96 protein-coding genes (1 of these 96 running past the window's edge) are annotated in these 115343 nt (G+C 48.8%); 66 read left to right on the plus strand and 30 right to left on the minus strand.

Going from position 1 to position 115343, the window contains the following annotated elements; translation table 11 throughout:
- Positions 1-168 precede the first annotated feature (168 nt).
- Positions 169-861 carry an alpha/beta hydrolase gene (locus NST04_RS25955; RefSeq protein ID WP_341186845.1) on the minus strand — a complete coding sequence of 231 codons (693 nt, stop codon included), beginning with the start codon at positions 859-861 and terminating at the stop codon, positions 169-171.
- Between the two features lie 540 nt (positions 862-1401).
- Between NST04_RS25955 and NST04_RS25960 the strand changes: the two genes are divergently transcribed.
- From NST04_RS25960 to NST04_RS26030, 15 genes are all read left to right on the plus strand, one after another.
- Positions 1402-1641 carry an acyl carrier protein gene (locus NST04_RS25960; protein ID WP_341186846.1) on the plus strand — a complete coding sequence of 80 codons (240 nt, stop codon included), beginning with the start codon at positions 1402-1404 and terminating at the stop codon, positions 1639-1641.
- Entirely contained in the window at positions 1638-3128 is a 1491-nt protein-coding gene (locus NST04_RS25965) for a class I adenylate-forming enzyme family protein (RefSeq protein WP_341186847.1), read from the plus strand. The genes NST04_RS25960 and NST04_RS25965 overlap by 4 nt, the downstream gene beginning before the upstream one ends.
- Positions 3129-3142: 14 nt before the next feature.
- Entirely contained in the window at positions 3143-4198 is a 1056-nt protein-coding gene (locus tag NST04_RS25970; RefSeq protein WP_341186848.1) for a hypothetical protein, read from the plus strand.
- Positions 4199-4314: 116 nt separating this feature from the next.
- A complete protein-coding gene (locus NST04_RS25975) occupies positions 4315-5271 on the plus strand; it encodes an NAD-dependent epimerase/dehydratase family protein (protein ID WP_341186849.1) in 957 nt (318 codons plus the stop codon).
- Positions 5272-5284: 13 nt separating this feature from the next.
- Positions 5285-5536: an acyl carrier protein gene (locus NST04_RS25980; RefSeq protein ID WP_341186850.1), complete on the plus strand. Its 252-nt coding sequence runs from the start codon at positions 5285-5287 to the stop codon at positions 5534-5536.
- Between the two features lie 51 nt (positions 5537-5587).
- Complete coding sequence (locus tag NST04_RS25985; RefSeq protein WP_341186851.1) at positions 5588-6703, plus strand: UDP-glucuronosyltransferase; 1116 nt, start codon at positions 5588-5590, stop codon at positions 6701-6703.
- Between the two features lie 27 nt (positions 6704-6730).
- A complete protein-coding gene (locus NST04_RS25990) occupies positions 6731-7819 on the plus strand; it encodes a radical SAM protein (protein ID WP_341186852.1) in 1089 nt (362 codons plus the stop codon).
- Positions 7820-7861: 42 nt separating this feature from the next.
- Positions 7862-9040, plus strand: coding sequence for a radical SAM/SPASM domain-containing protein (locus tag NST04_RS25995; protein WP_341186853.1), 1179 nt, complete (start codon positions 7862-7864; stop codon positions 9038-9040).
- A 32-nt stretch (positions 9041-9072) separates the two neighbouring features.
- Positions 9073-10077, plus strand: coding sequence for an ABC transporter ATP-binding protein (locus tag NST04_RS26000; protein WP_341186854.1), 1005 nt, complete (start codon positions 9073-9075; stop codon positions 10075-10077).
- Positions 10055-10864, plus strand: a complete 810-nt coding sequence (locus NST04_RS26005) for an ABC transporter permease (RefSeq protein WP_341186855.1) — start codon at positions 10055-10057, stop codon at positions 10862-10864. Before NST04_RS26000 ends, NST04_RS26005 begins: the two co-directional genes overlap by 23 nt.
- Positions 10865-10946: 82 nt before the next feature.
- On the plus strand, positions 10947-11681 hold the full coding sequence (locus NST04_RS26010; protein WP_341186856.1) for an ABC transporter permease: 735 nt from the start codon (positions 10947-10949) through the stop codon (positions 11679-11681).
- A 39-nt stretch (positions 11682-11720) separates the two neighbouring features.
- Positions 11721-12569: an FkbM family methyltransferase gene (locus NST04_RS26015; RefSeq protein ID WP_341186857.1), complete on the plus strand. Its 849-nt coding sequence runs from the start codon at positions 11721-11723 to the stop codon at positions 12567-12569.
- A gap of 2 nt (positions 12570-12571) precedes the next feature.
- Positions 12572-13528, plus strand: a complete 957-nt coding sequence (locus tag NST04_RS26020; RefSeq protein WP_341186858.1) for a class I SAM-dependent methyltransferase — start codon at positions 12572-12574, stop codon at positions 13526-13528.
- A gap of 44 nt (positions 13529-13572) precedes the next feature.
- Complete coding sequence (locus NST04_RS26025) at positions 13573-14616, plus strand: hypothetical protein (protein ID WP_341186859.1); 1044 nt, start codon at positions 13573-13575, stop codon at positions 14614-14616.
- Between the two features lie 362 nt (positions 14617-14978).
- Complete coding sequence (locus NST04_RS26030) at positions 14979-19019, plus strand: S-layer homology domain-containing protein (RefSeq protein ID WP_341186860.1); 4041 nt, start codon at positions 14979-14981, stop codon at positions 19017-19019.
- Positions 19020-19121: 102 nt separating this feature from the next.
- Here NST04_RS26030 and NST04_RS26035 read toward each other — a convergent pair whose 3' ends face one another.
- Positions 19122-19877 carry an SDR family NAD(P)-dependent oxidoreductase gene (locus tag NST04_RS26035; protein WP_341186861.1) on the minus strand — a complete coding sequence of 252 codons (756 nt, stop codon included), beginning with the start codon at positions 19875-19877 and terminating at the stop codon, positions 19122-19124.
- Positions 19878-20022: 145 nt separating this feature from the next.
- Here NST04_RS26035 and NST04_RS26040 point away from each other — a divergent pair, with 145 nt between their 5' ends.
- On the plus strand, positions 20023-20886 hold the full coding sequence (locus NST04_RS26040; protein WP_341186862.1) for an AraC family transcriptional regulator: 864 nt from the start codon (positions 20023-20025) through the stop codon (positions 20884-20886).
- Between the two features lie 35 nt (positions 20887-20921).
- Here the strand turns inward: NST04_RS26040 and NST04_RS26045 are convergent, their stop codons facing one another.
- Positions 20922-21503: a TetR/AcrR family transcriptional regulator gene (locus NST04_RS26045; protein WP_341186863.1), complete on the minus strand. Its 582-nt coding sequence runs from the start codon at positions 21501-21503 to the stop codon at positions 20922-20924.
- A gap of 110 nt (positions 21504-21613) precedes the next feature.
- Between NST04_RS26045 and NST04_RS26050 the strand changes: the two genes are divergently transcribed.
- A complete protein-coding gene (locus NST04_RS26050; protein WP_341186864.1) occupies positions 21614-23236 on the plus strand; it encodes an amidohydrolase family protein in 1623 nt (540 codons plus the stop codon).
- Between the two features lie 195 nt (positions 23237-23431).
- Here the strand turns inward: NST04_RS26050 and NST04_RS34070 are convergent, their stop codons facing one another.
- The 5 genes from NST04_RS34070 to NST04_RS26070 all read right to left on the minus strand — a co-directional run bounded on the left by NST04_RS34070 (position 23432) and on the right by NST04_RS26070 (position 29663).
- Positions 23432-23512, minus strand: a complete 81-nt coding sequence (locus NST04_RS34070; RefSeq protein ID WP_445667968.1) for a putative holin-like toxin — start codon at positions 23510-23512, stop codon at positions 23432-23434.
- 212 nt (positions 23513-23724) lie between these two features.
- Positions 23725-24783 carry a hypothetical protein gene (locus NST04_RS26055; RefSeq protein ID WP_341186865.1) on the minus strand — a complete coding sequence of 353 codons (1059 nt, stop codon included), beginning with the start codon at positions 24781-24783 and terminating at the stop codon, positions 23725-23727.
- On the minus strand, positions 24784-26622 hold the full coding sequence (locus NST04_RS26060) for an HSP90 family protein (protein WP_341186866.1): 1839 nt from the start codon (positions 26620-26622) through the stop codon (positions 24784-24786).
- A 214-nt stretch (positions 26623-26836) separates the two neighbouring features.
- The gene (locus tag NST04_RS26065) at positions 26837-27613 is read right to left on the minus strand and encodes a methyltransferase (RefSeq protein ID WP_341186867.1); all 777 of its coding nucleotides are present in this window, start codon (positions 27611-27613) and stop codon (positions 26837-26839) included.
- Positions 27614-27785: 172 nt separating this feature from the next.
- On the minus strand, positions 27786-29663 hold the full coding sequence (locus NST04_RS26070; RefSeq protein WP_341186868.1) for a leucine-rich repeat domain-containing protein: 1878 nt from the start codon (positions 29661-29663) through the stop codon (positions 27786-27788).
- A 257-nt stretch (positions 29664-29920) separates the two neighbouring features.
- Between NST04_RS26070 and NST04_RS26075 the strand changes: the two genes are divergently transcribed.
- A complete protein-coding gene (locus NST04_RS26075) occupies positions 29921-30493 on the plus strand; it encodes a TetR/AcrR family transcriptional regulator (protein WP_341186869.1) in 573 nt (190 codons plus the stop codon).
- Between the two features lie 19 nt (positions 30494-30512).
- Positions 30513-31331 carry a CPBP family intramembrane glutamic endopeptidase gene (locus NST04_RS26080; protein WP_341186870.1) on the plus strand — a complete coding sequence of 273 codons (819 nt, stop codon included), beginning with the start codon at positions 30513-30515 and terminating at the stop codon, positions 31329-31331.
- A gap of 29 nt (positions 31332-31360) precedes the next feature.
- Here NST04_RS26080 and NST04_RS26085 read toward each other — a convergent pair whose 3' ends face one another.
- Positions 31361-31948, minus strand: a complete 588-nt coding sequence (locus tag NST04_RS26085; RefSeq protein WP_341186871.1) for an RBBP9/YdeN family alpha/beta hydrolase — start codon at positions 31946-31948, stop codon at positions 31361-31363.
- A 132-nt stretch (positions 31949-32080) separates the two neighbouring features.
- Positions 32081-33301 carry an MFS transporter gene (locus tag NST04_RS26090; protein WP_341186872.1) on the minus strand — a complete coding sequence of 407 codons (1221 nt, stop codon included), beginning with the start codon at positions 33299-33301 and terminating at the stop codon, positions 32081-32083.
- 376 nt (positions 33302-33677) lie between these two features.
- Between NST04_RS26090 and NST04_RS26095 the strand changes: the two genes are divergently transcribed.
- The 9 genes from NST04_RS26095 (at position 33678) to NST04_RS26135 (ending at position 42312) form a co-directional block, all read left to right on the plus strand.
- Positions 33678-34001, plus strand: a complete 324-nt coding sequence (locus tag NST04_RS26095; protein WP_341186873.1) for a hypothetical protein — start codon at positions 33678-33680, stop codon at positions 33999-34001.
- 80 nt (positions 34002-34081) lie between these two features.
- A complete protein-coding gene (locus NST04_RS26100; protein WP_341186874.1) occupies positions 34082-35098 on the plus strand; it encodes a type II TA system antitoxin MqsA family protein in 1017 nt (338 codons plus the stop codon).
- Between the two features lie 211 nt (positions 35099-35309).
- Complete coding sequence (locus NST04_RS26105; protein WP_341186875.1) at positions 35310-37274, plus strand: ABC1 kinase family protein; 1965 nt, start codon at positions 35310-35312, stop codon at positions 37272-37274.
- Between the two features lie 18 nt (positions 37275-37292).
- The gene (locus NST04_RS26110) at positions 37293-37814 is read left to right on the plus strand and encodes a hypothetical protein (RefSeq protein WP_341186876.1); all 522 of its coding nucleotides are present in this window, start codon (positions 37293-37295) and stop codon (positions 37812-37814) included.
- A 166-nt stretch (positions 37815-37980) separates the two neighbouring features.
- Complete coding sequence (locus NST04_RS26115; RefSeq protein ID WP_341186877.1) at positions 37981-38985, plus strand: tRNA dihydrouridine synthase; 1005 nt, start codon at positions 37981-37983, stop codon at positions 38983-38985.
- Positions 38982-39701 (plus strand): SDR family NAD(P)-dependent oxidoreductase, encoded by a 720-nt coding sequence (locus NST04_RS26120; RefSeq protein ID WP_341186878.1) that lies wholly within the window; start codon positions 38982-38984, stop codon positions 39699-39701. Before NST04_RS26115 ends, NST04_RS26120 begins: the two co-directional genes overlap by 4 nt.
- A gap of 30 nt (positions 39702-39731) precedes the next feature.
- The gene (locus NST04_RS26125) at positions 39732-40178 is read left to right on the plus strand and encodes a copper amine oxidase N-terminal domain-containing protein (RefSeq protein WP_341186879.1); all 447 of its coding nucleotides are present in this window, start codon (positions 39732-39734) and stop codon (positions 40176-40178) included.
- A 222-nt stretch (positions 40179-40400) separates the two neighbouring features.
- Entirely contained in the window at positions 40401-41627 is a 1227-nt protein-coding gene (locus NST04_RS26130; RefSeq protein ID WP_341186880.1) for an RtcB family protein, read from the plus strand.
- A gap of 115 nt (positions 41628-41742) precedes the next feature.
- The gene (locus NST04_RS26135) at positions 41743-42312 is read left to right on the plus strand and encodes an SF0329 family protein (protein ID WP_341186881.1); all 570 of its coding nucleotides are present in this window, start codon (positions 41743-41745) and stop codon (positions 42310-42312) included.
- A gap of 69 nt (positions 42313-42381) precedes the next feature.
- Here NST04_RS26135 and NST04_RS26140 read toward each other — a convergent pair whose 3' ends face one another.
- The 3 genes from NST04_RS26140 to NST04_RS26150 all read right to left on the minus strand — a co-directional run bounded on the left by NST04_RS26140 (position 42382) and on the right by NST04_RS26150 (position 46085).
- Positions 42382-43071, minus strand: a complete 690-nt coding sequence (locus NST04_RS26140) for a response regulator transcription factor (RefSeq protein WP_341186882.1) — start codon at positions 43069-43071, stop codon at positions 42382-42384.
- Between the two features lie 22 nt (positions 43072-43093).
- The gene (locus NST04_RS26145) at positions 43094-45238 is read right to left on the minus strand and encodes an ATP-binding protein (RefSeq protein ID WP_341186883.1); all 2145 of its coding nucleotides are present in this window, start codon (positions 45236-45238) and stop codon (positions 43094-43096) included.
- 304 nt (positions 45239-45542) lie between these two features.
- On the minus strand, positions 45543-46085 hold the full coding sequence (locus NST04_RS26150) for a hypothetical protein (protein WP_341186884.1): 543 nt from the start codon (positions 46083-46085) through the stop codon (positions 45543-45545).
- Between the two features lie 271 nt (positions 46086-46356).
- Here NST04_RS26150 and NST04_RS26155 point away from each other — a divergent pair, with 271 nt between their 5' ends.
- Positions 46357-47370 (plus strand): carbohydrate-binding protein, encoded by a 1014-nt coding sequence (locus NST04_RS26155; RefSeq protein WP_341186885.1) that lies wholly within the window; start codon positions 46357-46359, stop codon positions 47368-47370.
- 98 nt (positions 47371-47468) lie between these two features.
- Here the strand turns inward: NST04_RS26155 and NST04_RS26160 are convergent, their stop codons facing one another.
- A complete protein-coding gene (locus NST04_RS26160; protein ID WP_341186886.1) occupies positions 47469-48446 on the minus strand; it encodes a phosphotransferase enzyme family protein in 978 nt (325 codons plus the stop codon).
- A 201-nt stretch (positions 48447-48647) separates the two neighbouring features.
- Between NST04_RS26160 and NST04_RS26165 the strand changes: the two genes are divergently transcribed.
- A complete protein-coding gene (locus NST04_RS26165; protein WP_341186887.1) occupies positions 48648-49136 on the plus strand; it encodes a hypothetical protein in 489 nt (162 codons plus the stop codon).
- A gap of 3 nt (positions 49137-49139) precedes the next feature.
- On the opposite strand, the gene NST04_RS26170 is transcribed toward NST04_RS26165, so the two are convergent.
- Positions 49140-49880: a class I SAM-dependent methyltransferase gene (locus NST04_RS26170; protein ID WP_341186888.1), complete on the minus strand. Its 741-nt coding sequence runs from the start codon at positions 49878-49880 to the stop codon at positions 49140-49142.
- 141 nt (positions 49881-50021) lie between these two features.
- Here NST04_RS26170 and NST04_RS26175 point away from each other — a divergent pair, with 141 nt between their 5' ends.
- From NST04_RS26175 to NST04_RS26190, 4 genes are all read left to right on the plus strand, one after another.
- Complete coding sequence (locus tag NST04_RS26175; protein ID WP_341186889.1) at positions 50022-50321, plus strand: hypothetical protein; 300 nt, start codon at positions 50022-50024, stop codon at positions 50319-50321.
- Positions 50322-50630: 309 nt separating this feature from the next.
- On the plus strand, positions 50631-51740 hold the full coding sequence (locus NST04_RS26180) for a trypsin-like serine protease (RefSeq protein ID WP_341186890.1): 1110 nt from the start codon (positions 50631-50633) through the stop codon (positions 51738-51740).
- 30 nt (positions 51741-51770) lie between these two features.
- The gene (locus tag NST04_RS26185; RefSeq protein ID WP_341186891.1) at positions 51771-52547 is read left to right on the plus strand and encodes a hypothetical protein; all 777 of its coding nucleotides are present in this window, start codon (positions 51771-51773) and stop codon (positions 52545-52547) included.
- A 202-nt stretch (positions 52548-52749) separates the two neighbouring features.
- Positions 52750-53274, plus strand: coding sequence for an RNA polymerase sigma factor (locus NST04_RS26190; protein ID WP_341188057.1), 525 nt, complete (start codon positions 52750-52752; stop codon positions 53272-53274).
- A 115-nt stretch (positions 53275-53389) separates the two neighbouring features.
- Here NST04_RS26190 and NST04_RS26195 read toward each other — a convergent pair whose 3' ends face one another.
- From NST04_RS26195 to NST04_RS26205, 3 genes are all read right to left on the minus strand, one after another.
- Positions 53390-54268, minus strand: coding sequence for a carbohydrate ABC transporter permease (locus NST04_RS26195; RefSeq protein WP_341186892.1), 879 nt, complete (start codon positions 54266-54268; stop codon positions 53390-53392).
- A gap of 54 nt (positions 54269-54322) precedes the next feature.
- Positions 54323-55207 (minus strand): carbohydrate ABC transporter permease, encoded by an 885-nt coding sequence (locus NST04_RS26200; protein ID WP_341186893.1) that lies wholly within the window; start codon positions 55205-55207, stop codon positions 54323-54325.
- Between the two features lie 83 nt (positions 55208-55290).
- Positions 55291-56589 carry an ABC transporter substrate-binding protein gene (locus tag NST04_RS26205; RefSeq protein ID WP_341186894.1) on the minus strand — a complete coding sequence of 433 codons (1299 nt, stop codon included), beginning with the start codon at positions 56587-56589 and terminating at the stop codon, positions 55291-55293.
- Positions 56590-57133: 544 nt separating this feature from the next.
- Between NST04_RS26205 and NST04_RS26210 the strand changes: the two genes are divergently transcribed.
- Together NST04_RS26210 and NST04_RS26215 are read left to right on the plus strand one after the other, a co-directional pair.
- The gene (locus NST04_RS26210) at positions 57134-59098 is read left to right on the plus strand and encodes an S-layer homology domain-containing protein (protein WP_341186895.1); all 1965 of its coding nucleotides are present in this window, start codon (positions 57134-57136) and stop codon (positions 59096-59098) included.
- A gap of 17 nt (positions 59099-59115) precedes the next feature.
- Positions 59116-61665 carry a hypothetical protein gene (locus NST04_RS26215; RefSeq protein WP_341186896.1) on the plus strand — a complete coding sequence of 850 codons (2550 nt, stop codon included), beginning with the start codon at positions 59116-59118 and terminating at the stop codon, positions 61663-61665.
- A 27-nt stretch (positions 61666-61692) separates the two neighbouring features.
- Here the strand turns inward: NST04_RS26215 and NST04_RS26220 are convergent, their stop codons facing one another.
- Complete coding sequence (locus NST04_RS26220) at positions 61693-62409, minus strand: GntR family transcriptional regulator (protein WP_341186897.1); 717 nt, start codon at positions 62407-62409, stop codon at positions 61693-61695.
- Positions 62410-62608: 199 nt separating this feature from the next.
- Between NST04_RS26220 and NST04_RS26225 the strand changes: the two genes are divergently transcribed.
- Complete coding sequence (locus NST04_RS26225) at positions 62609-63589, plus strand: BadF/BadG/BcrA/BcrD ATPase family protein (protein ID WP_341186898.1); 981 nt, start codon at positions 62609-62611, stop codon at positions 63587-63589.
- Complete coding sequence (locus tag NST04_RS26230; protein WP_341186899.1) at positions 63586-64914, plus strand: 6-phospho-beta-glucosidase; 1329 nt, start codon at positions 63586-63588, stop codon at positions 64912-64914. Before NST04_RS26225 ends, NST04_RS26230 begins: the two co-directional genes overlap by 4 nt.
- A 637-nt stretch (positions 64915-65551) precedes the next feature.
- Here NST04_RS26230 and NST04_RS26235 read toward each other — a convergent pair.
- Entirely contained in the window at positions 65552-66046 is a 495-nt protein-coding gene (locus NST04_RS26235) for a hypothetical protein (RefSeq protein ID WP_341186900.1), read from the minus strand.
- A 142-nt stretch (positions 66047-66188) separates the two neighbouring features.
- Between NST04_RS26235 and NST04_RS26240 the strand changes: the two genes are divergently transcribed.
- The 12 genes from NST04_RS26240 (at position 66189) to NST04_RS26295 (ending at position 86178) form a co-directional block, all read left to right on the plus strand.
- Positions 66189-66596, plus strand: a complete 408-nt coding sequence (locus tag NST04_RS26240; RefSeq protein WP_341186901.1) for a hypothetical protein — start codon at positions 66189-66191, stop codon at positions 66594-66596.
- A 151-nt stretch (positions 66597-66747) separates the two neighbouring features.
- Positions 66748-67077 (plus strand): nucleotide pyrophosphohydrolase, encoded by a 330-nt coding sequence (locus NST04_RS26245; protein WP_341186902.1) that lies wholly within the window; start codon positions 66748-66750, stop codon positions 67075-67077.
- 19 nt (positions 67078-67096) lie between these two features.
- Positions 67097-68239: a DNA/RNA helicase domain-containing protein gene (locus NST04_RS26250; protein ID WP_341186903.1), complete on the plus strand. Its 1143-nt coding sequence runs from the start codon at positions 67097-67099 to the stop codon at positions 68237-68239.
- Between the two features lie 1159 nt (positions 68240-69398).
- On the plus strand, positions 69399-71021 hold the full coding sequence (locus tag NST04_RS26255; protein WP_341186904.1) for a restriction endonuclease subunit S: 1623 nt from the start codon (positions 69399-69401) through the stop codon (positions 71019-71021).
- 121 nt (positions 71022-71142) lie between these two features.
- Entirely contained in the window at positions 71143-73563 is a 2421-nt protein-coding gene (locus NST04_RS26260; protein ID WP_341186905.1) for an N-6 DNA methylase, read from the plus strand.
- The gene (locus tag NST04_RS26265; protein WP_341186906.1) at positions 73556-75052 is read left to right on the plus strand and encodes a type I restriction-modification system subunit M; all 1497 of its coding nucleotides are present in this window, start codon (positions 73556-73558) and stop codon (positions 75050-75052) included. The genes NST04_RS26260 and NST04_RS26265 overlap by 8 nt, the downstream gene beginning before the upstream one ends.
- The gene (locus tag NST04_RS26270) at positions 75045-76193 is read left to right on the plus strand and encodes a restriction endonuclease subunit S (RefSeq protein WP_341186907.1); all 1149 of its coding nucleotides are present in this window, start codon (positions 75045-75047) and stop codon (positions 76191-76193) included. The genes NST04_RS26265 and NST04_RS26270 overlap by 8 nt, the downstream gene beginning before the upstream one ends.
- Before the next feature lie 492 nt (positions 76194-76685).
- Positions 76686-79595, plus strand: a complete 2910-nt coding sequence (locus NST04_RS26275; protein WP_341186908.1) for a type I restriction endonuclease subunit R — start codon at positions 76686-76688, stop codon at positions 79593-79595.
- Between the two features lie 42 nt (positions 79596-79637).
- A complete protein-coding gene (locus NST04_RS26280) occupies positions 79638-81551 on the plus strand; it encodes an ImmA/IrrE family metallo-endopeptidase (protein WP_341186909.1) in 1914 nt (637 codons plus the stop codon).
- Positions 81552-82217: 666 nt separating this feature from the next.
- Positions 82218-82487 carry an AAA family ATPase gene (locus NST04_RS26285; protein ID WP_341186910.1) on the plus strand — a complete coding sequence of 90 codons (270 nt, stop codon included), beginning with the start codon at positions 82218-82220 and terminating at the stop codon, positions 82485-82487.
- Positions 82488-83031: 544 nt separating this feature from the next.
- On the plus strand, positions 83032-83781 hold the full coding sequence (locus NST04_RS26290) for an ATP-dependent nuclease (RefSeq protein ID WP_341186911.1): 750 nt from the start codon (positions 83032-83034) through the stop codon (positions 83779-83781).
- Positions 83782-83964: 183 nt separating this feature from the next.
- Positions 83965-86178, plus strand: a complete 2214-nt coding sequence (locus NST04_RS26295; protein WP_341186912.1) for an NACHT domain-containing protein — start codon at positions 83965-83967, stop codon at positions 86176-86178.
- A gap of 402 nt (positions 86179-86580) precedes the next feature.
- Here the strand turns inward: NST04_RS26295 and NST04_RS26300 are convergent, their stop codons facing one another.
- Complete coding sequence (locus tag NST04_RS26300) at positions 86581-86829, minus strand: helix-turn-helix domain-containing protein (RefSeq protein WP_341186913.1); 249 nt, start codon at positions 86827-86829, stop codon at positions 86581-86583.
- Between the two features lie 151 nt (positions 86830-86980).
- Here NST04_RS26300 and NST04_RS26305 point away from each other — a divergent pair, with 151 nt between their 5' ends.
- The 6 genes from NST04_RS26305 (at position 86981) to ltrA (ending at position 96523) form a co-directional block, all read left to right on the plus strand.
- On the plus strand, positions 86981-87478 hold the full coding sequence (locus NST04_RS26305; protein WP_341186914.1) for a hypothetical protein: 498 nt from the start codon (positions 86981-86983) through the stop codon (positions 87476-87478).
- A 473-nt stretch (positions 87479-87951) separates the two neighbouring features.
- Positions 87952-89814 (plus strand): McrB family protein, encoded by a 1863-nt coding sequence (locus tag NST04_RS26310; RefSeq protein WP_341186915.1) that lies wholly within the window; start codon positions 87952-87954, stop codon positions 89812-89814.
- The gene (locus NST04_RS26315; RefSeq protein WP_341186916.1) at positions 89786-92200 is read left to right on the plus strand and encodes a restriction endonuclease-like protein; all 2415 of its coding nucleotides are present in this window, start codon (positions 89786-89788) and stop codon (positions 92198-92200) included. The genes NST04_RS26310 and NST04_RS26315 overlap by 29 nt, the downstream gene beginning before the upstream one ends.
- Before the next feature lie 57 nt (positions 92201-92257).
- Positions 92258-93094 (plus strand): copper amine oxidase N-terminal domain-containing protein, encoded by an 837-nt coding sequence (locus tag NST04_RS26320; RefSeq protein WP_341186917.1) that lies wholly within the window; start codon positions 92258-92260, stop codon positions 93092-93094.
- A 24-nt stretch (positions 93095-93118) separates the two neighbouring features.
- Positions 93119-93823, plus strand: a complete 705-nt coding sequence (locus tag NST04_RS26325; RefSeq protein ID WP_341186918.1) for an NADAR family protein — start codon at positions 93119-93121, stop codon at positions 93821-93823.
- An 894-nt stretch (positions 93824-94717) separates the two neighbouring features.
- Positions 94718-96523, plus strand: coding sequence for a group II intron reverse transcriptase/maturase (gene ltrA, locus NST04_RS26330; RefSeq protein WP_341184092.1), 1806 nt, complete (start codon positions 94718-94720; stop codon positions 96521-96523).
- Between the two features lie 78 nt (positions 96524-96601).
- On the opposite strand, the gene NST04_RS26335 is transcribed toward ltrA, so the two are convergent.
- Entirely contained in the window at positions 96602-96688 is an 87-nt protein-coding gene (locus NST04_RS26335; RefSeq protein WP_282705064.1) for a putative holin-like toxin, read from the minus strand.
- A 193-nt stretch (positions 96689-96881) separates the two neighbouring features.
- Here NST04_RS26335 and NST04_RS26340 point away from each other — a divergent pair, with 193 nt between their 5' ends.
- Both NST04_RS26340 and NST04_RS26345 read left to right on the plus strand, forming a co-directional pair.
- Positions 96882-97136, plus strand: coding sequence for a hypothetical protein (locus NST04_RS26340; protein ID WP_341186919.1), 255 nt, complete (start codon positions 96882-96884; stop codon positions 97134-97136).
- Positions 97137-97673: 537 nt separating this feature from the next.
- Positions 97674-98777, plus strand: coding sequence for a slipin family protein (locus tag NST04_RS26345; protein WP_341186920.1), 1104 nt, complete (start codon positions 97674-97676; stop codon positions 98775-98777).
- Between the two features lie 94 nt (positions 98778-98871).
- Here the strand turns inward: NST04_RS26345 and msrAB are convergent, their stop codons facing one another.
- The 5 genes from msrAB to NST04_RS26370 form a co-directional block, all read right to left on the minus strand.
- Positions 98872-100425, minus strand: coding sequence for a bifunctional peptide-methionine (S)-S-oxide reductase MsrA/peptide-methionine (R)-S-oxide reductase MsrB (msrAB, locus tag NST04_RS26350; RefSeq protein WP_341186921.1), 1554 nt, complete (start codon positions 100423-100425; stop codon positions 98872-98874).
- Positions 100426-100443: 18 nt separating this feature from the next.
- On the minus strand, positions 100444-101169 hold the full coding sequence (locus NST04_RS26355) for a cytochrome c biogenesis CcdA family protein (protein ID WP_445667969.1): 726 nt from the start codon (positions 101167-101169) through the stop codon (positions 100444-100446).
- Positions 101170-101203: 34 nt separating this feature from the next.
- A complete protein-coding gene (locus NST04_RS26360) occupies positions 101204-102244 on the minus strand; it encodes a sensor histidine kinase (RefSeq protein WP_341186923.1) in 1041 nt (346 codons plus the stop codon).
- Positions 102244-102948, minus strand: coding sequence for a response regulator transcription factor (locus tag NST04_RS26365; RefSeq protein WP_341186924.1), 705 nt, complete (start codon positions 102946-102948; stop codon positions 102244-102246). The genes NST04_RS26360 and NST04_RS26365 overlap by 1 nt, the downstream gene beginning before the upstream one ends.
- A gap of 75 nt (positions 102949-103023) precedes the next feature.
- Positions 103024-103584: a stalk domain-containing protein gene (locus NST04_RS26370; RefSeq protein WP_341186925.1), complete on the minus strand. Its 561-nt coding sequence runs from the start codon at positions 103582-103584 to the stop codon at positions 103024-103026.
- 243 nt (positions 103585-103827) lie between these two features.
- On the opposite strand from NST04_RS26370, the gene NST04_RS26375 reads away from it, so the two are divergent.
- On the plus strand, positions 103828-104985 hold the full coding sequence (locus tag NST04_RS26375) for a 5-methyltetrahydropteroyltriglutamate--homocysteine methyltransferase (protein ID WP_341186926.1): 1158 nt from the start codon (positions 103828-103830) through the stop codon (positions 104983-104985).
- Between the two features lie 23 nt (positions 104986-105008).
- Here NST04_RS26375 and NST04_RS26380 read toward each other — a convergent pair whose 3' ends face one another.
- Positions 105009-105224: a hypothetical protein gene (locus tag NST04_RS26380; RefSeq protein ID WP_341186927.1), complete on the minus strand. Its 216-nt coding sequence runs from the start codon at positions 105222-105224 to the stop codon at positions 105009-105011.
- Positions 105225-105497: 273 nt separating this feature from the next.
- On the opposite strand from NST04_RS26380, the gene NST04_RS26385 reads away from it, so the two are divergent.
- From NST04_RS26385 to NST04_RS26395, 3 genes are read left to right on the plus strand one after another with little or no spacing between them, the layout of a single operon-like run.
- Entirely contained in the window at positions 105498-106565 is a 1068-nt protein-coding gene (locus NST04_RS26385; RefSeq protein WP_341186928.1) for an ABC transporter substrate-binding protein, read from the plus strand.
- Positions 106552-107349: a (2Fe-2S)-binding protein gene (locus tag NST04_RS26390; protein WP_341186929.1), complete on the plus strand. Its 798-nt coding sequence runs from the start codon at positions 106552-106554 to the stop codon at positions 107347-107349. Before NST04_RS26385 ends, NST04_RS26390 begins: the two co-directional genes overlap by 14 nt.
- Before the next feature lie 51 nt (positions 107350-107400).
- A complete protein-coding gene (locus NST04_RS26395) occupies positions 107401-109125 on the plus strand; it encodes a helix-turn-helix domain-containing protein (RefSeq protein ID WP_341186930.1) in 1725 nt (574 codons plus the stop codon).
- Positions 109126-109179: 54 nt separating this feature from the next.
- Here the strand turns inward: NST04_RS26395 and NST04_RS26400 are convergent, their stop codons facing one another.
- Together NST04_RS26400 and NST04_RS26405 are read right to left on the minus strand one after the other, a co-directional pair.
- A complete protein-coding gene (locus NST04_RS26400; RefSeq protein WP_341186931.1) occupies positions 109180-109611 on the minus strand; it encodes a hypothetical protein in 432 nt (143 codons plus the stop codon).
- A complete protein-coding gene (locus tag NST04_RS26405; RefSeq protein ID WP_036693024.1) occupies positions 109608-109814 on the minus strand; it encodes a helix-turn-helix transcriptional regulator in 207 nt (68 codons plus the stop codon). Before NST04_RS26405 ends, NST04_RS26400 begins: the two co-directional genes overlap by 4 nt.
- Before the next feature lie 167 nt (positions 109815-109981).
- On the opposite strand from NST04_RS26405, the gene NST04_RS26410 reads away from it, so the two are divergent.
- From NST04_RS26410 to NST04_RS26425, 4 genes are all read left to right on the plus strand, one after another.
- The gene (locus NST04_RS26410; protein ID WP_341186932.1) at positions 109982-111715 is read left to right on the plus strand and encodes an ABC transporter ATP-binding protein; all 1734 of its coding nucleotides are present in this window, start codon (positions 109982-109984) and stop codon (positions 111713-111715) included.
- Positions 111712-113466: an ABC transporter ATP-binding protein gene (locus tag NST04_RS26415; RefSeq protein ID WP_341186933.1), complete on the plus strand. Its 1755-nt coding sequence runs from the start codon at positions 111712-111714 to the stop codon at positions 113464-113466. The genes NST04_RS26410 and NST04_RS26415 overlap by 4 nt, the downstream gene beginning before the upstream one ends.
- A 73-nt stretch (positions 113467-113539) precedes the next feature.
- Complete coding sequence (locus NST04_RS26420; protein ID WP_341186934.1) at positions 113540-115087, plus strand: GGDEF domain-containing protein; 1548 nt, start codon at positions 113540-113542, stop codon at positions 115085-115087.
- Positions 115077-115343, plus strand: partial view of a phosphotransferase gene (locus tag NST04_RS26425; protein ID WP_341186935.1) — the beginning only. 672 nt of this gene lie beyond the right edge of the window; 267 of the gene's 939 nt are visible here — the first part of the coding sequence; its start codon is at positions 115077-115079; its stop codon lies off the right edge, out of view. Before NST04_RS26420 ends, NST04_RS26425 begins: the two co-directional genes overlap by 11 nt.

The following is a 115343-nucleotide window of genomic DNA, read 5'->3' on the forward strand; positions in this document are numbered from 1 at the left end:
TGCGTGGCTCGGATGGACTTTATTGGAAAAGGATGAAAACCGTTTATTGGGGCGCCGTTTGTACCCTTTGTAGATATAATCAAGCAAAGCATTTTTCAAAGCGCAAAGCACAGTCTACCCCTGTGCTCTGCGCTTTTTTGTGTAGAAGAATGAAAATAGCGCATAGTCTCATATGTTTGCTTCAAGCCATGTGTGAACTATCTTTACATCCTCTTTTTGCATAAAAGGATGATCACTATTTTGAGAGATTTCCAACTTGCAATCATGTGATTTCACAAAGTCCTTAATAACTTCCAGAGATTGCATACTGTCTTTTCTGCCGTAAAGGATTGAAGTTGGAATATTCCATTGTTTAACCGGATGTTTCTTTACAAACTGATAATAATCCCAACGCAGCAAATCAACAGAGGTAACAATCTCTTTTTGTATGCGCAGTTGTTCTTCTGTCACATCAAACCAATTAAACATCTGTTTAATTAGGTATTCCATATTCAATATAGGTGATTGGAAAAGACACTTGACATAATTACTATTTGTGTAAGCATTCAAACTGAAATACGCTCCCAAACTGCACCCAAACAAAGAAACATGATCCCAATTTGAAAAGGCATAGTTTCCAACTAGAGTAAGGTCATTAATGCCATTCCAAATATCACAACGATAACTACTGTCCTTTCGTTCCCCGTGTTCAGGCAAATCGAAACTAAGCGTTTGATACCCTTTTTTTACAGCGATTTCAGCAAAATCTCTAGCATGTTCTTTGCATGACATTTTGCCATGAACATGGACATATACCTTGTCTGATCTATCACCCCAAATAATGGATGGGATGTTGCCGATTTTTATATTTTGAATTCTCATACATACCTCCAATTGTTGAGGTTTTGCCCTCCAGACAACCTTTACTGGTGTCCTGCACCGCGTCTGGACTACCAACGGAACTGTGTTTTTATCTTCGCGTCTTCATTGTACTGTGTTGGCGGAAGGAGTCAACTCTTTCGTGACACAACTGCTAAGTCTAAACTGCCAAACGGGAGGCCAATTTTTTTATTCCTATCCACCTTACCGCCATCGCAACCTCTGGTCACGCCAGATATAGAAGGCATAAACAGACTTATTTAAAATTGTTGACAATTGTTATATTTGTAATTTATACTAAACATGTCCATTTGAGAATTACATTTTTTTGCAGTTATTTAGAGCATTTTCAGCAGTGCTTCATTGCTTGGGAAAATGCTTTTTTTCTTTAGTTATTTTGTCATATTCCGCCTCCATCGTTAAGAACTCATTCTCCTTCACAATCACTCTCACTTCACTTTCACTTGCTCATCACTGAATATCACCATGTAGGTTATCCTCTTTAATCAGCCTTTCTAAAGATTATCTAATGGAGGAAACAGGATGTCTAAATCAATAGAATCTATCTTGAAAGATGAAATTTTTGCTGAGGCGGGCATCGAGTATCCGGAAGACCCCGATACCCGTTTGCTGGACCTGGGGATCGATTCGGCAGGCTTCATCAAGCTTATTGTTTCAATGGAATCGAAGTTTAACATCTCGGTCCCTGATGAGGATCTGTTGTTTGAGAAGTTCTCCACGGCTGGATTAATCCTTAATTATTTGACCGGAAAAATGCTATGATGACTATCATTCAGCGTCTATTTCTGGAGGCCTGTGACCGCCAAGATCATATTATCCTTGAAGATCTGCAGCAGCAATGGACTTATGCAGAGGTAATGACAGAGGCCTACTTAATTGCTCTATATGTCCAAAAGAATTTTGACCTTGAGGCCGGAAGTCATCTTGCAGTATACACCAATAATGAGCCCTTGTTCCTTACTGCGGCGCTTGGCCTTCTGCTCTGCGGTCATGTACTGGTACCGGTTCCTTACTCGGCTTCCATCATGGAGATTGAACATATCCTACATGCCAGTGATACCAAACTGGTTATCAGCAAATATGCACAGCCTGCGCAGTTAAATGGTGATATTCATTGGGTCACCGCGCAGGATTTCTCGCAAGAACCGATGCCTTCGTTCGAATCGATCTCGTTCACGAATCCGCCCGATCCCAATCATTGTGCGATTCTCCTTCCTACCTCGGGCACAACCGGACCCTCTAAAATCGTTATGTTATCCCATCGGAATGTATTAACAAATGCGCTGGCCCATGGTGAAAAGGTCGGGTATACGGCTCAGGATTCGTTTCTTGTCACGATGCCCGTGCATTTCAGTTCTACGATTGTCACGCAATTGATCTCCTGTATGCTTTATGGCACCAGAATGAAGCTGATCAGCTTGCCCTTGCTGCCGCGCACAGCGTTTAGACTGTTTCAGAATAAGGCGGTCACGGCATTCTCTGCGGTGCCTACGCAATTGATGCACTTTATTTCTGATTATCATCAGACCACAAACTGGAGCGCCTTTGATTCGATTGAGTTTATTGTGATTGGCGGTGCAGCGGTTCCCCAGAAGTTAGTAGACCAGCTTCAGACTGTATTTCCACAAGCGGACATTATTCAAGCCTATGGTTTAACAGAAGCTTCTCCGCGGGTGAGCATGATGGAACGGGGAGACCGCAGTCTCTCCTGCGGAACACCCGTCAGCGGCGTGTCTGTCCGGCTTGTTGACGAAGAAGGGAATGAGGTTAAAGGACCTGCTGCTTCAGGAGAAATTTGGGTCAACGGCCCGAATGTGATGCTCGGTTATTACAAGAACCCGGAGTTAACGAACGCTACCATTGTTGAGGGTTGGCTAAAGACAGGAGATTTGGGATATTGGAATGAAGCAGGGTGCCTCATACTTACAGGCCGTAAGAAGAATATCATTATATCCGGCGGTATCAATATCTATCCGGAAGAAATAGAGGAGTTTTTGTATGGCTTGAAAGAAGTGGAGGAGGTCATGGTTGTTGGTGTGCAAGATGATCTATTGGGCGAAGTACCCATCGCATTTCTGAAAGTTGTGGATGAATGTCTGGTTGATATAGATGCGCTGACCCAACATTGCAACCTGCATTTGTCATCTTATAAAGTTCCGAGACAATGGAGGATTATAGATGACATTCCAAAAACAAAAACAGGAAAACTGGACAGGGCAAGTACGAAGCGCTTATTGCTAAAGGAATAGGGGGGAACGAAAAGTTGAAGGATACAACTCAAACTTTGCGCAGCGAAAGATTGCCGGTCCGTTATCCGATGATTACAACCTATACGCAGCATGCCCATCTCTTGTCCATACTTACCCACTACGAGTGCGCGCACCCATGGATATTCAGCAACTATATTCAATTATTTATTAACAAAGATTATAAACATCATTGGGGGGATTTTTATTTTCCTCTGACGTATGAGCTGCGGCCTTCGGATGGTTGCAAATGGATTTCGACTCAGAAGATACATAGAGATACTGTAACAACGAAATGGGACTCGGTTATTCATTTTATTATAGAAAATATTAATGCCAATAACTATATCCACACCATGATCAATTATTTCTACGTGCCCCTAAGCGACCGGTATCAGAAACTCCAATTGCATCATGACATATTTGTGTACGGCTATGATTTAGATCGGGAGATATTGTATGTTTCCGATTTTTTCAAGAACGGCGTGTATAGTCAGGCTGAGATATCATTTGCCGATTTCGATCTTGCGTTCAACACTAATCATCTGACAACCAATCATGATTATCTTAGAGAAATGGTGTATCTGTATACATTCAATGGGCAACATCAGGATAACTTCAGTGCTGATACCCTAGTAAATTCTATAAGAAACTATTTTACTAAGAAAACGCCCGAGTATTGGGAGATGTTCAACTATGGGGGCGACAGGGATAAGCTTGACTTCGGCATGCAAATATACACCACTCTAATTAATTATGTGAGAGAGACAGCGGAACATAAGGATATGCTTGATATAAGACCCTTTCATTTACTTTATGATCATAAGAAGATAATGACGCTAAGATTCAAGTATTTGTACGATCATCGGCATCTAAATCAATTAAATCAAGAGCATATAGATGAATTCACAGCCATTGAGCTTAAGGCAAAGATCATTGTGAATGTAGCGATGAAATATAATTTGACAAGGGATACGAGGATTTCCGAAAGCCTACAAACGCTGATTACGAATATAGAAAATGAAGAATCCATATTCCTTGAACGATGGCTGAATGAGGTAGGCATTCAGTAACATCGAGGGCGCAGTGGATGTCAGCCAGGTATATCTGTGGAGGGAGTGATGCCGGGATTATAGTCGTTGCTCTACAGCGTATTGAGTAAGCTCCGCACAGTTCCTGCTTGTTAACCTTGAGCAATGGGGGGATCTTTATATTCATTGTATTAACAGGAGTCGCAGGCTTCATCGGTTCCAACCTTGCCGAGAGGCTACTGCGGGAAGGCCATACCGTTGTCGGTGTCGATAATTTTCTGACCGGGTCCACTGTCAACCTGGACAATCTTTTACGGTCGCCAAATTTCAAGTTTATCGAGCATGACGTCATTTATCCGCTCGCAGTTGAAGGCCCTGTTGATTGGGTGATGCATTTCGCAAGCCCTGCCAGCCCGCCCAAATATTTGTCCTATCCCATCGAAACGATGAGAGTCAACAGCGAAGGAACGATGCATCTGCTGCAACTGGCCAAAGAAAAGCACGCTGCATTCTTCTTGGCTTCAACAAGCGAGATCTACGGGAACCCGACCGTTCACCCTCAGCCGGAGAGCTATTATGGCAACGTGAATTCGATTGGAGCAAGAAGCTGCTACAACGAAGCTAAGCGGTATGCAGAGGCGATTACCTACTGGATGCACAGGAAATACGCCATGCCGGTAAGGGTCATCCGTATCTTCAATACATTCGGCCCGAAGATGGATTTATATGACGGACGTGTCATTACCAACTTCATTCATCAAATCATGTCCAAGCAAAACCTTACGATATATGGCGACGGGAGTCAGACGAGAAGCTTTCAGTATATCGACGATTTGCTGGAAGGGATTATGAGACTGCTGGGCACCACATATGAACAGCCAGTCAATTTGGGGAATCCGCAGGAAGTCACCATCCTTGAAGTCGCCCAAATACTGAAGGAGCTCATGAATTCCAACGCGCAGATCGAGTTTCTCCCGCTGCCGGAAGACGATCCCAGGAGAAGGAATCCGGATATAACCATTTCAAGGACGATCATGGACTGGGAACCGGCGATCAGTTTGCAGGATGCACTCGCTAGAACGATCCATTATTACCAGGGTCAATATATCCATTAAACGGGAGGTACCTATGCACGAACAGATCATAGCGATGATAAGCGAAGTCAAGGACGACGCCCAGCTGGCAATCAGCCTGACCAGGCATTCCAGCATCATGGAAGACGGGGGGATGGACTCTTTACAGCTAATTACGTTCTTATTGAAGGTGGAAGAGCGTTTCGGTGTTGAAATCGATTTCGATCAATTCGACTTCGATTGTTTGGAATCGGTTACAGCCTTCTGCAATTATATCTCGGAGCTGCAGAAGACGGCATCTGCATGAACGATAGCTCATTAGCGGGACCTTGAAACCATGGATGGAGGAAGAGAGCTTATGGGGAAGAGGAAAGTAACGATTCTATGCTCGGGTTTCGGTCTGGGGTTCTATATTCCCGGCCTGTTAGCTGCAAGCGATTTCAATAAAAGGGATATCGCCACGGAAGTGCTCGTGTTCGAAAGCTATTTGGAGCATGACAAGAGGGAGCATATTGCAGACAGCAGGACGGCGTACCACAATAATTTCGCACTTGCTAATTTCTCGGCCCGGATGCCGATGGATATCCGGGGCAGCATAGATTACGCCCAGGTCGGGCTATTGCTGGAGGCGTGGGCAGCGGAAGAACGCTGCGAATTCATATCGTTATCCGGACACTGGGTCTATATTCTGGATTTGTATAGGGAGAAGATGCTGCCGAAGCCAATTCATGTAGACCTGCTCTACGTCGATTCAGATCTGGCCCCGTCCTGGAAGAGCCTGAAGAAGTTTCATCCCCGGTATGACGAGCATTATTACAATGCTTGTCTCTATGACACCGGTAGGATGGCGATTCGATGTGAAATCCCGGTTCTTTCGGGTACGCCAATGCCCTTCGAATCAAGGAAGCGGCGGCTTGTTGTCCATGGCGGCGGCTGGGGGATGGGCACTTATCAAAGTGCAATTCCAGAACTTGCCGGCCATAACTATGGGCTTGATATCGTAGCGTATGACTGGAAGGAAGCGAAGCCCGATCCCGATCACCGGTATTGGATGAACGATCCGGAGTGGTGTGCATGGGTGAAAAGAGCAAACGGCCTGCATGAGTTCCCGCCATATATTGAAATCGCGGGAGAAGATACGAATTCATACGCTGCTGAGGCGGATCATCATTGGTTATTTGACGTCGCTTCGGAGGCGGTGGCTATCGTGGCCAAGCCGGGAGCGGGCACATTGATCGACTCGCTTGCCTCCGAAACCCCTCTTATTCTGCTGGAGCCGTTCGGCAGTCATGAGCTTAGCAATTTGGAATTGTGGGAGTCGCTCGGGTTCGGAATACGCTACGAGAAGTGGCGGGAGATGGATTTTTCTATAGATGTCCTTAAGGAGATGCATCAGGCGATTAAGAACAGACCTGGTGAACGGACGAATTATGTGGATCACTATTGTTCGAGGGTTGCGTTATTGAAGAGGTGAAAATTTAACGGCAGAAGGGGTTATGCTATGAGCTTACAACAATTGAGTGTTGCCCATGATACGATAAGCTATCCGAGATGGATCGTCTTGCAGCTGCTCGAGGAGTGCAATCTGCGATGCAAGATGTGCTATGAATGGGGACTCGAAGGACCCTATAAAAGCAAAAAAACATTAGAGAAGCTGGACCCGGAGCTGATCAAAAAGATCATTGTGGAGTGCAGCCCCGGCAAGCCGTATTACGACTTCTTCGGCGGTGAGCCGCTGATGTACCCTTGGCTGAGCGACATTCTTGCCATGATCAATCATTATGGAAGCATAGCGGACTTCCCCACGAACGGCACACTGCTTGAGAAGCATGCCGAGATGCTTGTTGAGACTGCGCCCAATAAGATCTGGGTGTCGCTCGACGGCCCCGAGGAAATCAACGACAGACAGAGGGGCAAAGGCGTTTTCAAGAAAGTAATCAAGGGCATCGAGAAGCTCTATGAGCTCCGCCAAAGCAAAGGCAAGCAATTTCCGAAGATGGGTGTATCCTTTATCATTACGCCTTTGAACTATATGTATATCGAGGAATTTTTCTTTAAGCATATCGACTTGTCGATGCTCGACCATATCAGCATGGAAGTACAGCTCTATGCTACGGAAGAGCAGTATGACCAATATGTGGAGGTTCTCAGTGAGGAATTCGGCGTGCATGGAGCTCCGTATGCCAAGGGGATGGTCTGGCAGGACATCAGTTCGTTCAGCCAGATCGATATTCCTGAATTGACGAGACAGCTCAATCTTGTCAAAGCATATTGCTTGAAAAACGGTATCCATGTGATCACCTATCCGAAGACGACAGATGAACAGAATTTGGCCAACTACTTCTCGGGGCAATTCCATCAGATGGCGGATAAACGCAAACAGTGCTCTCTTCCATGGGTGTATGCGGAGATTACGGCAAGGGGCGACGTTTCACCCTGCCATGCCTTCTATGATTTGACCTTCGGCAACGTGAACGAACAGAATTTGCTGGATATCTGGCGCAGTGACAAATACAAAGAGTATCGCGCGTATATGAAAAAAAATATGCTTCCGATTTGTACGGCTTGTTCAAGGTATTATATCTACTGATTCATGTGAATAACCTATTACGTTTAAGAAGGGTGTGTTGATATGAATCCGAAATCTGAGATTAAGCATTCCGCAAAGGATCTGCAAATCTTGAAACGCACCATCAGGAATACGCTGGAAACCAAACGGAATATGGAGAAAATTGCGGGTTACGCGACACCGTTGCCAGAGTCGGTCGGGATTAAACTGACGAACCAATGCAACCTGCGCTGCAAGCATTGCTATCAATGGAACGACACCGGCTACCATCACTTCATGACACTGGAGCAGCAGCGGGAACAGCTCGACTACGAGCTGCTGGAGAAGCTGATCCTTGAGACGGAACCCGCCAAGTCGAGACTCTATATCTGGGGAGGCGAGCCGCTTGTATACAGCGATTTCGACCGTTTGGCCGATTTGCTTGAAGCCCATCCCCGTGAGACGACGATCTGCACGAATGCGGTGCTGATCGGGCGCAAGCTGGACGCCCTGCAGAGAATCTCCGATAACCTGGAGCTGCTCATCGCGCTTGATGGATTCGAAGAAGAGAACGATGCGCTTCGCGGCAAAGGGGTATTCAGCAAGGCGATAGATGCGATCCGGATGCTGGTCGAGCTGCGCAAGGAGAACAAGTTCAGAGGCAAAATTTCGATCCATACCGTCGTTAACGATGGTATGACCGACAAGCTGTACGATCTGCTGGACTTTCTGGAGGGCGTCGGCGTAGATCTGGTCATCGTCTGCTTCCCGTGGTACATCTCGGACGAATGCTCTCAGGGGATGGATGATTACTTCGACCAGAAGTTCGGCTTCCTTCCGGCGAGCGGGCACAGAGGCGAACGAAGCTGGCACGCCTTTAACTACAAGCTCGATCCGGAACGTATCCCTGCTCTCATGAATGAGTTGGACCGGGTGAATCAACGGGTCTGGAAAATGCGCTTGCGCTACCAGCCGAATCTGGATCATGACCAGATCGAGGATTTCGTGCTCGGCAAAGAGGTGCAGGGCAAAGGCACGATGAACAAGAAGTGCCTGGCGCTCTCGAACCGGATGGACATTACGCCCGATGGAACCATTATCGCATGCAAATTCTTCAAGGAGTTCGAGATCGGCAGATTACATGAATCGTCTGTACAGGAGTTATGGCATAGCATGAACTACAGAAGGATAAGGGAAATGATGGACGAACGGCTGACACCGGCATGTTCCAAGTGCAGCGTCTTGCATTTGCACGGTGTGTAATTATCCTAAATTCACATAAATGAGGTGCGCAAGTGAGTATCATCCAGATGAAAGGTTTATCCAAAAGCTTCAAGTATTACGAAAAAGAGCTGGGGCTCAAAAAGTCGCTCAAAAATTTAGTGAAGCGCAAATCTCTGATCAAGGAAGCGGTTAGCGATATATCGCTTGTGATCGAGCAAGGCGAGATGGTCGGATTCTTGGGCCCGAACGGCTCCGGCAAAACGACTACGCTTAAGATGCTGTCCGGGATCTTGTATCCGACAAGCGGACAGGCGACGGTATTAGGCCATGTCCCTTGGGAGCGCAAAAAAGAATTCAAGATGCAGTTCTCGATCGTGATGGGGCAGAAATCGCAGTTGTGGTGGGATTTACCGGCGAACGAATCGTTGTACCTGAACAAATGCATCTATGAGGTCGAGGATGAGCCCTACAACCTTGTCCTGGATGAGCTTACGGAGATGCTGGACGTTAAAGACCTGCTCAACATTCAGGTGCGGAGGCTTTCGCTGGGGGAACGGATGAAGATGGAGCTTATTGCGTCGCTCATCCACCGGCCCAAGGTGATTTTCCTGGATGAGCCTACCATCGGACTCGATCTGATTTCGCAGAAGCGCATTCGGGAGTTCTTGAAGTATTATAACCAGCAGACGAAGGCAACGGTCATTCTGACAAGCCACTACATGGCGGATATTGAGGATCTGTGCAAACGGACGATCATCATCAATCAAGGGAAGATCGTATACGACGGCGATCTCCGGCGTGTGAACGAGCTGTTCCATGCCAAGAAGATTATCAAGCTGCAATTTACGGACGAAGTGCCAAGGCAAGCGTTAAGTGACTACGGCGTTATTACGCAACACGACGGCTTGAATGCTGTTATGGAGATCGATAAGCTTGAACTTCAGCGGCTCTCCAAGATGCTGCTGGACCGGTTCCCGATCCTTGATTTCACAGTTGAAGATATACCTGTCGAGCGGGGCATCGAAAGCTTATATCAGAAAGATGGGGTCAGACATGAAAGCCTTGCAAAAGTATAACAGAACGTACATCCTTGCACTTCAGAATGCGATGGAGTACCGGACCGATTTCCTGATGAGTATTATCAGCGGCGGCTTTATCATACTCGTCCAATGCTTCCTCTGGACAGCTGTGTTCCGCAGTTCGCCGCAAGAGATTATTAACGGTTATACGTATTCGCAGATCATCATTTATTCCGTGTTGTCCGGCGTCGTCTCCAAGCTGGTTTCTGCCGGCTTCGAAGGGGAGATTGCGAATGATATCAAGACGGGCGGACTAAGCAAATTTATCGCTCAGCCTATTCATTATTTCAGCTATCGGATATGCAATTTCTTCGGTGGGAAAACGGTTCAGACCGGGGTCGTCCTTGTCTTATTCGTCATCCTGATGACCGTGTTTACTCAAATTTGGGAGTTTCAGCTTAGAGCGGGGCAGATCGTGATGTTCCTGGTCAGTATTCTGTTCGGGCTGCTCATCAACTTCCTGCTCTTTTATTCGATTAGTGCACTTGCGTTCATCATTACTGAGGTTTGGGGCGTTTTTATCGCGTTCAACCAAGGCGTATATCTGCTCAGCGGCGCCATCTTTCCGCTTAATATTTTCGGAGATACGTTTGCCAGAATCTCCAGCTATTTACCGTTTCAGTATGTCGTATTCTTCCCGGTGAAGATCATCAACGGGAGCTTGGCGGTTCATGAGATCGTTAGCGGGCTCCTCATACAGGCGGTTTGGGTCATTGTGCTTTTGATCATTTCCAAGTTGTCTTGGGATTCCGGGATGAAGAAATATGTAGCTGTTGGAGGTTAGACCTGTGAGTATCCGCTTGAGTGAGATTCGGAAGCACATACGTATGTTTTTTATTTTCGCAAAGAACAGTTTGGTTGGTTACATGGAATACAAAGCGAATTTCTACTCCGGCTTGATTATGGAGACCGTATTTCTGTTCACCAAGCTGATCTATATCATCTTCGTTTACCAGCTGGGGATCGAAATAAATGGAATTTCTCCTGACCAGATGATGATCTTCACCGGGACCTATACGATTATGATCGCAATCTATACAGGATTGTTTATGGATAACTTTTATAGATTCGCAGGCCATATCCGCAACGGGACGCTGGACTTGTATATGACGAAGCCGTTATCGCTGCAGTTCATGATTTCATTCCGGAATGTTAACTTCGCGTTTCCGATTCCCAACCTGGTCGCCGGGATCACAATGATCGTAATAGCCTGGCAGCGGCTTGGCATCGAACCAAGCTTTATCCACTTGGCCGGATATATCGGCGTGATCTTGAGCAGCACGATCGTGACCTACTCGGTGCTTCTGCTTCCGCAAATTCTCGCTTTCTGGACGGTGAAGTCCGGTGCAATCTTCGACATACTGGATAAATGCTGGGATTTGAATAATATGCCGATGTACATATACCCCAAATGGCTGCGGAGATTAGGGCTGTATGTCGTGCCTATCTTGTTTATCACTAACATGCCATCGGTTTATTTGATCGACCGCTTGGACTTCTTCCTAGGAATATGGATTTTTGCAGCTCCTGTGATATCGCTTCTAGTGGTCAGGCTGTTCTGGAAGCTGGCCGTCAGACACTATGAGAGCGCCAGCAGTTAGAGAAAAGCCAAAAAACAAATTGTTAAGAAGGTGAATCGGATGAGCAGGATGGAGCGTAAGAGCTTTTCGCCGCAGACAGACACTACTAAGAAGCAGCTGCACAACGGGCTCGAAATCTATCAGAACAACGAAGGCGAGACCGAGTTCCTCTATAACGAGATTTTCCAGAAGGAGATGTATTTCAAGCACGGGATTACGCTCCCGGATCATGGAACGGTCATGGACGTCGGGGCTAATATCGGCATGTTCACCCTATATGTCAACAGCAAGAGCAACTGCAGGGTATATGCCTTTGAGCCGCTGCCTCCGACGTTTAAGCTCTTGAAGATGAATACGGACTCGCTGCCACGCGTAACAACGGTTAACGTCGGGCTTTCTAATGAGATCAAGGAAGCGGAGTTTGCCTATTTTCCTACGATGTCCACGGATTCTGTCCAGATCAAATACCGGGAGAACCACGACCAGGATCTCCGGTACGGGTTAATCAACCATTACCGGGATCATTTCGCTGACCCGCGCATGTTGAACCGGTTCGTGGATCAACTGATGTCGCCGAAGCTTCTGAATGAACAGATCCATCGATGCAAGCTGACCACGATCTCTGAAATGATCCGCTATTATGATCTGAACCCCATTGATCTGCTCAAAATCGATGTGGAAAAAAGTGAATTTGAGGTCCTGGAAGGCATCCATCCGGAGGATTGGGGCAAAATCAGGCAAATTGTAATGGAGGTACACGGACTGGACGGAGAGCAGATAAGCAGGCTCGAGAACATTTTCCGGACCAACGGCTTCAATGTCTCGATCGACTACTATGAAGACTTAAATATCCCCAATTACTTCAATGTGTACGCATTGAATCAAATGCATACATCGGCTGGGGGGTAGTCATGCTACAGCATCTGCATCCAAGGTTGGTATGCTCCAGCTGCAAGGGCGCGCTGGTCCAGTCGGAGGCATTGCTGCAATGCTGCAGCTGCAATGCGGTATATACGATCGATGACACTTATGTATCGATGCTCGACCGGCGTGAGCAGGTGGACCGCCCTTCCGGCTGGAACCGGAAAGAGGCTGAAATTCGGGATTACAGCGAGATTTCGCAATCCCTTGCGCTGTCCGGTATAGGCCGATTCGCCACCTTCTTAAACTATGGTTACGTCCCGCACGGGAGTGAGCAGCATGCGGTGATCGAGCCCGGCGATGCATGGAACAGAAATTCAATCAAGCTGCTGCTTGAGACAGTGGGCAGGACGGTGATCCGGGACCGGCAGGTGATTGACATCGGATGCGGCAGGGGAGGGAATATAGCAGCTCTGTCTAAATATTTCAAGCCGCTGTCTATTGTCGGTCTCGACATCTGCCCGGCGAACATTGCCTATTGCAATGCCAAATCCCGAGGGGGTGAATTTTGGTATCTCGTCGGCGATGCGGAGAATATACCGTTTGCAGACGAAAGCTTTGATGTGGTGTTAAATATAGAATCCGCGCATGCCTATCCGGACCGTTCCCGCTTCTATGAAGAGGTGCATCGGATAATGAGAGTTGGCGGCGTATTTCTGTATACGGAGCTGATGCCGGGTGATCAGGTAGCGCAGAATGTGAGGCTGTTAGAGGAAGCAGGTCTGTCTGTAATCCGCGATCAGGATGTGACTTCGAATGTTCTTTTATCGTGTGATGAGAATGCGAAGCAGCGTACGGGCACACAAGGGATTGCAAGCAACGTAGGCGCGGGTACGAATATTGGAGATATTAATGATTTCATCGCATTGCCCGGCTCGAAGAAATATGAAGAGATGAAGGCGGGAACGCGGCAATACCGTATGATGAACCTTGTTAAGAGGTCATAAATCTATAATATCGACAATAATTTTTAGAATAGGAGAATTATTGTATGGAAGAAATGATATCCCTGGACACCTTTCAACCCTTTGATGGCATGACCAAAATGTTTCCTCATCATAATTTTCCATACTTTAGTTGCGACTACAATTTGTATTTAACGCTTGCCAGATATTTTAAAAAAGATGAGCTGCCGATTTTGAATAATGTGATTAGTATTTATAGATTTAATGAACAAAAAATACAAGCAAGAGGATATTTCAAGTTAGAGGTATTGGAGCTTCAGGAGGGAGATCAGATCCTTGAGGAAATGGGGATCTCTGTTCGCAAAAAGTCTCCTGCACTAGATACGTTACAAGATGAGATCATAAGCTCTATTTCCAGGGGGCATCCGATTTCCATTTTTATTGATTTATTCTATCAACGCGGGAGAGACTTTTACTATAACAAAAAGCATGGACTGCACCCTGTTTTTGTCTATGGCTTCAATCGGACTAACGGGGAAATATATACGGTTGATGATATTACAGAATACAGGCAATATTCTCTGCCATTCTCAGAATTTAAATTGTCATGCATGACTTCGGAGCACGTAAAGATGCCGGACTACTTTTGGGAATATGCGCTAGTGCCCCCAAGTAATCATGAGATGTTGAACAATCAGAAGTCAGCACACACAACCATCCATACCTTTGTAGAGAATATGTGCAGGTACGAGCATGAAATAATGGAAGGTCTGAATAATATCTTGTTGTTGGCCGAAAATTTCGGGCGTATTATCACAAATGAGACCATTACAGAAACCCTGAGCAGTACTATTTATAGAAAATGCTCTGAGAAGTACAGGTTAAATACTCTCTATAAGTACAACCTTGATCTTATCGATGCCAAAGATACGCTTGACCCGTTATTGGACCAAATTATTAATGACTGGAAGATGGTAAGGTTCTATTCGAATAAAGCCATCATGCACCATAAGTTCACCGGGGAAATCATGGACAAGTGCGTTGAATATTTTACAAAAATATATACGAATGAAGTGCATTTTCATAATCAATATTATTTAATGTTAAAGGCTGCGAGATTGTTAAGCTGAACCCACGAGCCATCCGCCGTAATAAAAGACCGCAAGCCTGTGCAGGGAGGGCGGTCTATTTTGCGTTTCACTGGCGATATTCCATTGATAAACCAGGAATCCTTATTCCTGGAAGTGAGAGATGAGAAGTGTGTCCATTTTCGTAATATATTAAAATCATTCGTGCATTACCCGTATTTAGACTTTGCCCTCCTATTGTTAATATGAAAGCTGTTACAGCCTAATCATCCGTTTTTGTGAATGCGTTTACAAACATTGTCTGCCATTAGGTTCAGAGGGAGGTGCGGGATTGACTGTCAAGCCAGACTTGGCGTAACCAAGGGTAAGATAAGAATCTCCATAAGAAAAGGAGTCAAACTTAGATGAACAGTAGAAAATATGTAATCAGCATCTCCCGTCTTCTCGTCATCATCATGTTGTTCTCCATCTTCACGTATACTCCTGCCCCGGCTGCTGCGGCTACAGACGAAGCGCCAGTGGAACTGAGCGATCTGATCGCGCAAGCCGAAGCGCTAAAAACCGGAAATACGGAATTCCCGCTTCAGGTCAGCCATTCTGTGTATGGATCGGTCTATGGTTCTGATGTGCAGCAGGCCTGGCCGTGGGTGCATGTTGACGAGCTCCAAGCTCTGAATGATGCGATTGAGCTCGCACGTAACGCAAATACACCAGCCGACGAAGCAATCGCTGCTCTTAAAGAAGCAATCACCACTTTTACTGCAAATATCAAATCCGACGGCTCCGATCCTTATTTCCGGCTTGATCCGGGTCCGGGTAAGGTTCCTGTAAAAGTTACCGCGCCCACGAATGCCTGGAAAGCTAGAACTCCGCTGGATAACCGTGTCCCTGCCGACTTTGCCGGCGGCACATTCAAGACGATCGCGTATCCTTTTGCAGATGCCCAAGGTAAAGCGGAAGTACTTCAGATTAATTACGCCCACAATGGGAAAAGCACCTTCGGCGGCATCAGTCTGGAATCCCCGTTGTCCCCGTCCGTTAATGTCACAGCGGGTTCAACGATTGAATTCGATGTCTACTATCCGAAGAGTGCGCAAGGCAAATTCATGCGATGGAGAGTCAGAAATACCAATGAAAACCTTGACAGCTACCTCAGGGATTACCAGTATAGCAACCTGAATCCTGACTGGGTGGGCAGCTACAACGGTGAATCCTGGCTGAAGGCGCATCACAGCATTACCGCCTCATCGGGTAATTCCTCGAACTTCATTCTTGAGCTGCATGGCGAGAATGCCCGTCCAGAAGAGACTGGTATGCTGCTGGTTGCTAACATCGAAATAACCGCACCTGATCCTGATGGCGTTCCGCTTCCGGGTGTAGTCAATAAGGAACATCAGAGTGCCGTAGATCCTTTAAAGAGTAAGTACAATAAGGAGAATGGTTTGTTCATGGTCGGCGCCATCGGAACAGGGCCCGTAACCGGAACCAGAGCCAATCACTATGAGATCTTCGTCGACGGCAACAATCTGAAGGCCGATGGCACGCATCCCCGTGGGCCGGAATGGCTGAAGAACGTGAACGGCGAGGCCATGAATGGCGCAACCACTGCCCCTGGCTTAGCGGAATACAGCTTCCCGACTAACTCTTATCAGGCGATCCGGGATTCGGGAGCTCCTGGACAGTATAAGTCTCACGGTCATGTTCTGGCATGGTATAACCAGGCTCCTGGTTGGATGGCGCAGATGGTCCCTGCAAGCCTGCCCTCCGGGTATAACGGCAGTGCCGAGTTCTACGGGCTTGGCAACGGCGTTACGACTACGGTTAAGGTAGACAAAGATATGGCGAGAAGAGTGCAGTTTAACCACACCATGTATGTGATGCGGCACTTCCTGACTACAGATACGAAGTACGGCTCAAGCGAAGCCCGTGGCGTCATTCCTTTCAATTCATGGGATGTACTCAACGAGGAGGTACACGAAAGCCGCCACAGCGAACTCATCCCGGAGGATGCAAACAGCTGGAGAACGAGTCTGAAGCACACCAACTGGCTTGCTGCCATGTCGGATGATCAGATTGGCGGCGACATCACCGATCACTACATTTACCTGCTGTTCAAAAACGCGCACATCGCGGCGCCCAACGCCAAGATGGCGGAAGCTTACAAAGTCAATTATGCTAACCTTCCAGAGTACATGAAGCTGGATGGACACGACACTAAAGGCAGCATTGACAGCTACATCGTTGACAATCCTCCGAAGCTGACCTACAACGATTACGGGCTTGCGACCCGCAGCAAAGCGAGAACGGTATACAATATGGTTCTTGAGTTAAATACTGCATGGCGCTCTGATCCGCTGTACGACGGAAGACCCCTGATCGAAGACATCGGTATCCAGGGACATGACGCAGTAGGTAAAACCCTGGCAAGTGATAACCAATATGCGATGGCCCTCTATGCCTCGCTGGTGGACCGGGGCCTGCTGTCGGGTATTACCTATTCAGAGCTGGATCTTAAGGTGCCGACCGATGCTCCCGGAGGAGGCGCAACTGCTCCGGCAGTGCTTAATGTCAAACAGTCGGACGCTCTTGGTTATCAGTACGCACTGCTCTACAAAATGTTTAACAAGTTCGCTCCGTATATTGATCACATCATTAGCTGGGGCGTAACCGGTTCCGGATGGCAGGGAAGCTATGTCCTGTTTGACGGCCAAAGTAATGCGAATGCCGGGTACTATGGCGCTATGAAGCCGGACCGGTTCATTCTGGGACATTCGTATCTGGATGGTTATTTTGCTGGCGAATATCAGGCCATCGGGAATAATGCCATCGACCTTGGCGATCTTGGAGTCTATACACCTAATAGCGTGAACGCTGACCTCAGTAGCTTGTCCCTGAGTGCAGGAACACTAGAGCCAGCGTTCAATGCGGCCACCACAGAGTATGATGTTTCCTTAAAGGATGCCGGCAGCATTACCGTGACAGCGGCGGCGGCAGACAGCAGGTCAACCCTGAAAGTCAACGATACGGTGGTTGCCAGTGGTGCAGCTTCCGAAGCTATAACGCTGACACCAGGCACCAAAACAAATATAAAGGTTGAGGTGACAGGGGTAGACGGAAGGGTAAAGACCTATACCCTGAAAGTAACCAACAGTAAGACGGAGACTCCATCCACTCCGGAACCAGGAACACCAACGCCATCTCCAACACCAACGACTGAGCCTGGAACACCTTCAACGCCTGCACCTGGAGGCTATTACACGTCTGCGCCAACAGCCTCTGCAACCCCTGTACCAGCAGCGCCTGTTGTAGAAGGCCAGAAAGTAACCCTGCAGGCCACAGTGAACAATGCGACTGCATCCGTTAAGGTATCGGATCTGGCACAAGCCAAGGAATTCATCGGGAAAAATGTGACGCTGGACATTCCTGCCGTGCAAGGAGCGACGACCTACTCGGTTAGCTTGCCTGCTGCTGCACTGACTGGCGGGACGAAGGAAGATAAGCTCACCATCTCCACCGAATTCGGTCAGGTTGTCATTTCTGGTAATCTATTGACAGGCACACCTGAAAGCAGCGGCAAGGAAGTAGCGCTGGAGATTGGAAAAGGCGACAAGTCGGGGCTCCCGGCGGAAGTAAAGGCGGGTCTAGGCGATAGACCGGTCATTCAGCTTAGCCTTAAGGTAGACGGCAAAGAAACAGCCTGGAGCAATCCTGGTTCACCAGTAACCGTATCCGTGCCTTATCAGCCGTCTGCCGATGAATTGAAGAATCCTGAAATGATAGTTATCCGTTACATCGACGAAAGCGGAAAGGTGATGACCGTACCAAATGGACGGTATGCTTCCAAGACCGGTATGGTAACCTTCACAACTACTCATCTCGGCGATTTCGCAGTATCTTATGTATCTAAGACCTTCACAGATCTTGGGAAAGCAGTATGGGCCAAGAACGCGGTCGAAGTCCTTGCATCGAAGGATATTCTCAAGACAGAGGGACAGGTTTTCAATCCGTCAACAGATATCACCAGAGCAGACTTCCTGTATTCCCTTGTAAGAGCACTTGGTTTGACTGCGAAGGTAGAGGACAATTTCAGCGATGTACAGAAGAATGCCTACTACTATAATGAACTTGCCATTGCCAAAGCGCTTGGAATTGCGAATGGCCTGGACAACGGCAGCTTCGGCAGCGGTCAGAAGATCACCCGGCAGGACATGATGGTGTTGACCGAACGGGCCTTGAAGCTGGAGAACAAGCTGAATACCCAGGGTACAGCTGCGGATCTGCAAAAATTCTCCGACAAGTCCAAGGTGGCTTCCTATGCGCTGGGCAGCGTAGCCGCCATGGTGAAGGAAGGGCTTATCCAAGGCAGCGGTAACCAGATCAATCCGGCCGGCAATACCACCAAAGCAGAAGCGGCGGTATTCCTCTACAGATTGTACAATAAGTAAGGGATTCGCATAAGAACAGGATATGTCTGAATGACCGCACTCCTTTGCCGGGAGGGCGGTCTTTTGGCTTTTATGGGACCGTGACCTTGTTTTCAAGCAGAATTAAAGCAAATGCCCGCCAGACACTTCAATGTCCTGGGCTGTAACCCACCCGAATTCATCGGACAACAAGCTTACAATAACCTTCGCTATATCTTCGGGGTGGCCGATTCTGCCGAATACAGATTGCTCAGCCAGCGGCTTAATGAATTCGGGATGTTTATCGAATACTCCATCGCCAAAATTGCTGTGCGTAGGACCAGGAGACACGGCGTTGACCCGGATTTGGCGCGGTGCAAGCTCCTTGGCAATGTAGCGGGTCCAAGTTGAGAATGCTGATTTTAACGAGCCATAGACGGAATAGCCCGGAAATGATTGGTTTTTGGATGAACTCGTGGTATTGACAATAGCTCCGGCGTCCTCTATGAATCCGGCAAGCTGTTGTGTTAGAAAAACAGGTCCTTTGAAGTTCGTATTCAGAATCTTGTCGAAATATTCTTCACTCATCTCATTGAACAGCATGGGCCCGCCGATACCGCCATTATTCAACAAGTAATCAAAGGTTGTCCGGTTCCAAATGTTACGGAGACTCTCCTTCACTTCTTGAATAAAGCCTGCAAAGGTTGAGATCTGCGTCAGATCCAGCTTCAGTGCGACTGCCCGGACACCTTCATTTTTCTCAATTTCCTTTACAACATCTTCCGCACGTTCCTTGTAGGAATTGTAGGTGAGAATGACGCTAATCCCGCGTTTGCCAAGCTCCAGCGCCGCCGCTCTTCCAATACCATTACTTCCACCCGTTATTATCGCAATTGTCATAAGAACCTCCTTGTTTTGTGTTCGGCTTGGTTCTAATTGTAGCCGCAGCTGACGGTTCAAAATAGACCTGAAAATGCCTATTGATTGCCTAAAAGCACCATTCGTGTGATAAACTATGTGCATGAAAAATGTCCTTGAAGAAATAATGGAGCTGATGAAGGATGCGGGCACCAGGCAGATTGAAACCGGAGTACCAGGGCTGAGTATGATTAAAGGAGAGATCCCCAATCATCAGCTTGCAGCGCTGTACGAGCCGATGATTGGTTTTACGGTTCAAGGAAGAAAGATTCTATCCATAGGGGGGCGCAGCACAGAACTGGCAGGACCCTCTTATTACGTGTTACCGGTACATGTTCCTGCAACGGCGGTTGTGCATCCAGACCGTGATGGCCATCCTTATATGTCCCTTGGTCTGAAGTTGAATCAGAATGTTCTTCAGAGTCTGCTAAGAGATCTCCAGGAGAATCTATTACCGGCTGCTTCCGGGCCATTCGCAGCTTGCGGCATGGATATTGAATTGATGGAGGCTTGGCTGCGTTTATTGCGATTATCCAAAGCGTCAAGAGATATTCCGGCTCTTGCACCGGCTTATGAGCGCGAAATCCTGTATCGCGTACTGATGGGACCACAAGGAGGGGAGCTGAGGCAATTGGGTCAGCGGGAAAGTGACCTATCCCGGATATCCCAAATTGTGAAATGGTTCCGGAGTAATTTTATGAGGCCCATAGACATTGGTGAGCTGGCATCGAAATCGGGCATGGCTATAAATACCTTTCACCGGCAGTTTAAACGGGCTACGGGGTTAAGTCCTATTCAATTTCAAAAGCAATTAAGGCTCCTGGAGGCCAGAAACCTTATTGCCTTCGAGGGCTATCCGGTAGCAAGTGCTGCATACCATGTAGGCTATCAGAGTCCTTCACAGTTCAACCGCGAGTATTCCCGGTTCTTCGGTGCATCTCCTGCCCGTGACACGGAGAGCTTAAGACAAATTGAAAGCATGAGGGATTAGAAGGTCATGCCATGAGCCGCAGGAATTGCAGGCATTCACTCCTGAGCTCCCGCGGCTGTCCCCGCTTCATGGAATAACGCCGGCTGCTTGCCGAAAAGCTTGTTCAGTGTCTCCAGCACTTCCACCGGATTGTCCTCGTTAAACTGAGTAATGGCAACGCGCAAAGCCGACAACAGCATCGCCGTGCGGACTTGTATAAAGTACTGCCAATTCCTGTCATCCAAGCCGGTCCGTTCTTGAACGAAGCTCAGTTTTTGACTGAGGATGCTGGCGAGCCGGGTTTGAAACTCTCCGTACAAATTGGCTTGGATGATCGATAGAAAGAACTCTTTTCGACCAAAACAAAGCTCAAATAAATCCATGACCATCGCGTTAGGGTCGGAATAAGGGCCGACACTCCTTAATAATTCAGTGAAGACGGATTCCATCTGGTATAGAACTACATCTGACTTGTCGTCAAACAAGCGGTAAAAAGTCGCTCTGCCGACACCGGAGGTGTTGATAAGGCTGGTAACGGTGATGTCGTTATAATTATGCGTCCGCATCAATTCCTCCAGGCCCCTACAGACCAGTCTGGCCGATTGTGTCTTCCGTTTATCATTGCCAATACGATACATTAGCGCCGCTCCTGTTCCACTTCTTGATCTTCCGTTGATCACATGCAGACTTATGATATATTTGTATCATAATTTTACCCCATCATACAACGATCAAGGAAGGTTAACGCATGAAGAATCAGATCAGAAAAAGCGTTTTGAAGACCGGTGGATTCACACTGCTGTCTGTGCTCCTGTTTGGGATTGTGCTCCTGCTGATGATCAGCAGCGGCGAACGCTGGTATGCATATCTGATACTGGCAGCCTGTATCGGAGGGCTAGTGTTTGTGAGAAGATCGGCCTTCTGGCACGGGTGGCGCGTCCCGCTCTGTTGGGTCGTCGCTCTGGCTGTGGCTTGGACAGGTTTGTTCGCAGGGCAGCCATTGCCCGTTATCGGCACCTACACCGGACTCCAGCTGGAACAGCCAAGCGCGTCCTATGAGCTTTTGCTGAATAACGTCACTATTGTGGATACACGCACCGGCGGCTTAACTTCGGGCATGAGCATTCTGTGCGCCGGCGGGGTGATCAGGGCCATTGGTCCAACGGGCACACTTGAGGCGGGTGAGAATACTAAGGTTGTTGATGCTGCGGGGAAATACGCCGTTCCCGGCTATCTGAATATGCATATGCATGTCATCGGAGACAAGCATACAGACGAGACGATGGAGAGTCTTTTGTCTAACGGGATCACAGGATTCAGACAGATGAGCGGCTCGTACGAGCTATTGAAGGAATGGCATTCCGGTGCTTTTACCCATTCCATAGACCGGGCTGCGCTCCTCACCATGCCTGGCGATGTGCTGACACCAATCAATGCGCCGACGCCCTCGGTTGCTGCTGAATTTGTCCGGCTGCAAAAGCAGGCAGGGGCTGATTTCATCAAAGTGGGCGGTGTTACACCCGAGGTGCTCCAGGCCATTCAGGCGGAAGCGGACAGATTGAATCTGCCGGTTGCGGGACATGTGCTGTCCGATATGGATTTAAAGGAGGCCGCCAGGCAGGGCTTCAAGAGTGTGGAGCATTTCGGCATCAACAACGGGAGCCTGATCTCAAGCTCCACGGATGAAGAGAGGCTGCGGGCGCAGGCCAAGAGAGTACCGGCAATCACGGGGAATCCGGTTTTTGTGCAACTGATGAAGATCAAGGGACTGCGGGATTTCGTGAATGCTAAGGTGCTGGAGACGGCCATCAAAACCTCAGGCGGTAAAGAGGAGGAGGCGGAGCTGATGCATATCATCAATACGTATAGCGGGGAAAAGGCTAAGGAACTAGCAGATGTGTATGTACAATACAATACCTGGCAGAGTCCGACTATGATACGTATGCGGTCTGGCCTGTTCTCCAATGGCAGTGAAGCCACCGACCAGGGTCTTTACAATCTGTACCTGAAGCTCGTCAAGACTTATGATACGGAGGGCGTCAAAATGCTGGCGGGTACAGACGGGGGCAGCGGAGACAGCTGGCAGGTTGCGGGCTATTCCCTTCACGAGGAATTCGACGAGCTGGAGAGAGCCGGCATCCCGCCGCTGCATGTTCTTCAGATGGCCACGCTGAACGGGGCTGAATTTCTGGACCGGATGGACGATATGGGCACCGTAGACATTGGAAAAATCGCCGACATGGTCCTTTTGGATGCCAATCCCATTGAAAGTGTACAAAATCTTCATAAAATCAATGCTGTGATACGGGCCAGTGCTTATCACGATAATCAAATGCTTAGTTCGATTAAGCAAAGGCTGGGAACGATATGAGCAGCTCCCATAATTTATTAATCACTGTTAACATGCGTTAACACCTGTGGTATAGTATAAGCAGAACAGGCGTACAATGCTAAGAGAGCCGTGCTCCAACACGACTCTCTAGAGCAATAGCCGCTTTTAAGGGCAGTAGGCCTCTGGCAAATAGGACACGACAAATAGACCGCATACCTTTGCGAGATGGACGGTCTATTTGCGTTTATCGGACAGTATCGCTACGATAAGCAAACCAAAGGTTAGCATCAGCATCATTGCTTCAAACACTGTCACAAGGCATCCCTCCCTTCTGAGAGAGGTAGCCGACCGACCCTTCTAAGCCTATTCTATTGCTCAATCAGTATAACATATCAAATGCTGTATGATTACCTATGTTTGGAAAATTTTTGACGTAAATACGTATTTAAAATGCGGTAAGAGCAGCCCCCATTACGGGAGCTGCTCTTATTTGCGCTTGTTCTTACTCAATGCCGTAGGAACGCATCCTACAGCTTCTCTATCAGCTCAGTATAATAGCCGTTGCCATTCCGCTTATCCAGCTTCTCCGCTGTAGCGAGCGCTAACTTCTGGAAGTATTTCGCAAGCGAAGCTACGTCTTCGGACTGGCGTTCACACGGATGCCCAGCCGGAAGCTTGACCTGGAAGCGGATGGATTCCTCAGACAGACGGCGGAACAGCTTGGCCGAATAAGCGTTGAAGATCATCTGGTCGGCCGGGTTTTCATGATCGAGCGAGGAGGCGATGTACTCTTCGAAGACCTCCAGGGCCTTGACCGGATCGGTCAGGGTCAGGTAGCCAATATGCTCTCCCTGGTGATACAGGAAATCGCGGTTTCCTTTTACCAGCTTATAGCCTTTCTTCTGCAGCTTATCGGCTTCCTTCTGGCGGCCCAGCCGCAGGAGAGGGAACAGCACCTTCGTGATAGTCACATGAGGGACCTCGCCGCAGCTCATTTTTCCCTGAAGAATCGGTTCAGCTGCCTTAACGGTTGCTTCATCGTCTCCCTGCTTCGCCAGGAACTCGACCAGGCCATGCTGTTCACAAGCCTCACAATCGCTCATCTCGTCACGGTCCATGGACTGGACAATCGCCCATTCGGCCTGTGAAGCTTCCAGCTCCCCGAAATCTTCGAGAATATTCGCCCGGTAATAGTGATAGGTCCGGCTGCTGTAGCCTTCGGCTTCGTAGCGGGTCTTCATATCCTCCAGCAGGTTCTCAATCTGAGTGCGGCTAATATCTGCAAAAGCGGTGATGCGGTCCAGCACCCACTTGTACGACCACATCAGACTGTAATCATCGAACCGGCCCGGGTTCTTGTCATACTGCCCCAGCTGCCAGGAAAAGGCGACCAGCGCCTTCATCGGATAGCCGTGGAAGCTGCCCAGCTCTACGATTTCGCTGCGGGCCTCATAGCCCTGATCGATATCTCCTGCGGCATCTGCTACCCGTACCGCCTGCTCCAGCAATTCCAGCTTGGCCTTGCCTCCCGGCAGGCCATAGGCTTCTTCCATTAAATCGTCGAAATCCATCTCGGTAACGTTCATTTATTTCTCTCCTTCTGCGGATCGACTGGCCGTCAATCCCCAATCAATAAATTGAATAATGCCTTTGTTCAGGAGCGCGAGCTCCTGGCGGTTCATCGGATAATGTCCCATCAATAGCGCATTGCAGTACAGCATCTCGACAATAGAAGGCAGCGTGGCCTGATTCCCCTGATGGAATACCTTCTCAATGACCGGATTGTTCAGGTTAAAGTAAAGTGTAGCGTATGCCGTATCCTTAAGCGAAGCGCCCAGGCTGCCTAGCACGGAGGAGAGAACGTCGGTGCTCACTTCCTTCGTTGCCTCAAGTACACGCCACTGGGCGGATTCCTCGGACAGTGTGTAGAGCACCGGAATCTCCTCCGGCTTGAAGCGGCGCAGCTGCACCTGGCAGCGGAACTTCTGCAGGACACTGTCTGCGAGTCTTACAGATTCATAGTAATCCAGCCGCTCTTGAGGCGTAATATCGGTGAAGGATAAGGACACCTCTTCCGGCAGCAGCCGTTCCGTTTGCACCTCCGGGTCAATAAGCGGAAGCCGGGACAGCAGCTCGGCATCATAGATATACCCGCCATTCACCACCAGCATGGATTGGGCCGAAGCCACGTGGGTAATCTGGCGGTATTCGTCCAGCGTCGCCGTGAAGTACAGGGGAGGCTGCTGCTTCAGCTCGCCAAGCGTCTTTCGGCCATACGTGCTCTCAAACGGCAACCACTCGTGAATGATCGAATAGAACGACGAATCTTCCACCGCGAGCGCCTTCATCGATAAGGCATGCAGCGAAATGATCGATTGCAGGCGGTCCGGGTCATACTCGGCCATCCGCATCAATTCCTGACGAATGGCATTCCCCAGCTCTTCCCGCACCTGCTCCAGCTGGGCATTCTCATAGAAATGCTCCCGGGAAGCGGTTGGCTGGAGTTCATCGGTCCAGATCAGGCATTTCACGAAGAACGCCCAGTCCGGCAGGATATTGCTGGCAGCCTCGGAGACCAGCATGTGCTTCAGGTATACCCGGTGATTGCGCTTCGCGTTCAGGTTCACTGCGTGCGGCAGAATGAAGGCGATGCCTCCCGTCCGGCCCGAGGCGGTGTGCAGGGGAATGAAATCACGGAACGTCTCCCCCAGCACCTGTTTGCCGAAGGACAGTACTTCATCGCGGTGCTTCCGGGCCAGCTGCGGATCTTTGACCCACGGCGGGGTCAGCGGATTAATCAGGCGGGTGTTGCGGTCCGACACCAGCTGGATCGGATAAGGCAGCAGAGCGCCGTAATGGAATAGACCTTCCCGCAGGTTCTCTTCTTCGAAGTAAGCTTCCGACCCTTCCTTGCAACGCAAAAAAACCTTGGTGCCCGGAGCATGTGCCCCTTCGAGCTTACGGATCGTATAAGTGCCGTCCGGCTTCCCGCGCCATTCCAGAGCAGGCCCGCCCTTGGCGGATTGGGTCACCATGACGATATCGTTACTCACCATGAAGCAGGACAACAGCCCGATGCCAAACCGCCCGATAAAGGAGGTGTTGGTCGACAGAAAATCTTCGCCCCGCTTGGAGGATTGTCCAATCATGGCCAGAAACTCATGAATCTCTGCCTCATCTAACCCGATCCCGTTATCCTCTACTAATAAGGTTGCCCCCGTGGAGGTTCCGCTTACCTCGACATGGATCTTACCTTCGTAGCCTGCTGGGGAATATGCCTGACGTGCAGTAATCGCGTCTATGCCATTCTGCAGCAGCTCTCTTAAGAATACCTTCGGGCTGCTATACAAATGGTTAGACAAAATGTTGATCATACCGCTTAAGTTCACCTGAAAGCGGTACGTATCCGGGTTTTGGTTCTCCATCTTGATTCTCCTGTTCTGTAATCATTTTGCTTGTGCTTCATGCCAACAATCAGTTTCTATGTAGACAGAGACAACTCTATGTATTACCCAGAATCTGCATGAGGAGAAACATATATTCCCAAGCATTCTCTATCATTGCAATATAAAAGAAACCCAAGGTCTCGAAAGGACCTGGGTTTCCAGACAATCTGAAGGCTCTCCGCGTATCTAATACTTACTCCGCCATCTTCACGGCACAGACCCGCAGCCGCCGGTAGTCGGCGATCCATTGGCCCTGCCGGTAATGCTCCGGACGCAGCTGCTCTTCCACTTCGCGATAGATCGCAATCTTGTCTTCTGCACTGACATCGTAGAAGAAGTCATCGGCCATCATGTCGAGCCAATCCCGGATTCCGCTCTCCCCCTGCAAGGGAGTCGGACGTTCGAAATGCTGGGCCAGCGTGACGAGGAAGCCATGCGCCTCCAGCACTGCTGCATATTCTCCGATGGTGGGAAAATACCATGGATTGCGTCCCTGCGGGTCATAGCTATGCGCGGCCAGTGCGGCCTCGGTCGCATTCACCAGCGCGGCAACGTTGCGGTAGCCGCCGAATTCGGCGACGAACCGCCCGCCGGTCCGAAGTGCACCTGCTACCGTTACCGCGACTGCATGCGCGTCCTTCATCCAGTGCAGCGCAGCGTTGGAGAACACGGCATCGAAGGGCTGAGCGGTCCGGTAAGTGTATGCATTCTGGGCGCTCAGATTCAGGTGCGGATACTTGCTGCGGCCACGGGCAATCATCTCGGGTGACAGATCGATGCCCACTGTATCCGCTCCGGCGGCCGCGATCTTAGCGGTAAGATCGGCTGTTCCGCAGCCGATATCCAGCACGCGTTCACCGGGCTGCGGCTGGAGCAGCGAGAGAACATCACCGCCCAGCTTGGAGACGAAATCCAGTTTGTGATCATATGTGTCTGCCTGCCATTGGTTATTGGAAGCCGGTTGATTCATGTACTTCCCCTCCTTATGAAGTCCAGTATAGTGCTGTATAGCTTATAAATGAAATATATAGTTTCTATACGATTAATAAGTATTGCCTATAACTGCGCTCCCAACAAAAATAGACCGCAAGCCTCATTCTTTAAGGAGGGCGGTCTATTCTCTCATATCATAGTAGCGGAAATTAATATACCCGTACGCCTGCATCAAGCACGGACTTGTTCGCCACGGAATTGCCGGCCAGGAATACCTGTTGCAGCTTGGGCAGCTTGCCCAGAAGCTCTATATTGGAAATTGCATTGTTCTCCAGATGAAGCTCCTCGATGGCCTGCCACTTGCTCATGAATGCAAGAGAAGCCAGGTTGTTGTCCTGCAGGGTGAAGGAACGCAGGGCAGTCAGGCCCGCGAAGTAAGGCATCACCTGGTCAACCTCACTAACGGAGTTGTTGTTCAAGGAGAAGTATGGCCGGTCCAAGGTCAAATGCTCCAGCACACTATTCGTTGCTGCTGTCTGCTTGAAATTCAGGCGGCATTCCGAGCACACCAGCGTGTTCACCTGCTTCAGGCCGAATAAGGCATCGCTCTCTGAATACAGTGATGAATCATAGATGCTTAGTGTCTTCAGACGGGGCAAGCTGTCCAGCGCACGGAGCTGGATGATGTCGTCGCTCCCCCAGAGGGACAGCTCCGCAAGCTCCGGGAATTTCTTCAGCTCTGCCATGCTCAGCTCCCCGCTTCCTCCCCGGAGCTTCAGGCTTGTTACCGCTGGCGCCTTCAGCCCGGAGAGGAAGGAGGCTGGAATCTCCATCCGTTTGACGCCCGGTAAGGTAAGTGCGTCTGGTTCCTCGTAATAACCGTCCAAGGTGAATTCCCGCAGCGAGGGCAGGCTGTTCACGGCCTTTACCGAGCCTAGCTTGCTTAAAGACGCCAGCCGGAGGCTGGTAATGGAGGTTTTCCCGGCCAGACGCTCCAGGCTGGAGAAATTCAGATTCTCGATATCCAGCGTCTGCAGAGCAGGCATGTTCTGCACGAAGTCGATCGACTTCACATTGGACAAATAGGAAAGCTTAAGCTCCTGAAGCCCGGTTAAGGCGTATAACGGCTGCAGATCTGTGGTTTCACTGTGATAGATAGCCAGAGAAGACAGCCCCGTCATGGACGATAACCACCCCAGGTCATTGACGAAGGTAAGGGACAGGGACTTCAGCGGCAGCTTACTCAGCAGATGCAAATCCGTTATAGACTCATCCACATAGGTAATGGACAGTGAGCTTAGATTAGGGAATTGCAGAAGCAGAGCCACTTCCTGATTGCTGCGCAGCTGAGTGGACAGCTCCGTGATTTTGGATTTATCGCCGAAGTAGCCGGAGAAGGCGCTGAAGGATTCGTTGAAGGCGCCGCCATAGCTTTTTAATCCGGGAATATGGGCAAAACTGATTTGATCCGTCTGGTCAATTTCGTAGGTCCCGTTCAAGTCCAGTGCCGTCAGCCCCGTGAAGGCTTCGAAGTCCCGCTGGTCGATCCGCTGGGTATTGAGCCGCTTATCCTGGATCACATAAGTGAGCTTCTCGGCCTGTGCATCGCTGAAGGGATCGGAGAAGCTGTAGGTGAACTGCCAATGATCATTGTCTGAATGCTTCACCGATAAATACCGCAGCCGGGCAATTTCCTCCTCGGTCGGCATGGCAGAGCCTTTACCCAGGGTCTCCCGCAGGAAGGTGAGCAGGACTTCGCTTTCGGGCATCTTCCGCGCAGACTGAGTAGCCTTGGTTGCCTGCTGCGGGGAGCCGAGGCTGTAATACAGATATGTACCGATAGCGCCCCCCAGCACCAGCAGCAGAACCAGCACCAGTCTAATGGGGACCGAGACGGAGACGGGTGGCTTCGGCGCGGCCGTAGGAGGGGGTGTCCCGTGATAATGATTAATGGTCTGATCCACATAGTAGACATTATTTTGCTTGAGCAGAAGCTCAGTCTGGCAATAAGGGCACTTGAGGATCGTCCCTTCCTTGTATTCAATACGTCCGCTGCAATTGGGACAGTTCAACGGAATAAAAGCCATAGACAGCCGCCTCCTTCATGATGTAATGATATTCCAGTGATCTTATCGAATTTACGTGGGTTCCGCTGATTTGTTCCATTATTCTTTGGAGTGAAGCTGATAATTTGATTCTATATGAACAGATGCTCAGAACACAACAATTGTTAAAAAGGAGAATCAAGGCGTTAAGATTAGGTTGACACCTGGAATAGATTTTGTATATCATTCGATATATATCATATGATTTGTATGAATTGTTTTATTTCAGGAGGAAACCTATGGCACCCCCAAAAAAGTACACCAAAGAACAAATCATCGATGCGGCGTTCGAAATTGCGAGGACCGAAGGAGTGGATGCCGTGACCATCCGTAAGGTGGCGGAGAAGCTGGGGGGCTCCATCGCCCCCATCTATGTCAATTTCAAAGAGGCTGGCGAGCTGGTGGAGGAGGTGCACCAGAGAACCTTGGCGGTGAGCAGGCAGATTCTGGAGGAGCAGAATTCCGGGCATCCGTTCCACGATATCGGGGCGGCCAGCATCCGTTTTGCCCGGGAGTATCCGGTGCTGTTCCGGGATCTGGTAATGAAGAAGAATGATCAGGTGAAGCATAATGAGGCAGAGACGCAAGGGTTCATTCAGATGATGAGAACGGACCCTGATCTGAACGGATTATCTGATGATGAACTGGGGATGATTTTGCTCAAGATGAAGATGTTCCAGGTCGGGATGAGTGTGATGGTTGCGAACGAATTGCTGCCGGACCATTATACAGAGGAGCAGATGATTCAGCTATTGAACAGCGCGGCAGAGGATGTCATCAGCACAGCGAAGCGCAGCACGGAGCAATCCTGAACCCGGAGGGGATGGTCATATGACAGCAGGCAGAACAAGGCTTAGTCTTTTATTGTTCATCGTTATTGTACTGGCGTGCGGCTGGATTGGGGTATGGGTGGATACGAAGCTGCCGGATCAGCCGGAAGGGAATTCGCCGGGCATGGGCTTGTGGCTGATTTTGCCGGTGATCGCAATGCTCGTCCTGCGGCTGGTGAACCGCGATTGGAGGGATATGGGCGTCAGGTTCAATTTTCGAGAAAATAGGAAGTGGTACGGCGCAGCCATTGCTGTCTATCCGGTAATCATGGTAATTGCGGTAGGGCTTGCTCTGCTGTTCAATAGCGCCAGCGCTTCAGAGATTGAACTACATACGGTTCTGTCACTGGTCGGGGTATCGCTCGCCGGCAGCTTGATCAAGAACATCTTCGAGGAATTCGCCTGGCGCGGCTATCTGACTCCGAAGCTGATTGAGCTGAAGCTGAATGACTGGATAATCTATCTTGTGTCCGGTCTGGTCTGGGCGCTGTGGCATACGGCTTATTATCTGGTCTTCCTGCCGGATACTTATTTTGAGACTACATCAAGATGGGGTTATGTCTTCATCGGCTGTGTGCTTATGGTTGCTTGGTCCATTATGTACGTTGAACTCTATCGTCTTACGCAATCGGTGTGGCCATGTGTGTTGATGCATGCGGTGGAGGATGGAGTACCTACCTTGCTGGTATCGGTTGCCGGGATCATTACATTCACGCCGGCAGGCGAACTATGGTTCAGCCCGACCACCGGCGTGGTAACGACGATTCTGTTCATTGGATTCGGATTATGGCTCAGATCTAGACGATTGAAGCGCGTATAGGGATGTGAGTCGGGTAAGAGATAAGCGGATTATTTGGCTCCATGCCCTATCATATCGCGAAGAACATCATAGGCAATAGGTAAAGTGGTAAAGCCGTCGCTGTCCAGAAAATGTCCGCCGTGCTCTACCTCGTGAAAATCGGCATGAATGACTTGTGCCAATTCCTTGCTGAGCGAGACTGGCACAATGGCATCATCCTTAGAGGCAATCACTGCACGTTTGGGGGCCAGCGCTGCGGCCTCGCTGTAGTTGATCTGATCCTGCGTGAACTCATCAAGCATTGGCAGGCCGGGTAACGGCTTGGTGAAGCCGGACACGAGAACCAGACCGCCGAGCGGTTCCTGCGGCCTCGCGCTGAGCAGATACTTGAGCAGAGAGACGCAGCCTAAGCTGTGAGCAACGAAATAGGTGTCTTGGTTCAGCAGCTTGGCCTTACTGGACAGATGCTCCAGCCATTCTTGAAGGTTAGGCGATAACGGCGTCGGCATCTCCAGAATATCCGAGGTGATCCCGTCTGCGTCGAGCCGCTTCTGTAACCATCCAAACCAATGATTCGCCGGGGTGGCTCCGTAACCATGAACAATATAAACATGCTTGCTGCTTGTTGGATCAGCCATATCGTAACTCCTCCCATTAAGTAAAAGTGAATATTCCCAGTCGCGTATATTATAGATTCTTCCATTCTGCATGCACAACCCCTAAAAAAGACCGCCATCCCATTAAAGGGAGGACGGTCTATTTACCTTCACTTATTCACTAGCAGGTTCCTTGTCTGTATCTGTTCCTGCAAACCTGACAAATAGGAATACTCCAATCAGAACCACGACTATCCCTGACCAGAAGAACCAGAACGGAACGCCGAACCGGTCGGCTACAGGTCCCGCCAGCGCAAGCCCGACCGGCGAAGACAAGAGTCCGATACTCGTCACGAAGGAGAGCACGCGTCCCAGAAGCTCAGGCTCGTAAGACTTCTGGATCATCGCCATGTAAGGGCCGTTGAACAAGGGGGCAGCGGCACCCATCAGGAACGAGAGGACGGTAAAAGCAAGGAAGGCCTCGCGCCCGGTCACCCCGCTCAGGACACAGGTGAGTCCGATCACAACCAGACTCAGACTCATGTAGGTGGTGTCCTTCCATCTGGAAGCAAGCACGGACAGCAGGGCACCGCCAAGGATCATCCCAATTCCGAATACGGCCTCAATCAGGCTGGCGCTGTAGCCGCCGCGTCCGAAATGCGACAGCGTCATCAAGGGGAACAGCATCGCCAGCGGCATGAATACCACACTGAAGACCGCCATGGCAACCGTTACTGTGACAATGGACTTTTGCGACAGGAAGGCCCGCCAGCCGAGCATAAACTCCCTACGGAACGAGGGGGTCTCTACGATTTCCGTCTTCGGTTGACGGATCTGTACGAACAAAAGCATAAGGTTAGCGATTAAAGCGCCTGCCACATCTAGGAGCAATACGGTTCCCAGGGAAGTAGCCGAGTATACCGCAATTCCAAGCGCCGGTCCAAGTACGCTGGAAGCAGAGAAGATGAGCTGGTTCCAGCCTGCCACCCGGGTGAGCTGGTCTTCCGGTGCTATCAGTGGAATCGCCGCCTGGAACGAAGGGGCATGGAAGGACGAGGCTGCCGAACGAATGAGCAGGATGGCATACACAATCCATAAGCTCGGCTCCCCCCATAGATAATAAGCACCCAGAATCAGGCTGGTGAGTGCAATGGCACTGTCCGCGGCGATCATGGTGAGCTTACGGTTCCACCGGTCGAGCCAGACTCCGATGAACGGGCCTAAAACCGCCTGCGGCAGGAACCCGGCCAGACCGGCCAGCATCAGCACGGTAGCCGACCCTGTCGTCTCAGTCAGATGCCAGATGATGGAGAACTGAACCATCGCAGAGGTTAATATCGAGAAGATTTGTCCGCTGAAGATGAAGGCGAACGTCTTTTTCCATTGAATATTCATAAGTTTGTACCCTCCCTAAATAAAAGCAGACCCAAGTCCGCATAGGGGCTTGGGTCTGCAACAATTACATAACGGGACAGTGCGAAACCGGGCATAATGAAATAAGCCGTAGCGGATCGCAGCCGATGTCCTTAACGTAAATAGCAGCAGCTCAAAAAAAGCCCACACTTGGTGAGAAATCAGCTTTTGTTGGGCGTGCTTACCATATACGTGGAATCATCGGCTGCCATCCTCCTCGAATTTTATAGCTGGAGCTTAACATTGGAATGTTAGAGGTGTCAATAGGAGGGAAGAAATGTGGAGATAAGTGTTATCAAATGATTGCACTTATTGAATGGTGATGGTATATTATACCCGCAGGGGGTGAATATTATAGATGACGACAGCAGAATTTCTGCGCGAGGCAAAAGCACTGATCTCTAGCGGGCGCACCTACTTTTCCAAAAGGAATGATTATGATACGGTTCAGGCTCTTTTTGACTTAGGAATCGAAGACAGAAAAGGAGCTTGGCGGGAGATTATGAAATTAAAGCCCCGTGACCAATATAAGCCGCCTGAGTTGGATCGCAGAGGGTCTAATGAATTGGTCTGGTTTTTCAAAAAAGAATTTAGTGGAAAAATTGCCTACATCAAGCTGACCATCGATCAAAATCTGTGTATATGCATCTCATTTCATCCTGAAGGATACATACATAATTAATACATAGGATAAAGGGGCTTCTAGAGGCCCCTTGTCATCTTCTTCATTTATAGTAAGCCCCATTGTAGGAGGGAAGAATAATGAATTATTGCGAAACTTGTCGTGCAGAACATCCTTTTACCATAAAAAAAGAGCCTCATGTATTCAGATTTAGGGGACAGGAAATAGAACTTGAACGAAGTGTAGCTTATTGTAACAACTGTGGCTCATTGGTTGATGTTGAAGAGTTAGAGAACGAAACCATGGCTAATGTTGCACAAATCTATTCTGAAAAATACGGAATGACATCACCTGAAATCCGTAACGTTAGGCTACAATTTAACTTAGGCATCAGGCCTTTTGCTAAACTGTTAAACATTGGATCCGCTAGTGTAACCAGATATGAATCAGGGAGCTTGCCGCAAGCCACCCATTTGGAGCTTTACAGGAGACTACAGCAGCATCCGCAGGCTATATTGGAATTTTACAACAGGAATAAAGACCTGCTTACTGCGCGGGAATTGAAAATGGTGGAAACCTCACTTCAAGCTTGGACAAATTCTGAACAGTCATTTCAAACAGATGAACAAATTATTGAAGCGATCTATAAAAAAAATGAACTAACAGAATTAGCAGGATACAGTGATTTTTCCTTAGAAAAATTAATTAATATGATATTGTATTTCACTTCAGATGGTGTTCTGAAAACAAAGCTGATGAAATTGTTATGGTACAGCGATTTTCTATTTTTCAAAAGGCAAACGGTCTCTATAACTGGGGTAACCTATGTGAAATATCCATATGGCCCAGTGCCCAAAGATCACGATATGGTATTAGCCCATTTACAACATATGAATGTAATTGAGATTGATGAGCGTACCAATGATGAAGGATGGACTATGATGATGATTAAAGCTTCAGAGCCCTTTGATTCTTCAGTGTTCTCTGATGATGAGTTAGAGACGATGTTGGAAATTGAAGCCTATTTTCGAGATTATGGTTCCCGTAAAATTAGTGAGTATGCCCATTATGAAAAGGGATGGCTGGAGACAGAAGAAAAACAACCGATCAGTTATAGATACGCTGAAGAATTACGTGATTTGAGTAATACTAACTGAGATATCCAGATCAAATTCAGATATTCAACACATATGTAGAAATAGACCGCATGCCTTTGTAGAGGAGGCGGTCTATTTGCTTTCTTAAACTTATTTCCCCATGCTCCCTTCCCTATTTGCGGTGAGGCGGCTGCGTTCTTTATCCTGTTTCCGCATCTTCAGCCTCGTGTGCTATAGTGAGGATAATGAAGCGGATACAGGGGGCTGGAGGATGTTCTTTTTCATTGTAATGCTTGTATGTTTCGGCGTGTTCACAGCGCTTGCCTATGTATTTAACGCGAAGCATAAGATCGTGATGCCGCTTGTCAGCGCGGTGGCGGTCAGTATGCTGGTGCAGGTGCTGGAGCAATTCTACATGAGCAGCATTATTGTCGTGGCGTTCATTCTGTATTTCATCATAAGCAGCATCAGGACCTTCAAGCATGAACAGTTCCAGTTGATGGTGGCGATTCTTTTCAGCACATCTGTCGTAACTCTTATCATAACCTCAACCTACTTCAAGCAGCCCGTGGTTCCCTCCGAAGCGGAGATGGTCAGGGTGATGTTCATCTATTACCCGCTGCTGATTCTATTTATCTCCTGCTATACCTACATGCTGCTTAGCGTGTTCAATTTCAAGCTGCTGCAGTCGGGGAACCCGCTCGGGTATATGATGGGCAAGGTGCGCGGCTTCAGGCGTATGATCCGTCTGCTCTGGATCGCTTCGCGCAAAGGGCTGAATCATCTGCTCCAGCAGGATCATGCGAAGCTGCCGCAGGTGATTGCTGTCATTCTCGATAATATGGGCGGGGTCTTCGTGAAGTTCGGGCAGGTGCTATCGACCAAGAAGGATCTGCTGCCAGCCCAATACATCGAGGCGTTCTCCAGTCTGCACGACCAGGTTAAGCCGCTCAGCCAGAAGCAGCTGAAGGAGATTATTGACAGCCGGATCGGCGATCTGGAGGAGACGTATGAAGACTTCGGGATGGAGCCCATTGCAGCCGCTTCGATCGGGCAGGTACATCTGGCGAGGCTGAAGTCTACTGGAGAGAAGGTAGTCGTCAAAATCCTGCGGCCGGATGTGAAGCAGAAAATGAGCGTGGACCTGGATCTGTTAATCCAATTCGTGACCCGGCTCTCCGAACGCTCCGCTAAAATCCGGAGACTCGGCTTAATCCAGCTCGCCGAAGGCTTCAAAACCAATCTGATCGAAGAGACAGATTTTGATATTGAAGCGCTGAATACCAACCTGCTGCGCCAGGCGTTCCTGGAACACGATATTCCAATCCAAGTGCCGAAGATTTACGCTGAGTATTCGACCAAGCAAATTCTGACCATGGAATATATTGAAGGACAGCGGTTCACCCGGAAGGTGACCAATGATGTATCGGAAATGATCATGCACGCCTTCCTGCAGCAGATTCTGATGATCGGCATCTTCCACGCCGACCCGCATCCCGGTAACCTGATGCTGACCCGGGACGGGAAGGTCGCACTGATTGACTTCGGCTCTGTGGGCTACCTGACAGAAGAGGAGCGGGGCGGGATGCTGAACTTCCTGATGGGCTACAGCCGGAAGGAGACGAAGCAGATGGCCCAGGGCCTGGCCGGGGTCTGTGAGGAAGGGGAGCTATTAGATGTCAAAATGATCGAGCGGCGCCTCGGCAGACTTTTATCCGAAGCCTCCTTCTCCCCTGATCCTACCAGTGTCATGATGAGACGGCTGATGTCGATGATTACCGAGCTGGGCATGTCCTTGAAGCCGACGGTGGCCGGGGCCTTCCGGGCGATTATTACCCTAGACGGGACCTTGTCCTCAGTAGATGAGTCGTACTCTCTATCTGCAGCGAGCCAGTCCTTCGCCGGTCAGATGGATCAGGGAGAGATCGTCAAGGAACAGTTCAACAAGGTGAAGGGGCGGCTGGAGGATTATATTCCGAAGCTGCTGGAGCTGCCGCTGCTGAAGGAGAACCGGATCACGCTGGCGCGTGAGGACAATCATAGTCTGACGGATTTCGTGGGAACGCTGACGGTTGGAATTTTCACCGTGATTTGTATGGTGATCATGCTGGCAAGCTTCTGGATACAGGGAGAGATTATGCGGTTTGTGCTGGCTCCCCTATCGATGTCAGGCTTCGGCACGGGGATGATTATTCTGATGATGTCCGTAATTAAGCAGTTGAAACCCAAGAGTTAACGGAGGGCGTATAAGATTATGGCGAATCCACTCTCGAACAAGAAGAGAATACGCGGCTGGAAGCGCAGGATGAAGCAGATTGACCAGTGGAAAAAGCATAATATGCACCTGGACCTGGAGGAGCTGCGAAGCGCGCAGCGGGATTATGTGAAGCTATGGATCGACCCCTTCTACAGGTTGAACAGGCGCAATCCGCCGGTGTGGTATTCCCGCTTGCTGCTGGAGGCGATGATTGAGGTGTATCATGCCTGGTCCCGGCAGATGGCAAGTTTCAATGAACCTTTTTATTTGAGAATCTGGTTCTATCATCCGAACTTCATCCAGTCGCAGATCGTGGTCGCCTTCCGGGATGTGCTGCATTTCTACGATAATACCTTCGAGGCAGGAGGAGGGAGCCAGAAGTTCCCCTGGGAGCTGTACGGGACAGTGCCCGGTCTCCAGGGCTTCATATGGGAGCCGGCTGTTGAGCCGGAGCCTTACTGTTTGCCAGGACAGCCGAGGTCCCAAGCCGCACAGGTATGGTTAGGCAGAATTCAATAGCAGTGAATATACACACACAGCCTCAGAGACTCCTCTGGGGCTTATTGTCTGTAGAAGGGGGAGGCCCCTTGGCTGGCGGCTACAAATCCCAAGGAGTTATGATATAATTTAGCTTTACTACAGCCGGATAAGGGATTATCCCGGCACGCATAGAGAGGTACTTCAGATGATAAATAATTTCTGGCGTGAATTGCCACGCCCTTTCTTTATACTGGCACCGATGGAGGATGTGACGGATGTGGTGTTTCGTCATGTGGTGAGTGCGGCGGGCCGGCCGGATGTGTTTTTTACGGAGTTCGTCAATACAGAGAGCTATGCCCATCCCGAGGGGAAGCAGGCGGTGCGGGGGCGGTTAACCTTCACCGAGGATGAACAGCCGATGGTCGCGCATATCTGGGGGGACAAGCCGGAGTATTTCCGGAAGATGAGCATCAGCATGGCCGAAGAGGGCTTCAAGGGCATCGATCTGAACATGGGTTGTCCGGTTGCGAATGTAGCCGAGAATGGCAAGGGCAGCGGCTTGATCTGCCGTCCCGAACTCGCAGCGGAGATTATCCAGGCGGCGAAGGCCGGAGGACTGCCCGTCAGCGTCAAGACCCGGCTCGGGTTCACAGATGTGGACGAATGGCGGGGCTGGTTGACTCATATTTTGCAGCAGGACATTGTGAATCTGTCGATTCATCTGCGGACCAGAGAGGAAATGAGCAAGGTGGATGCCCACTGGGAGCTGATTCCAGAGATCAAGAAGCTGCGGGATGAGATCGCGCCGGATACGCTGCTGACGATCAACGGGGACATACCGGACCGGGAGACGGGCCTGAGGCTTGCCGCAGAGTACGGAGTGGACGGGATTATGATCGGGCGCGGGATTTTTCATAATCCGTATGCGTTCGAGCAGGAACCGAGGGAGCATAGCAGCAAGGAGCTCCTGGATCTGCTACGGCTGCACCTGGATCTCCATGATCACTATTCGGCGCTGGAACCCCGTTCCTTCAAGCCGCTGCCCCGCTTCTTCAAAATCTACGTCCGCGGCTTCCGCGGCGCCAGTGAACTCAGAAATCATCTAATGAACACCAAGTCCACCCGTGAGGTGCGTGCGCTGCTGGATGAATTCGCCAGCAAAGAGCAGGACGGGGCCGGGGAACTTGGGGAATCGAGGGAGGGCGTATGAGAAACTTTATTATTTTCGGAGCAAGCAAAGGCTTAGGAGAGGCCTTCGTCAAAGCGCTGCCGGAACGAGGCGATCAGGTCTGGGTGGTCTCCAGAACCTGCCCGGACAGCCTGAAGCTGGAGGATGGGGTGCAGCGGACCTGGATTGAGGCTGACTTGGGGAAGCCTGATGCTGCGGGCCGGATTGCAGAGACATTGAACGGCGTTCCCCTGGACGTATTCATCTATAATGTTGGCGTATGGGAGAGCAGGGGGTTCAGCGATGACTATGATTTTGAACAGGACGATCCGGCTGAGATTGCCAGCATCATTAACATTAACGTGACTGCGGCGATTACGTGCATTCAGAAGCTTTTGCCGAATCTCAAGCAGTCTGCGCATGCCAACATCTTCTTCATCGGTTCTACGGCAGGCCTCGATCATAATGATTACACCCAAGTCTCGTTCACCGCGTCCAAGTTCGGTCTGCGCGGGATCGCCAATGCGGTCAGGGAGCATGTGAAGCCGTATGGCATTGGTGTGACGGTCATCAATCCCGGTGAGATTGCTACCCGAATTCCGCTGGAAGCGGGGGTAGAGCCTGTCTTGTCCGCCTACAACGGCACGCAGATTCCGCTTCAGGACATCGTCTCCCTAGTGCAATGCGTCATGAACCTGTCCAAGGCCTCCTGTGTGAAGGAGATTAATATTCCGGCGATGCTGGATTCGAATGCGTAGGGATGAACTCTTAATTTGGAGGAGAGCCTTATGAAAATGAAATTTATAATACCGTTTCTTGTCTTCATCATGGCCTCGGTAGGTTGTATTTCAGTCTCCAGAGTGAATGCAGCAACACCTACTACGTATGGTTCCGTTGTTTTAGACGGGAAGCCACTTGGCTTCGATACTAAGCCCATCATCCTAAATGGGAACACGATGGTGCCGTTTCGTAAGATATTTGAAGCCTTAAATATGAATGTCCAATGGGATTCCAAAACCGGAAATGTTACGGCCCAAAGTACAGGGACAACGATTAAAATGACCGTGGATAGCCTTAAGGCCAAGGTCAATGATAAAGAATTCACTTTAACTCAAACGCCATTTAATACTCCTGAAGGAACAGTTTATGTGAACCTTCGTTTTATTAGCCAAGCCATAGGGGCAACGATAAGCTGGGATAATGTGAAGAAGATTGCAACCATAAATACTAAATAAAATCTTATGTGATAGTAAATAGGCCGATTCCGTTACCGGGGCGGTCTATTTATGTTCTCGAATTCCGGCAGCGTATGCTACATTGTTAGATATCCCCAGTTCGTAATACTTCCGCCATGTACTTGGGGTCCCGGATAAGCGATTATAGACACAGAAGCTTAAGAGGGCATGAGGACGCTGCGGCACCATCGCAGTGATCCCGATCATAGGAGGTTGAGGGATATGGCTTATCAAAATATTGACGGTGTGCGTGTTTGGGGGAAGCCGGACGACGGAGCCCTGGTGCAGGCCCGGATGTGTGCAGAGAACGGAAATGTAGTGCAGACGCTGCTCATGGCGGATCATCATAAAGGCTACAGCCAGCCAATTGGCGGGGTTGTCGTGTACGACGGACAGATCTCGCCGTCTGGCGTGGGTTACGATATCGGGTGCGGGAATAAGGCGGTGCGGACCGGCTTGAAGATAGAGGAGCTGCGGCCGCGACTCTCAGGGGTCATGGACGAGATTGCCCGCAGACTCTCCTTCGGTGTAGGGCGGGTTAATAACGAGCGGGTGGACCATGAGCTGTTCGACGACCCGGATTGGGCGGTGTTCAAAGCGGTGGGCAGCGGAGTACATGATAAGCTGAAGGTCCTGGCGCAGAATCAGCTCGGTACCGTCGGCAGCGGGAACCACTTCGTAGACATACTAGAAGAAGACGCAACCGGCCGGGTGTGGATTGCCAATCATTTCGGCAGCAGAGGGTTCGGGCATAAGACAGCGAGCGGCTTCCTTAACCTGGCAGCAGGCAGAGACTTCCTGGCGAATGCCCCCGGGGAAAAGATGGATCAGCCGCCCGTACTGCTCGACCTGCACAGTGAGCTGGGCGATATGTATTACAGAGCGATGAAGCTGGCCGGGCGTTATGCCTATGCAGGAAGAGACTATGTTATCCAGCAGGTCTTGGCTATCCTGGGAACGGAAGCGGACCTTGCGGTGCATAACCATCATAACTATGCTTGGAAAGAGACGCATGACGGCAAGGAAGTCATCGTTGTCCGCAAAGGAGCTACTCCGTCCGCACCCGGCCAGATGGGCTTCATCGGCGGGAGCATGGGAGACATCTCCGTGATCGTCCAGGGCAAGGACAGCGCGGAGAACCGGGAGGCGTATTATAGCACCGTTCATGGAGCAGGCCGAATCATGAGCCGGACCCAGGCGGCAGGCCGTATGAACTATAAAACCCGCACCCGCAGCGGCGGCCAGATCACAACAGCGCAGATGTTAGCTGTGGTCCGGGAATTTGGCGTAGAGCTGCGCGGAGCGGGGACAGACGAGAGTCCTTTTGTCTACCGGAAGCTGCAAGAAGTGCTGGATGCACACGCCGGGACCATTGAGGTTATGCATGTGCTGAAGCCGGTGGGCGTATGTATGGCGGGTGCGGATGAGTTCGATCCGTATAAGGATTGAGGGGGATATCCATCTCGAAGTTTCCAAAGGCGGGCAGCAAGGACGGGAAGTATGGTAACATAGAATTTCAGGAAGAGGCCGGCAGGCCTTTTCCCATTTTTACGGAGGTGAATACATGTCCTGGAGCAAACTCAAGCAACAATTGGAGGGCTTCCTCAGTCCTGCGGTAGAGGGCCGGGTGGAGTACCGTGCGCCCGCTTACCGCTATTCGCCTGATAAATCAGGCACCTGTTATATTACGGTGGACAAGAAGAACATCCTCACCATGACCGATAAGTCCAGCCCCATCCGCTGGTACTCGTCCGAGCTGGAGGTTAAGAATGACCCGGAGCTGCATATCTCCGTCACCCATGAAGACATTGAAGCCATCAGACTGACGGCCAAGGGGCCGATCCCTGAGGACCGCCTAGTCATCATGGCCCGAAGCCGCTTAACCACCGAACACGCTAAGGCATTAATGTTGGCCCAGGCTGCCCTGACGAAATCGAATTTCATTGTGGTGGCGAACAAGTTCCTGGTTACTCCTATCGAGGAGAGCCTGGAGAGCAGCGATATTATCTTGAACATTCTGGCCCTGCTGGACCGGAGAGTCGGGCGGAAGCGGATCGAGGGGATGGCCGGGAAGATGCAGCGGAAGCATCCGGCGGTGGAGTATTTCTATGATTTGCGGCGCGGGGCACGATGATTGTTATAGCCGCAGCCGCTGATACGGTACCGTCCTTTAAAAGGTCGGCAAAGCCGTTTCCGCTTGTACTCAGCGTTTCCCGGCAACCAGCATATATCCGGCCCCCCGGACGGTAATGATCCGCTCGGGATGGATAGGGTCTTCCTCGATTTTTTTGCGCAAATTACTGATGTGGACCGCCACTGTTCGCGTATCCTCCAGACTCTTCATCCCCCAGATGAGGTGAAACAGCGTATCAGCAGTGACCACTTGATTCACGTTCTGTGCCATGTAAGAGAGTAGGCTGAATTCTTTTTTCGACAGAAAAATCGTTCGGCTGCCCATATGGACAGACTGTGCATAGAAATCAAGCGTTAGTCCCGGCAGTTCCAGCAGTTGTTCCCTTCTGCCCGTGGATACCCTGCGGAGATGGGCCTTGATCTTGGCCATGAGTACGCCCGGACTGAACGGCTTGGTCACATAATCGTCCCCGCCATACGATAAGGCGCTGATCTTCACCTCATCCTCCTCTTGACTGCTTAGGAACACAATCGGCGCATTCGTGTAATGGCGTGCGTTCTTGCACCAGTCAATGCCGTTCTCATTCGCCAGCAGCACATCCAGTACGATCAGGTCTGGATTAAATGAAGCAAGCAGCAGCATAGCATCGGCGCCGTTATGGCAAGACGAGGAGTCGAAGCCCTCCCGCTGGCAGTATAGCTGAACAATCTCACAGATGTGGGGATCGTCGTCGACAATCATAATTCGGTATGTGTCCATTCTATTGTCACCTTCCTGCTTCTCAGATCAACGGTAAAATGACCTGGAAAATCGACCCTGTCTTCCCGTCACTCTCCGCCCGGACACTCCCGCCATGCGCTTGTACAATTTCCCGGCATATTGCCAGCCCCAGCCCGCTACCCTCTACACCCATGTCCAATCCCGGCCGGTCCACCCGGTAATTACGGTCGAAGATCTGCTCCAGCTGCTCTGGAGGAATACCCATGCCGGAGTCCTGCACGCTGATGACCGCACACCGTGTACCGTTCACTTCGTCCACGCCTAACGTAAGGCGCACCAACCCGCCGCCAGGCGTGAACTTCATCGCGTTCGACACCAGATTGAATAATGCCTGCTCTAATCGTTGGGTATCGATCCGGGCAATAGACTGGTCCGCGCTTGAAGCTGCTGTATCCCCGATGTCCAGAGCGAAATCCAGCCCCGCGTCACGCACCACCAGCTCATATTGTTCATAGAAGCCGCGCAGGAACTGAATCACCTGGACCGGCTCCATCCGGTACTCGACTTGCCCTGTCTCCAGATGCGACAAGAAGCTCAGCTCCCCAATCATGCGGTTGATCCTTATCGTGTTATCGCGGATATACTGCAGATACTGTGCATTGCGCTCCGGCTTCACCATATCCATCACCGTCTCGACATAACCAAGCATACTGGACAGCGGCATCCGCAGATCGTGCGTAATGTAGGCTAGCAGCTTCTTCCGGCCTTCCTCGGAGTGCAGTAACCGCTCATACGACAGGCGGAGATCCTCGTGGGCTGCGGATAAGGCATGGGTGCGCTCCAGCACGATCTGCTCCAGGTTGGCATTCATCCCGGTCAGCTTGTGGTTGGCCTCCTGCAGTTCCCGGGCAATCCGCTCTTCATTCGTTGCTGCCCGGGTGAATCTGGAAGAGAGCAGCAGCATCTGGGCGACCGTGAAGATGAGCAGTCCGAACGGGGAGGTATTTGCGATGGGCGACCATTCGTTGTAATACAGGAAATCGTTGATCACTGTAGCCAGAGCCACCACCGACACCAGCAGGAAGATCAGCGCTCCCTCCATCCGCCGCCAGGCCGCATGAGCCAGCCCGACCATCAGATACACCATATGGAGAACCACGACCACACCGATCAGCACCAGCATCCGGGAATAGACGAGGGCAGGCGTTACCATAACCACCAGACAGAGTGCGCTGGTGACGATCCGGGAGCCATAGCGGAACCACCGCGACACATAATCCGGGAAAATGCACTCAAAATACATCGTGATCATCCACCCGCCCAGGCATAGAATCAGATACTCCAGCTTGAACTGTAACTCCCACGGAAAATGCGGCAGCCACTGGGTAAGCATCAGCTCGCCGTTCAGCAGGGAGCGGATAGCGAACATCACGGTGAACAGGCCGAAATATAACGGGGCCCGGTCTTTACGCCGCAGCATGAACAGCAGCAGATGATACAACCCGATCACCAGCAGGCTGGCCGTGATGAACATATCCGCAGCAATCTTCAGATGGGTCCGGGCCGTTAACACATTACTGCCACCCAGCTCGATATCCTTGGTGATGCCGCCCCGCTTATGATGGAAGTTCGCTACTTGCATCACCAGCTCCACCGTGTCGCCTTCAGGCTGGAAGAACACCAGTCTCGTCGCCAGACTCGGCGTCATGCCCTCCTTGTCCTGATCCACCACACCGACCTCTGTCAGCAGCTCTCCATTCACCCACAATTTATAGGCATGAAAAATAGTAGGCAGCCGCAAAGCCAGCCGCTCCTTGCTATCCTGCTCACTAAGGCGGACCACCAGCCGGAAGGTGGCATAGCCCTCGCTCTTCAGCGCTTGACCATCCAACTGGTAGCCCAGCCAGGAGCTGGGAATGTTGATATACCGGTCCCGCGCAGCCGGTTCCCCGCCTGCCGTCCGGCTTTGTATATCCTCGGGCGAGAGCAGCTCTTGCCAGTAGAAGTCCCATTCACCCTGTAACTTCAGCGGATTCTGATAGATAGAGTCGTGCGTTAGATCCAGAAGGCCTTCTTTGCTTCGAGGCTTGGGGGCATCCGGCGTTGCAGACAGGATGGCATAGCTTGCGATCAGCCCGATAACTACGACCACAGCGATATGTAACCAGATATTACGAGAACCGGATTTTAGTATACCCCTCATCATGAAGCCGACCCCAATCTACAAAATTCGTCATTCTTAAGCTCAATGCCTTAATGATAGCATCATTGCCGAAAATTGTGTGAAATTGCACTATTTTAAGTTTTCTTTTCTTTCATGAACAGGCTGAATTCCTGTGTAGAATGCTAGGTAAGGAGATGGGGATGTCGAAAATTGTAAGGTTGGTGGGTAAGAGCGGAGTTATCCATCGCACAGGGGGGCAAGGGGAGCTTCCCCATAATGCCCTTCCGATGAATAATTTAATGGAACAAGAGGCTTCTCAGTGATCAATCACTGTGAAGCCCCTTGTTCATTTGCGCTTGAAATCTTCTAATATATTGGAGATTCTTAGAATCATGTTACTATCTTTATCTGCTTCTGTAGGGTTGTCTGGTAAATACAAGCCCCACTCCAAATGCTTACCCTCCGATAGAACAAATCCGGATACGTTAGCGCCGAAGCCGTCTATTCTTGCTGCATCAAGGGTTAACCGGTCATCCATAAATACCTTCGCTAACAAATTCTCCGTCCCCATGAAAAATACCGGATACGTTAGGTTGCTAAAGAAATCTCTGTATTCTTGCTTTCCTGCTTCAGCCAGATAATCCTCAGTAATAATTAATCCGTCATAATGAATAGCAGGGTCTTCAACAATATCCTTGAGGTTCATAGGGATGTAGTTAACATTTCTGACGGAATCAAAAGGGACTTTACCCACAATTGCAATCTCTAACAGAGATGAAGGCGGGTGATAAAGTTCTACCTGAGGGAGAGGATCATTTACATCATTAATGTCACAGCCCACAAACAAGATAGCGAATATAGAAAGAAGTAACATTATTTTGAATTTCATGAAAGGAGCATCCTCGTTTCTGTGGGATAAGGAGCATTTAACTTTTAATATATGGGAATATAATCCTTTCAGCAAGCTATTTAAGAACTACAGAAATGTTGGAATGAATTAGAAAATCGGTAATAAAATATAGTACCCTGTGGATGGCTTCTTGAGGGGCCTTTTTTAGTGTTATGTTTTGGGGCCCCCGCAAAGTACCTGAGTAAGCATCGAAGCTTAGCATCACTTTGTGGGGTTATTCTATGGGAAACGATCTGAGGAGGCTTGGCTATTGTATACCAAAGTGTCAGCTAGAGCTGTATCCCTGTTGGCCGCATTCGCATTATTGATCTCTGTGTTCTTCACCGCCTTACCGAACGCAAATGCAGCCGCGAGAGGAGCGTGGTCGCCGAACACGGCCTATGCGGTGAATGACACCGTAACCTATGGCGGAGGTACATATACCTGTCTGCAGGCGCATACGTCCCTGACCGGCTGGGAGCCGGTGAATGTCCCTGCCCTGTGGAAAAGCGGGAACTCGACCACTCCGACGCCTACCAACCCTCCCGCCACGAACGGAGCCACCTTCTATGCAGACAGGGACTATGGCGGCAAAGCCGTCACGCTGGGAACAGGCAACTATGCACTGTCCCAGCTGAACAATGCGGGCATTCCGAATGACTGGATGTCCTCGCTCAAGGTGCCCAGCGGCTGGACAGTGGAGGTGTATGCGGACGATAATTTTGGCGGCACGAAGTGGACCTATACATCCAGCTCCTCCTGGGTCGGCGACAGTGTGAATGACAAGATGTCTTCGGTCAAAATCTACATCGGTTCACCGCCCGCAACCGGCGTCACCCGCCCCTCCGAGGTGCCCAGCCAGATCTGGACGTATGCCATGAACGTGGATAATAAATTCGGCAAAGGCGGAGATTTCGCACTACTCCTGAGCGCGGTGATCAAGAAGGAGAGCAGCTTCGGAGCAGGTCTGCCGGGCAGTCCTTCCGCCGGTGACGGCTTGATGCAGGTCGAGCCGAATACACGCGCCGCGTATGCCTCCCAATTCAGCGCCAAATTCGGCCGCACCTATAATCACAGCAGCGAACAGGATCAGGTAGCTCTAGGCGGACTTATTCTTGATGAGAAAATCTCCAGATTCGGCAATATCTACAACGGACTCTTACACTACAACGGAGGCGACAACTGGTATCCAGGCGCCACCGATTCCTACGGCCGCCCGATTCTGGCGGATCAGTATGCGAATGCTGTGTACGGGACGTATAAGGGGTACGGGGGGAAGAATTAAGGGAGTACTTCCTTCCCTTGAAGAAAGCAAAGGGACGCTCGGGGAGTTACCCCGCAGCGTCTTTTTTTTGCGCGCTTTTGCACCACCCGGGTGAAGGGTCATTCCCAATACGGCACGCCGCTGAAGAGGAACGATTCATTGTTTAAGTAGGCCTTAATCTCTCTACCGGCTAATTTACCGATATGCTCAGGCAGCCACTTCTGCCAGTCCGGCAGACCCAGCCAGAAATTCATCGTCTCCAGCTGTGCTGCAATAAAAAATCCTTCTAACCGCTGGATATAGTTATCCGGTAACGGATGGTGCCTGGAATAAGAATGAAGCAGCTGTTCTCTGAACGAAGGATGGATGTAGGAGAACGTCCAGCCCAAATCGATTAAGTAATATCCGAACCCGCAAGCGCCGAAATCAATGGGCCGTACTTCATCTCCAGCAAACACCAGATTACTTGGAATCAGATCGGCATGAATCATGCCCCAATGGCTGGCCGTCCGCTCCATAGCGTTCATCATGTGAATAACCCGCTCGCCTGCATGCAGCAGAAGCTCCGTATCTCCTACATCAAGCAGTCCGGCATTAGCGCGTTCCTTCAGCATGTTAAGGGCTTGCAAGATCCGGGAGCCATCAAAGGCCGGGCGTTCAAAAGCATCGGGGATAGTCCAGTTTGAGGCTTGCTTATGTAACTTGCCGATCAATTCACCTAGAGCCCCAGCATCTTCTATAGTAGGAATAAAAGGCTTCTGTTCACCCTCCACCCATCGTAACAAAGTGCATTGGGTATGGTTCACGTCCGTAATGAATTCTCCGCGAATGTTCTTGCAGGGTGAAGGCAGGGTCACATCGGTATCCAGGGTTAAGGCTTCCAGCCAGACCATTTCGGATTGCAGGACTTCCCGCTTACTCCAGATTGGCTCAAGTGCGTCATTCTTAGAGATATGTAACCGGAGGCTGTAACAATTGTTGTCCAGATCAGTAACCTTGTAGATCGTATTGCCGCTCTGTGCAATGAAATCAACCGATTTGCAGCTTATAGAGTAGTGCTCCAGTGCTTCCATTGCGGTATTCAAGTGTCTATCCAATCGCAGATCGCTCCCTCATTTATCAAAGTATAATAGGTACGATAACATAGCTGTTCATGGGCGGGAATGGAACCGTTGACTATATTTGTTTTTTATTGCTAGGCTGGGCGTCCATAACTGCAATCTGACTTATGATATACTTGAAGGTAAATTTTAGGATGATCCTCAAGATGAATGAGCAGACAAGGAGGTTAACCTTTTATGCGTAAAGGGAAAGGGTTTTTAATACTGAGAATTCTAGTTGCCGTTCTGCCTATTGTCCTGTTGATCCAAAATTATGGTACCACCATTCGCATCTGGCTCCATCCTGTAACAACAACGATAGGGCAGGTAGCCCCCATTTTGCCTAACAAGGAGATTACTACCCTGACCTTCATTCCTGGAAATGACGCAGAGCGGGAATTCGAGATTACCCGTGATGATGATCTTAGCGATCTCATAACCCGTCTCTCCAGCCTGCAAATCAAGGAAAAGAACAAAAGTAACCAAAAAGAGCCCGATCAATTCGACTCCATATTTTTAAGCGTCCAGGGCGGCCTAAGAGTGATTCTGGATGTCTCCGAAGATAAGAAGGAGCTGCTTCTGCTGAAAGTTAGCAAGGATAACACCACCACCCGATGGTATTCTGTCCTTAACCAGGAGGAGATGGATCAGATCTTGAGCTTAATATTGGAAAAGAGAACAGATTGAAGCTTACGATTTCTTGCATACGCTAATAAGGAGCGGGGAGCTGGAGGTGAACGGGGTACGATCCCAGTCCGCATACTTATGCTCGATACGGAATCCGTAACGGTTCAATAACTCCGTCAGCGCAGCGTATGTTGTGAACCGGCAGTCGATCCGTGACTTTGTCCGCTTATTGCCCCAATCGCGAAAAGTTACCCAGCGCATGATGGAACGTTCCGTATCGTAGGTCTGTGTGCCCGATACCTTGACTACGTTGCCGTCTGAATCGGTGAATTGGCCCCAATCCGTCTCCTCTTCATCGGACAGGTCAGTTCCTGCGGGATTGCGCGTCTCGAAGATCAGACGTCCTCCGGGCTCCAGATGATTGTAGACTGTACAGAGTAAGGTGGCCTGATCCTCATCACTCAAAAAAGCCTGAAACGCATTCCCCGTTAAATAGATCATGGCAAACCGCTTATCGGAGCGGAAGGTTCGTGCATCAGCTTCAATAAACGCTACAGGCAAGTTCCCGGCCTTCACCCGCGCATAAGCCAGCATAGAGGAAGCAATATCAACGCCAGTTATGGCCACTCCCGCCTGAGCCAGCGGCAGAGTCGTAAGTCCGGTTCCGCAAGCCAGCTCCAAAACCTCTCCGGCAGACGCCTTGGCCCATTCCAGATAGAACTGATATTTCCGTGTCTCCCCGCCGAACTCCAGATCATAGTTGATCGGGTCACGGTACTCTTCCAGATTGTTGTGCGCAGTCAATGCCAGCCCCTCCTTGGCAATACAATATAAACACATAAAGGTAAGATAGCATAGCTGTTCATAGGCGGGAATGGAACTGTTGATTATATTCGTTTTTTATTGATAGGATGGGAATGAAATGATTAGTAAGGGGATGATCGGATGGACAACCATAACTGCAACCTGAATATCTGGGCGCATCTGCCGGATGAGATATGGACGAAAGTAGCTGATATATATGAGTCGATGCCTGGCTGGCTCGGGTACACTGGCGTAATTCCTTATTGGTACGGACAGGAAACAGATGAGATGTTCATAACGGCCTCCGTTGAGCCGAGCGGGTTGTCGTTCTATGCCCAGATGGAGCAGACCGAGTGGGACGCATGGATCGGAAGGTTCAAGGCTGAAGCGACGAGAGCGTTGGGGTTTGCGGTGGGGGAGCCGGAGGAAGAGGATTTTTAGTTATTAAAGTAAAATTATTCAAAATTGTGTTACATTTAGTCGGGTTATGCGTCATCTATTAATAGACAGCACGAGCCCTTTCGACAACTAACGCCAGAATTCATAGCGGAGGGAGGGAAGGACCGTTTGAATAACCGCTTATAGTAGACAAAACCAGATTACGAGAGGATGAGTTTGTTGAAAAAGAACATACGTTATTTTCTAGGCCTCATGCTCGTGTTATTAATGATTCCAATGAGTGTCGCTGCTTCTAGCGCTGATCGAAATGCTGACTTAACCCATACCGTACCGAAAGCGATTATACAAGCAATGGAATTGCAAGAGCCGGCCCTTCGGGCCTATCAGAATCTCTGGGAGAGCTTCGATAAAGATGAACTAGGCTTACCAGTGTACCCCGATCATTATGCAGGTGAATATGTCAGCGGGGATCAGCTGGTCATTATGTTGGTCAATCCTTCTGAGGAATTGAAGGCAGATTATATCAAGCGGGCACAGGATCAAGAGCATGTCACATTTGAAAGCGCTTCATATTCACTGAATTACTTGAATAGTCTAGATCAAGTCGCGAAGCAGCTGGAGGAGCAGAACTATAGCATCGGCAGCTACGGTGTGGACCGGAAGGCTAACCAGTTCTATGTTTCAGTGATCGAAGAGGATTACAATAAGCTGATGAATGAGCAGCCTCAGACCCTCCAGAAGACAACGGAGAGCTTGCCTGTCCGCATTGAGCCGGGAACGCCTAATATAAGTACAGCCCAGTTATGGGGCGGGGACCGGATTACCAATGAAGATAACGGTGCTGGATTAAGTGTCGGTATCGGAGGAACCTATGGCGGCAGTAATGCCATTTTGACGGCTGGACACAGCAATGAGAAGGTCGGCTTCTTATCTCCGAGATATCCTTATATCCAGTATTCGGGGACCCGGACAGGACAGGTTACTTATCAGCGTGCGAATCAAGCCGTCGGTGCGACTGGCGTTGATTCCCTGGGCGACTTCGCGATGGTGAAGTTAACCGGAAGTGATACGGCGACGAACAAAGTGTATGGAAGTGTATCCATAACCGGCACCTATTCATCGGTTCCTGTGGGAACCACGATCTATAAATACGGAGCAACGACCGGGTATTCATGGGGGACGGTGTCGCAAGCGAGCATTAACGTCGTCTACTCCGATGGCCTGTTCAATACCTATCGCGTGAACGGCCTGTATCAGTCTCTGATGCAGAATTCCTCCGGTACGGATGCCGTTGCCGGAGGAGACAGCGGCGGACCGGTCTACATGAAGGATGGAAGTGCCAATAAGCTGCATGGTATAGTAACGGCCAGAAGCAATCCAACGAGCGGGCCTGCTAAGATCATGTATTCCACCCCGATTTATTATGCGGAGCATGCCGGCTTCACCGTTAAGACTAACTAGTTATACTGTACCCATAAGGAGGATAATGACATGTCTGTTCCCTCAATCTCTAGACCATTCTTGTGGTGGTGCGCCGTGTTGACGGTCATTATCCTCTTGGGTGTGCTTGTCTACCGGACAGGGGCCGCATTGTATCACAATCACCAGCTGCGCAAGGATTTCTCAGCTGCAGCTGAAGCCAGTCCCTATCAACAAGGCATTCCGCTGAAGCAGATGGATTTGAGCGCTTATAGCTCCTATTTTCCCGGCATCTCTGGAGAGCCTGCCTATGTGATAACGCATTTCATAGAAGCGCCTGTGTCTCTACAATATTATAGTGAGATTCCAAGCAAGGATACGGCGGTGGCCCTACATATCCCCAAGGGGACGGTCATTGAGGCCATTCCCCAGCATTCCCCGGGGTCTTCATTCTATGAGTTAGGGTACGGGTATACCAGCTATCCTACGTATGAGAAGGGATGGCGGTATGTCCGGCCGTTCAAGACGGCAGAGGCGGCAAGCCCTGGACTGGGCGAGGAGTATTATTATATTAGAATAGACAGCTTAGAGGCTGTAATGAAATCAGCGATTAGAGCAAACAAGCCTTTTCTCACTGCGGTACGTCAGGAATATTGGACCTTGAACCGGGGGACGCATGCCTTCGCACGGCTTATTGACGAGGCATTGTATCAGAATGGAGCGTACCTCTCGCCGGATCTGCCATACCGCACCTTTGACCGCTGGAATATGATGCTGCTGGGGGCCGTGTTGGTGATCACCATTGTCCTGCTAAGGCCAAACTCATGGTTTCCCCGAATCCGAAGATAGCATGAGAGTGCAGGGTCATGATATTAGCTGATGGAGAGAACGCCTTGGCGTTCTTTTTGCTATACAGAAGATTCACCAGCCCGAACCCTAAGCAGAAAGGGTATAATGAATAAAATACTGCTAATTTGGTGTAATTAGGGAGGGGTTACAAATTTCACTTCGCGTTCTGCATACCCGTGAACCCGATGATGATACCACGTTCCTGAAGAATCTATACGACAGCCACTATTTCTTAATGAGGAAGAAAGCATACACCATCCTGAAGGATCAGGAGGTCATTGAGGATGTCATTCAAGAAGCGTTCATCCGGCTGATTCCCAAGACCGCCTTATTGCGCTCCTTGAACGGCTGCAAAGTTACCAGTTATGTCGTCAACACCATTAAGCACTATTGTTATGACCATATCCGAAGGCGTACCCGCCGTTCCAGGAAGGTCTATACCGGCTTGAGCAACGATGTGGCGGAGCAAATCCCTGATCTCACAGCCGCGACAGAAGAGAATTACATCCAGGCTGAAGCCATTGGAGCGCTGGAGAGAGCCATGCTGACGCTGTCGGAACGCGACCGGAATCTGCTCTACCTCAAATACAAGCTGGAGCTCGGGGATCAACAAATCGGGGAGCTTGTGAATATTCCCGCGCAGCATGTCCGGCAGTATATTGCCAGAGCCAGAGGGCGGGTGCTGCGGGTTTTGAGTGAAGCCGGGATTGGTTACCAGATCCATTAGCGCAAGATAGCCCCTTCGGGCAGAATAACCTTGGAATCTCATGAGGTGATGGTTCCGGTTACGTCTGCTGAAGGGGCTATTTGTTGTTATTGTGAATGATCTTACTGCCGGCCGCTTATTTCAGCGCCCCTTCGGTCAGGCCAGCTACGATATAGCGGTGGAAGAAGAGGTAGACAATAATCATCGGGAGCGTAATCATCGCCAGTGCGGAGAACAGCAGCTTATAGTCGGTCATATAGCGGCTGGAGAAGGCCAGCAGACCTACCGGAATCGTCTTCAAGGAGTCGTCCTGGATGTACAGCATAGCCAGCAGCAGCTCATTCCAGGCATTCAGTGCTGAGAAGATTCCCACGGTGGCCATATTCGGAATCAAGAGCGGAAGGATGATTCTGCCGTACATCCGCCAGTCGCCGCAGCCGTCGATCCGGGCAGCCTCCAGCAGCTCTTTCGGGATCGAGTCCAGATAAGCCTTGAGTAGGAAGATGGCCAGCGGCAGTCCGGTGCCGATATAAGGGAGGATTAAGCCCATATAAGAATCCTTCAGATTCAGCTGCTCAAAAATATAGCTCTGAGCAATGAAAAAGGATTGCAGCGGCATGAACAATCCGAAGACGAACAGCAGCATCAGCAGGCTGCTGCCGCGGAAGCGCAGCTTGCTGAAAGCGAAGGCTGCAAGGCTGGCGAAGAGTAGAATGCCCGCAACGGTGACCGAGGTGACAATTACGCTGTTGCTGGCGTAGGTGCTCATATTGCCGACCGTCCAGGCTTTGGACCAGTTCTGCAGATTAATCTGCTCCGGCAGTGCGAAGGGAGAGGAGAAGATCTCCCGGTTCTCCCGGAAGGAAGAGAGGATAAGCCAGAGAATCGGGTAGGCATAGAAGCAGGAGATGACGATCATGAACAGATAATACAGGATATGCGGGAACGGTCTGCGGCGGGCGGCTTCCCCGCTGTTATAGGATTGTTTCTTGATATCCAGGGCCGTGGTCGTCAAGGGATACACCTCACTTTCTCATAATGTCGCAGTTTACATGCTCCGGGTTCCCCGCTAATACTCCAGGACACCGTCGTCCTTCTTCTTCATTTTGCCGGCCACAAGCCCGATCACCGCGATTACAATCGTCATAATGACGGCCAGCGCGGAGCCGTAGCCGATGCTCATATGGGTGAAGACGACCTTGACCAGATAGGTGGTCACAATCTCGGTTGAATTATACGGTCCCCCGTTAGTCATGACATAGAACAGATCGAAGGACTGAAAGCCGGTGAGCACACACAACATGATGCCTGTCTCCACCAGATTACGGATCATGGGGATTTTGATCTTGAAGAAGATCTGTGCTTCCCCTGCGCCGTCCAGATAGGCCGATTCATAGACTTCTTTGGAGATGCGCTGGATTCCGGAATAGAAGATGGTCATATAAAAGCCTGCATACACCCAGCCGGAGACGATACAGATGGCATAAAGCGCGGTATCGGGGTTGCCCAGCCAGACACGGGTCCAGCTCTCCAGGCCAATTTTCTCCAGCAGGATATTAATGAGGCCAAAATCGGAATTATAGACGAATTTCCACAGGTAGGAGACGACAATCATTGGCAGCATGACGGGTACGAAGAAGGCGAGCCGGAAAAGTCCGCTGCCCTTGCGGCCCATCGTGATTAAGCCTGCGAGTCCGAGTCCGGCAATAACCTCAACTAAGACCGTAGCAACAATATAGATAAGCGTGTGTCCGTAGGAGTTAAGGTAGACCTGGTCCTGAAAAGCGCGGATATAATTGTCGAAGCCGGTGAAATGCATCGTGCCGATCCCGTTCCAGTCGTAGAAGCTGAAGACGAAGGTCATCAGCACGGGGACCAGAACAACGAAGCCAAACAGCAGGAGGGCGGGAGAGATGAACAGGTAGGGAGAGAGCTTATTGCTTCGGCCGGACATGGGGCCACCTCCAATTCTCGATGTACAAGGTAGTACATAATTTCCGTTTTCGGGATGAAGCCGCCTTGCGGGCGGATTCACCGTTATTTTTTCAGAGGGGCAATGGTGGTCTCCAGCTCAGCCAGAGCAGCTTCAGGGGACTCAGCGCCTCCGATAACCTTAGAGGTAGCCATATTAAGCGCGTTGGCGACTTCAATGGAATAGCCGGTATCGGGCGGCGATACAAGCACCGGGGCGTTCTCCATCAGATCGTTCAACTCCAGTGAGAGCGGAAGCATGGTCTCCTTGTTAATCCCGTCTTTGGTAATCGGTACGGCACCAGCGTCTGAGAGCTTCTTCGAGGATTCGGGGGAGCTGTACAGCTTCATGAATTCGATGGCCTCGTCGATCAGCTTGGAGTTCTTATTGACCACCATTCCGTTCAACACGCCGATGACGCTCTCCTGATTGCCCTTGCCGTCCGGCATGGCCGGTGTATTGAAGTAGCCCAGCTCCAGGTCGGGGGTTTCTTCCACTGCGGTCGCAGCCAGCCAGCTGCCGATCGGATGCATAGCACCGCTGCCGTTCAGGAACAGCATATCCGCTTCACTGTCGCTTGCGGCAGTAATGTTCTCATTAATATAGCCCTTATCCCAGAGCTCCTTCACATAACCATAGGCTTTGGCGAAATCAGGGGAATTGAACGGCTGCTTGAGCTGCATGGCCTCACTGTAGGCATCCTCACCCGCAACGCGTGAGAGGATATGGGCGACCCAGTTGCCTGCCGTCCACAGATCGGAGTTGCCGATGACGAGCGGGGTGATGCCTGCCTGCTTAACGGTCTCGCATACCTTCAGGAATTCCTCCCAGGTGGCTGGCGGCTGAAGGCCCAGATCGTTGAACATCTTTTTATTGTAAAAGATTACGTTCGTCACATCGCCCGCCGTAGGAATCATATACGTCTTGCCGTCGATCACCATACCATTGAAGGTACCTTCGGCAAACATATCCTTCAGTCCGGAGCTCTCAAGCTGTCCGGTAATATCTGCGGCATAACCATCCGTGACTCTGGTCTGCAGACGCTGTCCGGCCCATTCGAAGTACAGGTCAGGAGCGTTCTTGCCGCTTAGCAGATTGGGTAATCCGATCGTCTGATACGTGTCATCGTCCTGGTAGTTGAATTCCACCTTAATCCCCTGATGCTGTGCCTCGAACTCCTTGCCGATCGTCTCCCAGACCTTGATCAAGCCTTCGCCGGGCGAGCCCATAGCAATCCGGAGAGTTTCCTGTTTAGCACCGGACCCGCCGTTATTGGCTGAGCTGTCATTAGAGGCTGCAGAAGAGCAGCCCGTCAAGGCGGTAACCAGCATCGTTGAGACCAGTGCAATATTCCTTTTGTTCATTCGTTCATCGCTCCTTCGATTTATATGGGCCAATAAGCTGATGCGACTACGCGATTCCTTCTTATCCCTGCTCTCCCTTTCGCCTTCACACTCCTGTATGTAATATTACTTAACTCAATAGAGTGAGGTATTCCCGATTTGGACTAAGATTTGTGCGGAATAAGTAATTTGTAGTAACAATATAGTTTTCATTATTAAGTATAGCCAAGGCCCTGTCAATTGTTTTTTTAGGCAAAAAGACAGAGAAAATTCATTTTTAACCGAAAGTGAAGTAGGATAAAACTCTTCCTTCGTAAAATTTTGTAAGCGTAAACAACGTTGATATCACAAGGAAATATACGATGTTATGGGAGGATGTGGAAAATGGGGGCGGCTGCAGATTACCATTTCATAAATGTGTTGACAATTTGTTATGATTAAAAATAGAATGTGTGTAAATGTTACTACAACAACATTAATAAACTGACATGGAGGTGACATTGGTTAGGGTTGCTTCGGAGCCGGCTTTATCGCGTTAACGATTACACTTTGAGGAGGAATGCATATGAAGTTCAGATGGAAGCAGATGCTCGGAGTATTCGCCGTCGTGTCATCCGTGGCATTGACAGGTGTATCCACGGTATCGGCAGAAACCGCCGAGAAGATTCCTGCATGGGCCGCTGAGGAAATGGCCTCGTGGAAGGAGATGGGGCTGCTGAAGGGGAATCCCGATGGCCTTGTGCTCCCGAACGAGGGAATCCGCAAAACAGAATTCGCCGCGTTGATTAACCGGATCTTTAATTTCAGTGAGGAGAGCGGCCAGAGCTTCAGTGATGTTCCTAAGACAGCCTGGTATTCCTCTGACATCAGCAAGGCGGTCGCAGCCGGCGTACTTATCGGCGATGGCGGAGGGAAGATCCAGCCGCTGGAGATCCTGACCCGTGAGCAGGCGGCGCTGATGCTCAGCAGAGTATTCCATGTTGCCGCATCAGGAAATTCATATGCCCCGTTCTCAGATGACGCCCTTATTGCCGGCTGGTCTAAGGAAGCGGTCTATGCGATGAAGGAGGCAGGTTATGTAGCGGGCACACCGCAAGGCGCATTCCAGCCGAAGAAGGCATTGACGCGGGCCGAGGCGGTGAAGATGATGAACAATGCCATGGGAACCCTGGTGGCAGACGGGGGAGAGCATTCAGGCATCTCCGGCAGCAACCTGATCGTTAACACAGCGGGAGGTACGTTATCCGATCTGAAAATCTCAGGGAATGTATATATTACGCCCGGCGTTGGCGAAGGGAATCTGAGCCTCAACAACGCAGCGGTTGAAGGCGTCGTCTACATCAACGGCGGCGGTGTGAACAGCATTACGCTGACAGACAGTCAAGTGGGCAGCATTGTGATCAGCAAGCCTGCTTCTCCGGTAAGAGTAATCCTCAAGGGGAAGACCACTGCCGGGAAGATAGATGTAACCTCGGGCGCCAGAATTGTTAACGAATCCGGCCAGCCGATCAGTACCATGAATTTGCTTACGCGGGCTTCCGATGCTGTCTCCGTGTCTGGAGATGTCAATGAATTAAATGTAGCTGCACCGGCGGGCTTCACACTGGAGAGCGGCCGGATTGGCAGCTTCAACCTCTCCCTTAAGGCAGGCGGTTCAACAATTAAGCTGAACACAGGCAGTGTTGTCACGAAAATGACCTTGAACGGTGCCGTAGTGATCACCGGTGAAGGGACAATCGCCGAAGCGGTGGTCAATGGAGAAGGCGTGTCTTTCCCGGTCAAGCCGGACAAGCTGACGGTCAATGCTGCCAAGGTAACGATAGGCGGGCAAGATTATAACGCTTCAGGACAGCTCATCCATCCTGCGGCCGGCAACCCGGGAGGATCGGGTTCAAGCGGCGGCACAGGAACTCCGGCTCCAACTCCAGCGCCAACCTCATCTCCGAATCCAACCCTTAGCCCGGGTGCGGGGAATCCAACGCCGACACCAAAACCAACACCAACGCCAACGCCAACACCGACGCCAACACCAACGCCGACGCCAAAACCAACGCCGACACCAACACCGACGCCAAAACCAACGCCAACGCCAGAGCCTAAAGCTGCCGAGTTATACACCTATGCGGAAGCATTAAGCTCGTTCAGCTCCACAGGAGCAGAAGGGCTGGCTAAGCAATACCTGACCTTCCTTCAGGACCCTTCCTACAATCCTCCGATCGCTAACAAGGATGTCGTTATGCCAGACCTTGTGAACGCCGTAACCTTTGTTAACTATGAATTTAATATCAAGCCTTCCATATTCGCTTCGATGCGGGGGATTAACACCTCTGTCTTAGATAAGACCCGGACTTATTTATGGATTGGAACAGACAGTGGAGTCACCAGAATTAATCTCGCCACGAATGAAATGACCGGTTATACCGCTCAAGGCAAGCAATTGTACGATGACAAGGTGCTGCTGCTTGTGCCGGATGAGAATACGGGGGTACTGGTGATCACACGAACCGGCGTATCGCATATCTACCAATAAGGAAAGGGGAGCTTACCATGGACAAGATGAAAAGAACGGGCATGAAGATCACGGGTGGACTGCTTGCCTTAACATTATTCGTATTGCCGGCGGCGCCCGTGCTTGCGGAGAAGCTGCCTGGCTCGGAGTACTCTCCGGTTCAGCTGGAGGCTGTGCAGACCAAAGAAATGACCTATTATAAAGCCGGAGCGGCTTCTATCCCGGGCAACATTGAATGGGTCACCGATGCTTCAGCACTCAAATTCCTGCCGCTCTCGGTCATCGGCGATGTAACCAGTGTGGTTCTGGACGGGGGAGTCTATTGGATTGGAACGGAGACCGGCTTACAGCGGGTGGACTTCAGCGCAAGCGACACCAAGGATATTGTTCAGTATATGGCTGGACCAAGGTATCTGTATGGCGGAGACGATCATGTGACGGGACTGGCCAGTGACGGTCAGAACGGCATTTGGGTCCGTACGGCGAGCGGGGTCACGCATATTGCGATGCCGGAGAAGACGCTGCATGATAAATCGTTTATCTATGAGGATCTCGTGCAGTCGATCCTGGACCGGCGCGGCATGGTTCATGGCGCAGGCTTCACCTTCACAGAGACAGACAGCAAGCTGGATGCGGTCAATTACAACTCCGAGACCGGAGTATTCACATCCACGCCTACCACCAGCGATAATGACGGTCTATGGACCGCGATGTATGCGATGGGCGAAATCTTCCGCTACAAGGCATTGCAGGAGCAGTACGGAACGAGCCCGGCTTCCGGGGAGCAGGCAGAGATTGCCGCAGCCAGAGCCGCAGCGCTTAGAGCGACCAAGGCTGTACTGCTGCTCGATTATGTCTCCGGCCGCGGCAACGGGTTCCCCGCACGCTCCTATATGCTGACCAGTGAAGCGAGTGCGGCTACAGTGGATAATTCAGTGTATGGCTACCAGTCCCAGAACGGCTTCTGGTTCCAGAACTTCGTCGGGCCGGACATGATTAACCCGAATGGAATCATTCCAAGCATGCAGCGTGACGACGGAGTGGAGCCGATCGGCTATTCCATGGTCAGAGTAACCAAAGACGCAGAGAACAAAAAAGGCTCCACCCTGTTCCCGAGCGGAGGCACGGATGTGCTGAACTACAATGGACTTGGCCTTAGCCAAGCCGCCATTGACGAGCTGAATCTGACGCGTCCCGAAGGCCAGAAGCTGGGGATTGATATCAAGACCCGGGTTGGAACGTCCGTAACCGGCGCAGTGTATCAGGTGCTGCCAGTCATTACAGCCGCCACGAACAATAAGGACGCCAAGGAAGACAAAACAACAGGCCTTCATAATAAGCCGCTGTTCCAGCTGACAGCTCCCGTATATGAGCAGATTCCGTCATTCTTCAATGATCTGTTCCCGGAGAGCGCCATTGTGGACGGCCATATCGACATGAACCAGATTGTGTATAAGGCCGATACTTCGGCAGATGAGGTGGATGGCCATTATGCCATGTTCTATACCGCCTATAAATATCTGATCGGGGACAGCACCGATCCTGAGCTGCTTGAGCTGAAAGCCCTCATCGAAGAAACGACGCACCGCATGACCGAGCTGATCCTGAAGGACGACCATTATTACATTGAGGACGCTACCGGCAAATCGACGCAGTGGTCCAGATGGTTCGCCAAATACTTCAACGACAGCGTTGGGACCATGGAAAAGCAGGAACAGTGGAAGTCCAAGATCGGCGTTGACGAGAACGGGGACGATGCGCTGTCCTACGGCTACGAGGACGGCCCGCTTAACGCACTCCAGGTCATGGCTGCGCTGAAATCGGCAAGCTACATTGTCGCAGAGAGTTATCCGGCTGATTCAGCCAAGTATGAGCTGGCGTATGAACAGGCTTTTGCCGGCAGCTACAGTAAGGAAGAGCCGTATGTCAACGGCCGGGGCTACATGGCGATGGCGCAGGAATATATTGAGCGCAGACTCGTACGTCAGGCGACCAATGCTTACAGCGAGAACGATAACCAGCCGGTAACGATGGACAATGTGGGAGCCGGCACTAACACCAATGCTACGCTGCATAATGACTGGACCCAATATATCAATTATTCGGATGAAGAGCTGGGCTGGTTCCCGGTGTTCATCCTGGTGACTCTTGAGCAGGATGCAGACAGACATGCGCAGATTGTAGCCGCCTATGATCAGTGGTACTCCAATGAGGTGCGGGAGGAGAATCCGTTCTACACCTTCCTCTACCAGCTGGCGCACCCGGACAAGACCGATGTCGATCTGCAGTCGGCGGTCCGCTTCCTGTACCGCTTCCCGGAATTCCAGATTGAATTCCCGGTGCAATGGGACCGTCAGGATGTCCTCTATATTGAACCGGGTGACCGCGATGATTATAAACAGACGAATTACGCACTGGCTCCAGACGAGCGGCGCATCATTAAGCATAACTCGAATCCGTTCGAGAATGACAGCCAGACGACCGGTGCCAATCCGGGGTATAACTACCGTTCGGGCAGCATTGAGGCGGGTTCGGTATTCACGCTGCCCTACTGGCTGGGGAGATATTTCGGGATCATTCAAGAGTAAAAGAGTATACCGGGACGAAGGTTACCTTCATCCGAATTGTCTCTCAATCGTATAGCTGGGGAAGTCTCCCCGGAATACGCCGAAGCTGTACTCCAGCGGCGAGCCGTCAGCCAGATAAGTAAAAGTTCTCACTTGCAGGCAAGGAGAGCCTTCTTTGACACCCAGCAGCTTGCTGGCGGTTTTGTCCGCGAGGACCGGCTTCAGCTGCTCCACAGAGCGGTGGGCCTTCAGGTTGTACTCTGACTCCAGGAAGGAGAAGAGCGAGCCGTCCTTATAATCATTGATGAGCCCGGGGGCCAGATCCCAGGCGATATAAGTGGTCTCGTACAGGAGCGGTTCATGATCGGCGTAGCGGAGCCGCAGTAACTGGTTGACCGGAGCTTTGACAGGAATATTCAGGAATTCATTGAGCGGGATCTCGGCAGGCGTCACCTTGGCTTCGATGATCTTACTTGTGGGCTCTTTGCCGCTCATCAGCACATCCTCGGTGAAGCTGCGCTTCTGGTTAAGCTGGAGCTCCTTGCGCTTGACGAAGGTGCCCTTGCCCTGATGCCGCTCCAGAATATCCTGCATCTCAAGCTCGCTGAGCGCGAGGCGGATGGTGGTCCGGCTGGCGGAGAACATCTCGCATAATTCAGCCTCGGTGGGAAGCTTCTCTCCGACCGCATAGGTTCCGGATTGAATCTGTTTAAGCAGTTGTTCTTTAATATTGAAATATAATGTATTATTTGTTCTCTTTGTCATTACAAGTGTCCTCCGATGGCAATTTGTTATATTATATCACGGAACAGGAGCCGGAGAAACCACTGTGTAACAACTGAGATTTCAAGCTGAAGGAAAGCTGTACATGCAATATCAGCGTAACAATGAAAGGGTATTTGTAGGAACAATGTCTACAATTATGACTATTTAAATAACAATGGACCAATCAGGAGTGGAAGCTATGTATCTAGCAGGTGTAGACGGCGGCGGAAGCAAGACCATCGCTGTTATCGCCGATCATAACGGCAGGGTTCTGGGGTCGGCAGTGACCGGCTGCGGCAACCATCAGATCATTGGAGTCCGGGCGGCGGTGCTCAACATTCGCGGAGCGCTGTTCGGTGCACTTGCGAAGGCAGGGGTAGGCATTGACCAGCTCGATCATGTGCAGTTCGGTCTTGCGGGCGCTGACCGCAGGCCGGATATGGACAAGCTATATCCTGAGATCAGCAGTCAATTAGATCTGCGGAGCTGGGATATCGTCTGCGATACGTTCGAGGGGCTTCGTGCCGGGAGCCCGGATAACACAGGAGTGGTGCTTGTCTGCGGAAGCAATACGAACGCGGCCGGCCGCAACCGGCTCGGGCAGACGGTACAGATAGGCGGCTTCGATACTCTGTTCGGTGACCGGGCCGGCGGCTTCTATCTTGCGGCGCAGGCGTTCAGCAGAGCGGTGCGCTGCTGGGAAGGAAGGGAGCCGTACAGCGAGCTGGTGGAACGGATACCGCAGAGGCTGGATTTTGCAAGCTTCGAAGAGATGGTGGACCGTTACCTCAATGACGAGGTGACTGCGGCGCCGCTGGAGCTATCACTGGTTGTTCATGAAGCGGCAGCGGCGGGGGATTGGCTCTCCCGCCAGCTGCTGGCGGACATGGGCAGAGAGCTGGGGATCGCTGCGGCGGCTGTCATCCGCAGGCTGGGCGGCTTCGGGGACGAAGAGGTGCCGGTCGTCCTGACCGGGAGTATCCTGCAATCGGGCAGAAGTCCGCTGCTGCTGGATGCACTGCTTGAGGCAGTGTGGGCGGAGCATCCCCGCTGCACACTGGTCATTCCGGAGCTGCCGCCTGTATTCGGTGCCGTAATGCTGGCGATGGACCGGCTGGGCATCCCTGTAACCAGTGCAATACTAGAGCAATTCAAGAGAGACGGAGGAAATCACAGATGAAGAAGAAGCACTTGAAGCTTGCAGTGATCGGAGGCGGTTCCTCCTATACGCCGGAGCTGGTGGAGGGCCTGATCCGGTATTATGATGAATTTCCCGTTGCGGAGCTGTATCTGGCCGATATTGAGGCGGGGGCGGCTAAGCTGGCCATCATAGGCGAACTCGCCCAGCGTATGATTGATGCCAGCGGCAAGCCGATCCGGCTACATACGACACTGGACCGGCGCGAGGCCATCCGCGGTGCGGATTTCGTGGCCACACAGATCCGAGTCGGCATGCTGGATGCACGCTCCAGAGATGAGAAGATCCCGCTGGCCCATCATCTCATCGGCCAGGAGACCACCGGAGCGGGCGGCTTCGCCAAGGCGCTGCGCACCATTCCGGTCATTCTGGACATCTGCCGGGATATCGAGGAGCTGGCGCCGGATGCGTTCATGATTAACTTCACCAATCCGGCCGGTATCATTACAGAAGCGGTCTCCAAGCATTCCCGGGTCAAGTCTGTGGGGCTATGCAATCTGCCGATCAGCACCAAGATGCAGATCGCTGAGCTGTACGGAGTTCCCCAAGCAGAGATGTTCATTGAGATTGTCGGCATCAATCACCTCAACTGGACGACCCGGGTGATGATGCAGGGCGAGGATGTGACCGAGGACTTCCTGCATAAGCTGGCCGGAGCCAAGGGGCCATCCATGGCCAACATCCCTGATCTGGAGTGGGATTCCGAATTCATTCAGTCCGTGGGGGCACTGCCTTGCCCGTATCACCGCTACTATTATATGAAGGAAGAGATGTACCGGGAGATCTCAGAGCATTACCGCGAGACCGGCAAGACACGCGCCGATGAAGTGAAGGAAGTCGAAGCCGAGCTGTTCGAGATCTACAAGCAGCCCGAAGTCCACAGCAAGCCGGCGCAACTGGAGAAGCGCGGCGGCGCCTACTATTCAGAAGCCGCAGTCCAATTAATGAAGTCGATCTACAACGACACCGGCGACATCCAGACCGTCAATGTGCGCAATCAGGGGATCATTCCTGATCTGCCCGCCGATGTCTCCATCGAGATCAACTGCGTCATCAAATCCGACGGCCCGCACGCACTCGCCCCCACCAAGCCCCTCCCTCCCCAGATCCGGGGCCTGCTCCAGGTCGTGAAGGCTTATGAGGAGCTAACAATCGAGGCTGCCGTCAGAGGAGATTACGCCTCCGCCCTGCAAGCCCTAACCATCCACCCCCTCGTAGGCGACGAGCACCTCGCCAAGGAAGTGCTGGCTGACATTCTGGAGCAGAATGCCGATTATCTGCCGCAGTTTCGGGTGCGGGTGAGATAGAGGATTGGAAGTTTGCACTACTTCAAGAGCCCCCATCAACAGCGACAACCCGCTGCTGATGGGGGCTATTTTAATTGTATAGGAAGCTATAATTTCCTCTTGCTGTGGACAAGGTGCGTGTAAATTTGTGGAAAAGAATTCCTTGAATGATTCGAAGAGTAACTTTGTTGCTGGATGTATGTGAAAAACAGCATACGTTGTGCTCGCAAGCAGGCACACGCCTGAATGTATGTGGAAAACAACATACGTTGTGTTTGCAAGCAGGCATACGGTCTGGATGTATGTGAAAAACAGCATACATTGTGTTCGCAAGCAGGCATACGGTCTGATGTATGTTAAAAACAGCATACGTTGTGTTTGCGCAAAGGTAATCTTATTCATCTGTTAGGATGATTTTGTTCTTTGTGGAGAAGGACATGGCGTAAATAAGGAGACTAGATTCGGAATTGACATATTTAACAAATATAATATTTCCTTGTATGATAGTAGTAAGACCAAGAATAGACTACGTGAGTATTCAACCAATAATGCTGAAATAATAAGTAAGCTGGAGAATTATTTTAAATAGATCATGGACCAAAAGGTGTTCTCGAAAGAGCACCTTTTTCTTTCACTGTTTTTAATTCAAGGTCAGCAATTAATCTATCGTCCTCAACCCCCAATTGCCTGTATCATCCTTCACGAAGTAAAAGGAAAGATGGTTTTCTTTAATATCGGAACCATCCTTAACTTTAACCTCTAGAGTTACAACAGTTCTGCCAGCAGAATCCTCTTCAACAGACATTAGCTTCTCGAAAGAGTACTCTTTCCCAAGCATGAAGCTGTGCGCGTCAGCCGACTGATTATTTGCAAAGGCACTCCTGAATTCTTCCTCGTTATTATTCACTAGAGCGTTCATTACTGCGTTCAAGCTATCTGTAATCTGTTCATTCAACTTCGTATCATTTACATCACTTAACTCAACAAATATTCCTGTCTTAAAATTGCCCTGGTCTGGTGATGATTGTGGCGCTGAAGGCTGTGTCTTTTGGCTTGTAGCAGCTTGTTTGGGGGTAGCATTGGGATTCCCAGCACAGCCTGCTAAGATTCCTATAATTAAAGAACCCGCTATAACCTTCGCGATTTTGTTCATCGTAACCCTCCTTGGGTTTATTGCCTTCCCAGTTAGCAGATGCAGATCCTATTGGCTTCGAAGCATGATATTAATAGCGCTAACGCTGATATGTTAAGCATACATTAGAATAAGCTCTCAAACATTTGTACGGAGGAATATCATGAACAAATTAATAGGGATTTCTCTATTATTACTACTGACCGCTTGCTCAAATCCTCAAGAATCTAACACAACAACGAAGGACATTACCTATACAGAAATTAAAACCTTTCAAAGTAACGCGGCTCCTATTTTGAAATGGAATGACCAAATTTATTTAATAACTGACGAAAATGTATCTGCCAGTGAAGTTGAATTGGAGATCGGAAAAGTCACCAGTTACTCTATTGCAGGCGAAGAAATAACACCAAACAATTTTTCGAATTATTATGGTACAGGCACACCTTTTTTCATTATTAAAGGGAAAGACGAATTAAAAGAGCTAGCGATCCAAGCTGATAAAGAAACCTTCGTGAAGGCAATAATTCCATTGGCAGTTACCAGCTCCAATTCGGAATTCCAACTCTAATATGGTTCAAACCACGCCGCCGGGCTCCAATAGGAGTCCTTTTATGTGTAATTTTAGGAATATCATAGATTTACATTATGGATTGGGCTATCATCAATACATACAGAGAAATTGTGGAAAATTGAATTTGACCAACATGATGGGGGTACACATGGACGAATTAATGAAGAGAATCATCCAATTCCGTGACGATAGGGACTGGAAGCAATTCCATGATCCCAAGGATCTGGCGCTCTCGATCACGCTGGAGTCTAGCGAACTGCTGGAGCTTTTCCAATGGAAGAACAGCCAGCAAGCTATAGAGCAACATTATTCCGGCATGCAGGACGAAATCGCTGATATTCTCATCTACACGCTTACGCTTGCGCATGATCTGCAAATCGATGTTAAGGATGCTATCCTTCAGAAGATAGACAAAAACGCGAAGAAATACCCCATATCCAGCTCCAAGGGAAGCTCACAAAAAAGCACACAGCAGTGATTGAATAGGGGAGAGTTCTATGATTATCTATGAATCGACCAAGCAGCAATTTATGGATGATGTGACCGAGGATACGATCGCGGTAAAGATTCATAACCAGTACGTCCAAAAAATCGGCAGAGTTGCCATGGGCGAAATCAACGCCTGGAACAATTCCATGAACTATTTATATAAAGTACTGAACACATCGGACATTCCAGATGACGTAGGAGTTGCGATTGAATATAGAATTCCAGCGACCCCGAGAAGAGTCGATTTCATGATTACAGGCTTGAATGAACAGGATCAATACTCTGTCGTCATCATCGAACTTAAGCAGTGGACCAGCATTGAAGCGATTGAGGATGCGGATGGTCTCGTTAAAACCGTTTTTAACAGAACAAAGACAAGTACACAGCATCCTTCGAAGCAGGCATGGTCCTACGCCAGGCTAATTCGCGATTACAACGAGAGCGTACAGAACGAAGCGGTCCAGCTATATCCTTGTGCGTATCTACATAACTATATTCGGAAAGATAATGATCCCTTATTGCATCCTGTCTACGACTCTTACATTGAGGAAGCGTCGATTTTCTCCAAGGGAGATGCACTGAAGCTAAGAGGGTTTATCACGACCTATATTAAAAAGACCGACAGAAGCAAATCACTGTACCTTATAGAGCATGGCAAAATTAAACCCTCCAAATCGCTGCAGGATTCACTCCTCAGTATGCTCCAGGGAAATCAGGAATTCATTATGATCGACGATCAGGATGTTGTGTATCAAGAAGCGTTAAGATTAGCGAAGCAAGCCCAGTCGGGAAAAAAACAAGTCCTGATTATCGAAGGTGGCCCGGGGACAGGTAAGTCGGTGCTTGGCATTAATCTTCTGGTAGAGCTTACCGCCCGGGAACTCGTCTGCCAATATGTAACCAAGAATAGCGCCCCGCGCTCCGTATACATGAAGAAGCTTCAGCAGAACGTGAAGAAGTCGTTCATAGATAACCTGTTCAAGGGCTCAGGCGTGTATTATGATGCACTACCAGATGAATTCGATTGCCTGATTGTGGACGAGGCGCACCGCCTAAATGAGAAGTCCGGTCTGTTCAAAAATAAAGGGATTAATCAGACGATGGAGATCATCCGAGCTTCCCGGTTCTCGGTATTCTTCATTGATGAATAATGTTCTTTATCAGCCAACTTATCTTCAAATAAGTACTTGAAAAACTGCTTTATGGCCTTGATCCGTCCGTTTACTGTATTGTCTGATCCACTTTGATAAACAGATAGGTAATAAAATGGTTTTTTATTTCTCGAGTCGATACCGTGTAGATATAGAAAGGCACTTGCTGTGCAAGAAAAGTGGCTCGACAGGACGCCGTCGTGCAATAATGTATCGCATATTGTAGTGAGTAGACCGACTATAAGCAGGGGCGTAATTATTTGATTTAAACTAGGGTGAAGTTCATAACAAAGAAAAAAGGAACCGGTGACTTGCGGCATTAACAGTTTTACAAGCTACCGAATACTTTTAAGATTCAGGGGAATGACTTTACAGATTGTAGCTATTACTTAAGCTTTGTCACTATTGTTGACGTCATTCTCGGAAGAGTCCACTTGTTCTTGGTTAAGGGAACTGTGCTCTTGACGAGTTTTGCGGAATTGACGGTACACTACATATAATTCGAAGTATCTTATCAATTCTTCCACCAAATTATCATGAACTTTATGAAGTGTATCTATGTTATTTAATAACCAATGAATGATATCGAAAAGTATATTCATTTGCATATCCTTCCTTTCCTAAGGTGATTTGGGTCTTCATATTGAACCTTCTGAAGATAAATGGCAGAGATTTGCTCTTTCACTATCCAAGGACAGAACCTGTCAGTTTGAGTAACGAAATTAGAGATAGCGAAGATTTCAAAGCGGTAGTCGATTGCGAATATTTAGTTGTAGTTCACACAACTGGAATGCACTGCAGGTGGCCGTTGTGTGAAAGTTTCAATTTATGTACTAATAGTAATTCAGCCATAATCGTCCTAACAGGAAGTCGGACTTCATGTTATTGGACAAAATTGAGCCCTTACAAATAAACAAAATACTGTTTATTTGCAAGGGCTCTCTGATAATGCTTGAAAAGAAACACGAAGTCGGACTTCATGTTTTCTCAAAATTATTTTATTGTAGCGTATGAAACAATAAAATAAGAAGATATTATGATTTTTTTTATTTTTGGTATTAACATACCAAAAATAAATATTGGTTGACACAAATTATGTGTGATGCTATGTTTTTTGTATGAAAATAACAGTGAGTTGTTTTGTAAGGGAGGGATAAAGATGCGCAACGACAAGCAGGTGAACTATATTTGGAATCGTTATAATGCGTTGAGGGGATATACTGCTCAGTCAGAGTTGCAAGTTGCATTGTTCCTTTTAAAAAAGACAAAAGATGAATTTTTATTAAGTTCAAGAAAGCCTACTGAGCAGAAAGCTTATGAGCTAATGCTTTCAATATCGAACAGTTACGGAATGAAAAATCCATACCCAGATTCTAAGACGTTTTTTGGTGCTTTTATGGCTATGGATGATGAAGATATTGATTGGGAAATGGTAATGGCATCTACAGATTCTAAAGGGATGTTTTACATACCAAAAGTTCTGATTACAGAATTTGAAAAACATTTTAATCCAAACACTAAGAAGGTGTTGATACCTGAAGCTGAAAAATTTGTACCTTACCTTACTGAATTAGTAACTCGACATTCTGATTGTGAATTCTTCATAACTACCATGAATAGTGTGAGTAAAGTTCTGCTCAACGAAATTTTTAATGAGTATGTCAATGTAATTGTCGAGCAAACAAGTATTTATGATTACGAGTTCTCAACAAGGAAGTTTGATTTAATTCTGGCTGTACCTATATTTGGAGCAAGAGAACGACGAGAAGATAATGGAGATTTCATTTGTAGGGAATATGAAATGATAGCTGTAGAAAATTTACTATTACACTTGAATAGCTCTGGAGTACTGGTAATTGTACTTCCAGCCCGGATAACTTTTGCTGCGGGATCGATTAAGGACTTAAGAGATTTTATACAAGGCATGTATAAACTCGAAGAAATAGCTGAGCTGCCAACTGGAATGTTTGCATCTACTGCTATTAAGACCTATATGTTTACGATCACAACGGGCCGAACAGAAGATGTAATGATTAAAAGATATAGCGCTGCTAAAAGCGACATTAAAAAAAACGAAATCAATGAACTGGTTCTCATTGATGATACATTTGTTATGCTGGAAGAGTTGATGGAAATGGGTTACTGGAATGTTGATCATATCTTTGGGATGGTAGATGAAGATTGGCAGCGTTATCAGAACTCAAGCATAAAAAAAGAAGAATTAGGTAATGTTGCTGAAGTATTTCGCGGTAAGGCGATCAACAAAAAAGATGCTAATGGTAGCATTGGAGTCGTAAATATATCGAACCTTAATGATTATGACATTGATTATGCGGGCCTTGATCACATCGAAGAGGAAGAGCGTAAAGTAGCGAATTACTTACTAAGAGATGGGGATTTATTATTGCCAGCACGGGGAACAGCGATCAGAATTGCGGTTTTTCAAGAACAGAAGTATCCTTGCATCGCATCATCAAACATTATTGTAATAAGACCGAATGAAAAACTGCTTTTAGGAACGTACCTAAAAGTTTTCTTAGATAGCCCGATGGGGAACAAAGTTTTAGCAGGAAAGCAGCAAGGAACAGTCGTCATTAATATTAGCTATAAAGACTTGAAGACGCTAGAAATCCCGTTGCTCCGGGTTGAAGAACAAAAGGTGATCGCAGAAGAATATGAGCATGAACGTTCCAGATATGTAGAAAGTATTCGTCTTGCTGAGGATAGATGGAATGAAGTTATGGAGCGTCTTCAAAAAACTATTATGAATGTAAAACAATAATATGGTTGGCCTAAATAACTGTGATAAAGAGGAAGAGTTATATAAAGAGTCGGAGAGTCGGTAAAAAAGATATGCTGAGGCTTCACTAAAAGTATCGACCCAGCACCAGGGAGGAAATTGCATGATCGGGGCCATCATTGGCGATATTGTCGGTTCCAGATTTGAATGGGATAATCATCGCTCGAAAGATTTTGATTTTTTAACATATAAGTGTTTTTTCACTGATGACTCGGTAATGTCATTAGCGATATGTGAAGCACTTATGATCTGTAAACGTGATTTTAGTGACTTGAGTGATCAAGCTGTTAAATCCATGCAAGTTATTGGAAGACCCTACCCGAGTAGCGGGTATGGAGGGATGTTCTATAAATGGATATACAGTGATTCGCCGGAGCCTTATTACAGTTTCGGAAACGGTGCAGCAATGAGAGTTAGCGCCTGTGGCTATGTAGCTACTTCCATTGAAGAAGCTACATTACTATCACATAAGGTGACAGCTGTAACACATAACCATCCTGAGGGGATAAAAGGTGCGGAGGCTATTGCTGTTGCAGTCTTTATGGCTCGTAGCGGGAAAAATATCTTAGAAATTCGCGATTACATTGATAAGCACTACTACCCCATGAATTTCACACTTGATGGAATCCGGGAAACATACCAATTTAACGAGACTTGCCAAGAAACAGTTCCGCAAGCACTTATTGCATTCTTCGAGTCATTCAATTTCGAAGACGCAATTCGTAACGCTATCTCTATTGGTGGAGATAGTGATACGTTGGCTGCAATTACGGGAGGTGTGGCAGAGGCCTACTACGGAGTGCCGACACATATCAGAAAGCACGCACTGACATTTCTTGATGTGCGGCTTCTGAAGATACTGCTTGAGTTTGAAAACATATACCCAGCAAAGATGGAAAAAATACAGTCTTCAGGGAGCGTTAGCATTAAAGAAGAGTCTGTAGGAGCAAAAATAAAAACGGGAGGTAGAGAAGAAATGATCCGTTCAGCAATGGATGCGGCTGATGAAGCGCTAAAAAACAGTACTTTAGAGTCTGAGGAAACAACAAGTCAAAAACTCTTTTCTCACCTTTTTGAAGCCTGCAATATTCTGCGTGGTCCAATTAATCAGGATGAGTATAAAAGCTATGTAACGCCAATTCTATTTTTTAAACGATTATCGGACGTTTATGACGAGGAAACACAAGTGGCACTAGAGGAGTCTGGCGGTGATGAAGAATTTGCTGCTTTTCCCGAAAACCATCGTTTCTTCATCCCCGATGGCTGCCATTGGCAGGACGTTCGTGAAGTAAGCGAGAATGTTGGAGTAGCAATAATCAATGCTATGAACGGCATTGAACGTGCCAATCCGGACACCCTTTACGGTGTATTTAGTAGCTTCGACGATGCAAACTGGACAGACAAGTCAAAGTTGTCGGATGAACGATTGAAAAACCTTGTAGAACATATGTCGAAAATAAAGGTCGGAAATAGCAACTATTCTGCTGATGTTATGGGAGACAGCTATGAGTTCTTAATTAAAAAATTCGCGGACTTATCAAAGAAGAATGCTGGCGAATTTTACACTCCTCGCTCAATTGTAAAGCTTCTGGTTATGCTCTTGGCTCCTCAAGTTGGTGAGTCCGTATACGATCCCGCAGCGGGTACTGGGGGGATGCTCATTGAGGCGATCCATTATATGAAGGGTGATAAACTTACTTATGGCCGTATCTATGGTCAAGAGAAGAACCTTGCCACTTCTGCCATTGCCAGAATGAACTTGTTCCTTCATGGAGCGCATGATTTTAAAGTTTCTCAAGGTGATACGCTTCGATCGCCAAATTACCTGGAAGGCGGCACGCTGAAAACCTTCGATTGTGTCATAGCGAATCCGCCATTTTCCTTAAAGAATTGGGGCGCTGAACAGTTTAGTTCGGACATATATGGTCGCAATTTATGGGGATGCCCTACGGACTCTTATGGAGACTTTGCTTGGTTGCAGCACATGGTAAAATCCATGGATCCTAATAACGGGCGATGTGCAGTTGTTCTTCCTCAAGGTGTATTGTTCCGTGGTGGTAAAGAAGGCGAGATTCGAAAAGAACTTGTTGAATCCGATAAGTTGGAATGCATCATTACATTAGTAGGTGGCGTTTTCTACTCAACGGGTGTCTCGGCCTGTATCCTGCTCCTGAATAATAACAAACCGAATACGCATAAAGGTCGAATATGCATGATTGATGCTTCAAGCATACATACTCCCCAGCGTGCACAGAACATTATGACTGATAATGACATCCAGAAGGTGTTTGATTACTACACTGATTACGAGGATGTAATCGAACACGTGAAGATCATCAATTTAGATGATGTTCGCAGTAAGGATTATACGCTGGCAATCAACAGTTATATTGTAAAGAAAGCAAAAGAAACAGTATCGTCTGCTGAGGTTCGTAGAGAGTATTATGAGGCTTTTGACGAAATGATAGAGGCTGAAGAAGAAATGATGAAATTACTCCTGGAAGGAGGGTATGTCAATGAGTAAGCGTATTGGAATTGAAGAATTGCAGTCCTACCTTTGGAATTCTGCTGTTTTATTACGAACCAATATCGATGCTGGGGCTTATAAGCAGTACATATTTCCGCTGTTGTTCTTCAAGCGTATCAGTGATGTTTTCGACGAGGAATGTGAACAAATTCTTGAAGAATACGGTGGGGATGAAGAAGCTCTCGAGTGGGAGGAGAATCACCGTTTCATCGTGCCGGAAGGCGCTCACTGGCGTGATGTGAGAGCAGTATCTGAGAATGTTGGAGTTGCAATTGTGAATGCTTTTCGAAAACTCGAAAATGCAAACTCTGACAAACTGCAAGGTGTCTTTGGCGATGGCGCATGGACAAATAAAAATCGGCTCCCTGATCGGTTACTAAAAGAGTTAATTGAACATTTCAGCACTAAAACACTCTCTATTAAGAACTGCCCGGAGGATGAGCTCGGTCAGGGATATGAGTACCTGATAAAAAAATTTGCTGATGATAGCGGCCACACCGCGCAAGAATTCTATACGAATCGCACGGTGGTGCACTTGATGACGGAAATGCTCAAACCCGAATCCGGCGAATCCATATACGATCCTACATGCGGCAGTGCTGGGATGTTGATCTCTGCCATTGCATACTTGAAAGATCAGAAAAAAGAATGGCGTAACGTGGCGGTCTATGGCCAAGAAGTTAATGCTCTAACGTCCGCTATAGGTAAAATGAATCTCTTTCTCCATGGTGTGAAAGACTTTGATATAGTCAACGGTGATACGTTGAAAGCACCTGCATTTATTGAAAACGGCAAGTTAAGGCAGTTTGATTTAGTCCTTGCTAATCCACCTTACTCTATCAGCCAGTGGGATCGTGAATCCTTCATAAGTGATAATTACGGTCGTAACTTTCTTGGAGTACCTAATCAAAATAGAGCTGATTTTGCGTTCATTCAACATATTCTTAAAAGTATGAATGAACATTCTGGAAGATGTGCAATTTTACTTCCACACGGTGTACTTAATCGACAAGAAGAAGCGAAAATGCGAAGGGGACTTGTTGATAATGATCTAGTGGAATGTGTCATCGGCGTTGGTAAAAATCTATTTTACAACTCACCTATGGAGGCTTGTATTTTAATATGCCGCTCAAAAAAGGAAGTTGAAAGAAAAGGAAGAATTTTGTTTATCGATGGCCGTGCACATGTAACTCGACGTGGCACTGAGAGTTTTTTAGCACAAGAGGAAATAGATAAAATCGCACAAATATATGATAATTTCCACTCAATTGATGGACTGTCATATGTTGCAAATGCCAAAGAAGTGAAAATAAAAGAGTTTTCTTTAGCAATAAACATGTATGTTGCTCATACCAACCCACAGCAAGAGCAATATAATGAATCTTCAGACATACTTGTTGAAAAATGGATAACTCAATCTAGACGACTTCATAAATCGCTTGCATTAATGCGATCATTTATTGAAGAGGAGCAGAGCAATGAATAGAGTGAAATTCGCAGATGTTGTTATCAGAGCCAACACAAAAGAAGACAAAGATAATACTGAAAAAGAATTCTATGTGGGTGGAGAGCATATTTTAAGCAGCGAAGTTTTAATTAAAGACCGTGGAGTAATTGCAGGCTCCACTATAGGTCCAATGTTTTATTTTGGATTTAAGGCTGGACAAGTTTTATTTGTTACTCGGAATCCTCACCTAAAAAAAGCTGGTATGGTCACTTTTGATGGAATTTGTTCTGAGAAAACCTTTGTACTAGAGTCAAAAGATGAGAATGTATTACTCCAGCGTTATCTGCCCTTTGTTCTTCAGAGCAATGATTTTTGGTCATATGCTGAAGCCAATAAAAGTGGATCGGTGAATTATTTTATTAACTGGAGCACACTTGCCAAATATGAATTTGAACTTCCAAGCATTACTGTGCAACGAGAATTAAGCGATTTGCTTTGGGCAATAGAAAATACAAAGCAGGCATATAGAAAACTATTGCAGAAAACGGATGAGTTGGTGAAATCGCAATTTATCGAGATGTTTGGGGATCCAGTGGGAAATGAAAGAAGGTGGGAGCAATGCACTATTGAAGAAGTTTGCAGTAGAATAATGGGAGGTGGTACCCCCTCAAAAAGCATTTCACAATACTATACTGGTGAAATACCGTGGGTAACACCTAAAGATATGAAAACTGTATTGATTGAGGACAGTATTGATCATATTACCGAAGAAGCGGTTAATAACAGTCCTGCTAAGTTAATTCCAGCGCATTCAGTCTTAATGGTCATCCGGAGTGGGATATTGAAGCATGACCTGCCTCTCGCCATTAATACAGTGCCAGTCACAGTTAATCAAGATATGAAAGCCTTTATAGTCGGCGAGAGAATTACACCTGAATTTCTTTTACACACGTTCAAAGCTCATAAAGCTGACCTCCTGAGCAATGTACGAGCAGTGACAGCAGATAACATAGAGTTTGGGATAATTCGAAACTTGAAAATCAATTTACCCCCAATCGACCTGCAGAAACGCTTCGACGAATTCGTCCGGTTGTCCGATAAATCAAAATTTGAACTGGAACAATCGCTAAAAGATCTGGATTTCACTTACAGGAGAATCATTTCCGAGAATCTCGGCTGACTTATTATGCTATTTGATTTCTTCCTGTTTTAAGTTGTTACAACATTAAGGAGAAGATTCTATGGCCGAAAAGTTAATTATAAGGAATAGTAGGAACTTATCGGAACACTGAGCTCCACTCAACTTGAAGTATTGGTAAAGGTGTTGAACAAGCACTTAGCAACATTTGTGGTCGATGAATACACGGCAACTGAAAATGTAGAAAACATGTTGTTGCCGTTGTTCTTCGCTAATAAACGAGTAGAAGGTTGCTCGAAGAATACACTCGAAATTGTCTATTGGATTAATAAAATATTACCATGTAGCAAAACAGTAGTTTGACACATCAATATAATGAAATGATTTCTTTAATTTTTATGATCATAGAGTATAGCAAGAATTACTGAACCAATGTCGCCGGACCATACATATCGTAGAATATTATGGAAACGAATTACAATTATTTTCCGCATAATTAATATCGGTATTCTTATTAAGATTGGGGGTCACTTGATGTTTAATGAAGACAATACGATTGAACAAATGGTTCTTACATCGCTCAAAAACAATGGTTGGAAGTATATGCCTGCCGAAGAATTACAACGTGAATATTCTGATGTAATGGTTGAGACTATGATTAAAGAGGCTCTCATCCGCCTTAATCCTGAAATTGCTGAAGAACCGTCCCGCGCAGATGAAGTTATCTATAAACTGCGCACGTTAATATTGACGGTTCAGCCGCACAACCTAGTAACGCAGAATGAAATGTTCAAGAAGATGGTTTTTGAAGAGAATTCTTACCCATTCGGCAAAGATGGACGAATGATTCCCATTCGACTCTTTGGAACAATGACGAAAGAAGACTTGGCGCTTAACGAATATGTTGTCACCAACCAATGGGTATTTCCACAAAAAGAGAGTGGTAAGAGACTAGATATTGTTCTATTGATTAATGGATTCCCTGTGGCGATTGGTGAGTTGAAAACGCCTGTTCGTAATTCTATTACATGGTTGGATGCTGCAGGAGATATAGCTGCGTATGAAAAAAGTATACCAGGCATGTTTGTAACTAACATATTCAATTTCGCTACAGAAGGCAAATGTTACAGATATGGTTCAGTTTGCATGCCCGTTGGAATGTGGGGGCCGTGGCATACTTCGGATCATAAAAGTGAAGGTAGTCTTACTGATGTGAAAATCAGTGTTGAAGATATGATTACACCTGAAAAGATCATGGACATTTTTCAGTTCTTTACATTATTTGCAACCGATAAAAAGTATCGCAAATATAAAGTCATATGTCGTTATCAACAATATGAAGGTGCGAATCTTATTGTGGAACGCGTAAAGACCGGATACCCAAAACAAGGTCTTATCTGGCATTTTCAGGGCTCGGGTAAATCATTACTGATGGTTTTTGCAGCACAGAAACTTAGAATGATTCCTGAATTAAACAATCCAACCATAGTTATAGTTGACGACCGGATTGACCTGGAAACGCAGATAACTGCAACGTTTAATGCATCTGATATTCCTAATCTTGTTAGTCTTGGCTCAAAGGACGACTTAGAATCCTTCTTCTTAGGGGACCAGAGAAAGATTGCAATTACAACAATCTTTAGATTTGGTGATGTTAAAAAGGAACTTAACCCTAGAGACAATATCATACTTATGGTGGATGAAGCTCATAGAACTCAGGAAGGCGATCTAGGTAGTAAAATGCGTCTTGCTCTTCCAAATGCTTTTTTCTTTGGCCTTACAGGTACACCAATTAACCGTATTGATAAAAATACTTTCAATACATTTGGTGCAGTCGAGGACAAGAGTGGATATATGAGCAAATATTCCTTCTCCGATTCAATCCGTGACAATGCGACGCTACCATTGAACTTCGAACCAGTACCAGTTGACCTGCATGTTGATAAAGAAAAGCTCGATGCTGAATTTGAAACATTAACAGAGACTTTGTCTAAAGAAGATAAAGCAGAGTTATCTCGAAGGGTCAACATGAAAGCGATTATGTATGACCGCAAGCGTATCAGAAAGGTCTGCGAGCATATATTCAAACATTACCGGGAGAAAATTGAGCCGAATGGATACAAGGGTCAGGTTGTTTGTTATGACAGAGCATGCTGTCTTATGTATAAAGAAGAGCTTGATACATTGCTAGGTCCGGATGCAACTACAATCGTTATGGACACCAACAATGACAAGGAAGATAAATATAGAGCGTTCAGACGTGATAGGGACGCAGAAGGGAAGGTTCTAGATAGATTCAGAGAACCTAATGACCCTCTGAAACTAGTAATAGTTACGTCTAAGCTTCTTACTGGTTTTGATGCACCTATATTGCAGGCTATGTATCTTGATAAGCCAATGAAAGATCATAACTTGCTGCAGGCCATCTGTCGTACTAACAGAACCTATGATGAAGGTAAGTCACACGGCTTGATTGTTGACTACATAGGTATATTTGATAATGTAGCTAAAGCTTTGGACTTTGATGAATCGAATATGAAAAAGGTCATTTCGAATATCGAAGAGGTCAAAAAGCAGATCCCTGCTTTAATGCGTAAGTGCTTGAGTTATTTCATGGGAGTAGACCGTACAATAGATGGTTGGGAAGGTTTGATTGCTGCACAAGAATGTTTGCCAACTAATAAAATCAAAGACGAATTTGGAGCAGATTATAAAGTACTTAATAGAGCGTGGGATGCGATATCGCCAGATCCGTTTCTGAATTCAATGAAATACGATTTTCAATGGCTGACAAGAGTATTCGAATCGGTGAAGCCTACCGATGGAAGAGGCGGGTTGATTTGGGCAGCACTCGGAGCGAAGACTTTGGAATTGGTTCACGAGAATCTGCAAGTGGGAGAAGTACATGATGACATGGAGATTCTTACGATGGATGCAGATTTAATCGATGCATTCATTGAAAAACAAAAGGATCTGAGAAAGACCACGATCAAAGTTGAAATTGATTTGGTCGCGAAAATTCGAAAACACAGTAATGATGTTAAATTCGTTAAGTTAGGAGAAAAACTTGAAAATCTCCGTGAAAAACACGAACAAGGGCTAATAACCAGTATTGAGTTTCTAAAACTGCTATTAGAACTTGCGCGGGAAGCAGCAGAAGCTGAAAAAGAAGTAGTGCCTGAGGAAGAAGTGGACAAAGGCAAGGCAGCATTGACAGGGCTTTTTGATGAGGTGAAGAATTCAAAGACACCAATTATAGTCGAGCGAATTGTTAGCGATATAGATGATATCGTTAAGATTGTACGTTTCGATGGTTGGCAGGGGACAACTGCAGGAAAACAGGAAGTGAAAAAAGCTCTTCGGAGTGTTGTCTGGGTCAAATATAAAATTAAGGACAAAGAAGTCTTTGATAAAGCCTATCAGTACATTGAGCAATATTACTAATTCGTAGACCAGATGTGATGAGAATCCGGTAGGGGGGACAAGGTGCATAATAACTATAATTCATTCGAAGCTTACCTCGAAAACATTTATTATGATGAAATGCATCAAGCAATAAAAAAAGCTATCCTTCAAAAAGGAAGATCGTTTGATCTTAATTCGTATTATGTATTAGATCCATCATATATTGATATAGAGAACATACGTGTAAGAAGCATAACATTCTATGGTATAGAACACCGTCAGATTTTTTTTAATGTTACTATCAATGCTGAAATTGTTCTAAAAGGGATGGGTAAACAAAACTATGTAGCCGATAGGCATTCTAAATGGTTTATTTTATCCTTCTACGGACATCTAATATCAGGCCTTCGAAAAGTCATGATAATCGATGTTAGGAATTACAGTAAAGAGAGGTTTAGCAAAGAAAGCGCACTATCAAAGTACCTTGTCCCTTATTTATATTCGGAAGATCTGGATAATGAAGCTGAAAAATTCTTGCAAAAGTATTATCCAGAAGCACTGGAGAATCCAATGCCATTAGACATGGCCGAACTGCTGGACAATATGTGTCTAACTATGCATTATGCACCTTTGCCAGATAACATCTTTGGTCAGTCATACTTTGGTGAGGCTCAGGTGGAAGTATTCGAGGAAGACATGAAACACACGCGAACAGAAAATGTTGATGTTGGAACCATATTGGTAAATCCCAATGTGTTTTTTATGAGAAATATTGGTTCTGAGAATAATACAATTGTTCATGAATGTGTTCATCACGATCTCCATGCAAACTTTTTCGAATTACAGAAGCTGCTGAATAATGACGTAGTTTCACTAAATTGTGAAGTAGTTGAGGAATACGGAAGAGATACGGTAGGGATTGATAAAGCTTTACACTGGATGGAATGGCAAGCAAACGTTCTAACACCAAGAATCTTAATGCCTTTAAAAACTACAAAACAGAAACTGAATGAAATATTGGTACTGTTACATGGTGAAAAGCAAAATCTACGAAATGCTGAGAACCTGCAGCTTGCGATTGATGAACTCGCTTATTTTTTTGGCGTATCCAAATTAGCAGCAAAACTACGAGCGATTGACATTGGGTTCGAGCAGGCAGCAGGGACTTTTGTATATGTCGATGGCAGATACTACTCGCCATATTCCTTCCGAAGTGGCACATTAGGAAGGAATCAAACGTTTGTCATTGATGAGATAAATGCTTTTAATGTAGTAAAAATGTCAGAAGTTCTTTCTGATATGGTGTTCTCAGGTAAAGTTGTTTATGTAAATGCCATGTTTTGTATTAACGATCCCCAATATGTACTACGTCACGAAGATGGCTCAATAGAGTTGACTGAGTATGCAATAGAGCATGTTGATGAGTGCTGTTTGATCTTTGATAGAACAAATCGAATCAGCAAATTATATGATGATTCCTTTTATAGAAGGTGTTTTCTCTGTAGGGATGTTAGTGCTATCAATTTTGTTGAGGCAACGTACAATCCCAACTATATAGATAATCAAAATGCACAAGAGCGTGCAGAGGAGACCGCAAAAATAAGTGTTTTCTCCAAAGAAATTTCAAATGAACTATTGAATCTGCCAGGAAGTTTTTCAAGAACATTGGAATGTCATATAAAAAGAAGAGGCATAACCAATGAGATTCTAGCTGAACGGTCTGGATTAAGTGCTAGAATAATAAGCGATTATAGAAATAAGGAAGCGTTAACAAAGGAGTTACCAGCGGTTCTGGCATTATGTATTGGATTAAATCTACATCAGTTTTATGCTGATGATTTCATTTCGAAGGCTGGACATCAATGGAAAATGACGCATGAACACATGGTGTATAGATGGTTAATAGCATCTCATTCAGATGAAACCTTGTATCAATGGAACAAGAGGCTCGAAGATGCAGGTATATCTCAACGTCTTCCGAGTAATAAGCATTAGTAAATATACAGAAACTTATTTTCCTGGACATGCAGACTAGTTTCAAATTAGTTGAAGGGAACCTTATCATAAGTAGTGGTAAAGCGGAAGGTTCAAGTTAGGGTTGATTTGAAAGACTGTAATACAAGCAGATGAAAAGAAGTAAAGACCGGACTAAAGGCAAATTCTAAAAAAAAGAATTAGCAAAAGTAAAAATTGTCAGACCATCCTGCTCTTCAATAAATACCATGTTTTCATATCTGACATTCGCCCCTCGAAATGCGTGAAAAACCGCTCATATTGCCCTGTCACAGTCCCAAGCCTTCTTCAAGCTAAAACAAAGGGTGAGCGGTCCAAACACATCGTTCTCCTTTTCATCGTCGTATGTGTTATCTCGTTGCTTCTTTCCAATTCCCTGCGCATAGGTTTCATCCGTGCCAAGTAATTTGTAAATATATCCAATTAAATTGCCCATAGGGGGAAAGGGAGATGTAAAAATGATTGGAACGAAATAAGTAGTCGGATCATAGAATTTATAGGCCAAAAGTCTTCCTGTCTATAGTTACAAATGGTAAACTATAAATAGTTATATTTCCCAATAGTGAGGGGTGGTTAAAATTGAAAAAAAGAAGGGGATGACGAAGAACTGTTCAGTTGGTTTGAACAGAGCCAGCCTAAATTGCGTAAATGATAATTAAAAATTTCCGCTGTATCGGATCGCTTACCGTTACAATTGATCTGGATGATATCGTGGTTTTGGTAGGCCCTAATAATGCAGGAAAAAGTTCCATTATAAAAGCCAATGATTTGGTTATGAATCACGGTTCAAAGAAGTGCTTGCTCAGTGAATCGGACTTCCCTGGTGGAAACGTAGATACCAGTGCTTTACCTGTAATTGAATTGCACACTATAGTAAATAGCGACTCCACCCTTGCTTTAAGGTGGTTGAAAAAATGAACGACAAGCCATTGTCAAAGAGCGATGGACTTGGTATTCGGCGAATGCCGAGCCCAAACGGCAAGGCTACGATGTTCAAAAGCGAGACTGGGATGAACAAGTGCCTTGGGGAGCGCCCGGCGTGGCGCAGTCCAAATGTCCATAACCACATATGGTTGAAGCGTTTACTCATCCACAGGTGCTGGAGAAGCAAGTCCTTGATCTGTTACATGCCATTATAAAAGACCGAATTAAAAATATACAGATAATTCAAGATAAGGAAGGCGAATTATCCGATTATACACGGCTTCTAAACAAATCACTGATTTACGTAAAAAGATTCTTGATGATTCTCTAAACGAGATACAAACAATTGAGAGTGATCTTTCTTCAGCAATTTCCGAATTGTTCCCAGGCTATGTGGTAAAGTTTGATCCAAGGGCAGAGGATGATATTGAGAACGACATATCGTTGTTTAAAAGTTCCTCAAAACTCTTGATGGGTCCAGTCAAGGTTATCAAGGTGCAATTGACAAACAAGGGAGCGGAGCAAGAAGAACCTTGCTTTGGTCAGCATTGCGTTTAATTGTGCAAAGCATAGCGGCGAAAAGGCTGTAAACGGAAGGCCGCATGTTCTTTTGTTGGACGAGCCCGAAGTATGTCTTCATCCCAACGCACTAACAGAGGCGAGCAGAGTTCTCTACGACTTGCCAAAGCAAGTGAACTGGAAGGATATGCCTACAACTCATTCTCCTGCTTTCATTGATTTATCACGTAATAATACGACAATTGTCCGTGTTGAGCGAAATGAACACGGTGATATTTTTGGTACAACTGTTTTCCGTCCAGAAAAAGTACAACTTGACGAAGATGATCGTGAAAGACTAAAACTTCTAAATTTGTTTGATCCCCATGTTGCCGAATTTTTCTTTGGAGGTCATACGATAATAGTCGAAGGGGATACAGAATACACATCATTTAAATATATCATCTCCAAAAATCCTGAGAAGTATCGGAATATACATATTGTCAGAGCCAGAGGCAAGTCAACCATAGTATCATTATGCAAAATTTTAAATCATTTTGGTAGCGGTTACTCGGTGCTTCATGATACTGATTTCCCTTTTTTGGCCAATGGAAATAAAAATCCGACTCGGGCACATAATACTTCTATACTCAAAGTGGTTAAAGCAGCTCCTTCAGGTAATGTAAGACACTTATCATCACTTCTAAACTTTGAGGCAGCTTATTTTAATCAGCTAAAGATGAGCAATGGGAAGCCTTATATATGCACTACTTCAAATTCAAAGCAGTAATTCCTCTTTTCACATAATAGAGAGGCTATTAGAATGTTTAATTCAACAGAGTAGCCAGCCCCAGTTTGGCTGTATTGCTTGGAAGTCAGAGGAAGAACTAATGAGCCTAATACTTAGTGGTAGGCATTGAAGAAATATCTCTTGATGAAAATCCAATTGGTGATAACTAAGGAGGAAATAATCGTGACCTGGCAGGACACAGAAAAGAACGTACGAAAAATAGCATCTTATATGTGGAACAGTAGTGCACAGCCTGAGCATGTTGCAGGTGTCAATATTGATGCTGTAATAAAATATCGACCAGACTATTGGATATTAATTGAAATAACACAAAATGAAACTTTGGGGAAACTGAGGGATGACCTTGCTAAATTTGCCGTTGTAAAACCCAGTTTACTTGCCAAAGGTATTTATGCAGAATGCTATTTTGTGTGTGAGGATGAACCTAACCCTTCATTAAAAGAAACAGGTGCAGCTAGCTTTGTAGATGTACTATCTATTGAGACATTTTCAAAAAAATTTTTTAATTACGATTCATATTATTATATAAGATCTCAGAAGAAATTCGGAAGTGCAGTAGATAGGAAATCTGGAGATAATGATAAAAGAAAGTATATACCAATTAAATACAGGCAGTTTAAGAATGGAAGAGAATATAGTCTGGAAGAGATAGCAACAATGTTGAAACAAAACAGAAAAATAGTTTTATTGGGCAATTACGGAACGGGGAAGAGCAGATTTATTAGAGAGATATTTTCTGAATTAAAGCGTATCAGTGATGGTAATTTAAAATATCCATTTGCAATTAACTTGCGTGATAACTGGGGGGTTAAAAGAGGACAAGAAATAATAAGGAGACATTTTGATGATCTAGGTCTATCAGCAGAGGCCGAGAATGTAATAAAAATATTTGGAAGTGATAGTGTAATGTTTTTGCTTGATGGCTTTGACGAGATTGGTGCTCAGTCATGGAGTGATAATGTTAACAAACTTAAGGAAATTAGGGCTGAGTCTTTAAAAGGAGTTAAGGATCTTATTCGCAATGTAAAAGGGGGAGTGATAGTAACTGGACGAGAGCATTATTTCAATAGCAACGAGGAAATGTTTAATTGCTTGGGGTTGGATCCAAAGACTGCATTAATTATAGAGTGTCCGGATGAGTTTACAGATTTGGAGATGAAGGAATATTTAGATAGTGTTTTGGATAATGTGCATCTTCCTGAATGGTTACCAAAGCGTGCTCTGATATGCCAGATTATAAGTGAACTAGATGTAACATATCTTGAAAAATTACTTAATGAGCCCTTGGGAATGATTGAATTCTGGCGTGCTTTAATAGAGGCAATTTGTAAAAGAGAAAGTGATATCAATATCTCATTGGACGCACTGACTATTAAGAAAGTACTTATTGAAATTGCGCGTATGACTCGAAACAAACTCCAGGATTTAGGACCTATTACAATAACCGAGATGAATAAGGCCTTTGAAATTGTTGTAGGTACGCCTGCAGTTGACGAGTCGGCGACAATGCTGCAAAGATTACCCGCTCTTGGTAGAGTAGGTTCAGAAAGCCATGACAGGCAATTTATTGACAAATATATACTGGATGGACTGCGCGCTGAGGATGTTATTGAGACTGTGTCAACCCAAAGTGATAAATTGAAAGATATGGCCTGGATTAATCCTTTAAGCGATTTTGGATTATCACTTGTAGCAAATGATATTCTTGATGATAATGGACTGAGCCGTTATAAAAGTTTTGTTACCAAACTTTTTAATTGGAAAAACACTATATTGACTGGCGACATCATAGCTTCATTACTTTCAAGTGACCAGAGCAGTTTGGATTTCAAACACCTATTTGTAGAAAATTCACATATATCTTTTGTTAACTTATCGGATAGCTTTATACGCAATGTGACTATTGATAACACAGTTATTGATAAGTTGGACATAACTAGCAGCAATGCTGAAAATGTTGTGATTAGTAACTGCATTATAAAAAAATTAATTGGTGTATCTTCAGAAAAGGGTCTTCCTGACTGGATTAAAAATTGCAGTATTGAAATGTATGAAACAATAGATAATGTTACTAGAATTAAAAATGCACCCCTAACTCTTGAGCAGAGGGTTTTTATTGTAATTATTAAGAAAATTTATTTTCAGCCTGGGGCTGGCCGAATGGAAGAAGCTCTTTTAAGAGGACTTGGAACTTCTGCTGATAAAAAGGCAGCCAATAAAATAATTAATATGTTGCAAAGAGAACAAATAATTGAAGTCTTTAAAGGGAGAGAGGGGAATGTTTATACACCTGTGAGAAAGCATACTCAAAGAATGAAAGGTATAATAGATTCACTGACTCTTAGTGAAGACCCTCTATGGAGGGCGCTTATATAAGGTTTCGGATTAGCGATGTAGGTAGGAGAGCACTCATTAAGGGTGCTCTTTTGCTTGTATTATAAATCATACGATAAAACTTCAGGGCTCTGATAGTTACTTTCATGCATAAAAAGCAGGTAGTGAAATGCTAAGCGTGCTATAGAAGATTTTCGCCTTATATATGATATGCTGACCCGTATCATAAAAAGAGCGAAATTGCATGTTTTAAAGTTTATCATTAGCTCAGTAAGTTCAATCTTGAAAAGCAATAAGGCCATAAGTAAACTAATTTCAGGACCAACAATACAATTGCGTTTATGTGTCAATTTAGCCAATGGACTCGCGAAACTGAAAATAAAAAGCGTTAAGCAGGGAATTAAAGTTTTTGAATTCTGTTTTTTATTCTTTTCCCCGCCTATATTATTCTTCTTCCCCCAACAACTCCCCAACTGAAACCTCCAGAGCCTTCGCAATAGCAACAACCTCATAATCTTGCACGAGCCTATATTGACCTTCCAATCGAGATAAACTTGTGGGACTAATATCTAACCCGAAGGTCTGCAACCTCGCAAGGAAATCCTTCTGCTTCATTTTCTTAGCTTTGCGAATTGCTACGACTCGGCTCCCGATGATGTTTTTGTCACCTGGGGGCTCTTTGCGATGTCTCATTTCCGTGTCACCTCACAATATTACCCAAATTGTATGCGAGGTAGGAGTTGTTTTAATGCGGATATCGAATTAAAATGAAATAAACCGATAAACGCATTAAAATTCTATACATCGTCTACAACCATAGCTTTGCCAGAAAGGTGAGGGTGCAATGCAGAATCTTATCCACAAGTATGAGGAGGAGAAGCGCAGGCTAAATGAACTTGGGCAGAGGTTACTGGAAGAAGGGGTTCCGTTAAGCACAAATGAGACGATTCAGGCTCAGAGTCGCAAGGTGGATGAACTTATTAATCAGATGTATCAAGAAAGGAACGGATACTCAGAGGTTTTCCGTTTAAACTTCTGTCCAGGGGGAGATGTGGTGAGTTTTCCAGCGTGGTTTATACAAACAATTCAGGGTAGATTAAATGAGGTTACAGCACAAATAGAATATGAGTCCGAGCCTAGACAAGCTTTTGAAGAGGAAAGTGAGGCGTTTCAAGCGTTGTTTGACTCCTTAGACATCGCACGTATGCCAAAATTTGAGGATTGGGAAAATAAACTCCAGGTAAAGCAATCCGTTCTTTATGAACGCTTATATCTTCAGGGACTAAAGGATGGAATGCAGCTTGCACAATCCTTTAACGCTCCTTCTGTTCTCTCGGAATAAGAATAGATAAAAGCATAAGCATACTCATGTTTGGACTGTTCATGCGACAGTCCTTTTCTTATGCTCATTAATGGCAGGGAATCCTTCCCATATTGTCGAATTACCATACTTATTGTAAATCCTGATGACTGGAGTTAACCGAGATGATCAAACAACTACGAAGCTGGTGGAAGGATACAGAGATTCCTAACTTAATTGGGCGTAAGAAAGTAGATTTTTCTATCTTTCGTGATGGTACTCATATTCCGGTGGAGTTTCATCCGGATTTCTTAGAAGCTAATCAAGGTCAACAGCCTACTTTGGGTGAAGGTATAAATGTTAAGCTCATCTATGAAGAGCGAGATTACGAAGCCAAGCTATTTAAATTAGATCAAGCATCCGCTAGCCGGGAGGCTCTTCAGCTTCGTTATAACGGAAACCAGGGATTGAAGGATTTTCTAATTGAGGTCTTCGCTCATTCTTACTCTTACATTATGCAAGAAAGAGAAAACCAACAATCGGATGCAGAAGTGAAGAAGCCCCAAGTTGTCGTCCCTGAAGATCAAGCGGAATACATAGATTTCTATGCGACAGGTGTTCCATTTGAATACCGTCTAGAATTCAGTACCTATCAGCCAAACCTAAGTGTGTGGTGGGTGAATCAGGGGACTACCATTCAAGCGGAGAAGGAAGCGGGAATTCTGTGGGCCCCCCTACTGAATACTCAAGGGCGTAAGCTGTATCACTGGGAGACGATGAAGGAGGTTAAGGAAGGAGATATCATCCTACATTACTCCAATAAGGCTATTCGTTATGTTAGCCAGGTTACAGCTGCGGCAGTCGAAGCACGGAAACCAGGCTCTATGGCTAATACGGGTTGGCAAGAGGAAGGAAGAATGGTTCGCACCCATTATGTAGAGCTCATTCCGTCCATTGCGCTACAACAGTTCAATCAGCAGATTATGCAACTGAATATAACCCAAGCACCGCTCCATACTGGAGGCGGAGTGAATCAAGGGTATTTGTTCCGCTTTTCAAGACAAGGACTTCAAGTGCTTCAGTCACTCACGACAGAAGTGAATTGGCCTGGTTTTACTATTCTAGAGCAAGATGAAGTTGCCTCCAGTATGGAGAGCTTGCGTGAGGTGATTCCTATTCTACCACCATCCGATTCTAGCATTACAGCATTCCTCCACCAAATCCAATCCAACATCCGCCGCCAAGGCTTCTTTTTCCCGGAGCATCTGATTGAGAACTTCTACCTGGCGCTGAAGGCGAAGCCGTTTGTGATTCTGGCGGGAATCTCGGGGACGGGGAAGACGAGGCTGGTGAAGCTGTTCGCAGAGGCGCTGGGGGCGACGCGGGATAATGGGCAGTTCACGTTGATTCCGGTGCGGCCGGATTGGAGTGATCCTGCGGATCTGCTGGGGTATAAGGATCTGGCGGGGCGGTTCCTGCCGGGGCCGCTGACGCAGGTGTTCGTGGAGGCGCGGCAGCCGGAGAATCGGCATCAGCCTTATTTTATCTGCCTGGATGAGATGAATTTGGCCCGGGTGGAGCATTATTTCAGTGATCTATTAAGTGTGCTGGAGACGCAGGAGTGGCGGGAGAGTGAGATTCAGACGCAGGAGCTGATCTCTCGTGCCTTGCTGGGTACACCTGAGGATCGAGCGACCTATGGCGGCCTGGGGATCCCGGAGAATGTATTCCTGATCGGGACGGTGAATATGGACGAGACTACGCATCCTTTTAGCAAAAAAGTTCTCGACCGCGCAAGCACCCTGGAGTTCAATTACATCAATCTGCAGCAGTACCCGCAAGGGGCTGAGCAGGACGCGGGTGATCCCGCTGATCTTAAGGATCTGAATCATCTCTTCCTCCGTTCCGATTATTTGCAGCTGGTGGATGCCTATGATACCCATCAGGAGCTCGTTGTGCGGACGACGGAGAGACTGGTGAAGATCAATACGCTGCTGGAGGATATCCATGCTCATGTGGGCTTCCGGGTGCGGGATGCGATTTGCTTCTATATGATCTATAACGAGCGCTTTGGCCTGATGGATGAGGAAGAGGCGTTCGACTGGCAGCTGCTGCAAAAGATTCTGCCGCGTATCCAGGGGAGTCATTCCTCGGTGCGCCGGGTTCTGCTGGGCCTGATGAAGGTTGCGATAGGCAGCGCTGCTGGCATTACAGTTAATGTTCAAGAACTCATGGACGACGATGCTTCGCCGCTCTATCTGAGATGGGCTGCTGGGCAGAATCCACCTGGGGTTAAGCATCCGCAAAGTGCCCGTAAACTGGCTTATATGCTGAGGAGGCTGGAGGAAGATGGATTCACCTCATACTGGCTCTCTTAATCAGGCGGTGGAATTGCTCCGTATCGAGACGGAGCTTTTTACGCTATATGTGCAGGGGCGGCCCTATCATCCTACGGTGGAGACGTTGCAGCTTCATCGCTCCCCGGAGCAGGAGTGGGTGAATGCTCAGCTTGGGATTACCTGCTCGCAGCGGCTTGGGGATGTACAGATTAAAGTGTTCTCGCCTGAAGCCTATGGGCTGATCGACTGGCAGCCGGGGGAGTCGTCCTTTCCTTGTTTTTATGAGACCCAACCGTATGAACTGGTGATTCAGAACAAGAAGGCGGCCAAGCTTACTTTCTATCATGAGAATGTACTGCTACGGCAGGCGGTTAAGCCGCTGGGTGACTCGATCCTTGCGGGTGTGCTGAACTTTGGGAATGAGGTTGGGCTGACGGAATGGGAGATCCGGGGCGAGGGGCAGACGCTGCTGTGGGTGGAGATGGAGATTTTCCCTTCGAAGATGGATTATAAGCGGGATTACCAGAACCTTCTGCATGAGGTGAATGCGCAGATCTATAATTTGGCTTTTGATTTTCTGCGCCGGACGTACCAGTTAACCGGACTGCGGGAGACGCAGCATCAGAGCCTGACGGAGTTCTTCGCGATCCTACAGCATGTATTCAGACAGCTTCTGGATGCCGTTGAGCGGATCAACAAGAATCCTAATATTGCGCTGCTCCAGGAGCGGCGGTTAATGGATGCAGGCCGGGTCAAAAAAGCCGGAAGAGAGAACATCCGCGAGCTCGCGAAGCATCCTGAACGGTTAAGAGAAGACATGAACCATGGATTCTTAACCATCGGTAACCGGAGCTACATAGCATCGCACTTAATGGAGACTCGGAAGCGCCTCGCCTATGATACAAGTGAGAACCGTTTCGTCCGCTGGATGCTGGAACGTATTCACGGCAAACTTAAGGAGCTTAAGAGCCGCTGGAAGGAGAACAGCCGGACCTCAGATCCGCTGCTCATCCGAAGAATCGACACGATGCTCACTCAGCTGGAGCGGGTGCTTAAGATAGATTTTCTGCGGGAGGCTGGAGCACTGAAGCAGATGTCCGTTACGCTGGTGCTACAGATGGCCCCCGGATACCGGGAGGTCTATCGCTGTTATCTCATGCTGCTCAAAGGCCTGTCGATCCAAGGCGACCTGCTTCGCCTATCCATGAAGGATGTCGCACAGCTCTATGAATACTGGTGCTTCCTCAAGCTGAATCAGCTCCTGGGGCAAAAGTATACGTTGGTGAAGCAGGATATCATTAAGGTGAACCGGAACGGGATCTTCGTTACGCTGGACCGCTCGCAGAGTGCGCAGATGGTCTATGAGAATCCGGTTAACGGAGAGCAGTTCATCCTGTACTATAATGCGATTCCTGGAACAGATAGGACCCCAACGCTCAGTCAACGTCCCGATAATGTGCTCACCTTGAAGAAGAAGGATGCGGGTCAGATCAAGGAGTATAAGTATGTGTTCGATGCCAAGTACCGCTTGAATCCGGCGTATGAGGGGACGTCTTATCAGCAGAAATATGGTCAGCCCGGGCCGGAAGAGGATGACATTAACACGATGCACCGCTACCGGGACGCGATAGTCTATCAGGAGACAGGCTCAGGGGAATACGAGCGAAGCATGTTCGGGGCATATGTGTTGTTTCCGTACCCTGATGAGGAGCGGTACAAGTCCCACCGTTTCTACAAAAGCATCGGGCTGCTGAACATTGGCGCCTTGCCGTTCCTGCCGAATTCCACAAGCCTGGTGGAGCAATTCCTGGCTGAGATTATTCAGGATAGTCCGGAGAAGGCTTATGAACGCTCGACTCGTCCGCGCGGTACGAAGGAATACTATGCCAATCAGCTTGCGGGCAAGAATGTGCTTGTGGGCTCTGTCCGGGGACCGGAGCAGGTGAGGGTGGCGCTGCGGGAAGCTTTTTATCATATGCCGCTTAAGAATCTTGCCAGCCAGAAGCTGCTGACCCAGATCGAATACATCGCGATGTGCCAATCCCGCAAGAAGTTCATCGATCCGGCCAAAACAGGCATTCACTGGGTAGGCAAGGTGGCCGATTGGAAGGTGCTGCGGCGTAAGGAGATTACGGAGGTTCCTTGCCGGCCGGGTACAGAAGAGGAATTGTATGTCCGGTTCACCATTGAAGAATGGAAGAGGTTAGCCGATCCGGTCTCTCTTGGGGGACAAGGAATCTATACGGTGCTCCATACCAGCAAGTACATTCTGGACCGGGCCTTGGAGATTGCCGAGCTTCGTCTGGATACGGACGCAGAATTGCGTGAATGGCGGGAGAAGCGCCGCAAGGGCCGGGTGAAGGTGAGGCTGGATCATGAGGAGTATGTGGATTTGGGTCGGGTTGTGGAGGTTAGGAATATTTGAAAGAGACGTGGAGAAGCGTAGATCTTTCGATTAATTTGAAAAAAGGAGAAATGAATTATGAATCATCGCCATCATCCATTCTTTCGGCTCGCTATGAAAACCTTAGTTATGCTGCTGTGCGCTGGTCTGTTGCCACTCGTACACACGGGGGCTCCGGCGCAGGCTGCACCGGTAGTGGGGAATCAGATCAGGCCACTGCAGATTAATAACCAATATGTGCTGTTTCCAGGCAAGCTGGCACCCTATATCCAGGAGGGTAAGTTAATGGTGCCTGTCCGTGCGTTCGCAGGTGCGCTGGGTGCACAGCTGACCTATGATGCCGCCACCAAAAGCTCTACGATCTCGCTTCTTGGGGAGAGTGTGGGGAAACTGCGGGCCGGGCAGGCCACAGCGGTAACCAGAGACGGCAGTACGATAGCGCTGGGAGTGTCCCCGCAGTTGCAGGATGGTGTGCTATTTGCACCCATGAACCCAATCCTCACCGGGCTGAAGAAGCTGAAATGGGAGAACATGTTTAACGTGCTCAGACGCCATGTACTGATAGTGCAGGGCCGGAGTGACACAGTGCTGCCGCAGGCCAAGTCGTGGCAGAGCGTGACTCCGTTTGGAGATGTGCCTGGAGAGCACCAGAATCCCTTTTACCCTACACTGCTGACGCAGTCTACCGACGGGAAAGGCTTCCGGCTAAGCCTCAGCGTGCTTAATGATTCCGGGTTTGTTATTCCCAAGGGGGCTTCCAGCTTGGAGTTCGTTGCTGTGAACAGCCAAGGCCAGGCCGTAGTCCGGCAGCTTCCCGGCCCTTCACAGGCGACTCCTAAGGCAGGGGCCTTGTCATTCACGATTAATGTGCCCACAGCGCCGGATTATGTGATTTTCAATTCACGGATCAAGTGAAAACATAAGGAGGCCAGGCCTGCCATGGACACCCCGGAACACATTCAGAAGCTGCACGATGAACATAGAAAGGAATGGTTATCGGCTAAGCCAGAGGAACGTATAATACGTTTCTATGAGACGGATAAGCCTTATGGTTGTTTTTCTAATTTTGCGAAGTATCCCATAATGTTAAAGGTCAAAGAGTGGGCGACATCGGAGCATTATTTCCAGGCCCAAAAGTTCGCAGGAACAGAGCATGAAGAGGAAATTCGGCTTGCCAGTACGCCGATGATAGCCGCTAGGATGGGGAGGGAGCGGAATCGGCCGCTGCGCCCGGATTGGGAGGAGTGCAAGGTTGAGGTGATGCGGGAGGCCCTGGTCGCCAAAGTCGAGCAGCATTCTGTGATCAAGTCCATTCTGCTATCTACAGGCGATTGTACCCTTGTTGAACATACCTCGAATGATGCCTACTGGGGAGACGGCGGGGACGGGCAGGGCGGCAATATGCTGGGGAAGCTGCTGATGGAGATTCGGGGCAGCCTTGCGGGATATAGCGCCGAATTCTTTTTGCCGGAATGGATGGTGTATCCTGATCTTCCTCCCTCCAGTATGGGCTGGAGAATGGGGGCGGGAGAAGATTATTTGGTGCATCTGCAGGAATGGAGAGGGAAGCAGTCACCGGAAGCTCTGAAAGAGTATGATGCGTATTTTAACCCGCCGGAGGAGTGGGCTCGGGCTAATGAGTAATTCTAAGAAAATAGATATCTCTATACATTTTCTTACTTTATGAAATGATTTGTGGTATAGTAAAGGCAGAAAAAACGTAGAATACAAAGAGAGCCGTGCGGGAACACGACTCTCGGAGCAATAGCCGCTTTTAAGGGCGGTGGCTTTCGGAATATCAGTTAAGAAATAGACCGATTCCTTGGTGAGGGCGGTCTATTTCTTTTGTGCGACTTGTTTTACTATAACCATCATGTGTGGGAAACGTAAGGATGCAAAGCATCTAACTTAGTGACCGAAGGTTGGAATGAGGGAACCATGTATCCCAAAACGACCTCATTAATACTCCTGCATGCGGTATTAGGCAGCATATACCGTATGGAGCCAGGTGAAGGCGGCAGAAGGAGAACTAGAGCCACTCGCAAGAGAAGGTATGTTAGCCGATATGCCGGATGGCTGAAAAACAAGCTATGGTGAGAATGACACGCATGTCTGACGAACTGCCGAATGTACAGGTCTATAATAGGACCGCTAGGAAACTGGTGGGCTAGTAAATACTAGGTGAGCGGCGAAGAGTACAATATAAAAGATAGGAAACTCGCTATACTGAACTATGGCAGTATCGAACTCGCAGGCTTAAAGGCAGCACCTAAGGTTTTGAATGGATAGCTAGGCCACTAGGAACAAGGAAAGCAGGGGGCGTTGTCTCATGGTCTGCCAACCAAGACGGTTACTATAAGGGTTCTTATTCGAAATGTATTTACCCCTATGAGAGTAGGGGCACGACCAATGAAGCACCTGTAATGGGTTTGGAGGAACAGCCCCAAGTCTTATTAATTCAAATTCAATTTTCCAAAAGTGAACGACATCGATCGGGTAAGAACGTGGGAATATTACTCCGTTGGGAGGGATACCACAATGTCGGCGGTACGATACTGGGATTATTACGGCATGACCGGAATCTTTAGTGAACTGTATGGAAGAGCACAAAACAAGGAAATATTCACGAATCTCTACGATATGATCACTTCTAGGGAAAATATTCTTCTGGCCTACCGCACAGTTAAATCAAATAAAGGTTCCAAAACAGCAGGTACAGACGGCAGAACTATTGACGATATTAAAACGGCATCCGAAGAAGAATTAGTAGAGCTTATCACTGGGAAACTATTGAACTATCGTCCTAAGAAAGTGAGAAGAGTCTTCATCCCCAAACCAAACGGCAAACAAAGACCATTAGGTATTCCGAGTATAGTTGACCGAATCATCCAGCAATGCTTCAAACAGATACTTGAACCCATTGCTGAAGCCCAATTCTATAAACACAGCTACGGATTCAGACCGATGCGTACTACCCACCACGCTGTAGCCCGGGTACAACACCTTATTAATTTCAATCGTTTTCACTTTATTGTGGACATTGATATTAAAGGTTTCTTTGATAACGTTAACCATACCAGACTTATCAAACAACTATGGAATATGGGGATACAAGATCGCAAAGTTTTACGGATCATAGGAAAAATGCTTAAAGCCGAGATTGAAGGCGAAGGTATACCTGAAAAGGGAACACCACAAGGCGGGATATTATCGCCACTCCTGTCAAACATTGTTTTGCATGATCTGGATCAATGGGTATCGGGGCAATGGGATACGTTTCCTTCTAGACATAAATATGCACGGAATGATGGGAAGTGTGCAGCCCTAAAAAGGACCAATCTCAAGGAAGGGTACATTGTCCGTTACGCCGACGATTTTAAAATCCTTTGTAGAGACTGGAAAACTGCCCAAAAGTGGTTTCATGCCGTAAAGCTTTATCTATATGACCGTCTGAAACTAGAAATCTCACCGGAAAAATCGCAAATTGTAAACCTCAGAAGGCGAGCGTCCGAATTTCTTGGATTTACTATTCGTGCGATAACGAAAGGACCTAAGAGAGTTGCTCGTACGGGCCTAAGCGACAGGAAAAAACAGCAGATAAAGAAAGAAGCGAAAGTGCGTATCGTGAAAATACGTCAGTCACCTACTGCTCAAAATGCGCTCTTATTCAATAGTTACGTCCTGGGTATTCATAACTACTTTAGCCGAGCTACGCAAGTTAGCATCGAATTCTCACGACTTGCTCATGATCTACGCCGGTTCACCTTTAATCGTCTGAATTCAGTCGCGACTTACGAATATCCGTGTATCCCGCCACCAACCTACTCGAAATTTTATAGTAAGAATTATAAAACGTTTAGGATATGCGGAGTCTACCTTTTTCCACTTCCGGATATCAGATGGAAGATCAGCACAAATTTCGACCAGTCCATTAGTCCATTTACCGAAGAAGGAAGAAGGATCATCCACAAAGAGCTAAGTCCGGATATTCTCAGAGAAATTTCTAAACTCATGAAATCCAACATACATGGTCGCAGTGTGGAATATATGGATAATCGTATTAGTAGATACAGTATGAAGATGGGCAGATGCGAAGTTACAGGATTGTTCTTATACGCAGAGGAAGTCCATTGCCACCACTACCAGCAGATGAAAAATGGAGGGAGCGATAAATTCAGCAACCTCCGTATTTTACATCGTGATGTGCACAGGCTCATACATGCAACGACTGAAAAAACGATTGTTGAACTCAAAACCCGATTGGATTTATCATCTGAAATGATGAAATCATTAAACCTATATCGTAAAAAGTGCAACTTGGAACTTATTGATATATTGAATTAAGAAGATGGAACGCCGTGTGCGGTGAAAGTCGCAAGCACGGTGTGGAGGAGGGGAAAAGACGGAGATAATTTCAAAGTCTTACCTATTCCTATTGAGGTAATTTAGCAGCGCGATAATGAACATGCCGAACATGAACATCAGGGACAATGCTTGATAAACCTCCATTGGCGTCACCTCCCTCCCGGGAGATTAGCCGACCGCCCATATAAGCCTTTCTATTGCTTCAGCGATTATACCATGAATGGAAAAATTTGAATATACGAACAGTGCAGACTCTTACAATGGATTTCGCCGGAAGAGTGGGCTCAGGCTAATGAGAGATTTTAAGAGAGTGGTACAATAGGCAGAAGAAAGTATAATGAAAAAAGAGAGCCGTGCGGCAAACACGACTCTCGGAGCAGTATCCACTTTTAAGGGCGGTGGCTTCAAAGAGGTAAGGCAGTTAAAGAATAGACCGCTACCCTTCAGAAGGGCGGTCTATTTTTTTGTAGTAATTTTGAATACACAAACCAAATCCCTACCCAAGCTCAAAAGCAGGCTCCCCCACCTGCCTTTGGGCTTTTTTATCATGCCTCTAAAAACTCCCCTCTGGAAATTTATTCTTCCATCGTAATACTTCCGCCATGTTCGTTACCGCTCAGATCAGCGATGATAGAGCCTGTAGATAACGCTGAGCGCGTTCATCCTACATCCGGTTCTTATCCGGGCGGACGTAACGAGGCGGGGATCTCTGGTGATCCCGCAGTGCCGGCATGTATGTCACGGTATCCTGTACAGTCCGTTGCGGTAAGAGCAACCAAGGGGTTCGATTCCCCGATCGCCTTCACAGCGACGTTGGTTACACTACTCGATTTCCATCGAGCGATTATTGAAGCACAATCAGAGTAAAGAAACCAATGGACAGAATCCCTGGCGGCTGGTATAGCGCACTGCGGCAGGGCTTTGTAATCCGTGGATACCGACTGAAGGACTGCCCGGGAGGCAGTGGCCGGACCAAAGTGTACGCAGCCGCCTGAAAGCGGGGTGGCTCTGTACACCGGTAGTCCTCCCGGAACTCCCGGCAGACCGGCTGTCTCAAGCGTGATTCCGTCCGGGTCCGCAGCGGGATTCTGTCATCCATTGGTCAATCATGAAGGGGGTAGTACATACGATGTTGAAATCAATCACGATTCAAGCGGACCAGCGCGGTCTGCTCTTTCATAAGGGAAGTTATGTGAAGCGGCTGCTGCCGGGAACCTACCGTTATTTCTCCTGGTCGCAGCATACTGTGGCGGTGCTGGAACTTGCCAAGCCTTTTAGCGCCGGGGGCAAGGACCTGCAGCTGTTCTTACAGGATGATGAGCTCCTGCGGGAGCTGGAGGTGGTACGGGTACAGGATCATGAGCTGGTGCTGCACTATGAGGATGGCCAGTTCATGCAGTTGCTGAAGCCGGGGGTGTATGCGTATTGGAATCTGCTGCGGAAGCACACCTTCGTACGCACGGACATCCGTGTGCCGGAGCTGCCTGCCGGCATCGACCGCTCGATTATTGCGCGGCTGACACCGCACCTGCAGAGCTGCGAAATCGCCAGCCACGAGCTGGGGTTCCTGTTCTATGACCATACGCTTCAGCGGGAGCTGACGCCGGGGAAATATTATTTCTGGAAGGGACCGGTCTCGGTGCTGACCAAGAAGGTCGATCTCAGACAGCAGCAGATGGACCTGCTGGGACAGGAGATGATGACCGAAGATAAGGTTACGCTGCGCCTGAACTTCGTCTGCCAGTACCGGATCGTAAGTCCGCACCGCGTGCTGGAGATGAAGGATTTCGATGAGCAGATCCACATCCAGCTTCAGCTCCTGCTGCGGGAGTATGCCGGGACGCTGAGATTGGATGATCTGCTGAAGCGGAAGGAGGATGTGGCGACGTTCATTCTGGACCGTATCCGGGAGAAGGAAGAAGAGTTCGGGGTGCGCTTCCTCGGGGCGGGGGTGAAGGATGTAATACTGCCGGGAGACATGAAGGACATCCTGAATACGGTTCTACTCGCTGAGAAAAAAGCCCAGGCCAACCTGCTCACCCGCCGGGAAGAGACAGCCTCAACACGCAGCCTGCTGAACACGGCGAAGCTGATGGACGAGAACCAGACGCTATTCCGGCTCAAGGAGCTGGAATTCCTGGAGAAGATCTGTGACAAGATCGGCTCCATCTCGGTCACAGGCGGCGGCGATCTGCTGGAGCGGTTAAGCTCACTCATCGGCACGGCTAAATAGACAGCAATCGCCCTCCACACTGCTCAGCTTATGAGCTAGTGGAGGGCGATTCTTGGTTGAGGAGCTCCTTCATCTGTACGAGATTCCGCTTAATCTACTCCACCAGCCCCGTCAAATACCCGTAGTGCTCTGCTTCCATCTTGTCGAGAGGGATGAAGCGGATGGAGGCGCTGTTGATACAGTAGCGTTTGCCGCCGCGGTCCGCAGGACCATCGTCGAAGACATGACCCAGGTGGATATCGCCGGATTGGCTGCGCACCTCGGTGCGTTCCATGCCGAAGCTGGTATCCGTGTCGTAGGTGACTACCTCCGGGGCAATGGGTCTCGTGAAGCTGGGCCACCCGCAACCGGAATCGTATTTATCCTTGCTGGAGAAAAGCGGCTGGCCGGTGGCAATATCGACATACAGGCCAGGCTCGTAGTTATCCCAATAATCGTTGCTGAAGGCACGTTCTGTGTCATTATTGACGGCTACCGCATATTGGTCGGCGGTTAATTTCGCCTTGAGTTCTGCATCGGAGGGGCGCGGATATTGGGCGGGATCAATTACAACCGCTTGCTCATCCAGAATACTTAAGTCAATGTGGCAGTATCCGTTCGGGTTCTTCTCCAGGTAATCCTGATGATATTCCTCCGCCAGATAATAGTTCTTCAGCGGCAGGACTTCCGTTACGATCTTCTTGTCATACTTCGTCTGCTCCGCAGCTACGGCCTGCTGAATGATGGCTGCATCCTCCGGGGACGAATAGTAGATTCCTGTCCGGTATTGAACGCCTCTGTCATTGCCTTGCTTATTCAGGCTGGTCGGATCAACCACTTTGAAATAAGACTCCAGCAATTGCTGTAGCGTTACCTGCTTCGGATCATACTTCACATGCACAGTCTCCGCGAACCCCCGGTCCCCGCGAATGACATCTTCATAGGTTGGACTCTCTCCTTCCCCGTTGGCATAGCCAGAGGTGACATCCTGAACCCCTTGAATGCGGGACATATACGCTTCCACTCCCCAGAAGCAGCCGCCCGCCAGATACAGGTTCCGCAGATCCTTGTCAGGTATATTGGTGGTCGTGACTGCCGGAACCGGGGCAGCGGCTGAAGCGGACGTCATTCCCGCGAACGTGTCCTTAATCTGTTCATTGGAGGCATGGCCCGGGAGAGACTTCACCAGCAACCCCTCTTCATCGATATAAAAAGAGCTGGGATATGCCCGTACCTGAAACTCCTTAGCCCATGCCCCATCCTCATCCAGCAGCACGGTTAAGTTGCCGTAGGACTGCTTGTTGAACCATTCCGTAAATTCCTTGGCGGATTTCTCGCCTTTGTAGCCGGGGGTTACTATCGATACCACCTGGAAATCCTTCTCCTGGCCGGCCAGCGTGTTCAGTTCCTCCAGACCAGCCAGACAGATGGAGCACCAGGAGGCCCAATATTTCACATAGACCTTCTTGCCCTTCAGGTCCTCCAGCTTGAGTGAATCGCCCTTCAGATCGTTCAAGGCGAAGGCGGGTGCAGGCTTCCCCTTGCTCATGGCTGCGGCAGAGTCTGCCTTGCCTGCTCCCGCATCAGGCTTCGCGCCGCATGCGGCCAGGATCGACAGCAAGCCGCCAATCACCAGCATATATCCCATCCACTTCCATGTCTTCTTCATGCCTGATTCCTCCTCCCATTATTGAATCCAGCCGACAATCGTATTCAGCTGGTCGGTCATTAGCAGCAGTCCCATCCCGATAAGCATAAGCCCGGAGGCTATCTTGATGCCTCCCATGTATCTGTACAAGCGGCGAATCCGCTGCAGCAGATAGTCCGAGAAGACGGACATGATCAGGAAGGGAATCGCCAGACCCAGCGTATACAGGAACATGAGGAATCCTCCATAAGCAGGGGAGCCTTCCCCGGCCGCGATGCTGAGAATGCCCGCCAGTACAGGGCCGATGCAGGGCGTCCAGCCGAAGCTGAACGTCAGGCCGAGCAGGAAGGCTCCGATATAACCGCCTTTTGTCACACGATTGCTGGATAGTTTTTTTTCACGTTCCAGCCAGGGCAGCTTAATGAATCCCGTCTGATAAATCCCGAATAAGATAACGATGGCTCCGCAGATGGCAATGAACCTGGAGCTTGAAATGATATTGCCCAGGGCGCCTGAGCCGAAGCCGAGTAGAACGAAGACCACGGACAGTCCAAGAACAAACAGTAGAGTCCGCAGCATGAATACAGAACGGAAGCGGAAGGAGCCGGAGTCAGCCGCTCCCTGATTCGTACTGCCTGCTATGCCCCCGGACAAGTAGGACACATAGACCGGAAGCAGCGGCAGGATACATGGTGCGAAGAACGATAACAGCCCGGCACCAAATACACCGGACAAGAATACAAAATCACCAGCCAAATCAGTCACCACCTTGTGAGATACGGCTTACTGGACGCTGCGCCTATCGGCTGGTATACATTGGGATCGTAAACCAGAAGCAGCTCCCGGCGCCCTTGCTGCTGTCTACGCCAATCTCGCCGCCATGCAGCTCGACAATCGATTGGGCGATGGCGAGGCCGAGTCCGGCGCCGCCGCTATTTTTGCTGCGGGATTTATCGATCCGGTAGAACCGTTCGAAGATTCGTGAGGTCTCCGCAGCTTCGATTCCCTGGCCTTCATCTGTAACGGAGATTCGCAGGAACTGGCCTTCCTCGACGGCGGACAGCACGATATGGCCTTCTTCAGGGGAATGTTGAATCGCATTCTGCACAAGATTGGACAGCACCCGCTTGATCTGCGTGGGCATCATCAGGGCCGCAGGCAGCTTATCCGGCAGCTCAATCTCGACCTTCAGCCGCTTCTCCGCGAGATGGAACGAGAAGCTCTCCAGGGTACTGATCAGCAGCTCATCGGCATGGGATGGCTGCGGGTCGAAGCTCCCGCCGCTCGCTTCCAGACTGGATAGTTCAAATAAGTCATGGATCAGGCCCGCCAGCCGCTTCGTCTCCAGCCGGATCGTATTCAGATAACGCTGAAAAGTCACTTCGTCCTTAATCACATCATCCTCCAGCGCTTCAACGAACGATTGGATGGAGGCGAGAGGGGTCCGCAGATCGTGGGAGACATTGGCAATCAGCTCCCGGCGGGCGGATTCGGACTGGTGCAGATGGTCGAAGCTATCTTTTAACTTACTGCTCATTTCATTGAATTGCCGGGCCATCAGCTTGAACTCCTGCGGACCGATTAAGGGGACCTCGGTATGAAAATCCCCATCGGCAATCCGCACCGTCTGCTCGGTGATCCGGGCAATGGACTTCTCCACCGGCCGTGTCAGCAGATGCTGGAGAACGAAGGAGAACAAGCCGATCCCGGCCGTGATGCCGGACAGATAATAGAACTGATCAATCGTGAGCAGCATTTTGGAGTAGCTGACGAATAGACAGATCAGCAACACACCGATACCTGTGAGACTGGACAACAATAGATACGTACGCAGTTTCATTAGATGCCATCACCCGCAAACTTATAGCCTATGCCCCAGACCGTCTTGATATATTTCGGGTCGGAGGGCGTCTGTTCGATCTTCTCCCGCAATCTCCGGATATGGACGGTCACGGTGGTGGTATCCCCTTCATAGCTGAAATCCCACAGCTTGCTGAGAATCTGAGTCCGGGAAAAGGCCTGGCCGGGATGGCTCGCCAGCAGGTAGAGCATTTCGAACTCGGTAACGGTCAAGTCAATCGCCTGCCCGCTGATCTCCACCGTCCGCTTCGCAACGTCAATGGTAAGTCCTTCGTACTTGATCGTGTGTTCAGCGGCAGTAGCAGGCGAGACCTGCACAACCCGCATTCTGCGTAGAATCGCCCGCACCCGCAGTACCAGCTCTCTTGGACTGAAGGGCTTGGTCAGATAATCATCCGCCCCCATCGTCAGCCCCATCAGCCGGTCCTGTTCCTCCCCGCGCGCCGTCAGCATAATGATCGGAACATCTTCGGTCTGCCGGATCTCGTTGCATACTTCCCAGCCGTTCTTATGGGGCATCATCAGATCGAGCACAATCAGGCCCGGTGTCTGAGTGCGCCACAGCTCTAACGCCTCTAATCCGTCTTTGGCAGTCGACACAAGATACCCTTCCCGTTCCAGATACCTGCGGCATACATCGGTAATATTCGGATCATCATCAGCAACCAGCACCCGTTCATTCATCTTAACCCACCCCATATCCGGAAAATTACATATAACTCCATCATATCATATGGTGATGGTCCTGCTCAGTCCGTCTTATTTCATCGCCTTGGCAGGCTTCATATACATGGTCACTACGGTATCCGCCACATAAGTGCTGCCATCGTAAAGTGCCGGAGCCATGCTCAGGTTGATTGTTTTACCGTCGACCATCATTTTTTTCGACCCGATCATGACCTTAATCATCTTGCCCATCGGCTTCATGCCGTCATCCATCATCTTACTGTCGTCCATCATCTTGCCATCGTCCATCATCTTGCCGTCGTCCATCATCTTGCCGTCATCCATCATCTTGCCGTCATCCATCATCTTGCTGTCGTCCATCATCTTGCCGTCGTCCATCATCTTGCCATCGTCCATCATCTTGTCGTCATCCATCATCTTGTCCATGTACATTAGCGAGACGGAGCGGTCTTTACTGTTCCATTCGATGCTATAGCCATACATCTGCGCCGCCTGTCTCAGGTTCATCAGCTCCATGCCGTCTTTCTTCATCGTCTTGATGCCTGCCGCCGCACCGGCGATGCCGGACACCGCCAGAGAGAGAACCAATACTGCCGTCATCATGAACCGTTTGCCTGTTTTGCTGTTACCCATGCTAATCACGCTCCATTTCGTTTTAGTGGTTTACATGGAACAGCATAAGGGAGAGAGCTTACGATTCTCTAAGCGAAGTATTACGATTGTCTTACGAAGCCAGCAGAGCTTGTAGATCCGAACTGCCGCACTATAACCTTTCACTATAACCAGGTATCGTTTTTAAGTGTTACGTACCTCTATGCCCTCCATGCTAGAATTTATACACAAAGACAGAACAGTGGAACTAGAGGAGGGCTAACCATGTGTGACAGATTTCAGATCGTAGGCAGCCTGCTGCGTCCGGCGGAGCTATTAGAATATAAGCAGCAAATCGAACACCGGGACGATATCAAGTATCCTTTTTACGAGGACTTCCAGGGCTATGAGCAGTGTGAGGCGAAGGCGATTCAGTCGGTAGTCGAGCAGGCGAGCGAGAATGGGCTGAGCATTCTGACGGATGGGGAGTATTCCAAGTCGATGTGGCATCTGGACTTCGTCTGGGGCTTCCAGGGGATTGAGCGCTATATTGCACCTCACGGGTATTTCTTCAGAGATATTGACGGCACCTCCAAATACGAGACGCGAAAAGACATCGGTCTGCGCATCACAGGCGAGCTGGGCGGGAAGAATCACCACTTCCTTCAGGCGTACCGCCAGCTTCAGGAGCATGCCGGAGACCGGGAGACGAAGCTGTGCGTGCCTTCGCCGTCCCATATCTTCGGAGAGCTGTCCTGGTCGGATAACCTTGGCGGCGAGGGTGCAGTGTACCAGAACCGTGATGAGCTGAAGGCGGGTCTGGTGACGGCGTATAAGGATTTCGTAGGGGAATTCGCAGCCGCTGGCGGTAAGATTCTGCAATTCGACGACTGCCTCTGGGAGCTGTTCGCGGACGATAATCCGAATTCGCCCTTTACCGGCGAGAAAATCAACCATGAAGAAGTACAGAGTCTCGCCACAGAGTTCATCGATATTAATAACACCATTATTGATTACGGACATAGCCTGGGGCTGGAAATGTGGACCCATAACTGCCGCGGCAATTATGATTCCCGGAATATGGGCGGCGGCTCTTATGTGAAGATTGCCAACCTGTTCCTGAAGCAGCTGAAGTACGACCGCTTCTTCCTGGAGTGGGACGACGAACGCGCTGGCTCGCTGGAGGCACTTGCTGTGTTCAAGGATAGACCGGAGACGGAAATTGTACTTGGCTTGCTGTCTTCCAAAACCAGTACGCTTGACGATGAGACCCGTGTCCTCCGCATGCTGGATGAAGCGTCCACGATCATTCCGAAGGAGAGATTACTGCTCTCCCACCAATGCGGCTTCGCCTCTTGCGACGGCGGCAACGAATTAACGGAAGCGGAGCAATGGGCGAAGATCAGACAGGGGCAAGAGATTGCCCGGCAATATTGGGGTTAACTTCATTAATAGGTAGCAACTGTTCATAAAAGTAAGCCCGCATCTGACCACAGGATGCGGGCTTGTTGATTGTTTAGGTAACATTTATAGAGAAATCCTGCAAGAAATGCAACATTGCTGCCCATTTGAAGCGTCTTACGCTGAAATTCTGCACGAAATGCAACAAATTCAGGGCTAACTTGCTCTAAACACCGAAATTTGTGCAAATAATGCAACATTGTTACTTCAGCCAGCATCATGTATAGAGGAATCCTGCAAGAAATGCAACAATTCTCACTACAAGCGGTCAGTGAGAGAAGGCATCAGCAACCTTCACCCGTTAGGGTGATTTTGTAATGTTTCCGTCTATATGACCTGCTAGATACACACACTAATAGCAACCCATGTCGCATTTATCCGGCTGCAATGTCGCAAAAGTACATGGAAACAGAGGCAGCAGATCGGATATACTCGCTGTAACAAATATGATAATGAAAATCATTATCACACAATACATAACAGGGGGAGTCAGCGTGAACAGAGTAACACATAGAAAAGAGGCAGGCAGGAAGAAATCCGCCGCCCCAAAATTAGGACTATTCATGGTATGGATGCTGGCGCTGGTACTGGTTCTGACAGCTTGCGGATCTGGAGGGGGAGCTAATGCCGGCACAACCGCACAGCCGTCTGCGTCAGCGGAGCCGTCCCCGTCGTCTGAAGCGCAGGCTCAGGCATCACCGGAGGCACAGGCTACAGCAGCCTATCCGGTTACCTTCACACATATCAAGGGTGAATATACACTGACGGAGAAGCCGAAGGTGATTGCTGTGCTTGATGTGAAATTCGCCGATCAGCTGATCGCGCTTGGAGAGAAGCCGGCGGGCAGCGTGGTTGCCGGAACCAAGGACGAGTTCCCGGAATATTTGAGTGCTCAGATGGACGGTGTGAAGGTCCTGGGTACACGCGATGAGCCCAACCTGGAAGCGATAGTGGCATTGAACCCGGATCTGATCTTGATGACAGATTTTCAGGAAGAAGCTTATGAGAGTGTGAGTAAAATTGCGCCTACTATCGTCCTGGACTTCTATGAGGATTGGCGGGATACGCTGGCTACCATGGGTACCATAACAGGCAAGCAGGCAGAGGCTGAAGTGGTGAAGAAGGCCTATGAGGACAAAATCACCGGACTGCGTGAGCAGCTGTCGGCGAAACTGGGCGACGAGACGGTTGCGCTGATTCGTCCGAGACCGGAAGGGATTCGTGTACATGGTCCAGAGCACCGGACCGGAAGCATTTTGTATGAGGATCTGGGCTTAAAGGCTCCTGCCTTCGTTCAGGCGATTAAAGATGACACCTCGGTTGAAATATCGATGGAGACTGTTGGTGATATCGGGGCAGATCACTATTTCCTGCTCTCCGATGATCTATTCGCCAAAGAGGCAGAGGTTCTGGCAAGCAGTCCAATCTGGAAATCCCTAGATGCAGTCAAGAATAACCGTGCCTATGATGTGAATTCAACGCTCTGGATCGCGTATTATGGTCCCCTGGCGATCAATATTATTGTAGATCAGGCCTCGGAAGCGTTGCTTGAAGCTCATTAAGATGGACCGCTATAAGATGGACCGCTATCTATCGTCGGCCCCCTGGAGGGAACTGGCGGAGGATTACCGGATGAGGCTGGGTGGCCCGCCTGCGGGCTGCGTCCGCACCATCGCTCTGAGTGAGCTGCAAGACGAAGCCGCCTGCCGCGAATATGTCAGCTGGCTGAAGGATTATATCGGCGCGCCGGACATGCAGGTGGCGGCTTCCATGCTGGCCAAACGGATCGGCTATCTGTGGATCGCGCCAATATTGACCGCCATGACCTTTCATCATCGGGAAGTCTTCTTCCCGCTGGACAGAAGCTTCCTCTACCATCCGGCTTCTGCGCAAGATACGACCTTCCCTTTTCTGGCGCTGGACGGGATTCGGTCAGCCTCACCGCCGGGGGATAGGGGGGAGTGGCGCGAAGCTGTTGTTAAGGAGAATTTTGCGGTACGGCTTGCGCCGATACTGGAGACGCTTGCCACGGTTGGACCCGTCTCCATGGCCGTGCTGTGGGAGAATATTATGGTGCGCATTGCCCCGCTGTATGCGCCCGGAACAGACGAATCCGGCGAAGAAAGGCTGCGGATTCAAGAGGATTTTGCGTATCTGACCCGGATGGCCGCCGGTCCATTGTTCAGCGCAAGACGCAACCCGTTCACCCGGTTCACCGAGGGGAGTGACGAGGCTCCGGTTGCGAAGAGCAAGCGTATCACGTGCTGCTTTTACTACCGGATGTCCGGGGAATATTGCAGAAAGTGCCCGAAAATTGACAATGAGAATGAATCTCAATTAAAATGACAGCAGGTCTATCCGTTTAGCAAAGGATACTGTTGTCAGGAGATGAGAGAAATGCCGCAACAAGAACAGGCGAGTCTATGGAGTGATACGGCGGTCAAGATGCTTGATGTGCGCAGTGGTACTGTGCCGCCCGGCGGCGTGCTGAGCGAAACGGAACTGGCGGCAAATCAGCTGCTGCTGGCCATCGGCGGGCAGGGAGGGCTTGTGATGAATGGTGAAGGCAGCCATGTCCAGGCCTCTTTTGCTTGTCATGCTGCCAAGGGATCAGCCTATACTCTGAGTGCGGGATCAGACAACATTCATTATACAGCTATTAGCTACAAGGCCATTCCTGTTGCGGGAGCCGCCCATGTGCTCTTCCCGCAGCACAATCACCCGCTGCGGACTTCGTTTGTCCATCATTCTGCGCCCCCGGCGGAGCTGCATATGACAGCGGAGAGAATTGCAGCAATATGGAGCCTGGGAGAAGGGCTGGAACGCTTCCATGCCAATGCGCTGCTGCAAGGTATGCTCTACGAGCTTATTATGGAGCATGAACGTGGTCAGGGCGGCAGAGAGCCGGATATGGTGGAGGTTGTTGCCGCCTATATCGCGGGGCATTATCGTCAGGAGCTGGGGCTTAAGGAGCTGGCCGCACTGGCCGGATGCGGCGTGCGGCAGCTTCAGCGGCGGTTCAAGCAGGAGAAGCGGCTCGGCCCGATGGAATACGTGATTCAGCTGCGGATGGAGAGCGCGGAGCGCATGCTGCGTTATACGGATGCTTCCATCGGCGAGATCGCTGAGCGGACAGGCTACCGCGACATGTATTATTTCAGCAGGGCGTTCAAGAAGCATTATGGAGTCCCTCCTCAGCTCTACAGGCGTACTGCCGCTTCAGATCCGGGTACGCTTATCGTTCCTCCGGGACGATCAGAGCGCTTGGCCTCCCTGAACGGTTCACCACGAGGTCCGGTAATCCATCATCTGCGAGGCGAATATTGTGTCACCGCTGCTCCGCAGCGGATCGCTGTGCTTGACGTCCAGTATGCTGACCATTTGCATGCGCTGGGGATATCCCCCGCAGGAAGCGTAGGCTTCGGAAGCGGGGCGCTGAATTTCCCGCCGTATTTCCAGGAGAGGTTAATGGCAACGGAAATGCTCGGCACCTATGAGCACCCGGATCTGCCGGCGGTTGAACGGCTGCAGCCGGATCTGATTATCTGCACCGAGGTTCATGCTCCGCATTATGAACGCTTAAGAAGGGTAGCGCCAACGATCATGTTCAAACGTAATGAGAGCTGGCAGACGATTCTGCGCCTGTTCGGCGAACTGACCGGCAAGCAGGAGGAGGCAGAGCATATTATTGCCGATTATCTGCGCCGTACGGCATTGCTGTCCGCAGAGCTTGCTCCGGTCCTCGCGGGTAAAAGCGTGGCGCTGATCCGTCCGCGCGAGTCCATCGTCCGGGTACATACGGCTTCTCACCGCACAGGCGCTGTGCTGTACCGCGACCTTGGTCTGCCTGCTCCGCGATTTGTAGCGGAACCCGCCTCCGACACGGCCTATCATATCTCCGTGGACAGACTTCCTGCTGTGCATGCCAATTACTACTTTTTGCTTAGCAATGAAAGGATGCAGGAGGGAATATCGATAACAGAGCACAGTGTGAGGGGCATGCTGGGTGCAGATCAGCGGCAGCTTATCTACCCGGTAGATGCTGCTACCTGGATCGGCTGTTACGGACCGACTGGCATCAACTGCATTCTGGATCAGGTGGCCCAGGCCTTACTGGCTTGAGCGGACTAGCGGCAGACGGAACCCATGCCAACCAGTCTATTGGTACGAAGCCGCTCACATCTCCCGATCATACTTGAACCGGTAATAGATGCCGTATCCAATCGTGAACAGGTATCCGAATACCAGTAACAGCACCACGGTTAGCTCAATCTCCATCAAGGCGAAGGCCAGCATCAAGACTCCGAAGACAAATACCATCATGTCATAGGCCTTCGCCTTCGCCCGGGTTGCAATGGCTACATTGCGCTCATCGTTCTTGTTAATCTCAACCTGCTTGGCTGCGGCAGGGTTACTCTTCATCGCTTGCCGGCTCATGAGCTCTCCCATGCCACTTCCGAACATGCCGGAAGCAAGCCCGATACAGACATAGGGCAGTGTCCGCATTAACCCCTCCGGGTCTGAATTGGTTCTAATAAGGTACAGACTGCCAGCCAGCAGGACTACACCTGCAATAACCAGAAGATAAGCCGAGATGGATTTCTTCATGAATTCTCTTCCTCCTCATAAATAAAAATCTCCTCAATGCTCAGCCCGAAATAACGGGCGATCTTGAACGCCAGCAGGATGGACGGATTGTAGCGGCCGTTCTCCAGTGAACCAATCGTCTGCCTGGACACCTCAAGCGCCGCTGCTAATTCTTCCTGCCTGATTCCGCGCTGCTTGCGTAATTCTTCCAAACGGTTGTTCATGGAATCCCTCTCTTTATGGAAAGTTAACTTTACATAAGGAGTGTACTGCATGTTGCATTGAATGTAAAGCTTACTTTCCATTTTGGAGTGGGAGAACTTCTTCACTCCACCTATGCGAACGTCCGTGCTACAATATTCCTTGTGAATATATGGAAGGCGGTGGAGCAGTGACTGCAAGACGCTGGGTGATGACCTTCATACGGATGCACAAGCTGGTATTTGTATGCGGTTTCTTAGTAACTACGTTAATGACCTTAGTGAACCTGATGTATCCGTTCCTGGGCGGACGGCTGATTAATATCGCTTTTTATGATCAGGATCTGAATACCTTCCTGAAGCTGTGCCTGATCTATGCCGGAATTCTCCTGTTCAATCAGTTTATTGTGGCGACGCTGAACAATCTGATCTCCTCCCAGATGATGACGGGGTTCGTGTTCGATATCCGGCGGGCGCTATTCCGCAAAATCCTGCATCAAAAGGGGAAGGATCTCTCGGGGATGTACAGCGGCGACCTGATCAGCCGGATGAACCGCGATGCCAAGGACATTATGAATCTCCTCTTCTGGAGCGGACTGTGGGGGTATTCCAATCTGCTGCATATCGTGTTCGCCGTAGGCTTCATGTTCTATTATCATATCCTGCTGGGAGTGTTCACGGTGGTGCTGGTGCCTGTCGTGTTCTTGGCCTCGAAATACTTTAAGCAACGGGCGCTTAGCGTTAACCGGGATCTGGCGGCGGAGCAGGGGAGGCTGTCCTCTTACTTATTTGAAATTGTGGCGAATATGCGGGAGATCAAGCTGCTGAATGCCGGGAGGCTGGTGACCCGCACCTATCTCAGGCGGACAGTCTCTATCCATCACAAGCATGTGGACAATGGAAGAATCGAAGTGACCACCGAGCGGGTGAACGCATTCATCACGCTTGCCGCACAGCTGCTGCTGTTCATCATTTGCGCCCGGCTGATTGTGAAGGGGCAGATGCAGCTTGGTGTTTTTGTGGCTGCCGCCAGCTATTTCAATATGGCTGTGACTTACTTCAGCTCGATGAGCGGCAAGATTACCGATACCTGGGGGCAGAGCGTGTCCTTGCAGCGTGTGGCGGAGCTCCTGAATGAGCAGGAGGAAGACTATAGAGAAGCCCTTCTGCCCACACTGATTAAGGAGGGGACCATTGAATTTCGCAATGTCAGCTTCGGGTATACGGAAGAGAGACGGGTGCTGGACGGGTTCAATCTCCGTGTGGAGGGAGGGAGCACCGTGGGCATTGCCGGAAGGAGCGGAGCCGGGAAAACAACGCTCGGAAGCCTGCTATGTAGCCTCTATCCCGTTGAAGGCGGCGAGCTTCTGATCGATGGCCGCAACGTGAACGAGTATAATCTGCACAGCTTGCGGAGTCAGGTGGGCGTGGTTCATCAGGAGACGGTTCTGTACAATAACACGCTGCGGTATAATCTGTCTTTTACGAATAACCGTGATCAGGACAGCCTGTTACTCGAAGCACTTAAGAGAGCTGCGCTGCAGGAGCTGGTCCAGAATCTCCCGGATGGACTCGACACGGTGCTGGGGACTTCAGGGCAGGAATTATCGGGCGGCCAAAAGCAGCGTCTGGCTATTGCAAGAATCCTGGTCAAGAATCCGAAAATTCTGGTCTTCGATGAAGCGACTTCGTCCCTCGACAGCAAGAATGAGGCGCTGATCCGGCAGATGACCAGTGAGCTTGCGCAAGACCGGACGCTGATCATCATCGCCCATCGGCAGTCCACGCTTAGAGGCTGTGACCGGATCGCAGTGCTGGAGGACGGCCGGGTCACAGGCTACGATACTCACGAGGTACTCATCAGAAGCAATAAAACGTACATAGATCTGTTCAGCGAACACTGTGCAGGAGGCGAAGCGGTATGACTATGACAAGATGGGCTGCCTATAAAGCACTGACTCAAGGAATTGAAGGGGTCCGTAAGCCGCTGCTGGCGCTCGCACTGTTCAAGCTGTGGAATCTGGTCTGCGGACTGCTTCCGTTATTCCTGTACTCTGTGCTCGTCAACCGTGTGCTGGTAGAGGAGCATATGAATGAGCTATGGCCCGTTATCGCGGGATATCTGGGAGTATTCCTGCTTACGACGGCCGGGATTGCGGTCAGCAGGCGCTACTCCAACCAGTTGCTCCTGAAGTATGACCTGAGGCTTAAGCGCAAACTGCTGAATAGAGTGAGCAGCCTGGATTATGAGGAGTATAGCGGGTACAGCATTGGTGATCTAAAAAGCCGGATCGAGCAGGATTCAGCCGCAGCCGGACGGTTTTTCACGGTTCATCTGTTAGATTTCAGCTACGCTGTCCTGTATGCTGCTGCGCTGGCTGGGATTCTTGTAAGCTATGAGTGGCGGATCGCCCTCCTTAGCTTCGTCTTCGTTCCGGTCTCCTTACTGACGGTGAATCTCTTGGGCGAGAAGACGAGGAAGGCGGGGGAGGAGCTATGGAGGCTGCAGAACGGTTACGAATCCTTTTTACATGCAAGTCTGCAGAACTGGAAGGATATTAAGACCAATAATCTGGAGGAGGCCCAGCTAGAGGAATTGAACGGGCATTATGCGGCTATTCGTCCGGTGTGGTTCCGCAGCCAGCTCTATCAGCATCTGGGCGTTACTTATTCGTTCTTCACCAAGAACTTCATAACCCAGCTGTTCATTTATTTCATTGGCGGACTCTTCGTGATTAAGGGCTACTCGGAGGTCGGTGTGCTGCTGGTATTCATCAGCTTCTACGGGCAGTTCTTCGGGTTCATTGAGACGATCAGCAACGGCCTGATGAATTACAAGAATGATTCGGTGAATATCAGTAAAGTGATTGGACTGTTGCAGGCAGAGGCGGATCATCGGCCTTACATGCGCATTAGGGGACAAGAGATTGAGGTTCAGAATTTGCAGTTCCGCTATGAGGGGACGAAGGCCTTCGCACTGGACGGAATTTCGTTCTCGGTGGGGAAGGGGGAGCATCTGGCCATCGTAGGGCAGAGCGGCAGCGGCAAGTCAACGCTTGCCAGGCTGCTGACCGGACAGATGAAGCCTCAGGGCGGGAGCATCCGCATCGGAGGCACGGATCTGCATGCGGTGAACAGCGGGAGTGTGGCGGCCAAGGTAAGCATCGTGGTGCAGGAGCCTGTTCTGTTCAATATGACGATCCGGGAGAACCTGCTGCTGGCGGGGGACGGGGCAACGGAAGCAGAGCTGATCGCCTGCTGCCGCAGCGCCAATATCTATGACTTCATTGCATCCCTCGAGCAAGGGCTGGATACGGTTGTCGGGGAGAAAGGGATGAAGCTCTCCGGGGGCCAGAAGCAGCGGCTGTCGATTGCGCGGGCGCTGCTGCAGCAGCGGGACATTATTATTTTCGATGAAAGTACAAGCGCCCTGGACCCTGAGAATGAGAGCGGCATTAGGAATGAGCTGAAGCGCCTGTCGGCCGGCACCACCATGATCTCGATTGCGCACCGCCTCTCTACAATTCAAGACTGTGACAAGGTGCTGGTTCTGCAAGACGGTAAGGTGGCAGCCTGCGATACCCATGCCAACCTGCGTAACCGGAATGAAGCGTATGATCTGCTGTTCCGCAGCCAATACGCCGCCTTAAGCCATACCACAGAACTTGTTCATTGACGGCGTCTCCGCCCGGTAATATATTAAAATTAAGATTAACTATGTCCGTGACAGACTGTTGAGGAGAAGAGAAATGAGCCCGATCCATGTGTGGATACCTGTCGTATTTTATTGGCTGCCGATGCTCTTCTTTTTCTACATGGGAATGGATGTGCTGCTGCGCAACCCCCGGAAGATTGAACATCGTCTGGTAAGCGCTACAATTCTGTGCTATTTCCTGATGTTCCTGGAGGAGTACATCCGGTATATGCTGCCGATTGAATACAGTCCGGTGCTGGCTGCGGTTTGGTTCGCCAATGTCGGTATCCTCATTCCAGGGCTTGGCTTCCATCTGATTGCCCGGTTGATTGGCCTCCATAAGCGGATGTCCCGGCCGTGGTATCCCTATCTGTTTCATATCCTAACGCTGGCGATCCCGGCTGGACTCCTTGGTCAACGTTCCTATACTTCTGTGCAGCTGTTCACCGTAAGCGGGGTATGGAAATGGCCGGTGGCGAACGGGGCTTACTACGGGACTCTGACGGCCAGCCTGCTGCTGAGCTTCGTCCCGATTGCTATGCTGCGCAGTGCGCGCAAGTGGAGTACCGCCGATCCTGACTATCAGGAGCATGGCGGTATCTTCAAGCTGCTGGAGTACGGCTCCTGGGTGACGTTCCTCTGGGTCGCTGTATTCGGCTATTTCCGCTTCAATGAAGTGCTGCCGCCGTATACGTATATCTATGGAGGGCTGATCTGGTGCTTCGTGCTGCGCCTGTCCATGCAGAGGTATGAGTTCCTTAATCATGCGGGACAGCGCTACAAAAAAATGTTCCAGATCAACTCGCAGGCTGCGCTGCTCGTCTCGTTGTCCGGGAGCATTAAGGAAGCGAATCCGAGTGCCGGTAAGATGTTCGACCATCTGACCCTGGAGAAGGCTAACCTTGCTGATCTGGGCGGTGCGGAGATCGTAGCGAAGCTTCAGACGCAGGACGATATCGGTGAGTTGGAGATGGTTCTGCATAGCGGGGATAGTCTAATCGAGGTGATGATTAACGGGGATTACGTGACCGTGGATCATGAGCCTCATGCCGTACTGCTCATCCGCGACATCCGGCTGCGCAATCAGCATGTACGGCAGATTGCCTTCATGGCCTACCATGATCCGCTCACAGGGCTGCCGAACCGCAGGCAATTCTATGATAAGCTGGAGGAGACTCTTGCGGAAGCAGAGCGCAGCGGCGGGGAAGTAGCTATCCTGCTGCTGGATCTCGACCGGTTCAAGCAGGTGAACGACCGCTGGGGTCATGAGGCCGGAGACCAGATGTTATGCAAGGTAGCGGGCATGATCCATCAGCTGGTCCAGCCGGACGGGCTGGCGGCCCGCTTCGGCGGCGACGAATTCGTGCTGTTCTGCCCCGTAGGCGGGGACGGACTGACCGCCACAGAGCTGGAGCACCGGCTGCTGGCGGCGGCTGCACAGGCCACGCTGGATTATGAAGGCGAAGAGCTGAAGATCGATATGAGCATCGGCATCAGCTTGTATCCGCAGGACGGAACGGCCCCGGACGCGCTGCTGCGCCAAGCCGACAGACGGATGTATGCGATCAAGCGGGGAGAGGCGGAGGGGAATCATGAGATTTGAGATTGGCGGGGAGATGTCGTTAATTGAGGAAACCGTGCGGGAGTTTCTGTGTGAGACGGCAAGGGTCCTTGATATCGAGAGCACTTCGCTACAATCGGGTTATCAGGCGGTGGACTTATTCCGTCACCGGATTCTCGTAGAGAGTGAAGGCAGACAAGAGTACAGCTCTGTGATTACCAAAATGGCGAATGGAATTGAACGCCGGGTAATGAACCGGTTAATGGATCAGGGGGCTAATGTCCCTTTTAATAGAGCG

This window comes from Paenibacillus sp. FSL H7-0756, assembly GCF_038006765.1.
Lineage (GTDB): Bacteria > Bacillota > Bacilli > Paenibacillales > Paenibacillaceae > Paenibacillus_AQ.

What these genes read in the sequence shown, in the direction of transcription:
- NST04_RS25955 (WP_341186845.1), bottom strand. Translation starts at nt 861, where the DNA reads ATGAGAATTCAAAATATAAAAATCGGCAACATCCCATCCATTATTTGG.
- NST04_RS25960 (WP_341186846.1), top strand. Translation starts at nt 1,402, where the DNA reads ATGTCTAAATCAATAGAATCTATCTTGAAAGATGAAATTTTTGCTGAG.
- NST04_RS25965 (WP_341186847.1), top strand. Translation starts at nt 1,638, where the DNA reads ATGATGACTATCATTCAGCGTCTATTTCTGGAGGCCTGTGACCGCCAA.
- NST04_RS25980 (WP_341186850.1), top strand. Translation starts at nt 5,285, where the DNA reads ATGCACGAACAGATCATAGCGATGATAAGCGAAGTCAAGGACGACGCC.
- NST04_RS25985 (WP_341186851.1), top strand. Translation starts at nt 5,588, where the DNA reads ATGGGGAAGAGGAAAGTAACGATTCTATGCTCGGGTTTCGGTCTGGGG.
- NST04_RS25990 (WP_341186852.1), top strand. Translation starts at nt 6,731, where the DNA reads ATGAGCTTACAACAATTGAGTGTTGCCCATGATACGATAAGCTATCCG.
- NST04_RS25995 (WP_341186853.1), top strand. Translation starts at nt 7,862, where the DNA reads ATGAATCCGAAATCTGAGATTAAGCATTCCGCAAAGGATCTGCAAATC.
- NST04_RS26005 (WP_341186855.1), top strand. Translation starts at nt 10,055, where the DNA reads ATGAAAGCCTTGCAAAAGTATAACAGAACGTACATCCTTGCACTTCAG.
- NST04_RS26010 (WP_341186856.1), top strand. Translation starts at nt 10,947, where the DNA reads ATGGAATACAAAGCGAATTTCTACTCCGGCTTGATTATGGAGACCGTA.
- NST04_RS26015 (WP_341186857.1), top strand. Translation starts at nt 11,721, where the DNA reads ATGAGCAGGATGGAGCGTAAGAGCTTTTCGCCGCAGACAGACACTACT.
- NST04_RS26020 (WP_341186858.1), top strand. Translation starts at nt 12,572, where the DNA reads ATGCTACAGCATCTGCATCCAAGGTTGGTATGCTCCAGCTGCAAGGGC.
- NST04_RS26025 (WP_341186859.1), top strand. Translation starts at nt 13,573, where the DNA reads ATGGAAGAAATGATATCCCTGGACACCTTTCAACCCTTTGATGGCATG.
- NST04_RS26030 (WP_341186860.1), top strand. Translation starts at nt 14,979, where the DNA reads ATGAACAGTAGAAAATATGTAATCAGCATCTCCCGTCTTCTCGTCATC.
- NST04_RS26035 (WP_341186861.1), bottom strand. Translation starts at nt 19,877, where the DNA reads ATGACAATTGCGATAATAACGGGTGGAAGTAATGGTATTGGAAGAGCG.
- NST04_RS26040 (WP_341186862.1), top strand. Translation starts at nt 20,023, where the DNA reads ATGGAGCTGATGAAGGATGCGGGCACCAGGCAGATTGAAACCGGAGTA.
- NST04_RS26045 (WP_341186863.1), bottom strand. Translation starts at nt 21,503, where the DNA reads ATGTATCGTATTGGCAATGATAAACGGAAGACACAATCGGCCAGACTG.
- NST04_RS26050 (WP_341186864.1), top strand. Translation starts at nt 21,614, where the DNA reads ATGAAGAATCAGATCAGAAAAAGCGTTTTGAAGACCGGTGGATTCACA.
- NST04_RS26055 (WP_341186865.1), bottom strand. Translation starts at nt 24,783, where the DNA reads ATGAACGTTACCGAGATGGATTTCGACGATTTAATGGAAGAAGCCTAT.
- NST04_RS26060 (WP_341186866.1), bottom strand. Translation starts at nt 26,622, where the DNA reads ATGGAGAACCAAAACCCGGATACGTACCGCTTTCAGGTGAACTTAAGC.
- NST04_RS26065 (WP_341186867.1), bottom strand. Translation starts at nt 27,613, where the DNA reads ATGAATCAACCGGCTTCCAATAACCAATGGCAGGCAGACACATATGAT.
- NST04_RS26070 (WP_341186868.1), bottom strand. Translation starts at nt 29,663, where the DNA reads ATGGCTTTTATTCCGTTGAACTGTCCCAATTGCAGCGGACGTATTGAA.
- NST04_RS26075 (WP_341186869.1), top strand. Translation starts at nt 29,921, where the DNA reads ATGGCACCCCCAAAAAAGTACACCAAAGAACAAATCATCGATGCGGCG.
- NST04_RS26080 (WP_341186870.1), top strand. Translation starts at nt 30,513, where the DNA reads ATGACAGCAGGCAGAACAAGGCTTAGTCTTTTATTGTTCATCGTTATT.
- NST04_RS26085 (WP_341186871.1), bottom strand. Translation starts at nt 31,948, where the DNA reads ATGGCTGATCCAACAAGCAGCAAGCATGTTTATATTGTTCATGGTTAC.
- NST04_RS26090 (WP_341186872.1), bottom strand. Translation starts at nt 33,301, where the DNA reads ATGAATATTCAATGGAAAAAGACGTTCGCCTTCATCTTCAGCGGACAA.
- NST04_RS26095 (WP_341186873.1), top strand. Translation starts at nt 33,678, where the DNA reads ATGACGACAGCAGAATTTCTGCGCGAGGCAAAAGCACTGATCTCTAGC.
- NST04_RS26100 (WP_341186874.1), top strand. Translation starts at nt 34,082, where the DNA reads ATGAATTATTGCGAAACTTGTCGTGCAGAACATCCTTTTACCATAAAA.
- NST04_RS26105 (WP_341186875.1), top strand. Translation starts at nt 35,310, where the DNA reads ATGTTCTTTTTCATTGTAATGCTTGTATGTTTCGGCGTGTTCACAGCG.
- NST04_RS26110 (WP_341186876.1), top strand. Translation starts at nt 37,293, where the DNA reads ATGGCGAATCCACTCTCGAACAAGAAGAGAATACGCGGCTGGAAGCGC.
- NST04_RS26115 (WP_341186877.1), top strand. Translation starts at nt 37,981, where the DNA reads ATGATAAATAATTTCTGGCGTGAATTGCCACGCCCTTTCTTTATACTG.
- NST04_RS26120 (WP_341186878.1), top strand. Translation starts at nt 38,982, where the DNA reads ATGAGAAACTTTATTATTTTCGGAGCAAGCAAAGGCTTAGGAGAGGCC.
- NST04_RS26125 (WP_341186879.1), top strand. Translation starts at nt 39,732, where the DNA reads ATGAAAATGAAATTTATAATACCGTTTCTTGTCTTCATCATGGCCTCG.
- NST04_RS26130 (WP_341186880.1), top strand. Translation starts at nt 40,401, where the DNA reads ATGGCTTATCAAAATATTGACGGTGTGCGTGTTTGGGGGAAGCCGGAC.
- NST04_RS26135 (WP_341186881.1), top strand. Translation starts at nt 41,743, where the DNA reads ATGTCCTGGAGCAAACTCAAGCAACAATTGGAGGGCTTCCTCAGTCCT.
- NST04_RS26140 (WP_341186882.1), bottom strand. Translation starts at nt 43,071, where the DNA reads ATGGACACATACCGAATTATGATTGTCGACGACGATCCCCACATCTGT.
- NST04_RS26145 (WP_341186883.1), bottom strand. Translation starts at nt 45,238, where the DNA reads ATGATGAGGGGTATACTAAAATCCGGTTCTCGTAATATCTGGTTACAT.
- NST04_RS26150 (WP_341186884.1), bottom strand. Translation starts at nt 46,085, where the DNA reads ATGAAATTCAAAATAATGTTACTTCTTTCTATATTCGCTATCTTGTTT.
- NST04_RS26165 (WP_341186887.1), top strand. Translation starts at nt 48,648, where the DNA reads ATGCGTAAAGGGAAAGGGTTTTTAATACTGAGAATTCTAGTTGCCGTT.
- NST04_RS26175 (WP_341186889.1), top strand. Translation starts at nt 50,022, where the DNA reads ATGGACAACCATAACTGCAACCTGAATATCTGGGCGCATCTGCCGGAT.
- NST04_RS26180 (WP_341186890.1), top strand. Translation starts at nt 50,631, where the DNA reads ATGGAATTGCAAGAGCCGGCCCTTCGGGCCTATCAGAATCTCTGGGAG.
- NST04_RS26185 (WP_341186891.1), top strand. Translation starts at nt 51,771, where the DNA reads ATGTCTGTTCCCTCAATCTCTAGACCATTCTTGTGGTGGTGCGCCGTG.
- NST04_RS26200 (WP_341186893.1), bottom strand. Translation starts at nt 55,207, where the DNA reads ATGTCCGGCCGAAGCAATAAGCTCTCTCCCTACCTGTTCATCTCTCCC.
- NST04_RS26205 (WP_341186894.1), bottom strand. Translation starts at nt 56,589, where the DNA reads ATGAACAAAAGGAATATTGCACTGGTCTCAACGATGCTGGTTACCGCC.
- NST04_RS26210 (WP_341186895.1), top strand. Translation starts at nt 57,134, where the DNA reads ATGAAGTTCAGATGGAAGCAGATGCTCGGAGTATTCGCCGTCGTGTCA.
- NST04_RS26215 (WP_341186896.1), top strand. Translation starts at nt 59,116, where the DNA reads ATGGACAAGATGAAAAGAACGGGCATGAAGATCACGGGTGGACTGCTT.
- NST04_RS26220 (WP_341186897.1), bottom strand. Translation starts at nt 62,409, where the DNA reads ATGACAAAGAGAACAAATAATACATTATATTTCAATATTAAAGAACAA.
- NST04_RS26225 (WP_341186898.1), top strand. Translation starts at nt 62,609, where the DNA reads ATGTATCTAGCAGGTGTAGACGGCGGCGGAAGCAAGACCATCGCTGTT.
- NST04_RS26230 (WP_341186899.1), top strand. Translation starts at nt 63,586, where the DNA reads ATGAAGAAGAAGCACTTGAAGCTTGCAGTGATCGGAGGCGGTTCCTCC.
- NST04_RS26235 (WP_341186900.1), bottom strand. Translation starts at nt 66,046, where the DNA reads ATGAACAAAATCGCGAAGGTTATAGCGGGTTCTTTAATTATAGGAATC.
- NST04_RS26240 (WP_341186901.1), top strand. Translation starts at nt 66,189, where the DNA reads ATGAACAAATTAATAGGGATTTCTCTATTATTACTACTGACCGCTTGC.
- NST04_RS26245 (WP_341186902.1), top strand. Translation starts at nt 66,748, where the DNA reads ATGGACGAATTAATGAAGAGAATCATCCAATTCCGTGACGATAGGGAC.
- NST04_RS26250 (WP_341186903.1), top strand. Translation starts at nt 67,097, where the DNA reads ATGATTATCTATGAATCGACCAAGCAGCAATTTATGGATGATGTGACC.
- NST04_RS26255 (WP_341186904.1), top strand. Translation starts at nt 69,399, where the DNA reads ATGCGCAACGACAAGCAGGTGAACTATATTTGGAATCGTTATAATGCG.
- NST04_RS26260 (WP_341186905.1), top strand. Translation starts at nt 71,143, where the DNA reads ATGATCGGGGCCATCATTGGCGATATTGTCGGTTCCAGATTTGAATGG.
- NST04_RS26265 (WP_341186906.1), top strand. Translation starts at nt 73,556, where the DNA reads ATGAGTAAGCGTATTGGAATTGAAGAATTGCAGTCCTACCTTTGGAAT.
- NST04_RS26270 (WP_341186907.1), top strand. Translation starts at nt 75,045, where the DNA reads ATGAATAGAGTGAAATTCGCAGATGTTGTTATCAGAGCCAACACAAAA.
- NST04_RS26275 (WP_341186908.1), top strand. Translation starts at nt 76,686, where the DNA reads ATGTTTAATGAAGACAATACGATTGAACAAATGGTTCTTACATCGCTC.
- NST04_RS26285 (WP_341186910.1), top strand. Translation starts at nt 82,218, where the DNA reads ATGATAATTAAAAATTTCCGCTGTATCGGATCGCTTACCGTTACAATT.
- NST04_RS26300 (WP_341186913.1), bottom strand. Translation starts at nt 86,829, where the DNA reads ATGAGACATCGCAAAGAGCCCCCAGGTGACAAAAACATCATCGGGAGC.
- NST04_RS26305 (WP_341186914.1), top strand. Translation starts at nt 86,981, where the DNA reads ATGCAGAATCTTATCCACAAGTATGAGGAGGAGAAGCGCAGGCTAAAT.
- NST04_RS26310 (WP_341186915.1), top strand. Translation starts at nt 87,952, where the DNA reads ATGCAAGAAAGAGAAAACCAACAATCGGATGCAGAAGTGAAGAAGCCC.
- NST04_RS26315 (WP_341186916.1), top strand. Translation starts at nt 89,786, where the DNA reads ATGGATTCACCTCATACTGGCTCTCTTAATCAGGCGGTGGAATTGCTC.
- NST04_RS26320 (WP_341186917.1), top strand. Translation starts at nt 92,258, where the DNA reads ATGAATCATCGCCATCATCCATTCTTTCGGCTCGCTATGAAAACCTTA.
- NST04_RS26325 (WP_341186918.1), top strand. Translation starts at nt 93,119, where the DNA reads ATGGACACCCCGGAACACATTCAGAAGCTGCACGATGAACATAGAAAG.
- ltrA (WP_341184092.1), top strand. Translation starts at nt 94,718, where the DNA reads ATGTCGGCGGTACGATACTGGGATTATTACGGCATGACCGGAATCTTT.
- NST04_RS26335 (WP_282705064.1), bottom strand. Translation starts at nt 96,688, where the DNA reads ATGGAGGTTTATCAAGCATTGTCCCTGATGTTCATGTTCGGCATGTTC.
- NST04_RS26340 (WP_341186919.1), top strand. Translation starts at nt 96,882, where the DNA reads ATGAAAAAAGAGAGCCGTGCGGCAAACACGACTCTCGGAGCAGTATCC.
- NST04_RS26345 (WP_341186920.1), top strand. Translation starts at nt 97,674, where the DNA reads ATGTTGAAATCAATCACGATTCAAGCGGACCAGCGCGGTCTGCTCTTT.
- msrAB (WP_341186921.1), bottom strand. Translation starts at nt 100,425, where the DNA reads ATGAAGAAGACATGGAAGTGGATGGGATATATGCTGGTGATTGGCGGC.
- NST04_RS26360 (WP_341186923.1), bottom strand. Translation starts at nt 102,244, where the DNA reads ATGAAACTGCGTACGTATCTATTGTTGTCCAGTCTCACAGGTATCGGT.
- NST04_RS26365 (WP_341186924.1), bottom strand. Translation starts at nt 102,948, where the DNA reads ATGAATGAACGGGTGCTGGTTGCTGATGATGATCCGAATATTACCGAT.
- NST04_RS26370 (WP_341186925.1), bottom strand. Translation starts at nt 103,584, where the DNA reads ATGGGTAACAGCAAAACAGGCAAACGGTTCATGATGACGGCAGTATTG.
- NST04_RS26375 (WP_341186926.1), top strand. Translation starts at nt 103,828, where the DNA reads ATGTGTGACAGATTTCAGATCGTAGGCAGCCTGCTGCGTCCGGCGGAG.
- NST04_RS26380 (WP_341186927.1), bottom strand. Translation starts at nt 105,224, where the DNA reads ATGATGCTGGCTGAAGTAACAATGTTGCATTATTTGCACAAATTTCGG.
- NST04_RS26395 (WP_341186930.1), top strand. Translation starts at nt 107,401, where the DNA reads ATGCCGCAACAAGAACAGGCGAGTCTATGGAGTGATACGGCGGTCAAG.
- NST04_RS26400 (WP_341186931.1), bottom strand. Translation starts at nt 109,611, where the DNA reads ATGAAGAAATCCATCTCGGCTTATCTTCTGGTTATTGCAGGTGTAGTC.
- NST04_RS26405 (WP_036693024.1), bottom strand. Translation starts at nt 109,814, where the DNA reads ATGAACAACCGTTTGGAAGAATTACGCAAGCAGCGCGGAATCAGGCAG.
- NST04_RS26415 (WP_341186933.1), top strand. Translation starts at nt 111,712, where the DNA reads ATGACTATGACAAGATGGGCTGCCTATAAAGCACTGACTCAAGGAATT.
- NST04_RS26420 (WP_341186934.1), top strand. Translation starts at nt 113,540, where the DNA reads ATGAGCCCGATCCATGTGTGGATACCTGTCGTATTTTATTGGCTGCCG.